Source organism: Rhizobium sp. P1_E6 (assembly GCF_056405875.1).
This window is the reverse complement of the sequence record NZ_JBFUBG010000021.1, coordinates 70,467-159,520: the sequence shown is the minus strand read 5'-3', so window position 1 is coordinate 159,520 and position 89,054 is coordinate 70,467. Positions and strand designations below refer to the sequence as shown.

The following is an 89,054-nucleotide window of genomic DNA, read 5'->3' as shown; positions in this document are numbered from 1 at the left end:
CCGGTCAAGGGCACCGAGTTCATCGACGTGCTCGAAATGTTCCTGGCCGACGAAGCCACGACCTCGATCATCATGATCGGCGAAATCGGCGGTGCGGCTGAAGAAGACGCAGCCCAGTTCCTCAAGGACGAAGCCAAGAAGGGCCGCAAGAAGCCGATGGCCGGCTTCATCGCGGGCCGCACGGCGCCGAAGGGCCGCACCATGGGCCATGCCGGTGCTGTGGTTTCCGGCGGCAAGGGCGACGCGGAATCGAAGATCGCGGCGATGGAATCGGCGGGCATCAAGGTGTCTCCGTCTCCGGCCCGCCTCGGCAAGACGCTGGTTGAAGTCCTCAAGGGCTAAGCCAACTTACATACCCGGACGGAAGAAGGCATTCCGGCTTCCGTCCGGCTCTCCATTTGCGAAATACGGATGCGCCGCGGACAGGCGGCAATCGAAATGCGGCAGCCGGCGATGAAGCCGGCAAATTCATCTAAGTCAGGAGGCGGGCGGAAGCGTCCGCGTAACACCATGGCACGGCAAGAAGCCAACGAGCAATTTCAGATCACCTCGTTTCTGGATGGCGCCAACGCTGCCTATATCGAGCAGCTCTACGCCCGTTATGAAGACGATCCCAACTCGGTCGACGATCAGTGGCGGTCCTTCTTCAAGGCGCTGGAAGAGGATCCTGCTGATGTGAAGAAGGCGGCCAAGGGGGCTTCCTGGCGCAAGAAAAACTGGCCGCTTCAGGCAAGCGGCGATCTCGTCTCGGCGCTCGACGGTGACTGGGGCATCGTCGAAAAGGTCATCGAGACCAAGGTAAAGGCGAAGGCCGAAGCCGCTGGTCAGCCGGCAGGCGCAGCCGACGTGCTGCAGGCGACGCGCGATTCCGTCCGCGCCATCATGATGATCCGTGCCTATCGCATGCGCGGCCACCTGCACGCCAAGCTCGATCCACTCGGCATCGCCGCTCCGGTCGAAGACTATCACGAGCTTTCGCCCGAGAATTACGGCTTCACGGCTGCCGACTACGATCGCAAGATCTTCATCGACAACGTGCTCGGCCTTGAATATGCGACCCTGCGCGAGATGATCGAGATCCTTGAGCGCACCTATTGCTCGACGCTCGGCGTCGAATTCATGCACATCTCCAATCCGGAAGAGAAGGCCTGGATCCAGGAACGTATCGAAGGTCCGGACAAGGGCGTTGCCTTCTCGCCTGAAGGCAAGAAGGCTATCCTCGCCAAGCTCGTCGAAGCCGAAGGCTACGAGCAGTTCCTCGACGTCAAGTTCAAGGGCACCAAGCGCTTCGGCCTCGACGGCGGTGAATCGCTGATCCCGGCACTCGAACAGATCCTCAAGCGCGGCGGTCATCTCGGCCTCAAGGAAGCCGTGTTCGGCATGGCCCATCGCGGTCGCCTGAACGTGCTTTCCCAGGTCATGGGCAAGCCGCACCGTGCCATCTTCCACGAGTTCAAGGGCGGCTCCTACGCGCCTGACGAAGTCGAAGGTTCGGGCGACGTGAAATACCATCTCGGTGCTTCCTCGGACCGCGAATTCGACGGCAACAAGGTGCACGTCTCGCTGACGGCGAACCCCTCACATCTCGAAATCGTCGACCCTGTCGTCATGGGCAAAGTTCGCGCCAAGCAGGACATGAGTGCAGCCGTCTGGGACGGTGACATCATCCCGCTGTCGGAACGCTCCAAGGTTCTGCCGCTTCTGATCCACGGCGACGCGGCCTTTGCCGGCCAGGGTGTCATTGCCGAAATCCTCGGCCTGTCCGGTCTGCGCGGTCATCGCGTTGCCGGCACCATGCATGTCATCATCAACAACCAGATCGGCTTCACCACGAACCCGGCCTTTTCACGCTCGTCGCCCTATCCGTCCGACGTCGCCAAGATGATCGAAGCACCGATCCTGCACGTCAACGGCGACGATCCGGAAGCCGTGGTCTATGGGGCGAAGATCGCGATGGAATTTCGCATGAAGTTCCACAAGCCTGTCGTGCTCGACATGTTCTGCTACCGCCGCTACGGCCATAATGAAGGCGACGAGCCGTCCTTCACGCAGCCGAAGATGTACAAGGTCATTCGTGGTCACAAGACGGTCCTGCAGCTCTATGCTGACCGTCTCGTTCGCGAAAGCCTGCTGACCGACGGCGAAGTCGAAAAGATGAAGGCCGACTGGCGCGCCCATCTCGAGCAGGAGTTCGAGGCTGGCCAGCACTACAAGCCGAACAAGGCCGACTGGCTGGACGGTGAATGGTCCGGCCTGCGCACGGCCGACAATGCCGACGAACAGCGGCGCGGCAAGACCGCCGTACCGATGAAGACGCTCAAGGATATCGGCCGCAAGCTGTCGGAAATTCCTGCGGGCTTCAATGCGCACCGCACGATCCAGCGCTTCATGGAAAACCGCGCCAACATGATCCAGAGCGGCGAAGGCCTCGACTGGGCGATGGCCGAGGCGCTGGCTTTCGGTGCGCTCGTCGTAGAGGGCCACAAGATCCGTCTGTCCGGTCAGGATTGCGAACGCGGCACCTTCTCGCAGCGTCATTCGGTTCTCTACGATCAGGAAACGGAAGAGCGCTACATTCCGCTGGCAAACCTGTCGCCGACGCAGGGCCGTTACGAAGTCATCAACTCGATGCTTTCGGAAGAGGCCGTTCTCGGCTTCGAATACGGCTACTCACTGGCTCGCCCGAATGCGCTGACGCTCTGGGAAGCCCAGTTCGGCGACTTCGCAAACGGTGCGCAGGTCGTTTTCGACCAGTTCATCTCGTCTGGCGAACGCAAGTGGCTGCGCATGTCGGGCCTCGTCTGCCTTTTGCCGCACGGTTATGAAGGCCAGGGTCCGGAACACTCGTCGGCCCGTCTGGAGCGCTATCTCCAGCTTTGCGCGGAAGACAACATGCAGGTCGCCAACGTCACGACGCCGGCGAATTACTTCCATATCCTGCGCCGCCAGCTGAAGCGTGACTTCCGCAAGCCGCTGGTCCTGATGACACCGAAGTCGCTGCTGCGTCACAAGCGCGCTGTCTCGACGCTTGCCGAAATGGCCGGCGAATCCTCCTTCCATCGTCTCCTGTGGGACGATGCGGAGGTCATCAAGGACGGCCCGATCAAGCTGCAGAAGGATGCCAAGATCCGTCGCGTCGTCATCTGCACCGGCAAGGTCTATTACGACCTGCTGGAAGAGCGCGAAAAGCGCGGCATCGACGATATCTACCTGCTGCGCATCGAACAGCTCTATCCGTTCCCGGCCAAGGCACTCATCAACGAGCTGTCCCGCTTCCGCAACGCCGAGATGGTCTGGTGCCAGGAAGAGCCGAAGAACATGGGTGCATGGTCGTTCATCGACCCGTATCTGGAATGGGTGCTCGCCCATATCGATGCGAAGTACCAGCGCGTTCGCTACACGGGACGCCCGGCCGCCGCTTCGCCGGCAACGGGCCTGATGTCCAAGCACCTGTCGCAGCTCGCCGCGTTCCTTGAGGATGCGCTGGGCGGCTAACAAAAGGAGGGGAGCGCGATGGCATATTTCTTCATGAGACTTGTGCCGCCGCGCCCCACATTCCCGCATGACGGGACCGGGGAGGAAATGGCGGCGATGAAGCGCCATGCCGAATACTGGCACCAGAACGCTCTTGCAGGATCGGCGATTGCCGTCGGTCCTGTCTTCGAGGGTGAAGGGGCTTTCGGCGTCGCCATCGTCGAGGTTGCGGATCAGGCGGCGGCGAAGGCCCTTGCCGATGCGGACCCGATCGTCACTTCCGGCTTCGGTTTTCGTTTCGATGTCTTGCCAATGCCCTCAGTCATTCTCCGGCAGCAGGCCGGGTCCGCCGTCTAACACGATAACAAGCACAATCAGGATTTGAACAATGGCCACAGAAATCCGCGTTCCAACACTCGGTGAATCCGTCAGCGAGGCAACCGTCGGCACCTGGTTCAAGAAGGTCGGCGACGTCATCAAGGCCGACGAGCCGATTCTCGAGCTTGAAACCGACAAGGTGACCATCGAAGTTCCGGCTCCGGCTTCCGGCACGCTTTCGGAAATCGTCGCCCAGGCTGGCGAGACGGTTGGTCTCGGCGCCCTTCTCGGCCAGATCGCCGAAGGTGCAGGTGCCGCTGCTGCTCCTGCTGCCGCTGCCCCGGCAGCAGCGCCTGCCGCTCCGGCTCCGACGCCTGCTGCTCCTGCCGCACCGGCTGCTGCCGTTGCCGCAGCTGCTTCGAGCGCTTCCGTATCCTCCATGCCGCCGGCTCCGGCCGCGGCAAAGATGCTGGCGGAAAACAATCTCTCGGCTGATCAGGTCGATGGCAGCGGCAAGCGTGGCCAGGTCCTGAAGGGCGATGTCATCGCTGCCGTCGCCAAGGCTGCAACGGCTCCGGCCGCGGCCCCGGCTGCCCCTGCTGCGCCGCGCGGCCCTTCGACGGTCGAAGATGCCGGCCGCGAAGAGCGTGTGAAGATGACGCGCCTGCGCCAGACGATCGCCAAGCGCCTCAAGGATGCACAGAACACGGCTGCCATGCTGACCACCTACAACGAGGTGGACATGAAGGCCGTCATGGATCTGCGCAACAAGTACAAGGATGTCTTCGAGAAGAAGCATGGCGTGAAGCTCGGCTTCATGGGCTTCTTCACCAAAGCCGTGACGCATGCGCTGAAGGAACTGCCGGCTGTCAACGCCGAGATCGACGGCACTGACCTCATCTACAAGAACTACTGCCATGTCGGCATGGCCGTCGGTACCGACAAGGGCCTCGTCGTTCCCGTCATCCGCGACGCCGACCAGATGTCGATCGCTGAGATCGAGAAGGAACTCGGCCGTCTCGCCAAGGCTGCCCGTGATGGCTCGCTCTCCATGGCCGAGATGCAGGGCGGCACCTTCACCATCACCAACGGTGGTGTCTATGGTTCGCTGATGTCTTCGCCGATCCTGAACGCACCGCAGTCGGGCATTCTCGGCATGCACAAGATCCAGGAGCGTCCCGTCGCCATCGGCGGTCAGGTCGTCATCCGCCCGATGATGTATCTGGCGCTCTCCTACGACCACCGTATCGTCGACGGCAAGGAAGCGGTCACCTTCCTCGTCCGCGTCAAGGAAAGCCTGGAAGATCCGGAACGTCTGGTTCTGGACCTCTAAGCGGAGCGTTCTGCGATGCGAGACCGGATCATGCGAGCGGCGGGCGCAGTATTCTGCGCCACGGTTGCCTTCGTGCCGGTCTCGACTCTCGCCTTCGATGTGAACAAGGCGAGCAGCAATTTCGACTTCGTATCGCTTGATGATGCGCAGCTTTCCGCACGCTCGATCAAGATTATCGACATGGGCAATGTCGAGCTGACCTCGGGCCGTATCGTTGCCGCAGATCCACTGGCACAGCCGGATCGGCCGGCATTGGCGAAAACGGTTCCTGTCGGCGATTATCCGGTGCGGCTCTATGAGGCTTTCGGTCGGGTTGCGGCGGCAAGCATGCGCTTTGCCGAAGGCAAGCCCGATCACTGGGAGCTTGCGACTTTGCCGGGTCAGGATGTGGGAACGCTGAAGGATGACGAGATCTTCGGTTATCCCGTCGATGCCGGCCTTGGCAGCTACATGGATGCCGACACGCTCGTGCTGATCGGACAACGCGAGCAGCAGGTGCAGGCTCAGAAGCCGGGTTCTGACGTCAATTATTACGACGACGTAGTCGCCTCCGAACTCGATGCCAGCAAGGGTGTCTATGCCCTGCACCGGCCGATGGAAGGCAAGAAGGGCAATGTGGCAATGTTCTGGAGCGGCTGGGGCGACGGCTTCTATCCGGCGTTCTGGGGCCTGRCCAAGGACGGACGTCCGCTGGTGCTGCTGACGGATTTCCAGGTCGCCGAGAACGCTGACGGACGCAGAGAGCCGAACCATCAATGAGCGGAGCAGGGCACATGCTGACTAAAGGTATAGTCGCGATGATGATCGCCGTGCTTTCCTGCGCGCCGGCTTCGGCTATTGCCGCTGAGTGCAAGCAGGGCAAGGCGATCTACGCCGATCGCGACGGTGCCTATGAGCTGCGCTTTTCACCGATTGCGTCTGAAGCTGTGACGTCAAGCCACCGGTTCAAGCTCAGTGCGCTCAAGACCTCAGTCGTCATGGATGGCTATGTCATGTCCTCCGACGATCCGGAGCGGACCATGGGCATGGTGTTGTTCAACTGCCCGGATGGCGACGTCACGGGTGCCGATCTCGATGCCTGCACGGTCTGGCAGGGCTTCGTCTATCGCGCAACTGCCGATGGCGGGCTCGACAATCTGCAGTCCGGCGACAGCTCGGCAGCGGGAAAGATTGTCTTTCCCGGCCTTGGCCCGGCGATCCGCCAATCTTCTGCCTGGGGTGACGGCAAGGCCAAGGTCGCGCCTTGGGATGTTCTCGATTTCAAGGGATGCGCACAATGACTGACGGTCCCGTTTTGCTCGTTACCGGCGGCAGCCGCGGTATCGGTGCCGCCGCTTGCTTGGTTGCTGCGCGTCAGGGCTGGCGGATTGCGGTGAACTACGCCTCGAACGAGGCGGCGGCAAGCGCCGTGGTTTCGGAGATCAAGACGGCCGGCGGAGACGCAATCGCAATCAAGGGCGATGTCGGTAATGCCACGGATATCCTGTCGATGTTCGAAGCGGTCGACCGCCATTTCGGGCGGCTGGACGGACTGGTGAACAATGCCGGTGTCGTCGATTATATCGCCCGCGTCGATGAGATGACCGCCGAGCGCCTTGAGCGAATGATGCGGATCAATGTGACTGGTTCCATCCTCTGCGCCGGTCAGGCGGTGCGGCGCATGTCGACGAAGCATGGTGGCCGGGGTGGCGGGATCGTCAATATCTCCTCCATGGCTGCGGTGATCGGCGGGCCGGAGCAATATGTCGATTATGCCGCGTCCAAGGCTGCCATCGACACCTTCACGATCGGGCTTTCCAAGGAAGTTGCCGATGAGGGCATCAGGGTGAATGCGATTCGGCCCGGCATCATCGAAACGGATATCCATGCTACCGGCGGCCAGCCGGACAAGCCGAAAGAAATGGCTTCATCGATCCCGATGAAGCGAACCGGACAGGTGGAGGAGGTGGCCGATGCGATCGTCTATCTGCTTTCCCCTTCGGCCTCCTACATAACAGGCGCGATCCTCAATGTGAGCGGCGGGCGCTAGTCAATAACGCAAAGGGAAAAAGCAATGTCCTATGATGTGATTGTTATCGGAACCGGCCCTGGCGGCTATGTCGCGGCAATCAAGGCTGCCCAGCTCGGCCTGAAGATGGCCGTCGTCGAGAAGCGCGCGACCTATGGCGGCACCTGCCTGAATGTCGGCTGCATCCCCTCCAAGGCGCTGCTGCATGCTTCCGAAATGTTCCATGCAACGCATCACATGGAAGAACTCGGCATCGAAGTCGCCGCTCCCAAGCTCAATCTCGAAAAGATGCTGGCGCACAAGGATGCGACGGTAAAGTCCAACGTCGATGGCGTTGCCTTCCTGTTCAAGAAGAACAAGATCGACACCTTCCATGGCACCGGCAAGATCGTCTCCGCCGGCAAGGTCTCTGTGGCCGCCGAAGACGGCACGGTTCAGGAAATCGAAGGCAAGAACATCGTCATCGCCACGGGTTCCGACGTTGCCGGCATTCCGGGCGTCAAGGTCGATATCGACGAAAAGATCATCGTATCCTCCACCGGCGCCATTGCGCTGGAAAAGGTGCCGGAGACCATGATCGTCGTCGGTGGCGGCGTCATCGGCCTCGAGCTCGGCTCGGTCTGGTCGCGCCTCGGCGCAAGGGTTACCGTCGTCGAATATCTCGACAAGATTCTCGGTGCGATGGATGGCGATGTTTCCAAGCAGTTCCAGCGCATGCTGGGCAAGCAGGGTATCGACATCAAACTGAGCTCCAAGGTGACGGGCGTCGAAAAGGGTGACAAGGGCGCCAAGGTGACTTTCGAGCCGGTGGCCGGTGGTTCTACCCAGACGCTCGAAGCCGATGTCGTTCTGATCTCCACTGGCCGCATTCCCTACACGGCAGGCCTCGGTCTGGAAGAAGCAGGCGTCAAGCTCGACAATCGTGGTCGCGTCGAAATCGACGGTCACTTCAAGACCAATGTCGAGGGCATTTATGCGATCGGCGACGTCGTGCAGGGACCGATGCTGGCGCACAAGGCCGAAGACGAGGGTGTCGCGCTTGCCGAAATCCTCGCCGGCCAGCACGGCCATGTGAATTACGACGTCATCCCGAGCGTCGTTTACACGCAGCCGGAAGTCGCTTCCGTCGGCAAGACCGAGGAAGAGCTGAAGGCTGCAGGCGTCGCCTACAAGGTCGGCAAGTTCCCGTTCTCGGCCAACGGTCGCGCCCGCGCCATGCTGGCGACGGACGGCTTCGTCAAGATCCTCTCCGATAAGGAAACCGACCGCGTGCTCGGTGGCCATATCGTTGGCTTCGGTGCCGGCGAGATGATCCACGAGATCGCCGTGCTGATGGAATTCGGCGGCTCTGCAGAAGATCTCGGCCGCACCTGCCACGCGCATCCGACCATGTCGGAAGCCGTGAAGGAGGCAGCACTCGCCGCGTTCTTCAAGCCGATCCATCTGTAAGATTAAATATCAGCAATCATTCATAATGCCGCTTGCCTTCGGGCAGGCGGCGTTTTTATTTGGTAGGCAAGTTTCGCTAACTATTTGACGAAAGCCAAGAAAATGAATGATCGCGTCGTTGTCGGCTACAGCCTCTCCCAGCGTTTCCTTCACTGGGCGACCGTGCTCCTGGTCCTCTTCAATCTTCTTTTGCCTGACGGCATGAATGCCTGGTACCGGCTTGTCCGTCATGGCGGCACGCCATCGCCGGAACAGATCGCTTCGGCCAATATCCACGCCTATGTCGGTATCGCAATCCTGCTCGTGACGATCCTCAGGCTCGGTCTGCGCTTCGTGAAGGGCGTACCGCCTGAATCCGCAGACGAGCCGGCAATTTTTCGGCTTGCCGCGCGGCTCGCGCATACAAGCCTTTATCTGCTGCTGCTCGCCCTGCCGGCGTCAGGCATCGCGGCATATTATTTCGGTGCGGAAGCGCTGGGATCGCTGCATGCTGACGTCCTGAAGCTGATCCTCTGGATCGTCATTGCTGCCCATGTCTTCGGCGCGCTGGTTCACCAGTTTTACTGGAAGACCGATGTCTTGCGGCGGATGACAATCGGTTAAAGGCTCTAGCAGGTCAGTTCACCGCTGTGACGGTGAAGCCCTGCTGGCGCAGCAGTTCGATAACCCCGTCCTTGCCCGGCAGATGCAGGGCGCCGACAGCCATGAAGACGTTGCCGTTGGCGAGGATGGGTGCGACGCGTTCGGCCATCACCTTGTTGCGATCAAGAATGACGCGCTGTTCGAAGGCAGCGTAATCGCTGTCCTCATCGCTGCCTTCGGGCGAGACGGTCTTCAACATCGGCATTGTCATGCCGATATCGCCGGAGAGATAGATGTCGGTCATGGTCTCGACGACGTCGTTCATCTTGGCTCCGAGCTCGAGTGTCTCGATCAGCGACTTCAGATGAAATGCGACCGGCAGCTCGGCCATGGCCTGCAGCTGTTCGGCCAGGGTTTCCAGCCCCTTGACCTGCTTGCCTTCGGCAGCCGCATCGGCGGCGATCTTCTGGTCGAGGAACTGCACGCCCTTCGCCTTGCGGGCGATCTCGCAGGCAGGAAGTGCCACGACGCTTGAAATCATCCAGGGCCGCATGCGGGAAACGGCCGAGAGCGGAATGCCGCGTTGCTTCAACCCGGCTTCGAGGCGGGTGTAATCTTCAGGGGAAAGAAGCTTTTCGATGGTGGTGCCGTCCGTGAACATCATCAGGTCGGGCTTCATCAGAAGGGCTGCGGTCGCCTTCTTCTCGTCGAGGATCTCGTCGGATTCGATCACGATCGTATCGGCGTCGTCATGGGCTTCCTGGGCACGTGGCGGCAGGTTCAACACGCGCGGATCGGTGACATGCATGGTGCCGAGCAGCCATGATGGCTTCAGGCCCGACTTCTCGATCTTCCAGAAAATGCCTTTGCCGTTCGGCGTGGCATCCGCTTCCTTGACGGCTTCGGCATAACGGGCGGGATCGTTCTGCTGCAACTCGGTAAGCAGGTTCTTTCCGGTGCAGCTATCCTCGGCAGCATCGGCTGGCGTCACGGAAAAGATGACAGCGAGCAGTGCGGCGGCAAGCAGCATGTGAAACGCGGCGATCAGCCAGAGCAGGATACTGCCCGGCTGCGCGATATGGAAAGTCCGGTGGCCGATGGAGATCGTCATGATGGTAATCCGGTCACATGTGCTTCAAGCCTCATGCTCTACGCCGGGCTTGCGCATATTCCTTTAAGAGACAGCGTTAACGAAGGCTTATGCGCGGGGATGCGCCCTATCATACACCTCCAGAAGCCTTGATGCATCGACGCCGGTATAGACTTGGGTGGTGGAGAGGCTGGCATGGCCGAGCAACTCCTGAATGGTGCGCAGGTCGCCGCCACCGGCAAGGAGATGGGTGGCGAAGGAGTGGCGCAGCGCATGCGGGGTCGCCGTCTCGGGCAAGCCGAAGGCGCTTCGCAGCTTTTGCATGGCGCGCTGAATGATGGCTGCCTGCAGCTTGCCGCCGCGGGCGCCGCGAAACAGCGGCTCGCCTTCGTCAAGATGAAGGGGGCAGAGCTGCTGGTATTTCTCGATGGCTTCGAAAACGATGGGCAACAGCGGCACAAGGCGCGTCTTGTTGCCCTTGCCGGTGATGCGCAGCGTGGTGGCGCCGGTTCGGACATCTGTCGGCGTCAGGTCGAGCGCCTCGGAAATACGCAGGCCGCAGCCATAAAGCAGCGTCATGACGGCGGCATCGCGCGCGGCAATCCACGGCTCGTCATGGAGCTGGGCGTCGCTGCTGACAACGTTGATGGCCTGTTTGTCGGAGAGCGGCTTGGGAAGGGATTTCGGCTGCTTCGGTGACCGCACGGCGCCGGCGCCTGCCGCATTCACAAGTCCCTTCTTTTCAAGGTGACGCAGAAAGGAGCGTATGCCGGCGAGATTGCGGGCTACCGAGCGAGCACCGGAGCCCTCCTTGCGGCGGGCGGCCAGAAAGGCGCGGAAGTCTGCCGCGCGCAGCGTTTCGACATCGCGCAGCGTCGTCGGGCCACCGAGATGGCCGGTCATGAAGGTCAGGAACTGGCGTGTGTCGCGCTCATAGGCATCAAGCGTATGCGCAGAGAGACGGCGCTCCCGGGCGAGGTTTTCGAGCCAGGCGCTGCGTTCGGTCATCAGGTGCGGGTCGGCAATGATCAGGAGTTCATTCACGGGCTTCGGCTCTTGAATTTGCTTTCGATGACGCCAATTTTGAAGCAGTGGCGTTATGGAATTGCTAATGCTTGCCAAGCCCTTGTCATGTATCGATCATAATTCATTGAGATAGCTTATCGCTCCCTTAAGACAGGAATTTTCATGGCACGGCGCGATTCCATGACGGCCTTTGGACAACTCGCGGAAGCGATTGCCCTGGTTTCACACGGAAAGCCCGGCCATATCGTCGATACGTTGATTGCCGAGCGCGGACAGAAGATCGTCCGCCATCCTCTTTGGCCACTCATGCGGCCGTTTCTCTACACGCTGCTGCGCTACAATAAGGCGATCGAATTCGCCAATGACGTCGCCAACATGCCGGGCTTCCAGTCGTTCGAATATATGAGCAATCTGCTGAAGCTTGATATCGGCGTTACCAATGCCGAGCGCATTCCGGCATCCGGCGGTTTCATTCTCGTTAGCAATCATCCGACCGGCATTGCCGATGGCGTGGCCGTTTTCGATCTTTTGAACACGCGCCGCCCGGATATGATGTTCTTCGCCAACCGCGATGCGGTGCGCGTCAATCCGCGCTTTGCGGAAATGATCATACCGGTCGAATGGCGAGAGGAATTCAAGAGCAAGCTCAAGGCGCGCGAGACGCTGCAGCTTACCAATCATGCGGTGAAGGAGGGCAAGGCGACCGTGCTTTTCCCTTCGGGCCGTATCGCCTATTGGGCGAACGGACGGCTGAACGAGCGGCCGTGGAAAACGTCTGCCGTCGGCCTTGCCCGCAAATACGGCCTGCCGATCCTGCCCGTTCACATGACGGCGCGCAATTCCGGGCTTTTCTACTGGTTTGCCAAATGGTCGACGGAACTGCGCGACATGACTGTCTTCTATGAACTTCTGAACAAGAAGGGCGACCGCTTCGATTTCGTCATCGGCAATCTCATTCCCGCAGAAGAACTCGACGGCGATCTGAACGAGGTGACGAAGGCGCTGGAAAAGCATACGGTCTATGACATGGCGACCGATGGGGACTCACGCTTCGTACCCGTATCCCGGCAACTATCGCCGGAGCGCGTTGCGGCCCATTCTTTTTAACGTTGCTTTGCGCTAAAGCGGAAGCATGCGTCTTCGCTCCATGTTTGCCAAGAATTATCGGTCACTGCGCTCGATCCGCATGGATCTGGCGGATACGACGCTGTTTCTCGGCGAGAACGGCGCCGGCAAGTCCAATCTCTATCGTGCCCTACAGCTTGTGCAGGCGGCGGTTCGCGGGCGGCTGGCTTATGAGCTTGCGGCTGAAGGCGGCATGCTCTCGGCCCTCTGGTCCGGCACGCGTCCCAAGTCCGACGGACCTGCGCGCATCCGCCTGGAAGTCGAGATCATCGACGAGGAGCGGGCCGTCACATTCCGATATCATGTCGAGGCCGGGCTGCGCCCGTCGGAGGCGGCTGCGGGTTTCGCGCTGGGACCGCAGATCAAGGCCGAGGAGCTTTCCGTCGAAACCGGCCGCCGCGCGGTGACGATGATGAAGCGCGCCGGCCCCGGCATCTCCGTCCGCGATGGTACGGGACGGATGCAGGATTATCCGGACGAGGCGCTGACATCGGAAACTGCGATTGCGCTCCTCGGGGATGCCGGCCATTTTCCCGAAGTTGCCGCCTTTCGCCGCATCGTCAACAACTGGCGCTTCTTCCACGGATTTCGCACGGACAGGGCTTCTCCGCTTCGCCATCCATGCCTTGCCGTCACCAGCCCCATGCTGGACGAGGATGGGGCCAATCTCGCCGCCGTCTTTGCGACGATTGCCCATACGCGGCAGGATACGGTCGAGCTTGATCGCATCCTGGCATCGGCGCTCGGCGGTGCAAGGCTCGTCGTGCCGGAACCGGGCGAGGCGGCGGAATTCGGTTTGATGCTTCCGGATTTCCCGCACCGGGTCTTTCATCCGCGCGAACTGTCTGACGGGCAGATTCGCTTCCTCGGCCTTGCCGCTGCACTGCTCTCTTATCGGCTGCCGGCGCTCATTGCCTTGAATGAGCCTGAGGCGAGCCTGCATCCCGATATGCTGGTGCCGCTCGCCGATATGATCGCGGAAGCGTCAAAGAGCAGCCAGGTCTGGATCGTCACCCACTCGGTGCAACTGGCCGATGCCGTGCGCGAACGCTGTGGCGTTCGTCCGCGAAAGGTCATCCGCGAGAATGGCGCCACCTGGATCGAAGGCATGCGACTGACGGGAACGATCGCCGGTGAAGACGATGATGACGCGTAGTCCTCATTGTCGGCGGGTTTCATTTTATGGCCGTTGCGGGCATGGTCTGCCGCAATGAGTACAGATTCGTCCGATCTTTTTGGCGCGCTTTTCGAGGCTCCGCCCGTGAACCGTACGGTTCCGGTGCTGGTGCCGATGCCGGCGCCAAAACCCTATTCCTATTCGGTGCCTGAAGGCATGGCGGTCGAGCCCGGCTCGGTCGTGCAGGTGCCGCTCGGGCCACGCCAGGTGATCGGCGTCGTCTGGGATGGCGGCGAGGATGGCGTCGATCCTAAGAAGCTCAGGCCCATCACCCACGTTTTCGATTGCCCGCCGCTCAACAAGGAGATGCGGGATTTCATCGACTGGGTGGCGACCTATACGCTTTCTCCGCCGGGACTGGTGGCGCGGATGGCGCTGAGGGCGCCGAATGCTTTCGAGCCGGAGCCGATGGTGGAGGGATTGCGTTTCGTCGGCGGCGAGCCGGAGCGGATGACGCCGGCGCGCGCCCGTGTGCTTGACGCAACATCGGACGGGCTTTCCTGGACGCGTACCGGCCTTGCGCATGCGGCGGGCGTTTCCACCAGCGTTGTCGACGGGCTGATAGCACAGGGCATCTTCGAGACCATCTTCCTGCCGCCGCCGCCCATCGTTGCCAAGCCGGACCCGGATTTTATCGGTTCGCGCCTCGAAGGGCCGCAGAAGGAAGCTGCCGAGGAAATTCTGGATGAGGTGCGCAAGGGCGAATTCGCGGTTTCGCTGATCGACGGCGTTACCGGCTCCGGCAAGACGGAAGTCTATTTCGAGGCGATTGCCGAAACTCTCAGGCGCGGCAAGCAGGTGCTGATCCTGCTGCCGGAGATCGCGCTTACCGCAAGTTTCCTCGAACGTTTTCAGGATCGCTTCGGCGCGAAACCTGCCGAATGGCATTCCGACCTTGCACCGCGAACCCGTGAAAAGGTCTGGCGGCAGGCGGTGACCGGAGAGGTGCGGGTCGTCGCCGGCGCACGCTCGGCCCTCTTCCTGCCGTTCGAAGATCTGGGCCTCATCGTCGTCGATGAAGAGCACGATCCTGCCTACAAGCAGGAGGACCGGGTCTACTACAATGCGCGCGACATGGCGGTCGTGCGGGCGCGGATCGGCGATTTCCCCGTCGTGCTCGTTTCGGCGACGCCTTCGGTTGAAAGCCAGGTGAACGGCCAGAGTGGACGCTACAGCACGATCCATCTGCCGACGCGTTTTGGCGATGCCGCGCTGCCCGACCTGCATCTCGTCGACATGCGGCGCCATGCGCCGGAGCGCGGCGGTTTCCTGTCGCCGGTGCTGGTTCGGGCGATCGGCAAAACAGTGGAGAAGGGCGAGCAGGCGCTGCTCTTCCTCAATCGCCGCGGTTATGCGCCGCTGACGCTCTGCCGTGTCTGCGGCCATCGTTTCCAGTGCCCGCAATGTTCGAGCTGGCTGGTGGAGCATCGCTTCCGCCGGCAATTGCAATGCCATCAGTGCGGTCATAACGAGCCGACGCCGGAGGCCTGCCCGGAATGCGGGACGCTCGACCATCTCGTTGCTTGCGGGCCGGGCGTGGAGCGCATTGCCGAAGAGGTGGAGCGGCATTTTCCGGATGCGCGCACCATCGTGCTTTCCTCCGACATCTTGGGCGGGGTGAAGCGGCTGCGGCTGGAGCTCGATGCTATCGCCAAGGGCGAAGCCGATATCGTCATCGGCACGCAGCTTGTCGCCAAGGGGCACAACTTCCCGCTGATGACGCTGGTCGGCATCGTCGATTCCGATCTTGGCCTGGCGAACGGTGATCCGCGCGCGGCCGAGCGGACCTTCCAGCTGCTTTCGCAGGTCACGGGCCGCGCCGGCCGAACGGGCCTGAAGAGCCACGGTCTGCTGCAGACCTACCAGCCGCAGCATCCTGTCATGCAGGCGATCGTCTCCGGCGATGCCCGGGCTTTCTACGAGCGCGAGATCAGCGAGCGCGAGCGTGCCATCCTGCCGCCCTTCGGCAGGCTCGCCTCCATCATCGTTTCAGCCGATACGCGCCATGATGCGGAAAACCATGCGCGCGGCATGCGCAACGCCGCACCGCAGGTGTCAGGCATTTCCGTTCTCGGGCCGGCGGAGGCGCCGCTGGCGCTGGTGCGCGGCCGCCATCGCTTCCGCCTCCTGGTGCATGGCCGCCGGAACTCGGACATGCAGGCCTATCTGCGGGCGATGCTCTTACAATCGCCGAAGGAGCGCGGCTCGGTTCAGGTGCAGCTCGATATCGATCCGCAGAGCTTCCTGTAGATCGTTGCGGCCCGGCGTTTCCGGATGTCGCCGATCATGGCATAAACACAGAATCAGCTGATGATTTGGGGTCGAGGCATGGAGTTCTACTTTCCGACGGAGATGGGCGAGCAGCTTGCTTTCGGCGCGGCGGCTTTCACTGCGGTTGCCGGTTTCATCATGATGTTTGCACCCGGCCTTGCCATGCGTTTCTTCGGCCTTGCTCCGCGCGGCGAGCGGCGCGAAGGTTTCAGTGAAGTGCGGTCGATAGGCGGTTTCTATCTCGGTCTCGGCCTTGCCGCGATCATGCTGGCGCAGGACTGGACTTATCTGGCGCTTGGAGCGGCCTTCGCGATGGCGGCTTTCGCTCGCATCATTTCCATCCTGTCCGACAGGGGGAGCACGATGCTCAATTATTTACTTCTGGTTGTACAGGCCGCCGTTGCGGCTTTGCCACTCCTTCACGTATTTGGCTTCCTGCAGGGCTGATCCAGAGCCGAAAGAGAGCGCTTCACAGGCCGCTTTCGGGCGTTTGCGTGATTTTGCCGATAGAAAATCATGTGAAAGGCTTATTCGGGCGTTACGCGTGTTGCGAGTCCGAACATCCTATGTTAGACGGACCCCGAATTTCGGAAGAAGCAAGAGGCTTCTCTTGCGATTTCTGGGGGAAATCAAAACGAATTCAAAGTCATAGGCTCGGCGCCCGTCGGAAGTCGGATTTTGGATTGAAATCAGGGAAATTTGTGCCCGTGGCAGACACGTCCCAGCTTACTTCTGGTGTTGCCGAGCGCTATGCCTCGTCTCTTTTCGAGTTGGCGCTCGAAGAAGGTGTGGTCGACAGCGTTACCGCCGATCTCGACCGTTTCCAGGCGATGCTGGATGAGAGCAGCGACCTGAAGCGCTTCGTCATGAGCCCGGTTTTCTCCTCCGAGGATCAGGTGAAGGCCATCATCGCTCTCAGCGAGAAGGCTGGCATCTCGGGTTTCTTCGCCAATTTCCTGAAGGTCGTGGCGCGTAACCGTCGCCTGTTTGCCCTGCCGGGCATGATCAAGGCCTTCCGTATCATTGCTGCCAACCATCGCGGCGAAATTTCTGCCGAAGTCACTTCGGCCCATGCGCTGACTGAAGCGCAGGAAACCGAATTGAAGGCGGCACTCAAGAGCGTCACCGGCAAAGACGTGACGATCAACGTCACGGTTGATCCGTCAATTCTTGGTGGTCTGATCGTCAAGGTCGGGTCCCGTCAGATTGATACGTCTCTTCGTACCAAACTCTCTACCCTTAAGCTCGCATTGAAAGAGGTTGGCTGATGGATATCCGCGCCGCGGAAATTTCCGCAATTCTCAAAGACCAGATCAAAAATTTCGGCAAAGAGGCAGAAGTCTCGGAAGTCGGCCAGGTTCTCTCCGTCGGTGACGGTATCGCTCGCGTTTACGGTCTGGACAACGTCCAGGCAGGTGAAATGGTCGAGTTCCCGGGCGGCATCCGCGGCATGGCGCTMAACCTTGAATCCGACAATGTCGGTGTCGTTATTTTCGGCGCCGACCGCGACATCAAGGAAGGCGACACCGTCAAGCGCACTGGCGCGATCGTTGACGTTCCGGTCGGTCCGGAACTGCTCGGCCGTGTTGTCGATGCTCTCGGCAATCCGATCGACGGCAAGGGCCCGATCAACGCGACCCGCCGTTCGCGCGTCGACATCAAGGCTCCGGGCATCATTCCGCGCAAGTCGGTTCATGAGCCGATGTCGACCGGCCTCAAGGCCATCGACGCCCTCATCCCGGTTGGCCGCGGCCAGCGCGAGCTCGTCATCGGCGACCGCCAGACCGGCAAGACCGCGATCCTGCTCGATGCCTTCCTCAACCAGAAGGCCATTCACGAGAACGGTCCGGAAGGTGAGAAGCTTTACTGCGTCTACGTCGCCATCGGTCAGAAGCGTTCGACTGTCGCACAGTTCGTCAAGGTGCTCGAAGAGCGCGGCGCGCTGAAGTATTCGATCATCGTTGCCGCTACCGCTTCCGATCCGGCTCCGATGCAGTATCTGGCACCGTTTGCCGGCTGCGCCATGGGCGAATATTTCCGCGATAACGGCATGCACGCGCTGATCGGTTACGACGACCTGTCCAAGCAGGCCGTTTCCTACCGCCAGATGTCGCTGCTGCTGCGCCGCCCGCCGGGCCGCGAAGCCTATCCGGGCGACGTTTTCTACCTGCACTCGCGTCTCCTTGAGCGCGCTGCGAAGATGAACGACGACCAGGGCGCCGGCTCGCTGACTGCTCTTCCTGTTATCGAAACGCAGGGCAACGACGTGTCGGCCTTCATTCCGACCAACGTGATCTCGATCACCGACGGCCAGATCTTCCTTGAAACCGACCTGTTCTATCAGGGCATCCGCCCGGCCGTGAACGTCGGTCTGTCGGTTTCCCGCGTCGGTTCGGCGGCGCAGATCAAGGCGATGAAGCAGGTTGCCGGCTCGATCAAGGGCGAACTTGCCCAGTATCGCGAAATGGCTGCCTTCGCCCAGTTCGGTTCGGACCTTGACGCTGCAACGCAGCGCCTGCTGAACCGCGGTGCGCGCCTGACCGAACTTCTGAAGCAGCCGCAGTTCTCGCCGCTGAAGACGGAAGAGCAGGTTGCGGTGATTTTCGCTGGCGTTAACGGCTATCTCGACAAGCTGCCGGTCGCATCGGTCGGCAAGTTCGAGCAGGGCTTGCTTTCGTACCTGCGTTCGGAAGGCTCCGCCATCCTCGACGCGATCCGCACGGAAAAGGCAATCAGCGACGGCACCAGGAGCCAGCTCACGGCTGCTGTTGACAGCTTCGCCAAGTCTTTCTCGTAATCGGGCCCTAAGTTAGGACGGATAACGGATGCCTTCACTTAAGGATCTGAAGAACCGGATCGCCTCCGTCAAGGCGACGCAGAAGATCACCAAGGCGATGAAAATGGTCGCCGCGGCGAAGCTTCGGCGTGCGCAGGAGGCGGCCGAGGCCGCCAGGCCCTATTCGCAGCGCATGGGTGCGGTTCTGGCGAACATCGCCAAGGCCGTTACCGATGCAGACGGTGCGCCGGCGCTTATGACCGGCACCGGCAAGGACCAGGTCCATCTGCTCGTCGTCTGCACCGCGGAGCGCGGTCTTTGCGGTGGCTTCAACTCGCAGATCGCGCGTTTTGCGCGCGATCACGTCCGCAAGCTGACCGCTGAGGGCAAGACGGTAAAGATCTTCACCGTCGGCAAGAAGGGTTACGACATTCTGCGTCGCGAATACGCTTCGCTGATCATCGAGCGCAAGGAACTGCGCGATGTGAAGCGCGTCGGCTTCGAGAACGCAGACCAGATCGGCAAGCGCATCATCGAGATGTTCGAAGCCGGCGAATTCGACGTCTGCACGTTGTTCTATTCCGAGTTCAAGTCGGTCATCTCGCAGATTCCGACCGCACAGCAGCTCATTCCGGCCAAGGCCCCTGAGGTTGTCGCCGAGGACGCAGAACATGCTGGCGCTGTATACGAATACGAGCCGGATCCGGCGTCGATCCTCGACGATCTGATCCCGCGCAATATCTCTGTCCAGATCTTCCGTGCTCTCCTTGAGAACGTCGCGGGTGAAATGGGCGCCAAGATGAGCGCGATGGATAACGCGACGCGCAATGCTGGTGAGATGATCAATAAGCTGACGCTGAGCTACAACCGTCAGCGTCAGGCGCAGATCACCAAGGAACTCATTGAAATCATTTCGGGCGCGGAAGCGCTCTGAGGTTAGGAAAAGAGGGTCAGAAAATGGCTGAGGCAGCTACCCCCAAGACCGGCTCTGTCGGCAGAGTCACACAGGTTATCGGCGCCGTCGTTGACGTTGCTTTCGAAGGCGATCTGCCGAAGATCCTGAACGCGCTGGAAACGAGCAACAACGGCAACCGTCTGGTTCTCGAAGTTGCCCAGCACCTCGGCGAAAACGAAGTTCGTACCATTGCGATGGACTCGTCCGAAGGTCTCGTCCGCGGCCAGGTAGTCACCGATACCGGTGCTCCGATCATGGTTCCGGTGGGTAACGAGACGCTCGGCCGCATCATGAACGTCATCGGCGAGCCGGTCGACGAAGCTGGTCCGCTGGTTACCGCACACAAGCGTTCCATCCACCAGGACGCACCGGCCTATGTGGAGCAGTCCACGGAAGCACAGATCCTCGTCACCGGCATCAAGGTCGTCGATCTTCTCGCGCCTTACGCACGCGGCGGCAAGATCGGCCTCTTTGGCGGCGCAGGCGTCGGCAAGACCGTTCTGATCATGGAACTGATCAACAACGTCGCCAAGGCGCATGGTGGTTACTCGGTTTTCGCAGGTGTCGGTGAACGTACCCGCGAGGGCAACGACCTCTACCACGAAATGATCGAATCGAACGTCAACAAGCATGGCGGCGGCGAAGGCTCCAAGGCTGCGCTGGTTTATGGCCAGATGAACGAACCGCCGGGCGCCCGCGCTCGCGTCGCTCTGACTGGTCTGACGGTTGCCGAACACTTCCGCGACCAGGGTCAGGACGTTCTGTTCTTCGTCGACAATATCTTCCGCTTCACGCAGGCAGGTTCGGAAGTGTCGGCTCTGCTCGGCCGTATTCCTTCGGCCGTCGGCTATCAGCCGACGCTTGCAACGGACATGGGTCAGATGCAGGAACGCATCACCACGACGACGACCGGCTCGATCACCTCGGTTCAGGCCATTTACGTTCCGGCCGACGACTTGACCGACCCGGCACCGGCAACCTCGTTCGCCCACTTGGACGCAACGACGGTTCTGTCGCGTTCTATCGCCGAAAAGGGCATCTACCCGGCTGTCGACCCGCTCGACTCCACCTCGCGCATGCTCGATCCGCTGGTCGTCGGCGACGAACATTACGAAATTGCCCGTAAGGTTCAGTCGACCCTCCAGCGCTACAAGGCCCTGCAGGACATCATCGCCATCCTGGGCATGGACGAACTGTCCGAAGAGGACAAGATCGCTGTTGCCCGCGCCCGCAAGATTGAACGCTTCCTGTCGCAGCCGTTCTTCGTTGCCGAAGTCTTCACCGGCTCGCCGGGCAAGCTCGTTGCTCTCGAAGACACGATCAAGGGCTTCAAGGGTCTCGTCAACGGCGAGTATGACCACCTGCCGGAGGCTGCCTTCTACATGGTTGGCTCGATCGATGAAGCTGTCGAGAAAGCCAAGAAGCTCGCAGCTGCCTGATGAGCGATGCTCAGGACGAGATATTCTGCTGCGACTCCCTCAAAGGGGTCGTGGCGGAACTCCCTGAACCTGCAGTGCCGACCATATACCGTGCCGATAACGGCGTGACGATGATGGTGGTGGGGTTGGCGCAGACCGAGGAAGGCCTCGGATATCTCGACCAAGCGATAATGCACTGCCCGTTCTGCGGGACCAAATTGCAAGATGCGAAAGCCATAGCCGAGAAGGTAAGTCACTGATGGCTGACAATTTCAACTTTGAGCTCGTTTCGCCGGAGCGTCTGCTGTTGTCGGAAATGGTGACCGAGGTCGTCATTCCTGCGACCGAAGGCGAGATGACGGTCATGGCCAATCATGCTCCGACGATGACGACCATCAAGCCGGGCATCGTGAGCGTACGTTCCGCTTCCGGCTCCAAGCAGGACTACGTCGTGTTTGGCGGTTTTGCCGACATCCTGCCGACCGGCTGCACGCTGCTTGCCGAGTCTGCTGTTCGCGTCGAAGAACTCAACAAGGACGAACTGACCCGCCGTATCGAAGCTGCGAAGAAAGAGCTCGAAGATACCGAGCATCACGAGCATAAGTCCAAGCTCGAGCACTTCATCATGGAACTGACCCACCTGCGTGGCGTCGTCCAGCAGGACTGATCGGCTCAGTCAAAGACTGACAGAGTGAGAAAAACGGCCTTTCAAGGCCGCTTTTTCTTTGGCAAGCCGCACCCTGCGGCAGGCGCAGCGCCGTTCATCATACGTCATCGTTTGCAGGGGTAGCCGCATAGAAGTGCCGAGCGACACCCTGGAAGGCTTCTTTGATGCCAGTCCGGCTTTATTCATCGCTGCGAAGGCTGCGGGTATCATACCGGACATTGAAACGAAAAGAGGTGGCTTTCGCCGCACGTCCTGGAAGTCACTTGAAGTGGCTTTTCAGAAGCCGGTGCCACCGCGCAGTTCGGACAGCAGTGTGCCGAACAGGATCTTCATATCCAGCCAGAGGCTGAAATTTCTGATGTAATAGATATCGCTGGCGATGCGGGCGCGTGCCTTTGTCGGGCGCTCTGTCGGGCCGCGCCAGCCGCGCGTCTGGGCAAGGCCGGTAATGCCCGGCCGCATCAGATGGCGGTAATGATATTCGGGCACCAGCTCTTCGTAGAGCATGCCGGCTGCGCGCATGTTGATGGCATGGCATCGGGGCCCGACGAGCGACATATCGCCCTTGATAACGTTGAGAAGCTGGGGAAGCTCGTCGATATTGGTCTTGCGCAGGAAGGCGCCGATCCGCGTTACGCGCCGATCGCCCTTGACGGTCTGTTCGATGCCGGTCGGATCGCAGAGGTCCGTCCGCATGGAGCGGAACTTGTAGACGGTGATCTTGCTGCCCTTCAGGCCCCAGCGAATCTGCCGGAAAAATATCGGTCCGCCGTCATCGATCACGATGAGAAGCGCAATGGTCAGAAGAACCGGAAACAGGATGACTAGGGCGCTGGTTGCCCCGAAAATGTCGAAAGCTCTTTTCAAACCAAGCTGAAGCCGGTTTCGCCCATCCAACGAGACAAAGCTGTCGGGCTGGCGAATATTGGAATTCGCTGCCTCTAGAGCCTTCATCTTCACTGTTTTTGCAGAGAAAACCGTCTCTTGAAGCTTGTTTGAAGTAAACACGTTCATTAAGCAACGTCCGTGGGAATACTCTCATATTGCATCGCGCCGGCACAAATACATGGACAGGATCGATTTGTCACCCGCTTGCTTAATGTTTTCGTAACCCTAACGGGGCCAAATTTGGGAGTATTTCGAAATATGTCCCGGATATTTTGGCTGGCTTCGAATTAACTATATTGCGTTAATGGCTGAATTCTTGCGCGTTATGCGTGCGGCGCGTCGTATTGCCGGCCGCTCGAGAAGGAAATAGCTGAGGCTTGCTATAGGAAAAATGATCACCGTCGCAAAGGTGCAGCCGATAAACCAATCCCGTAACGGATCGTCTTTCCCGATCCCGAATATGGCCGGAGAGATCGTCTGCATCGAAGTCAGCACGATGTCCTGCCAGATATAGATGCCGAAGGAGATGGTTGCAGCAAAACGCATGAAGGCATTGTCCAGCAGTGCCGCAAGCAGCACGGAGCGTGAGAGCGACACAAGGGCGACAGCGATCAGAACCGGAAAAAGCGGAAAGGCATAGGGGATTCCGAGCCATCCATAGGCTTCCCAAGGTCCGCCTGTCGAAAGCGGTAGCTGGAAGCCGGCTGCAACAAGGCAGGCAAATGCAATAATGTCGAACCAGATCCGACGCTTTCGCGCCAGCAGGATCTGAATGCCGGCTGCGAGTGAACCGAGTGCGAAAACGGCGAAGAAGCCGATTGGATTGTAGTTGGGCATCCACTCCTTCGCGCCGCCATGCATGCCATACTGCCAGCCACGGTCAATCTCATTGGGAGGGGCAAGCGCACGGAAGGTTTCATGGCCGATCAGTGCTGCGACAATGATGCCGAGCCAGGCAAGGCGCGTCACGAGCGGCGATCGGCGTTTTTCCGGGATGGCGAAAAGCCAGAGGAAGCCAAGCGGCAGCAGCACATAGCTCGTCGCTTCGAAGGATATGGACCAGAGCGGGCCGTTCCCTTCGACAGGAAAGAAGGTGCGCCAGTGCCATTGGCTCATGAAGAAGAGACCGCTGGCATAGCGCATAAGGAGTTCCGGTGTCAGCGCAAATTCAAGCAGCGTGAAGCTCAGGATGAAGCCCGCGGTCAAAGCCACCCAATAGCCGGGTACGATGCGGGTCGCGCGACGCAGTGCATAGATGCGCAGGTCGGGCATGGCACCACCGGCGTCAAGGGCGCGCCAGAACGGCAAGGCCAGCAGGAATCCGCTGAGAATGAAGAAGATGGCGACGCCGAAATTGCCGAAGCGCAAGGCAGTCAGCGTCGGCCGCGATCCTTCGCCGAGTTTGGTGAGGTCGATGCGCAAAATGAGATGATGGATGAGGACGAGCAAGCAGGCGGCTGCGCGCAAGAAATCCGCCCCGGCCACCCGGTTCTGCTGCTGCATGTCACTCCCTCGCTCCTTGCGGGACCTTGCAGCGGAAAGCTGCTGCCCGCAAGGGCGGCTCGCCTCAGCCGAGGAGATCGTTGGTGTAGTAGGCGGAAAAGTCGGGTTTTTCCTTCAGTGCCGTACCGTTGGCATCGAGGAGGATGCCATGATCGAACAGGAAGGTGCCGATCGCTTCCGCCTTGGCCGGATCGATGGTGCCGATCGCGCCGTTTTCGCCCTTAAGGAAATGCCCCTCGACAAGGGCCTTCTGCGATGCCTTGACAAGGTCGGTGTTAAGCAGTGCGCCATTGCTGCCGGCAATCAGGAGATCGCAGGCTTCGTCCGGGTTCTCGACCGAATAGGCGTAACCCTTCAGCGTCGCCTGGACGAATGCGCGGGCGTTTTTCGGATTGGCCGCAAGATAGGCATCGCTCGAAGCGATCGCGGTCGTCTGCTCGTCGGGAATGCCGTAATCGCTATAACGCCAGCGGCCGACCTGCCGGTTCTCGAGTTGGGCGGCAATGCCCTCCCAGGTGTAGATTTCCAGCGTGAAATCCACGGCGCCATTGTCGAGTGCCTCATAGGCCGAGGTGCCGAGGGTAACGTTCTGGATTGTGCCCTTGCCGCCGTCGTTGCGGATCATCGAGGAGACGAGCGCTTCCTCCCATGCGCCGCCGAAGCCGCCATAGGTCTTGCCGTCCAAATCCCGGGGGCTCTTGATGTCGTCGCGGCCGCCCTTGAAGATCAATCTGCCGGTTTCCGTCTGCACCACGGCGTAGACAAGTTTCACATCCGCACCGGCGGCGCGCTGGGTGAAAGTCTCGATCTCTCCGCAGATACCGAAATCGGCGACACCGTTTGCGACCAGCGTGCCGGCGCTGGTATCGGCATAAGGCAGGATTTCGACGTTGAGGCCGGCAGCCTCATAGAAACCCTTCGCCTTGGCGACATAGATGCCGATGTGATTGGTGTTCGGTGTCCAGTCGAGTGCGACGCGCGCTTTGGCGGTGGATTGGGCGAAGGCGGTGCGGCCGGCAAGGCTTGCGGCCATGGCGGCAAAAAGGGTCTGTCGGCGGGTGAGAAGCATCAGGACCTCCTCAGGTTCTTTGCGGATGCAGCAGTGTTTGAAGAATTTCGGTTTCGATCGCTTGAGCAGTCGGGGAACCAAGGTCGGCAAGCGTACGCGGCCTCGCGAGTGGTACCTCGAATTCCCTGACTACCGTTGCGGGGCGAGCGGAAAGCACATAGATGCGGTCGGACAGGAAGACGGCTTCCCGCACATCGTGGGTAATCAGAAGGGCTGTCCAGCGGTGATCCGTCCACATACCCTGCAGCCATTCCTGCATCTGCGTGCGGGTCAGTGCGTCGAGTGCGCCGAAGGGCTCGTCGAGCAGTAGCATGTCCTGGCGCTGGATCACGGTGCGCAGCAGGGCGGCGCGCTGGCGCATGCCCCCTGAAAGAGCTGCGGGGTAGTGGTTTTCGAAGCCGGCAAGGCCGAAGCGCTCAAAGAGGGGGGCGGCTGCGGCGCGCGCTTGGCTGCGGCGCATACCATGTACTTCGAGGCCGAGGATTGCATTGTCGATGACGCTTCGCCACGGCATCAACGCATCGCGCTGGGGCATGAAGGCGAAGGCGTGAGCGGCTTGCGCGAGCGGGGTGCCGTCGAAGAAAATGTCACCATTATCGGCTTGAAGCGCCTGCGTCAGCAGCCTGAGGATCGTCGACTTGCCGGAACCCGAGGGGCCGACGATCGAGACGAATTCGCCTCTGGCGATATGGAGAGAAATATCCTTCAGCACTTCCATGCCATCGAAGGACTTCGAGATGTTCTTCAGCTGCAGCATACCGCTCATCGGCGTTTCTCCGCCGAGGATTGCCAAGGCATGACGAGATGCTGGATCGCCAGCGCAAGGCCGAAGAGGCAAAGTGTCAGAAGGGCGCTGACGACAACGGCGGCGAGCACGAGATCGGGGCGGAAATTGTTCTTGGCATTGAGAATGTAGATCCCAAGGCCACGGGCAGCGCCTGCATATTCGGCGAAGATCGCACCGACGACCGCATAGGTGATCGATATGCGAAGGCCGGCAAAGAAGAAGGGCATGGCGGAGGGAAGCCGTGCCAGGCGGAAGATGCGCCAGCGGCTTGCCTTCATGGAACTCAGAAGCTCGGCGATATCCCCGTCTGTCGATTCATAGCCCTGCAACAGGGCGACCAGCAGCGGAAAGAAGGTGACGAGGGCAACGAGCAGGAGTTTCGGCAGCAGCCCGAAGCCGAACCACAGCACGACCAAAGGCGCGATTGCCACCAGCGGCAGTGTCTGGCTGACGATGAAGAGCGGCAGCAGCGCGCGGCGCATGAAGGGCACGAAATCCATCAGCACGGACGAGGCGAAGGCGAAGACCAGCGACAGGGCAAAACCGCCGAGTGTTGCGCTGAGCGTCGGCCAGGTATTGTCGAGCAGGGCCTGCCTGTTCACCCAGCCCTGCGTGAGTATGCGCGAAGGCGAGGGAAGAATGGAGGGTTTGATGCCGGAGAAGTCGACATAGAGCTCCCAAACAGCCAGGAAGGCGGCCACAGCAAGAATGGCGGGCAAGGCCCGCCTCAGCGGCGCAAATGTCGAATCCGGTTTCGCTAGGGTCATTGCCGTCAGGCGTCTCAGGCTTTGCTCGGGCTGTTCGCGGAGACCGTGATATCCAGCGTTACATGGCCTTCGGGATCGCCGAAGCGATAGAAAGCTTCATGGATGGTCGCGAAGATCGCGCCGGCATCGCCGCGCAGCTTGGTGCAGAAATTCTTGGAGCGGTCGAATGTGCCCGAGCGCTTCAGAAAATCGATGCAGCCATAGATCTCGTCCATATGGGTGCCCGTTCCCATAACGTACAGAGAAAATTGGGCGGCCGTTGGCTGGCCGGTTTCTGTGGTGTCCTTGACCGCCGCAATCGCGGCTTCCACTCGCTCGGCGAGCGGCTCGGATCGGCTGGAAGACAGGCCGGCGCCACAGATCGCATCATCCGGTTCGCCGGGGCAGCCCCGCGAGATTGCGGCGGACAATACGCAATGCTCGCCGCTTGCGGCAGCAGAGACGAAGAGGTCGCGCATGGCGGCAAACAGCACGTCGGGCGGGCCGACCATCAGTGTGGAAATATCGTCGGTTTCGATGCGAAGACGATCACGATAGGGATCGAGAGCCTTGATCGCTTCAAGGATGATGCCGACGAAATTGCCGGACATCGGATATAGAGACACTTGTGCGCCGGAAAACATTTGGACCTCGCTCCGCTGGCATTACCCAGATCAGCTTTGAAGGGTCCGGAGGCATGCGCCTCACATCTCAGCCCCGGCAATTCGGAGCTCCCCCGTGAAATTGTGGCGGAAGCTAGCACCGGGCCTGCGATACCGCAACCGTAAAATTCCTATCCGGCTACACGGTCGGAAAGGGCGATGGCAGTTCGGACGCAGCTGTCAAGTGTCAGGGGAGGGGAACACCCGGACGGAGGTCCTGTCCGGGTGCCCAGCCGGTTCCGTACCTGCCAGAAACGGAATCGGATATCGTTGTCTCAGGCGGCGATGCCGGCATAAGGAGTGTCGCTGCGGGCAGCGATCAGCGCCTCAGTCCACCATTGCAACAGGGCCATCATTCGGGAAAGCCGGCGCAACGCATCCTCTGGATCCTGCAGCCGGCCTTCATTGTCGAAACGGCGCCAGGGGGAACTGAAGCTGACGGCATCGCAGATCGTGACTGCGTGAAGCTCCGCAAAGACGAGGCGGAGCTGTTCGACCGCGCGCAATCCGGCGGAGACGCCGCCATAGCAGATGAAAGCGATCGGCTTGCCGTGCCAGGGCTCAGCGAAGAGATCGATGAGGAATTTCAGGGAAGCGGTGAAGCTGTGGTTATATTCCGGTGTGACGAGGATGAAGCCATCGGCCTGATGGAGTCTGTCAGCAAGCCGTCTTGCCTCCGGATGATGTGGTACATGCTCTCGCGGCAATGAAAATGCCAGCGGATCGATAATGTCGATCTCGAATTGCGGAAAGCGGGCCAGCTCTCTTTCGAGCCATTTCACCACCCTGTCGCAGATGCGTCCCTCACGCGTGCTGCCGTAGATGACGGCAAGCCTCATGGGTTTCTGCATGCATTGCTCCTTCTCGTGTCGGCTTTACGGCCTCTGGAGCGCAGTCTATAAAACCTCAACTAACATTGAGGTCAATAGGCCATGCAGCAGAATTCGGCATTCTCCCTGAGCAGGCTCCTGACGGTGGGCGAGGTGGCAGAGCGAAGCGGACTTGCTGTCTCTGCCCTGCATTTCTACGAGACGAAGGGGCTGATCTCCAGCATCCGCACCCGCGGCAACCAGCGCCGCTACGGCCGCGACGTTCTTAGGCGTCTCGGCATCATCAAGGTGGCGCAACGCGTCGGCATCCCGCTTGCCGAAATTCAGACTGCCTTCGAAACGCTGCCGCAGAGTCGTACGCCGACAGTCGAGGACTGGCAGCGGCTGTCGGCGCTCTGGAAAGATGATCTCGATGCTCGTATCAAGCGACTGAGCCTGCTGCGTGATCATCTGACGAGTTGCATCGGCTGCGGTTGCCTCTCTATCGACGCCTGTCCACTGCGCAATCCCTTCGACGTTCTCGGTAAGGAAGGCGCCGGCGCGCGGCTTCTGGACCTGGGTGCTTAGACCTTCGGGCTTTCTTTTAGCTGATGGCCGCATATGTTAGGCCCTGATAGCGCAAGCGGCGGGGCCGGTCCCGCAAGGAGGAGGGCTTCGTGTTTCATCCCAAACTGTTCGAGAACCGCAATGTCGTCGTCACGGGGGCTGGTCGGGGTATCGGCCTGGAAATTGCCCGCCAGTTTCTGGATTGCGGTGCGCGCGTACTCGTCCACACAGGTCGTGATGGAGAACGCGAACTGCCGGATTTTCTTCTGACGGCCGAATCGGAGCGCCGCGCCCTGCTGTTGCCGGCGGATTTCCTGCATCCGGGCGGGGCGGCGAAGTTTGCGGCGGAAGCGCTCGAGTTCTTCGACGCCGTGCATGTGCTGGTCAACAATGCCGGCACCATGCATGGCCGCTTTCCGGCCGGAGAGCTCACCGATGCCGATTACGAGACCATCGTGAGACTCAACCAGACGTCGGTGGTGGAGTTGACGCGGGCGCTGCTTCCCGCGTTGCGGGCGGCGCAGGGCGCCGCCATCGTCAATACGGTTTCGATTTCGGCGCTGACGGGCGGAAGTCCTGGTTCTGCAATCTATTCCGCATCGAAGGCTTTCGTTGCGACCTATTCGAAGGCGCTGGCGCGGGAACTCGCGCCTGACGCTATAAGAGTCAATTGTGTCTCACCCGGCACGATCGAAACCGATTTCCATGCACGCTATTCATCTCGCGAGAAACTGGAGCAGGCCCGGAAGTCTATTCCGCTGCAACGGCTCGGAACAGCAGAAGATTGCGCGCCTGCCTATCTCTTCCTGGCTGCCCCGTCGCTCTCCGGCTACATCACCGGTCAAGTTCTAGAGATCAATGGCGGCCAGCTTATTTGCTGATTTGCTTGGACTTTTTTTGGTATTTCGCCACATTTGACCAATTCGCTTCTGCGAATATGATAGTGTACTGATCTACCTTATTACCTCCTTCCGATAAGCAAATGCCATTGCCTAAACCGAAGCCGGGCATGACCGGCCAGGACTTGCAGAAGCTTGCTGACAAAGCCCACGAGGCAAGCGATCTCCTGAAGGCTTTAGCCCATCAGACCCGACTTCTCATTCTCTGTATCCTGTCGGAAGGGGAAAGGACCGTCGGGGAGATCGAGGATATCCTTGGTATACAGCAGGCTATGGTGTCTCAGCAGCTTGCGCGGCTGAGGCTCGAAGGCCTCGTCAATACGCGGCGCGAAGGGCGGCTCGTCTACTACAGCATGGGCAACGAGAGCATTCTGGCTTTTCTCGAATCACTCTTCAGTCTCTTTCCGGTTGCCGAGAAGGACTGAACCCGCCAGCTCTTGCGAAGCGGCCGGCAAGCCGCAAAGATAGGCCTCATCCCGAATTCGGCAGGGAGGCCGGATGATCGACAAGCTGGAATTCTTCATTGCACTCGCCAACGAGAAACATTTCGGTCGTGCTGCGGAGGAATGCGGCGTTTCCCAACCGACGCTTTCGGCCGCTATCCGCCAGCTCGAGGATCAGCTCGGCGTCATGCTGGTGCAGCGTGGCTCCCGTTTCCAGGGATTGACCCCGGAAGGGCAGCGTGTGCTGGAATGGGCGCGGCGCATCGTCGGCGATACGCGCACCATGCGCGAGGAAATGCGTGCTGCCCGCAAGGGTCTCTCCGGTCATCTGCGTCTCGCCTCAATTCCGACAGCGCTCGCCATGCTGTCGCGAATCACTACGCCCTTTCAGGAACGGCATCCCGACGTCACCTTCTCCATCGTCTCGCGCAACTCGCTGCAGGTCCTGAGCATGCTCGAAAATCTCGAGATCGATGCTGGCATCACCTATCTGGAAAACGAGCCGCTTGGCCGCGTTACCTCGGTGCCGCTTTACGCCGAACGCTACAATCTCATCACTGCCGCTGGTAGTCCACTTTCGGATCGCGATGATGTGACATGGCGTGAAGTGGGCGATCTTCGACTTTGCCTATTGACGGCCGACATGCAGAACCGGCGCATCATTAACCGACATTTGACGGAAGCCGGCGCGACGGTGCATCCGACGCTCGAATCGAACTCGATGATCGTGCTTTTTTCGCATGTACGGACCGGCCGCTGGGCCAGCATCATGCCGCGCAACGTCGCGAAATCATTTGGTTTTCCTGTGGAGATCCGGATGATCCCCATCATCGAGCCGGAGGCGCACCATCTCGTCGGGCTGGTTGCTCCCTATCGTGAACCCTTTACGCCGCTCGTCTCCRCTTTGTTGCATGAAGCGAGAACACTCGTTGAAGACGCGGAACTTTGATAGAAAAAAACTATCGAACAACGCGACTGCTTTATTGATCGCAGCTTACTTCCCTGAGACAGTTCCCCAGAAATCGCAATGACATGGGGAGGATTTGCGGTTTTTGAACACGCAAGCCGTAGGGAGGGCTGCTGATGAACATTCGTATCGCTGAGCGCGATATAGCCRAGCGCGTCCGCTCGATTGTTGCCGATCTTCGTCCCCTCGAGGGTCCGCTGCTCCCCATTCTGCATCAGGTTCAAGGCGAGTTCGGTTACATACCGCAGGAAGCCCTGCCTGTTATCGCCGACGAGCTCAATCTTTCCCGCGCCGAAGTCCACGGCGTTGTAACCTTCTATCATGATTATCGTGATCATCCCGCCGGTCGGCACGTGCTGAAGCTCTGTCGTGCCGAAGCCTGCCAGTCGATGGGCGGGGACGCGCTGGCCGAGCGCGTCAAGCAGATGCTCGGTATCGATTTCCATCAGACGACCCTTGATGGCAGCGTCACGCTGGAGCCGGTATACTGTCTCGGCCTCTGCGCCTGCGCACCGGCCGTCATGTTCGATGGCGAAGTGCATGGCCGGGTTGATGACGAACTGGCGGGCGAACTCGTCGAGGAGGCGCGCCGATGACCGTGAAGATTTATGTTCCGCGCGATGCCGCAGCGCTCTCGCTCGGGGCCGAGAAGGTGGCAAAGGCGATTACCCAGGAGATCGAAGCCCGCGGCCTCGATGCGATTGTCGTGCGCAACGGCTCGCGCGGAATGTTCTGGCTGGAACCGCTGGTCGAGATCGAGCTTTCTGGTAAGCGGATCGGCTATGGGCCAGTCAAGGCGAAGGATGTGACCGGCCTGTTCGACGCGGGATTGATGGACGGCGGGGCGCATGCGCTCTGTCTCGGGGATGTCGAGGACCTCCCGTTCCTGAAAGGCCAGACCCGTCTCACTTTTGCTCGCTGCGGCATTACCGATCCGCTTTCTCTTGACGATTATAAAGCCCATGGCGGCTTTGCGGGCCTTCGTCGTGCGGTTTCCATGCAGGCCGCCGATATCGTCAAGGAGGTCACCGATTCCGGTCTTCGCGGTCGCGGCGGCGCGGGCTTTCCGACCGGCATCAAATGGAAGACGGTGCTCGATGCAGCCGGTTCCCGCAAATACATCGTCTGCAATGCAGATGAGGGCGACAGCGGCACTTTCGCCGACCGGATGATCATGGAAGGTGATCCCTTCGTGCTCATCGAAGGCATGGCGATATCGGGCCTTGCGACCGGTGCCACGAAAGGCTTCGTCTATACGCGCTCGGAATATCCGCATGCGATCGCCACGATGACGGAGGCGGTGGAAATCGCCCGCAAGGCCGGGATTCTAGGCAGCTCGGTGCTCGGCTCCGGCAAGGTCTTCGACATGGAAATCCGCACGGGTGCGGGCGCCTATGTCTGCGGCGAGGAAACGGCGCTGCTCAACAGCCTCGAAGGCAAGCGCGGCATCGTGCGCGCCAAGCCGCCGCTGCCGGCGCATAAGGGCCTGTTTAACTGTCCGACCGTCATCAACAACGTCATCTCGCTCGCTTCCGTACCCGTCATCATGGACAAGGGAGCTGCCTTCTATCGTGATTTCGGCATGGGCCGTTCGCGTGGCACCATTCCACTGCAGATCGCCGGCAATGTGAAATATGGTGGTCTCTATGAAACTGCCTTCGGCCTTTCGCTCGGCGATATCGTCGAAAAGATCGGCGGCGGCACGGCGTCGGGCCGGGCGGTGAAGGCGGTGCAGGTGGGCGGGCCGCTCGGCGCCTATTTCCCGAAGGCGCTTTTCGATACGCCGTTCGACTACGAGGCCTTTGCCGCTAGGGACGGGCTGATCGGCCATGCCGGTCTCGTCATCTTCGACGATACGGCCGACATGCTGAAGCAGGCGCGCTTTGCGATGGAATTCTGTGCGGTGGAAAGCTGCGGCAAGTGTACGCCCTGTCGTATCGGCTCGACACGGGGTGTTGAAACGGCCGACAGGATCGCCCAGGGCATCGAACCGGAAAAGAACCGCGAACTGCTCGCCGATCTTTGCAACACCATGAAGTTCGGCTCGCTCTGCGCGCTCGGTGGTTTCACGCCCTATCCAGTCATGAGCGCCATGACGCACTTTCCCGAAGATTTTGCCCCGACTCCTCTCATTGAAGCGGCGGAATAGACCATGTCTCTTGTTCACGAAATCGACTACGGAACGCCGGCTTCGAAATCCGAAACGATGGTGACGCTGACCATCGACGGCCGCCAGATAACCGTTCCGGAGGGAACCTCGATCATGCGCGCCTCGATGGAGGCCGGCATTCAGGTGCCGAAGCTTTGCGCGACCGATATGGTCGATGCCTTCGGCTCCTGCCGCCTCTGTCTCATCGAGATCGACGGCCGCAACGGTACGCCTGCCTCCTGCACCACGCCGGTAGCTTCAGGCATTGTAGTTCATACCCAGACCGAACGGCTGAAGAATATCCGCCGCGGCGTCATGGAGCTCTATATCTCCGACCACCCGCTCGACTGTCTGACCTGCGCGGCCAATGGCGACTGTGAACTCCAGGACATGGCAGGCGCCGTCGGGTTGCGCGATGTTCGTTACGGTTATGAGGGCGACAACCACGTCAAGGCCCGCAACAATGGCGAGATCAATCTGAAATGGCTGCCGAAGGACGAGTCCAACCCGTACTTCACCTATGATCCATCGAAGTGCATCGTGTGCTCCCGCTGCGTCCGCGCCTGCGAGGAAGTGCAGGGCACTTTCGCGCTGACGATCGAAGGACGCGGGTTTGGTTCACGCGTTTCGTCCGGTGCGCATGAGCCGTTCGTCGAATCGGAATGTGTCTCTTGCGGCGCTTGCGTTCAGGCTTGTCCGACAGCGACATTGACGGAAAAATCGGTCATCCGTATCGGGCAGCCGGAACATTCAGCCGTCACGACCTGCGCCTATTGCGGCGTCGGCTGCTCCTTCAAGGCGGAAATGCGCGGCGAGGAACTGGTGCGCATGGTGCCGTGGAAGGATGGCCAGGCAAACCGCGGCCATTCCTGCGTCAAGGGCCGCTTTGCCTATGGGTACTCGACGCACAAGGACCGCATCCTCAATCCGATGATCCGCGAAAAGGTGACGGATCCCTGGCGTGAAGTGACCTGGGATGAGGCCTATGCGCATGTGGCCTCAGAGTTCCGCCGCATCCAGTATCAGTATGGCCGTGAAGCGATTGGCGGCATCACCTCGTCCCGCTGCACGAACGAAGAGACTTATCTCGTCCAGAAGCTGATCCGCGCCGGCTTCGGCAACAACAATGTCGATACCTGCGCACGCGTCTGTCATTCGCCGACGGGTTATGGATTGGGCCAGGCCTTCGGCACCTCGGCCGGCACGCAGGATTTTGACAGCGTCGAGCAATCCGATGTCGTCGTCATCATCGGCGCCAATCCGACCGATGGCCATCCGGTGTTCGGTTCGCGGCTGAAGAAACGGCTGCGGCAGGGCGCCAAACTCATCGTCATTGATCCGCGCCGCATCGATATCGTCCGCTCACCGCACGTGGAGGCATCCTTCCATCTGCCGTTGAAGCCCGGCACCAATGTCGCTGTCATGACGGCGCTGGCGCATGTGATTGTGACTGAAGGCCTTTACGACGAGAAGTTCATCCGAGAGCGCTGCGACTGGTCGGAATTCGAGGACTGGGCCGCTTTCGTCGCGGAACCGCAGCACAGCCCGGAAGCCGTCGAGAAATTCACCGGCGTGAAGCCGGAAGACGTACGCGGTGCCGCCCGGCTTTTCGCAACAGGCGGCAATGGTGCAATCTATTACGGCCTCGGCGTAACCGAACACAGCCAGGGCTCGACGACCGTGATGGCGATCGCCAACCTCGCCATGGCAACCGGCAATATCGGCCGCCCCGGCGTCGGCGTGAATCCGCTGCGTGGCCAGAACAATGTGCAGGGCTCCTGCGACATGGGCTCCTTCCCGCACGAGCTTCCCGGCTATCGTCACATCTCCGACGATGCGACGCGCGATATCTTCGAAAAGCTCTGGGGTGTGAAGCTTAACAACGAGCCTGGCCTGCGCATTCCGAATATGCTGGATGCCGCCGTCGATGGTTCCTTCAAGGGCCTCTATATCCAGGGCGAGGACATTCTCCAGTCAGATCCGGATACCAAGCATGTCGCTGCCGGTCTTGCGGCCATGGAATGCGTCGTCGTGCAGGATCTCTTCCTGAACGAGACGGCGAACTACGCGCATGTGTTCCTGCCCGGCTCGACCTTCCTGGAAAAGGACGGCACATTCACCAATGCCGAGCGCCGCATCAACCGCGTGCGCAAGGTCATGACGCCGCGCAACGGCTATGCCGACTGGGAAGTGACGCAGAAGCTCGCTCAGGCCATGGGCCTTGACTGGCACTATGCGCATCCATCCGAGATCATGGACGAGATTGCTGCGACGACGCCGAGTTTCGCGTCCGTTTCCTATGATTATCTTGAAAAGATGGGCTCGGTTCAGTGGCCTTGCAACGAGACGCACCCGCTCGGCTCGCCGATCATGCATGTTGATGGGTTCGTGCGCGGCAAGGGCAAGTTTATCCGCACGGAATATGTGGCAACGGATGAGCGCACTGGCCCGCGCTTCCCGTTGCTTCTCACCACCGGCCGTATCCTGAGCCAGTACAATGTCGGGGCGCAGACGCGCCGTACCGACAATGTGGTCTGGCATTCCGAAGATCGGCTGGAAATCCATCCGCATGATGCCGAACAGCGCGGTATCCGCGATGGCGATTGGGTAAAGCTCGGCAGCCGCTCCGGCGACACGACACTTCGTGCGTTGATTACCGACCGGGTAGCACCCGGCGTCGTCTACACGACCTTTCATCATCCGGACACGCAGGCCAACGTCATCACGACAGACTTCTCCGACTGGGCGACAAACTGCCCGGAATACAAGGTCACTGCAGTGCAGGTCTCGCCCTCTAATGGTCCGTCCGACTGGCAGATCGAATATGACGAGCAGGCTCGCCAGTCCCGCCGCATCGCCGGCAAGATGGAGGCTGCCGAGTAATGACGGAAAGGTCTACTCGTGTAGCCGTCAAGGAGGTCGCCCGGAAGGGTGGTGTCATGATGCGGGGCGAGCGTATCGTGCCGGAGGAGGTGCCGATCGCCTTTTCCTATGGTGGCAGTTCGCATGCGGTCATGATGGGCACGCCTGACGATCTCGAGGATTTTGCCGTCGGCTTCAGCCTGACGGAAGGCATCATTACCGATCGCAGCCAGGTCGCAAGTATCGATATCGTCGAGGATGAGAAAGGTATCGATGTTCAGGTGACGCTTCTCGACGATGTCGAGGATGCGTTGAGGGCGCGGCGTCGTAGCATGGCGGGACCTGTGGGTTGCGGCCTCTGTGGTCTCGAGTCGATCGAGCAGGCGGTTCGCACGGTTCCCGACGTTTCCCAGGCTGAGCTGCCGCTTTCGCATGCCGATATCATCAAGGCGATCGCGCTGCTCAACGAGTCCCAACCGCTGCATCGTGAGACTCGAGCGGTTCATGGGGCCGGCTTCTACATCCCCGGCAAGGGGTTGATCGCCGTGCGCGAGGATGTCGGCCGGCACAATGCGCTCGACAAGCTATGCGGCGCAGTTATCAGAGCCGGTGAAAAAGGGGCTTCCGGCGCTGTCGCCGTCACCAGCCGACTGTCCGTCGAAATGGTTCAGAAGTCGGCAATCCTCGGCGCGCCCGTCCTGATCGCCATTTCCGCGCCAACGGCACTTGCCATCCGTACGGCCGAGGAAGCCGGGATGACGCTGATCGCTCTGGTGCGTGGCGAGGATTTTGAGATTTTCACCCACCCGCATCGCCTTTCGCCCGGAAGTATCGCCGATGTCGCATGATACCAAGACCAAGCTCGTCTACATGGCAAACCAGATCGCAACCTTCTTCAAGACCCAGCCTGAAAGCGAGGCTGCGCAGGGGGTCGCCACGCATATCAACAAATTTTGGGAGCCGCGCATGCGGCGGCAATTGTTTGAAATTCTGGAAAAGGAAGATAACGGCCTCGACGCACTCGTGCTGCAGGCCATGCCCCTGATCCGCAAACCGGAACCGGCAGAACAGCCGCTTCGATAAACCAACATCGGCGTATGAAAGAGGGGAGGCGGGGTCAACTCGCCTGCGCATGCGCCCATGACAGCAAAGTCTGAATCAAGGAGGAGTTGTTCATGACTGCAGCGGATACAAGTTCAGGCGGCATCCTGGCGGGCACGGGCCTGCTGGATCGCGAAAGGATTATCGCAAGGCCCGGTTTCAATCGGTGGCTCGTGCCGCCGGCCGCACTTGCCATCCATCTTTGCATCGGCATGGCCTATGGCTTCAGCGTGTTCTGGCTGCCACTCTCGAAATCCCTCGGCATCACGGCATCGACCGCCTGCCCGGACCTGACGCTTGTTTCGGCACTGTTCACCACCAGCTGCGACTGGCGTGTTGCCGATCTCGGCTGGATCTATACGCTGTTCTTCGTGCTGCTCGGATCGTCCGCTGCGATCTGGGGTGGCTGGCTGGAGCGGGTGGGCCCGCGCAAGGCCGGTGTCGTTTCGGCGTGCTGCTGGTGCGGCGGCATCGTCATCGCCGCTTTCGGTGTCTTTTCTCATCAGCTCTGGATCATGTGGGTCGGTGCGGGCGTGATCGGCGGAATCGGTCTCGGTCTCGGTTACATCTCGCCGGTGTCGACGCTCATCAAATGGTTCCCGGATCGGCGTGGCATGGCGACCGGCATGGCGATCATGGGCTTCGGTGGCGGTGCAATGATCGGTGCCCCGCTGGCCAACCTCCTGATGAACAGCTTCAAGACGGATACGTCCGTCGGCGTCTGGCAGACCTTCATCGTCATGGCGGCCATCTATTTCGTCTTCATGATCGGCGGCGCCTTCGGCTACCGCATCCCGCCGGCCGGCTGGCGCCCGGAAGGCTGGACGCCGCCTGCCGCCAAAAGCACGATGATCACCACCAAACACGTGCATCTGCGCAATGCACACAAGACGAAGCAGTTCTGGCTCATCTGGGCGGTGCTTTGCCTCAACGTGTCAGCCGGTATCGGCGTTATCGGCATGGCTTCGCCGATGCTGCAGGAAATCTTCGCTGGTTCGCTTATCGGCCTGCCGGATGTCGGCTTTGCACAGCTCGATGCCGGCCAGAAGGCGTCGATTGCGACCATTGCTGCCGGCTTTGCCGGTCTGCTGTCCCTCTTCAACATAGGCGGCCGATTCTTCTGGGCCTCTCTGTCAGACAAGATCGGCCGCAAGAACACCTATTATACGTTCTTCATCCTGGGCATCCTGCTCTATGCTGCCGCTCCGACACTGGCGGATATGGGCAACAAGGCCCTCTTCGTGCTTGCCTTCGGCATCATCCTGTCAATGTATGGCGGCGGCTTCGCCACCATCCCGGCTTATCTTGCAGATATTTTCGGCACGCAGTTCGTCGGGGCCATCCACGGCCGTCTGCTGACGGCATGGGCAACAGCCGGCATCGTCGGCCCTGTCGTCGTCAACTATATCCGCGAAGCGCAGATCGCTGCCGGCGTGGCGCCCGGACCGGCGCTATATACAGGGACGATGTATATCCTTGCCTGCATGCTGGCGCTCGGTTTGATTGCCAATGCCTTCGTCCGGCCGCTCTCCGACAAATGGTTCATGTCGGATGGGGAAGTCGCCGCGCTTCAGGCGAAGAGCGCTGCGGCCAATGCTGGTCCCATCGGCTCATTCGGCATCGGCACGGGTGGTCTCGACGCCAAGGCGGCGCTTGCCTGGGCGGTGGTCGGCATTCCCTTGCTCTGGGGCGTCTGGGTGACGTTGAAGGCAACATTGGCATTGTTCGGTTAAAAAGATCTCCTTGCGGGAGCGCGGGAGAACTGCAGTCGGATGATATCGGGCGGGAGGCATGCTTCCCCGCCCGATTCTTGAAGGATCAATTCACCGCAAGAACCATCTGCAGGGCTGACGAGACTGGCGTCGCCACCGGGCCATCCGCCGAAGCGTTCATACCGAGGCCAATGGGCGGCGCTATGAAAAGCTCACGCTGCCCTTCCCAGATGGCAAGAGACGGTTGAACAAGCCTGGTCTAGAATTCTTCCCAGCTTTCGGCAGCCGGTGCTGCTGCACCGTGAGCCCTGGCGACACGGGAAACAAGATGCAACGTCGGGGAACTGGCCGGTTTTGCATGTTGCCTGGCCGCGATATTTCCGCCGGGGAGCTTGAATTGTGTGAGCAGGGTGCGAAGTGCATCGGCTTCCACAGCGAGGTTATGACTGGCCGCCGTGMTTTCCTCTACCATGGCAGCGTTTTGCTGCGTCGACTGATCCATGGTGTTGACGGCCTGATTGATCTCCTTGAGACCAGTTGCCTGTTCCTTCGAGCCTTCGACGATGGCTGCGACGTTTGAATTGATGTTGGCGACCTGAACGACGATTTCTTCCAGCGCTTTACCAGTCTGGCCCACCAGCTCGACGCCGTTTTTCACCAGTTCGCTCGATGTATTGATCAGCGCCTTGATCTCTTTTGCAGCGCTTGCCGATCGCTGCGCGAGTTCACGGACCTCCTGGGCGACAACGGCAAAACCCTTGCCGGCTTCACCGGCACGGGCGGCTTCGACACCCGCGTTCAGCGCCAGGAGGTTGGTCTGGAAGGCGATGTCATCGATCACGCCGATGATGTTGGTAATCTCGCGGGAGGACTGCTCGATCTGATCCATGGCCGAGACTGCCTTGCGTACGACGGTGCCGGATTGCTCCGCGCTGTGCTTCGTCTGGGCGACAAGGCGACCGGCCTCGCCGGCGCGTTGGCTGGAATCGTTGACTGTGGTTGTGATCTCCTCGAGCGCTGCTGCGGTTTCCTCGATGGAAGCGGCCTGCTGTTCCGTGCGTTTGGAAAAGGAGTCGGCAGAAGAACCGATCTCGCGAGAACTATCGGCGATCGCAGTGGTGTTCTCGCCAATCGTCTTCAGCGTCTCGGAGAGCCTGTCGATCGTCGTGTTGAAGTCGTGGCGCAATTGCTCCATCGAAGGCACGAATGCCGAGTCCAGGGTCCGTGTCAGATCGCCTTCGGAAAGCTGGCGCAGCGCAGTGCCAAGAAGGGAAATCGCGCTCATGCGCTGTGTCACGTCGGTTGCGAATTTCACGACCTTGTAGATCCGGCCATCCGCATCTGCGATCGGATTGTAGGCGGCCTGGATCCATATCTCCCTGCCGCCCTTGCCGTAGCGGACGAATTCGTTGGCGATGAATTCACCCTTTGCCAGCCGCGGCCAGAATTGCTTGTATTCGTCGCTGCGGGCATAGGCTGGATCGCAGAACATGCTGTGATGCTTGCCAACGATCTCGGATAACGAGTAACCGAGGCCATTGCAGAAGTTCTGATTGGCCGTGAGGATTTCGCCAGTGGGGGTGAACTCGATCACCGCCTGCGAGCGCGAGATGGCATCGAGTTTACCGGCATCCTCGACGGCGCGCCTCTTTGCCTCGGTAATGTCGGAGGCAAATTTCACCACCTTGAAAGGCTTGCCATGCTTGAAGACGGCGTTGTAGGTCGCCTGGATCCAGATTTCGCGGCCGCCCTTCGCAAGGCGCTTATAGGCACCGGCATCGTATTCGCCACGACCCAGGCGGGCCCAGAAGTCGCGATAAGCCGAGGTTGCCGTATAGGCTGGATCGCAAAACATGCCGTGATGCTTGCCGGCAATTTCGTTCAGACTGTAACCGAGTGCCCTGCAGAAATTCTCATTCGCGGTCAGTACATTTCCGGTCAGGTCGAATTCGATGATTGCCTGCGATTTGGAAATGGCCTCAAGAATGTATTTCGAATCGGATGCTAAACCAAACATTCCCGTCCCCTCCTAATGGGAGCGCATGGGTTGCGCCCAGCCCCTTGAAACCGAAGACCAAACAGGCACAGGCTTGCGGCGCGAAAAAAGATAGCCGGGCAACGGCTCTAATTTCTCGCCTATCAGAAATCGTGTACGGTTGATGCTTCACAACCAATGATAATTAGGAGACGGTAAATATTAGGTATAGAAGTTTGTGCTAATAAATATGTATTTATGGATGAAAAATTATACCGCAGGCATGTACAGGAAGCCCGAACAATAAAAAACCGCCCTGTGAGGGCGGTTCTTCATTATGCCATTCTATGCGGCGATCAGGCGGCCAACTCGTCCGTCTCGTTCTCCTTGAACATCTTTGCGAGGTTCAGGAAGCAGATCATGCCGTTTTCGGAAGCGATGATGCCTTCGCAGAAAGCGCGGTCGAAGGAAGCGGTCACTTCCGGAACCGGCTGTACCTGACTGGAAGAGATTGTCAGGATGTCGGAAACGCGGTCGACCAGCATGCCGATGACCATACTGTGCACTTCGGCGACGACGATGGCGCTACGCTCGTTGGCGACGGTGCCCTTCATGCCGAGTTTGTAGGCGAGGTCGATAATCGGGATTACCGAACCGCGCAGGTTCATGACACCGATGACATCTGCCGGAGAGTGGGGGATCGGCGTTGACGGCGCCCAGCCGCGGATTTCGCGGATGGTCGTGGTCTTCACGCAGAATTCCTGATCGTGCAGGCGGAAGGCAATGATTTCGAGCGTGTCGCCGCTGAAGCTAGTAGAGTTGATCGTGGCCATTAGAATTCTTCCCAACTGTCATAAGCCAGGGCAGAAGCGGATGCGCCACCATTGGCGCGGACGAGCTTTGCCTTCACACCACGCGATGGCTTTGCACTTGGCGAAGCATCGTTACGGTTATCGACAACATTAGCGTAAGAGTGTTGCCCAAATCTAAACTGTGAGACGAGATTGCGAAGGTTTTCAGTCTCGGACGAAAGTCGGGCGCTTGCCGCTGTCGTCTCCTCCACCATGGCGGCATTCTGCTGCGTGCCCTGATCCATGATATTGACGGCCTTGTTGATTTCCACAAGCCCGGTCGATTGTTCGCGCGAGGACTCGACGATCGCCGTGACGTTGACGTCGATATTGCCGACCTGGCTGACGATCCGTTCCAGTGCCTGGCCGGTCTGGCCGACAAGGTCGACGCCGCTTTTCACGTGCTCCGAGGAAGCAGTAATGAGCGCCTTGATCTCCTTGGCGGCGCTGGCCGAGCGCTGTGCGAGTTCGCGCACCTCCTGGGCGACGACTGCAAAACCCTTGCCCGCCTCGCCGGCGCGGGCTGCCTCGACGCCCGCGTTCAGCGCCAGCAGGTTGGTCTGGAAGGCGATCTCGTCGATGACGCCGATGATATTGCTGATCTCACGCGAGGATTTCTCGATCTGACCCATGGCGTCGACCGCCTTACGGACGATACTGCCGGAATGTTCCGCGCCGCGCTTCGTTTCCGCGACAAGCCCGCCTGCTTCGGCGGCGCGACCGGCGCTGTCGGCAACGGTCTGGGTGATTTCATCGAGTGCGGCGGCGGTTTCCTCGACGGTTGCGGCCTGCTGTTCGGTGCGTTTGGACAGCACGTCGGCTGCTTCCTTCGTTTCGCGCGCACCGCTGGCGATCGCCTCGGCATTGTGGAGAACCGTGCGCATGGCGCTGCCGAGCCTGTCGATCGCGGCATTGAAGTCGGTGCGGACCTTCTCCAGCGCGGGCGGGAAAGGATTTTCGACCCGCTTCGTCAGATCGCCCTCGGCGAGCGCGGTCAAGCCGGTTGCCAGATCATCGACAGCACGGACGCGTTCAGTGACGTCGGTCGCGAATTTGACGACCTTGAAGATCCGGCCGCTCATGTCAAAGATAGGGTTATAGGATGCCTGGATCCAGACGACTTTGCCGCCCTTGCCGATGCGCATGAATTCCTCGGCGACGAACTGGCCGGCGGCAAGCTTCTTCCAGAATTGCGCATAGGCTTCGGAGCGCACATAGGCCGGCTCGCAGAATATGCTGTGGTGCTTGCCGCGGATCTCCTCCTGCCGGTAGCCCATGACCGCGAGGAAATTGTCGTTCGCCTGCAGGATCTCGCCGTCCGGCGTAAATTCGATGACGGCCTGAGCCCGCGAGAGGGCAGCGATCTTGCCTTCGGCATCGGCGGCTTTCAGCTTGGCGGCGGTCACGTCGCTTGCCAGTTTGACGATCTTGTAGGGTTTGCCGCCCGACATCAGCGGGTTATAGCTAGCCTGGATCCAGACCTCGCGTCCGTCCTTGCCGATGCGCTTGTATTCACCGGCGTCGAATTCGCCCCTGCCAAGCTTCTGCCAGAACTCCCGGTAGGCCGGGGAGGCGACATAATCCGGCTCGCAGAAGATGCTGTGATGCTTGCCGACAATGTCGCCGATCTTGTAGCCCAGCGCACGGCAGAAATTCTCGTTTGCGTTCAGGATCTTTCCTTGCAGGTCGAATTCAATCGTCGCCTGCGATTTCATGAGAGCTGTGACGATTGCACGTGAATCCGGCGTCGCACCCAGCGAAAACAATGACATTCCAATCCCCCGATGTGTGATGGCAACCAGCCGATTCTCAGAGAATGGTTCGGATTTCGGGTATGACGGAACCGCAGTAAGACTGCAGTATATCCGACAATACTTGAAAGTCCCTCCTGCCTCGCAAACGCGGCGGATCGGCTCAATTCATTCGTGAATCCCGCTCGTTGGCTCCTAAGATGCGGGACCAAGCTCTAATCGCATCAATTAAATATAATTTTATTGATTAAAAATGAGTAACCAAATCCATTTAGGATCGGTTTTTGATAGTTTTCCCATGGATTTTGGCAGATAAAATCCGGTTTTACCTGAAAGTAATTAGTACCGGTTGCAACGATAATCGCCAACTTTACTTTAGGTTATTGTTCTTTCAATTTGCGAGATCGCCCAATCGACCTGTTCCCTGGTGATGACCAGCGGCGGCGCGAAGCGAATCGTGTGGTCGTGCGTGTCCTTGGCGAGGAGACCGCGATCCTTCAGTGCATAGCAATATTGCCGGGCGCCACCGGCCTCTGGCTCCAATTCGACAGCCAGCATCAGGCCACGGCCGCGCACGTCCTTGACGATGTTGGAGCGGATGGAGCGCAGACCGTCGAGGAAATAGTCGCCCATCGTTTCGGCATTCTCGATCATTCCTTCTTCGGTCAGCACCTTCAGGGCCGCGCGGGCGACCGCACAGGCAAGCGGATTGCCGCCGAAGGTCGAGCCGTGCTGGCCAGGCTTGAGCACGCCCAGGACTTCCGAATTCGAAAGAACGGCGGAGACCGGATAGAAGCCGCCCGAAAGCGCCTTACCGATCAGCGTGACGTCGGCTTCGATGCCCTCATGCTCCTCGGCCAGTAGCTTGCCAGTGCGGCCGAGGCCGGTCTGGATCTCGTCGAGGATGAGTGTGACGTTGTTTGCCGTGCAGAGTTCGCGCACGCGGGTGAAGTAGCCGGCAGGCGGAATGATGACACCGGCTTCGCCCTGGATCGGCTCGATCAGTGCTGCGACCGTATTGGCATTGATCGCTGCCGCAAAGGCTTCGGCATCGCCGAAGGGAATGACGCGGAAACCGGGCGTATAGGGCCCAAAGCCAGTGCGGGCGTCAGGATCGGTGGAAAAGCTGATGATGCTCAGCGTACGGCCATGAAAATTATTGGCACAGACGATGATCTCCGCCTGGCCTTCCGGCACGCCCTTCACCTCGTAACCCCACTTGCGAACCGCCTTGATGGCGGTCTCGACGGCTTCTGCGCCTGAATTCATCGGCAGGATCTTATGGGAGCCGGTCAGCGCCGCCAGTTCCTCGTAGAGATAGGCGAGCTGGTCGTTGCGAAAGGCGCGCGAGGTGAGCGTCAGGCGGCCGGCCTGCTCGACCATGGCGGCAAGGATCTTCGGATGGCAGTGGCCCTGATTGACGGCGGAATAGGCCGAGAGGCAATCGAGGTAGCGCTTGCCATCCGTATCCCAGACATGAACACCTTCCCCTCGCGTCAGCACCACATCCAGCGGTTTGTAGTTATTGGCTCCAAGACGCTGTTCCGTGGCGATGAGGTTCGACGAGGTGTTCATGGCCGGTTCTCCCTTATGCGGCGCGCGTAGGACGATCGAAGATGCGGCGACCGAAGAGGCTTGCCGTCATCTCCACCATGATGCGGGCGCTCTTGCCGCGATCATCAAGGAAAGGATTGAGCTCGACGAGATCGAGCGAAGAGACGAGCCCGCTGTCGGACAGCATCTCCATGATCAGATGTGCTTCCCGGAAGGTCGCGCCACCAGGAACCGTGGTGCCAACGCCCGGCGCAAAATCGGGATCGAGGAAATCGACGTCAAAGCTGACATGCAGCAGGCCGTTTGCCYTTTCGACCGTTTCCAGGATCTGGCGGAGGATCACAGCCACGYCCTGTTCGTCGAGCGAGCGCATGTCGAAGACATTGACGCCATGCTTGCGGATTTCTACTCGCTCCGAGGCATCGACCGAGCGGATGCCCACCTGGAAGATCTTCCTCGGATCGACGAATGAACGCTCTTTAGGCAGGATCTCTGCAAAATCCGCCAGACCGCAGAAGAAGGCGACGGGCATGCCGTGAATATTGCCCGACGGAGAGGTCTCGGGCGTATTGAAATCCGAATGGGCGTCGAGCCACAGCACGAAGAGCGGGCGGCCCTTTTCGGCAGCAAAACGCGCCATGCCTGAGACGCTACCCATGGAAAGGCTGTGGTCTCCGCCAAGGATCAGCGGGAAGTGGCCGGCTTTCGCCGCATCATAGGTGGCTGCTTCGAGCGCGCGCGTATAGGCGCCGACGATGCGGAGATTATGCGCTTTCGGATGATTGGGCAGATCCCTGGCCGGGACAATGCTGAGATCACCCATGTCGACAGCAGTGTGGCCGAGATCGGTCAGCGCCTTGTCGATGCCCGCAATGCGCAATGCAGTCGGCCCCATGCCCGCGCCTCTACGACCAGAACCCTCTTCAAGGGGAACACCGATAAGAGCGACAGATCGAGATTGTACTTCCATTCCGAGGGCTCCGTTCTGAGGCCTGTTTTGGCCGATAGTGGGATAAAGTGGCGGCGGCAAATAGATGGAAAAATGTCAGAAATGGATTATGATTGCGCAGATTGATAAAGCTAATTTGACAAAGTGAAACCGTGGACGATCTCGATAACGAGCTTTTGAGCGCGCTTCGGCACAATTCGCGAATCTCCGTCTCGTCGCTTGCGGCGATGACAGGGGCTTCGCGGGCGACAGTTGCCGCACGCATCGACCGGCTGGTCGAAAACGGCACGATTGCCAGCTTCACCATCCGCACCGGTCACGAGACACGTTCGGCCGGCGTTCGGGCCATCGTCATGATCGAGGTGCTCGGCAAGCTGGCCGACAAGGTGGCGGCCCAGCTGCGTGGCCTGCCGCAGGTGCGCGCGCTTCACAGCACCAACGGAAAATGGGATTTCGTCGCGGAGCTCGAAGACCGCGACCTCGTCTCCTTCGACGAGACGCTTCGCCGCATACGCCTCGTCGACGGCATCAACTCGACCGAAACCAACATTCTCCTGAAGACCAGCAAGGCGAGTTTCTAGGCTAGCCTCAATATTCATGCTCATAGACGATGCCGGCTTCACCTGCACCATTGCCGCCGGCGGCACCCCGTAGCTTCACGCCGCGGCCGACATCGAGATTGATGATTGCCTTGGCGCCGGCTTTCCCGCCCTGCTGCAGTTCGAAATAGGTCCGTTCGTTGAGATAGCGGCCAACGCTGACGCTCGTCTGGCCCTTCTCATCCGTGCTGATGTCGAGGTCATCGACACCAAGCTGGTTGCGTAAGYCTTCGAAGAGTGAGGTTGAGCGATTGCCGGCCAGCTGGCTGACGGCGTCGGCCAGCTGGGCGATCTGTACCGGCGACAGGCGCGACATGGACTGGCCGAAGATGAGCTGGGCCAGCACCTCGTCCTGTGGCAGTGCGGGAGAGGACGAAAAAGTGATGGCAGGATCGGTCGCGAGGCCTGCTACATCCACCGTGAGCGTCGTCGTGCCCGTTGTGGAAGTCGCCTCCATATCGAGGGCAGGCGTCAGGTCGCCGGCAAAGGTGATGCGGCTACGATCGGAGAAATCGAGACGGCGGTTGAGGATCGTCAGACGGCCGCGGCGCATCGTGAAGGCGCCTGCGACTTCGGGCGCGGCAGCCGAGCCGCGGATCGTAATGTTACCGCCGACTTCGGCATCGATGCCACGGCCGCGCACGAAGATCTGAGAGGGTGCATCGAGCTGGATATCCAGCATGATGGTCGAAGATTTCTCCCGCGGCTGCTGCTGCCCATTGTTCTTGAGTTGGGCGAGCACGGCAGGTGGCGCATGGATATGGCGGATATCGATCTCACGCAGCGATGTCGGCAGCCTCTCCGGCACGGTGATCGAGGCCTTCTCGATGTCAAGCTTGCCGTTCAGCGTGGGATTGGAAAGCAGCGGCCCCCTGAGGCCGAGTGTGCCGTCCACTGTCGCGACAACCAGCGTGCCGTCGACATAGACCGCATGATCCAGACGGATGGAAAGATCGGCGGGGAAACTGCCGCTGATGCCAACCGAACCGCTCGCCGAGATCGAGCCGCCGCTTGCCAGTCTGCCGTTCAAGCGGGAAATGACGGCCTGCTGGCCGTTGAAGGTAATGGTCGCGCCGAGGCCTTCGAGGGCGAGATTGCGGCGCACGTCGATCAGCTTTGCGCCATCCGTCGTGACCGTCCCGTTGATGACAGGCACAGCTGTTGTGCCGCTCACTTCCAGATTCACATTGGCGACGCCTTCGGCAACGAGACCCTGCTGGGCGAGCTGTGCGCCGAGAACGGCGAAAGGAACGCTGCCGTTGAAACGCATCGACATGGCACGGTTGCCTGTCATCGCGAGGTTGCCGCCACCCTTCAGCGAAAGTCCGCCGTCTCCGGCGAGACTGGTGTCGAGCGTCAGGCGGTTGTCGGCCAGCTTGCCGCTTGCGCCGATAGTGAGCGGGGCGAGGCCGGCGCCCCTCGTATGGCTCGTTTCTGCATTCTTCCAGTCGACCTTGAAATCGACCGAGGGAAGGGGAAGCGATCCCGAGGCAGTGGCGGTTGCCGAGATGGCGCCTGCCGCACCCAGATTCGGGACAAAGCCATTGGCGACGGCCGCCGGCAGGTTGGCGACATCGGCCTTGACGTCGACGCCTTTGATGGTCGTGCCCGATATTTCCAGATTGCCCACCGCCTTCAGCGAGACGCCGCCGTTGCCGTTGAGATCGGCGTCAAAATCCAGCCGGTCTTTGCCGAGTTTGCCCGAAGCGGCGAGTGTCAGGCCAGAGAGGCCGGCGGTCTTGGTGTGTTTCGTTCCCGCGTTTTTCCAGTCGATCTTGAAATCGGCGGAGGGTGCGGTGAGCGAACCTGAGGCAGTCGCCGATGCCGTGATGGTGCCCTCGGCTCCAAGGTCCGGAACGAAACCGTTGGCGACGGCCGCTGGCAGGTTGGTTATATCGGCTTTTGCATCGATGCCCTGGATCGTGGTGCCGGTGAGCGCAAGATTGCCGGTGGCCTTTAGCGAGACGCCGCCCTTGCCATTCAGATTGGCATCGAAATCCAGTCGGTCACTGACATATTTGCCGGAAGCAGCGATTGCCAGGCCCGAGAGGCCGGCGGTCTTAGTATGGCGCGTTGCCGCGTTCATCCAGTCGAGCCTGAAATCGACCACCGGCTCCGTCGGTGTGCCTGAGGTGACGGCGGTGCCTGAGATCGTGCCTTCGGCGCCGAGACCGGGCACGAAGCCGTTGGCAATATTTGCCGGCAGGCCCGCAATGTCGGCATTGACTGCGAGATCGCGAATTGTCGTGCCGTCTATCGTCACGCCGCCATTTGCCTTCAGAAGTGCGCCGTTGTCACTGCCGAGATTAGCATCGAAATCGACCCTGTTATTTTCATATTTGCCGGTGGCCTTGACGGAGAGGCCGGTGAGCCCGTTGCTCTTCGTCTGGCGTGTTGCGGCATTCGCCCAGGCAAGATCGAAGGTGACTGATGGTGTGGGCAGCGAGCCGGAGGCGGATGCCTTGCCGGAAATCTTGCCCTCGGCGCCGAGATCGGGAACGAAGCCGTTGGCAAGGCCCGCAGGAAGATTGGCGAGCTCGGCATCGACCTCGATATTGCGGACATCCGCTCCAGAGAGCTCCACATTGCCCGTCGCTTTCAGCGAGAGGGCCTTCGGTCCGGCGAGGTTCGCATCGAAATCGAGTTTCTGTTCAGCAAAATGGCCGTTTGCTGTGAGGTCCAGCCCGGTCAAACCCGCGGTCTTAGTGTGCCGCGTCGTGGCGTCCTGCCAGGTTAGCTTGAAATCTGCAGCTGGTGCTGCCGGCGTGCCGGTTGCGGAGACGGTGCCCGATATCGCTCCGTCGGCGTCGAGATCTTTCACGAAGCCGTTGGCAATGCCAGCAGGCACGTTCGCCAGATCGGCATTCACCTTGATGTTGCCGATTGTGGCGCCTGAAATCGCGACGTTGCCGAGCGCTTTCAGCGATAGCCCGCCCTTGCCGGTGAGCGCCGTATCGAAATCGAGCTTGTTATCCGCAAACCTGCCGGATGCATTAAGGGACAGACCGATAAGCTTGGCACTCTTTGTCTGGCTCGTCGCGGCATTTTTCCAGTTCAGCTTGAAATCGGCTGATGGTGCAGCCGGCGTGCCCGACGCGGCGATCGTTCCTGAAACCGTGCCCTCGGCCGCAAGATCGGGGACGAAGCCATTGGCGATCTTTGCCGGCAGGCTGACGATATCGGCTTTCACATTGAGTGTCGGGGCATTCGGCGCCGCCAGACCGACATCACCCGCAGCTTTCAGGGAAAGACCATCGGCACCCGTGATATTGCCATCGAAGTTCAGCTTGTTGTCTGCGAAAGTGCCTGATGTCGCGATGCCGAGAGGTGCGATGCCGGCGCCCTTGGTATGGCTAGTGGCCGCATCCTTCCAGTCGAGCTTGAAGTTGACGGTGGGTACGGCCGGTGTTCCGGTCACGCCGACCGTTCCGGAAATGGTGCCGTCGGCGGAAAGATTAGGCACGAAACTGTTGGCAAGGCTTGCCGGCAAGTCGGTGATGACGGCATCGATCTTCAATGTCTCACCAGCAGAACCGGTGACGGATACCGAGCCGCTGCCGGTTTTGACCGTCAGTCCGTTCAGGCTGGCAACTCCCTTGGTGACGTTGATCTGCGCGGGCAACGCCAGTTCGACTGGAATATCGCGTGGGCGCGCGACGAAGCGGTCGAGGCTGAGATCAATCATGCCGCCTGCGGATTGCACATTGCCGGCCGCCTGCAGGGGATTGCCGTCGTATCCCGCATCGAGGTTGAAGTCGGTGCGGGTCTGCTGCTGGACGAAATCGAGCGCAATGCCGGTGAGCTTGTTGGTCCCGACGCCGAACTCGTCAGCCCGTATGGTGCCATTGGCTGCAAAAGCCTTGATGTCGCTGACGGTCACGTCGATCGTCGGTTTGGTGATCGTCAGCGTATCACGGTGAATACCGCTGCCGTTGGCGACGACCTTGAGCGCGATCTTGCCGTCATTGCCGGTGATATCGACGGAGCCTTTGAGGTCGCCGCCCGCCTTCTGGCCGCCGAGAGCGGCAAGCAGGCTTATATCAGGGAAGTCGAAGGTCAGCGCACCCGTGGGCGTCATGCCTGACGAAAGCGTGAGGTTACCCGCCAGACGATTGCTGCCGACATCGGCTGTCAGCGCGGGGATGGAAATCGTTCCGTTTTCGGATTTGACGTCGCCATTGATGCCGATTGGCTGACCATCTATCGTGCCGGTCGCGGCGATGCGGCCCTGCGGAGCGGCAGGATCGGCCGAGCCTGTCAGATCGATGTTGAGATCGTCGACCTTGCGATCGGCCATCTGCAGGCTGGTGGCTTTCACATTGGCGGTGAGCGCAAGTGCTGGAAGCGTGCCGCTTGCCTTGACGCTGTAGTCCGCTTCCCCACTCGTGCCTGACAGCAGCCTGCCGATATCGGGAAGCTTGCCGGCGAGATCTGCCGTCAGTACGTCGTCTTCGAGGGCGACATTGCCGCCCGCCTCGATGGTCGGCGATTTGACCGTAATGTTCGACAGCGTCACCTTGGAGGGGATCGTGCCTGCAATCTGGGTTTCGAGATTGATCGGTGCATCGAACTTTTCGGCGACGCCCGGCGGCAAGGCGGCGGGCTGGACAGTAAATTTAGCATTGCCGGTCAGCGTATTGTCGGCCAGGCGATAAGAGCCGTTGAGATCKGCGCCGATATTGGCGCTTTCAACGGTCGTGCCGTTGAAGCCGATGCCGTTGCGCGAAATCTGAAGCGGCGCGACAAGTGTGATTGGACCCCGAACGGCGCGGTTAAGGTTGGGCTCGGTGAAGGTGGCGTCACCCGCAACGAGGCGTAGCTGGATATCGCCGGCACCATTGGCGAGATTGAAGGCATCGCTCTTGGCCGTCAGCTTGACATTGCGGATATCGGCCTGTGGCATCGTGACGGAATCCAGCGATCCGCTGACGTTGATGCGAACGGCCTGGGCCTGCCCCGTCATCGCCAGATTAAGGCCCGAAATCATGGAGCGTGCTTCGCCATCGGCGAGCGGCCAGCGGAAGTCGACCGGACCCGAGGTGCCGAGCACATTGGCGTTCAGGCTGTTGTTGCCGGCAGGATCCAGCGTGCCGGAGGCGGCRATGACGACGCTGCCGGTCGCGAGATTGCCGGTCTGGATATCGATCTTGCCGTGATCGTCGAAGGTCGCGGATACATCGATATTCGTCTGGCCTGCAAAGAGCGGCCGGAACGCCATGGGAAGCAGCGAACTCACATCACCGCCGCCCTTGAGATCCAGATGATGCAGGCCGTCCGGCGTAATCGCGTGCTTGCCTTCCAGCGAGGCACGTTGCTGGCCGTCTAGCGCGGCCTGCAGCTTGCCGTTCCAGTCAGAAATCGGGCCTTCGCCGTTGAGTGCGATATTGACAGCGGGGCTGCCGGGTAGGCCGAGGAAGCCGGCAAGCAGGCCACCCTGCGGTTCGGAAAGCTGGGCATTCAGCCGTAGCCGGCTGTTTGCCGGGGTAAAGGCGACGTCGGCGGAAAGTTTCGCGTCGGGAACCTGATGGCGGTTGACGTTGATCATCGCTTCTCCGCCGTCGCTGTCGGCTTTCAGGCTGCCTGCAGCGGCAAGCGAGAAGGCGCGACCCGTTAGCGGCTCTGCCAGAGAAATGTCGGGCAGGGCGAGATGTTCGATATCGATCTTCAACGGAAGACGGAAGCCACCCGAACTCTGCTCCTCCGGTGTCGCCAACCTGGAGGGCAGGGTCCGTACCGGCCTGCGGCGCACGTCGATGGACGCGACCGAGACCTGCTTGGCGTGGAAGGTGCCGGTCAACAGCGCCAGAGGATTCCAGTCGATGGCGATGCCGCGGATTTCCGCGAACGTGCCGCGCGTATCCGACAGCGTGATCTCGGCTGCGCGCAGCCCGCCGGTCAGCAAGCCTTCCGGTTCGCGCACCGATATCGTCATATCGCGATTGGAAAGGGCGGAAGCGACGTTTTCGGTGATGATGCGAGCGCCGAAGGAGGTGAAGCCGAAGATCGCCAGCGCAATCACGGCAAGGATGATCGCTGCGCCAAGGCCGTAGCCGATGAGCCGCATCATCCAGTTCATGATTTTCGCCAACATTTGCATAGGAGAGGACATTATCCCGTTTTCATGACAGCCCACAGGTCGGAAAACACTGCGAAATCGGCATTCCTTGTAACTGGCCTAGAATGACTGGCCTATGCCGGCATAAATTCCATAATCCGTCCCACCATCGTACTTGTTCAGCGGTACGGCGAAATCAAGCCGCAGAGGGCCAAAAGGCGTTGCATAGCGGATACCGGCGCCCGCGCCGGCCCTGATATCGGAGAAATCAGGCGTAATGCTGTCCGAAACCGTGCCGATATCGATGAAGGGCACGACGCCGATCGTATCGGTGATCTTGATGCGCGCCTCGAAGGAGCTGGTCACATAGGAGCGGCCGCCGGTCGCATCACCGTTTTCATTATAGGGCGAGATTTCCTGATAGCCGTAGCCACGCACAGAACCGCCGCCGCCGGCAAAGAAGCGCTGGGTGGCGGGAATATCCTGAACGCCATCGCCGCCGATCAGCGTGCCGGCCGCGACCTTGCCGGCGAGGACGATGCCGTCTTCGGCGCCAAGGCCGAGATAGCCGGAAATTGAGCCTTCGAAGGCCGAGTAGACCGTGCCGTTCATGAACTCATAGCCCGGCTTTGCCGAAAGCGTGGCGTGGTAACCCCCGGTCGGATTGAATTTGTCGTCGCGGGCGTCGCGATCATAGGTGATCGGCAGCGTAAAGGTCAGATAATTGTTGTTGCCGAAGGCGTCGTCATCATTCTCGAAGCTCACCTCGCCGGCTGCGGAGATGGTGTCCTGATCCGTCAATTCATAGGAGAGGCCGAGCGAGGCGGTAACAAGCTTCGCATTATAAGCATCCGGATTTTCCGTCTTGGCGACGATGCCGGCCTTCAGCGTAGCGGATGGATGGATGAAGCCCGGCTTCGTGAAGAGGATACCGGCGGAATAATCGAGATCGCCGACGTCGGACGCTTCGCCGAGGCGCGAGACGGCGCCTTCGATACGCAGCGATTCTGCTCCGCCGAACAGATTGCGATGACCCCAGTAGCCGTTGACGCCGAAGCCGTCGATCGTCGAATATTGTGCGCCGACGCCGAGATAGCGCCGTTTGCCTTCGGAAACCTCGATCGTCATGGGCAAGGTACCATCGGAGGCCAGCGCGTCGCCTTCGTGGATCGTCACACTGGAGAACACGCCAAGCGCGCGCAGGCGCTCACCTGCCTTCCTCAGCGCCTCCGGCGAATAGGCTTCGCCCTTCTGCAGGCGGGAGTAGCGCTGGATGAATTCCGGCTTGACCCTTTCCTCCCCAGTCACGCCGACGTCGCCGATCGGAGCAACCGGACCACCTTCGGCAGCGAGAACGACATCGACGGTGTTCTTGCTGTGGTCGGCGACCACACGGCGTTCGGTCAGTTTGGCAAAGGGCCTGCCCTCGCTCTTCAACTGGTCGACGATCGTATCACCGGCCTTGATGATGGCGAGCGAGCCGGCCCGTTCGCCTGGAGCGAGATCGTAATCGGCAGGGTTGCGGTGTGCAGCATCGCCGCCGAACTGCACTTCATTGACAGTGAAGACCGGGCCAGGCGCTATATCCACCTTGACCGGAATGGGCTTCGAGCGATCGAAAGTCGGGTTCGGCGGCAGATCGTCTATGTTGCGGCCGTCGATGGTAATCGTCACCACGCCGCCGTAGCGTGCCTTTTCGTAAAGTGTGGCGATCAGCCTGTCGCGGTCGTCGCGGGCTTTCACGACGACGCCCAGATCGCCTGAAACCGCGCGGTTCTTGTCGCCGACGAGGCGGGAGCTGTTCTCCAGCGCCTCCTTGAGGTCGCTATCGGCTGTCCCGGCTTCGAGGTCGACGTCATAGCGCACAGGATCGGGCACCTGCAGGTTCTCGTCCTCGTCCTTGCCGAATATGGTGATGCCAAAAAGCTTGAATGCGTAGGCATTGCCCACGAGGACTGGTGAAAATGCAGCCGCCGCTGCGACCACCACCATGGCGCCTGCTCGATACGCAATACCAGTTCTCAGGCCCGTCCCTCTAATCCGCATCCGCCGCTTTTGGGTTACATTAAAATGAAGCTCTGCGTTGCCCAGCCGATAACAAGCTTAGCGGCAAAATCGCGCCACGTGTACCAATTTAAACTGCAGGCGCACTAATTTAGTACAAAAAAATCCCGGACGAGGGTCCGGGATTTCCATTTTCCCCATTCTGATTGCTGATCTCAGCGGCAATCATCGATGTAGCGGCGACCATACCGGTCGCGGTAGTAGCATTGGCCAGGCTGCTCTGCGACCCTACCGATAAGCGCACCCGAAACGCCGCCAATCGCTGCGCCAACTGCCGCGCCGCGCACGTCGCCGGTGACTACGCCGCCGATAACGGCACCAGACGCAGCGCCGATACCGGCACCCTGTTGGGTGGGTGTGCAGCTTGCGATCGAAAGGCCGATCAATGCGAGTACGAGGACTTTTTTCATCTCTTTTCTCCGAGGTTTTTGGCGCCCCAGCGGGCGGATGTCGTCCCTAACCTATTTTTTCTTAGGCTAGCCCGGAAACTATGTCGCAAGAAGGGCTTGTCCACCATCAACAAGCTTTTTTTCGTAAGGCGAGAGTTTCTTTCCACGATTAAAAGCGAATTTGTCGCCGGAATTGACGTCGATCAATTTCCCTGATCGCGACTGGCGTATTTTTTACCTGGAATCATTCAAAAGTCTGCGCCTTTTGCCGCAGTTGATRTTAAATCAGGGACGAAAGGGTTGACGTTCGGTTGCCGTCTCAGCAAGAAACAGCCGTACGAACTGGAGCATATGATGGATTTCGAAGCGTTTTTCAAAAGCGAGCTGGACGGGCTTCACACTGAGGGCCGTTACCGCGTTTTTGCCGATCTGGAGCGCCATCGCGGTAACTTTCCGCGTGCGACCCGCCACACGGCGAATGGCGAACAGGAAGTAACCGTCTGGTGCTCCAACGACTATCTCGGCATGGGCCAGCACCCCAAGGTGATCGAGGCGATGAAGGAAGCCATCGATCACTGTGGCGCGGGTGCGGGAGGCACCCGGAATATCTCTGGTACCAACCACTACCATGTTCTGCTCGAGCAGGAGCTCGCCGATCTGCATGGCAAGGAAGCCGCGCTGACCTTCACATCCGGCTATGTTTCGAACTGGGCAGCACTCGGCACACTCGGCGCCAAGATCCCCGGCCTCATCATCTTCTCCGATGCTTTCAACCATGCCTCGATGATCGAGGGCATCCGCTACGCCAAGTGCGAGAAGGTCATCTGGAAGCACAATGACGTCGCCGATCTCGAGGCCAAGCTCGCTGCTGCCGATCCCAAGGCGCCGAAGCTTATCGCCTTCGAATCCGTCTATTCGATGGATGGTGATATCGCACCGATCAAGGAAATCTGCGATCTCGCTGACAAGTATGGCGCGATGACCTATCTCGACGAAGTGCATGCCGTCGGCATGTATGGTCCGCGCGGCGGCGGCATTGCCGAGCGCGAAGGCCTGATGGACCGCATCACCGTCATCGAAGGCACGCTTGCCAAGGCTTTTGGCGTCATGGGCGGTTATATCGCCGCTTCCGCTGCTCTCTGCGATTTCATCCGCTCATTTGCGTCGGGCTTCATCTTCACGACGTCGCTGCCGCCTGCGCTCGCTGCCGGCTCGGTCGCGTCGATACGGCATCTGAAGGCAAGCCCCTTCGAGCGGGCTCGCCATCAGGACCGTGTGCGAAAGTTGCGCACGCTGCTTGACCAGCAGGGCATTCCGCATATGCCGAACCCGAGCCATATCGTGCCGGTCATGGTTGGCGATGCCGCCAAGTGTAAGTGGATCTCAGATCTGCTGCTCGATAATTTCGGCGTCTATGTGCAGCCGATCAACTATCCGACGGTGCCGAAGAAGACCGAGCGCCTGCGCATCACGCCGACGCCACTGCATTCGGATACCGATATCGAGCATCTGGTCGGCGCGCTGCATTCGCTCTGGTCGCGCTGCGCGCTCGCCCGTCACGTCGCTTGACGTCACGGCGCCTGATTTTTCAGGAAAATTTCTTTATTGGATCAGCCCGGCAGCCCGCTGCCGGGCTTCCTTGTCTGCGGCAAAGACATCGTCCATCGTTGTCGCCGCCGGCAAGCCGACGAGCTCATCCATCACCCTTTCGGTGATTTCAGCCATAGCGAGGAATGGCAGGCGGCCTTCGATGAAGGCTTCGAGCGCGACTTCCTTGGCGCCGTTCAGCACCGCGCCTTGTACACCGCCGCGCGTCATCGCCAGTCGGGCAAGCCTTAGCGCAGGGAAACGTTTTTCGTCCGGCGCCTCGAAATCGAGCCGCGCGAGTTTGGCGAAATCCAGCCGTTCGATCGGCAGGTTCGCGCGGCGCGGGTGAGACAGGGCGTAGCCGATTGCGGTGCGCATATCGGGCGCGCCGAGCTGCGCCAGCACCGAGCCATCCGTATAGCCGACCATGGAATGGATGATCGACTGCGGATGGACGATCACCTCCACCTGCTCAGGACGCAGGTCGAAGAGGTGCTTCGCCTCGATCATCTCCAGCGCCTTGTTGAAGAGCGAGGCGCTGTCGATGGAAATCTTCAAGCCCATCGACCATTTGGGATGGGCGCGTGCGGCTTCGACCGTGACATTGGCCATCTCCTCACGCGAGGATGTGCGGAAGGGGCCGCCCGATGCCGTCAGGATGATGCGCTCCAGGGCATGGCGCTGATTCTCCTCCAGCACCTGGAAGATCGCGTTATGTTCGCTATCGACTGGCAGAAGCTTGCCGCCGCCGTTTTTCACCGCCTCGATGAAAAGATCGCCGGCCGCGACCAGGCACTCCTTGTTGGCAAGCGCGATATCCGCTCCGCGTCGCGCTGCAGCCAGTGTCGGTGCAAGGCCGGCCGTGCCGACGATGGCGGCCATCACCCAATCCGCTTCGCGGTCTGCGGCTTCCATCAGCCCGGATTTACCGGCGGCGACTGCGATGCCGCTGCCCGAAAGCTCGCTCTTCAGCGATTCGTAATGGCGGTCATTGGCGATGACGGCGAGCCGGGCGCCGGCGGATTTTGCCTGCTGGGCCAGCAGTTCCACATTGCCATTGCCGGTCAGGACGGAAACTTCGAAATTTTGCCGACCGCCCAGATGACCGACGACATCAAGCGTATTTTGGCCGACCGAGCCAGTCGAACCGAAAATACTAAGGCGCCGAGGCGCGATTTTGCCCGTCATCATGGTCGATTTCGTAAGAAATTGCACATTTGCCACCGGCTCTACAGGGGATCGGAAGGGGCAGCAAGTGTGCGGTGCAGCAAATTTCAACTCCAGAGGGGTTTACATAGCTTCGCCGTGATGTGATCCTGATAACAGTCCTCGTGGGGACGAATATTGCCGCGGCCAGTTGCTGGCCGCAAAGGCAATTCCGCTGGGTGCCGAGGCGCCTGACGAGCAACCGGCAATTATGCCACTGGCCATGGGCCAAGCAAAAATCGAAGACCAAGCCGGGATTGCGTGTTTGCGCCATCCTTCATTGCGTTCGACGCGAGCGCTTCCACGTCCGCTCTGCGCCTATCGGCGTGTGACAGGAGTGCGAGTTCAAAACGATCGAAAATCATGTCCAGAATAAAGATCGCATGCTTTGTTTTTGCTCTATTTCCACTGGTGAAGCCGGCATTTGCCGATGACCTGCTGATCTGGTCGCCGGTGAAGGTCTCCAGCCGGTCCTACAAGGCGACGGTCGGGTTTCGCCTGCCGATGGAATGGGAGACCAGCGCCGGCGCAGATCTGGCGCTTGCCTCCGACAAAAGCGGAGCGCCGCTGCCGGATTCAGGGCAGGCGATGCTGTGGGGCAGGCTGCAAAAGGTGAGCGCCACGCCTGCCACCCGTGCGCAGCAGGATGTGACGCTGCAAGTCGATACTCTGCGCGGCAGCGGCGCGCTGATGCTCAGCCGTTCGCGAAGCTGGATCCTGTCGGATTCTCTCGACATGCAGACGACGCGTGCCGTCAGTCTCGGCTACAACGCTATCGATACGCGGCAGGCGACGATATCTGCTTCACAGGCGGTCAAGCTGATCTATCCGTGGACCGGCACCTCGATTTCGGCCGGCAGCAGCGTCAGCGATTTCAACGGCGATTTCTCCAGCACTGTCGCCGTCAGCCAGAATATATTGCCCGACCTCGGCTTGACCGCTTCGATATCCGATCCGCTGTCGACGGGACGGACGGGAAATATCAATCTGAACTATCAGCTTCGCTGGTAGGCGAAACCAAGTCCATTGCCGGGCGTTTCTTCCGCATCATTACGGAGGACAGGACAATGGTTTTCAAGGAACCGACATTTCACGGGCGTGAACCGGAAGCGGAGGCGGAATATGCCAATCGCGCGACGCTGGAGGCCGCCGTTGCCAATGCGCTGGCAATCGCCGGCGGTATCGACGCCGCCGATGTCGAGGTAACAGCCGAAGGCGATGAGATCGTGTTGAGCGGCAGCGTCGGCACTGTCGGCGAAATCGAGCGGGCGACTTCGGTCGCAAAAACCGTCGAGGGCGTGCACACGGTGCACAACCGTATCCTGCTCGGCTGACCCAAAAGCAACGCCCGGCGTTAACCTTAACGAAACATTAACGTTACGTAAGTTTACCGGCTTCGGCACCTGACCTACGCTCGGGCCTAGTCCATAGCCCCCGGAAAGTCAGGTTTTTCGATGCATCAGATGGAAGTGATCAATCGCCGGACATGGAGCAATCCGCTCTCCCGGCGCGACTATCGTAATAGTAACGGCTTCATCAATGAAGGCGAACGCACGGTGCTGAGCATTGGCCTTGCGAATGCCAAGGGTGGCCGCATCCTCGATATTGGCGTCGGCGGCGGCCGCACGGCGGCGCTCATCGCCAAGGAGGCCGGCGATTATGTCGGTATCGACTACACGCCTGAAATGGTCACGCTCGCACGCTCCAATTATCCGGGCCTTCGTTTCGAACATATGGATGCGCGCGATCTTTCGGCCTTCGAAAGCGGTTCCTTCGATCTGGTGGTGTTCAGCTATAATGGTATCGATTCAGTCGATGCCGATGGTCGGAAATCGGTCCTGCGTGAAGTCTCGCGCGTGCTGAAGGCCGGCGGCACGTTCGCCTTTTCGACCTTCAATCGCAATTGGCATGGTTTTGGCGAAAATCGCGCGCGCTCCTCGATCGTCTGGTCCAACCATCCGGTGAAGCTGAGCTTCCGGCTCCTCAAGCATGCGGTGGGGCTGGTGCGCGAGCGTCGCTTTGCGCCACTGGAGCAGCGGCATGGCGAGCATGCGATCCTGCTGCATCGCGCCCATGATTTCGGCATCATGGTCTATGCCACGACGCCAGGCCAACTGCGTTCGCAACTTTCTGAAAGTGGCTTCATCGGCGAGCAGCTGCTCTTTTCGGTCGAGGGTCGGCCGCTCGGTGGTGAGACGCTGGCCGAAGAGGAATATTTCCATGTCGTGGCGCGCAAKCCTTCGCTCAGCTGATCAGCCGGCAAAACGTTCCGGCAGAAAGCCGGCCGGAGCCTTTTCGCCGACAAGGCGATCGGTCTTGGCTGCTGTAGCGGGACCTTGCGGCTGATGGACGATGGCCAGCATCAGGCCACTGACGACGAAACCGATTGCAAGCAAAATCATTCGAATACGCATGGCGGATACTCCTGTTCTGTCGCTTAAACGCAGAGAAAATTCCGAAGTTCCTCATGCTTCAAAAAAGTAAAACCCGGCTGGATATCCAGCCGGGTTTTATCGCCTTTAGCGGCAGACCTGGGTCTTCTTGACTACGACATGCCCGTGACTGTGGATCCGCTCCGTCCGGGTGACGCAGTCATGTGAAACGCGACGTGCCGGCATATGGTGACGGTAGTACCGTTGATCATCGGCACGGTGATAGCCCCGGCCGCCATTGTCGGTGGTAATGGTGACGCTGGCTGCCTGCGAGGGCAGTGCGCCTGCAAAAATGGAAGCTGCAGCAAGCGTGGAAGCAATGATAATGTTCTTCATGACAAATCTCTCTTTCTGAGTTGGTCGGCTGATGAACTCGGACGAAGCCCAATCGGTTCAATCACATAGCGTTAACGATTGTGTCAGCGGCAACCTTTGCCCTTTCAAAATCGTTCTGGTGTAGGAACAGCTGGAGGCATCCTCATGGGACCGATCGGAAGGGGCATCACACTGGTCGTCGGGCTTGCCGGCGGCACGCTTTTTTCGCAGGCGCCGGAGTTTGCCCAGCAGTATCGCCAGCGCATCGGCGGGGCGATCGACGAACTCAGGATCATCGTCGACGACTTCACGAAACAGGCCACCGACCACCATCTCGATCGCCAGCAGGCACTTGATGCCTACACGCGTTCACCTGACGATTTCCTGCGCGATCGCGGCATCTCCATGCGCAGCACGCTGGAGCGCTACGAGCGCCTCATCACCCAGCAATCGGATCTCGGCAGCGCCGCGCCGGTCGCCAAGCCCTTCGTGCTGATGCGCAATGCCGATGAGGGGATCCTTGCCAATACCTGGCGCGATTTCGTGCCCGGCGTGCCCGTCAGCTTCGCCGGCCTCGTCTGGGCGGCGATCGGCTTCATTGGCGGGTGGATCCTGGTGGCGGTGTCAGGGGCCGGCGCAAAACGCGCAGTTCAGTGGCGGCCCAGATATCGGTGAAAGAATGGTGATCCCGACGCGATTCGAACGCGTGACCCCCAGATTAGGAATCTGGTGCTCTATCCTGCTGAGCTACGGGACCACTTGGATGCCATGCATACAAAAGGCTTGGCGTTAAGCCAAGCCTTTTTGCAGTCTCTCATGTCGTTTCGTCTCAGGCGCCGAGGCGCTGTTCGGCTAGGCGCACCCAGTAGGAAATTCCGTGGGCGATCGCCTCGTCGTTGAAGTCGTAGGCGGGGTTGTGCAGGCCGGCGGTGTCGCCGTTGCCGATGAAGATGAAGGCGCCGGGGCGGGCGTTCAGCATGTAAGAGAAATCCTCGCCGCCCATCATCGGGTCGACCTCGGGATTGACGTTGGCTTCGCCGGCAATATCGGTTGCGATGGCAACGGCGTGCTCCGTTTCATCCGCGTGGTTGAAGGTGACGGGGTAGTTGCGGTGGAAGTTGATGTCGGCTGTGGCGCCATGGGCAGCGCAGATGCCTTCCACGACTTCGCGCAGGCGCGCTTCCGCCTGGGCGCGCACCTCGTCATCAAGCGTGCGGATTGTGCCGGCGAAGGTCGCGTCATTAGGGATGACGTTGTGGGCGAAGCCGGCATTGAATTTCGTGACGGATACGACGACCGAACGCAGCGGATTGACACTGCGCGAGGCGATCAGCTGCAGGTTCGAAACGATCTGCGCGCCTATTGCGATCGGGTCGATCGTGCTGTGCGGCTGCGCCGCGTGGCCGCCGCGGCCCTTGATGGTGACGGTAAACTCGTCGGTCGCCGCCATGATGGAGCCTTTGCGGGTGGCGAACTGGCCGACGGGCAGGCCCGGCAGGTTGTGCATGCCGTAGACCTCTTCGATGCCGAAGCGCTCCATCATGCCGTCCTTGACCATCAGGTTGCCGCCGCCACCGCCTTCTTCGGCCGGCTGGAAGATCACGGCGACATTGCCGTTGAAGTTGCGGGTCTCTGCGAGATATTTCGCGGCACCGAGCAGCATGGCGGTGTGGCCGTCATGGCCGCAGGCGTGCATCTTGCCAGGTGTTTTCGAAGCCCAGGGCTTGCCGGTGATTTCGGTGAGCGGCAGGGCGTCCATATCGGCGCGCAGACCGACCGTGCGGGCGCCTTCGCCCTTACCCCTGATGAGCCCCACGACGCCGGTGCGGCCGATGCCGGTAACGATCTCGTCGACGCCAAATTCCTTAAGTTTTTCAGCAACGAAGGCAGCCGTGTTTTCGACTGCGAAGAGAAGTTCCGGCCGCGCATGGATGTGACGGCGCCACTCAGCAACTTCGTCCTGAAGTTCGGCGGCTCTATTCAGAATCGGCATTCTTGGCTTCCTGTGAATGAAATGCTGGGGCCTGTCTGAGCATCACAAGGGTGTGATGCCTTGGAAATAACTTAGTCAATGACCTTTGCCATGTCATAGCCATATAGGGTAAATAGGGGAAGGTTTCGAGATAATTCCCTGAAGGACGAGCACTTGTCGACGCGCCACGATCGTTTGTTCGCCGCTTTGCGGCCCTTTTCTTTTATAGCGACAGCAACAGCGGTTCTTGTCTCGTCCGTTACACTTGCTGAGGCCAATCCGCATATTCTGGTCGACGTGCAGACCGGTCGCGTACTGGAGCATGAGGAAGCCTTCCGCAAATGGTATCCGGCTTCGCTGACCAAGCTGATGACCGTCTATACGGTCTTCGATGCGATCCGCTCCGGCCAGATCAGCCTCGATACGCCCGTCGTCATGAGCAAGCGGGCCGCCGCCGAGCCGCCGGCCAAGATGGGCTTTAAACCGGGCCAGAAGTTCACGCTCGACAGCGCGCTCAAGATCCTGATGGTCAAGTCGGCCAATGACATTGCCGTTGCCGTTGCGGAGGCGGTCAGCGGCACGCAGGAAGCGTTCGTCGTCCGCATGAATGCAGAAGCGGTGAAACTTGGCATGTCGGATTCGCATTTCGTCAATCCGAACGGCCTGCCGGGCAAGGGACAGTACACGACGGCGCGCGATCTCGCGATCCTGTCGGTGGCGCTGCGCCGCGACTTCCCGCAATATGCCGGCTATTTCTCGCTGGAAGGCTTCACGAACGGCAAGCAGAACGTCCCGAACATCAATATGCTGATCGGCCGTTTTGCCGGCGCCGACGGCATGAAGACCGGCTTTATCTGTGCCTCGGGCTTCAACCAGATCGGTTCTGCGACGCGCAGCGGCCGGACGCTGGTGTCCGTCGTGCTCGGCACCGACAGCCTGGCGGCTCGCGCCGATGCTACCGCGAACCTTCTGCAAAAGGGCTTCACCTCGCAGTTTGCGGCAAATGATACGCTGGGCTCGCTGAAGCCTTACGGGCCCGGGCAGGACCAGGTGAACGACATCACGGCCGATATCTGCAGCGCCAAGGGCGCCAAGGTGCGCAGTGAAACGCGCGACGAGGTCGGCCGCATGAAGGTGCAGTCGCCCTATATCCATGAAATGGATCACGAGCCGCAATTCGTATTCGCCGGCCTCATTCCCGGGCAGGATCCGCAGCCGGTCGCGCAGAACGACAAGACCGCCAAGGGCGATGCTGTGGAAGCGCTCGCCAATGTTCCTGTTCCGCTCCCGCGGCCGAAATCCTTCTGAGGAAAAACCATGAGTACGCTTAGCGACAAGATCCCGGTCACGATCCTGACCGGCTTTCTCGGCGCCGGTAAATCGACGCTTCTGAACCGCATCCTCAAAGATCCCGCCATGAAGGATGCGGCCGTCATCATCAACGAATTCGGCGATGTCGGCATCGACCATCTGCTGGTCGAAAGCTCCGGCGATTCCATCATCGAGCTTTCCGACGGCTGCCTCTGCTGCACCGTGCGCGGGGAACTGGTCGACACCCTTGCAAACCTGATTGATGCGGTGCAGACGGGCCGCGTGAAGCCGGTCAAACGCGCGGTCATCGAGACGACCGGCCTTGCCGATCCGGCTCCTGTCATGCAGGCAATCATGGGCAATCCGATCATCGCGCAGAATTTCGAGCTCGACGGTGTCGTCACTGTCGTCGATGCCGTGAATGGTCTGCAGACGCTCGACAATCACGAGGAGGCGCGCAAGCAGGCGGCTGTTGCCGATCGGCTGATTGTCTCGAAAAAGAGCATAGAAGGCGATACGGATGCGCTGATGGCGCGTTTGCGCGGTCTCAATCCGTACGCGGCTTTCATGGATGCCGACAGCGATGAAGCCGGCTCGGCACGCGTGCTCGTGAACGGGCTTTACGACCCAGCGACGAAGATCGCCGATGTCCGCCGCTGGCTGCATGATGAGGATGAGCACGAGGGGCATCATCATGGCCACGATCACGATCATCATGGCCACGAGCATCAGGACCCGCACGACATCAATCGTCACGATGCGTCGATCCGTTCCTTCTCGATCATCGAGGAAAAGGCAATCGATCCGATGGCGCTCGAAATGTTCATCGATCTCCTGCGTTCGGCGCACGGAGAGAAGCTTCTGCGCATGAAGGCGATCATCGCCACATCAGACCGGCCGGAGCGCCCGCTGGTGCTGCACGGCGTCCAGAGCATCTTCCATCCGCCGGTGCGGCTTGCCGCCTGGCCGGACCCTGAGGATCGGCGCACGCGCATGGTGCTGATCACCAAGGATCTGCCTGAGGCTTTCGTGAAAGATCTCTTCGATGCCTTCCTCGGCAAGCCGCGCATTGATACACCGGATCGCGCCGCGCTCAGTGACAATCCGCTCGCCATTCCGGGCATGCGGATCTGAAAGATCGCGACGCGCTTTGAAGCGTTGCGTCGGCCCGGATCATCAAGAACCGCGCGATTGGATCGCGGAGGGGGCCGGAGGGAGCATTTCCAAGACTCTCCGCAAGCGTCGTGCRTACCGCCTGTATCAATGCCGGCATAAGTGGCTTCCGGCATGTTTGAGCAAATCGCTCCTCCGCCCCCTCCACTTGTTTAAATGCATATATTTCAATTGGTTGAACCGGAGGGTGCGGCACCCTCCATTGAAGGTTCGCCCCCTCCACCGAGAGCACCGAGCGCCCGTTCGGACGCATAAGGGACACTCTCTCTTCCTGAATCTGGGCATTTTGCGGAGGGGGCTCCCTCCGGAGGGGGCTCGATGCGAAGGGGGCACCCTCCACTTCAATAGGGCTGTTCTAGCCCTTACGGATCAGGAAGCGGTGGCCGCGTTCGGTCTTTTCTGTGCTGACGAGCTCGTGGCCGTCTTCATTGCAGAAATGCGGGATATCGATGACGGCAAGCGGATCGCTGGTATCGACGAGGATCAGCGCGCCGCTCGGCATGGCCGTCAGCTTCTTGCGTGTCTTGATGACCGGAAGCGGGCATTTCAGCCCGCGCAGATCGTAGAGAATGGCGTCCAAGCCAATCAGTTCCTGGCCCAGAACTTCCAGAACGGCTTCTTGGTAGCGTCGGCGGTTTCCTGCGGCGCGGGCTCGGGCGCGGCATAGGCCAGCGGGTTCTGCATCGGTACCGGGATGTTTGCCGGCAGTGCTGCGGCAACGGTCGTGGCCTGAGCCTGCGTCGTCGGCGTAGCGGCAGCTGCGGTCTTTGCAGCCACGCTCTTTGCGGCCTGATTGGCCATCATGTCTTCGAGTTCGGCAACCTTGACCATGCGGCCGGCCTCAAGCGACGTGCCGGTCGGCGCATATGCGAGTTCGCGGCCCTTGCGCTGCTTGGCGACCACAGCCTTGCGTTCGGCTTCCGTCGGGTCGTACCAGGCAAGCCCGTCGTATTTCTTCAGCGCCGTCTGATAATCGGCATCATACGTCTTGCCGTAGGAGGCGAGCGCCGCCGTCAGCGCCGGCGGCGTAGACATGGCCGGGCAGGCGCCGGCCGGATTGAAGCTGCCGCCGCTCGTGGCCTGCTGGTTGAAGACGTATTTCTTCTCGCAGACATTCACTTCCGGCGGGCGCTTGGTGACTTCGAAATTGTCGTAGCCGACCTTCAGCATCTTCCAGAAATCGTAATTCGTATCGAGGCGGTGCTTGACCATGTTCTCGGCGGTCATGCGGAATGGGAAGGCCTGAAGCTGCACGCTGTCCTGGCCGCCCTTGAAGGCGTCACGGGCAAAGGCGTAGATTTCCAGAACCTGCTGGTCGGTCATGGAGTAGCAGCCTGACGACGAGCAGGCGCCATGGATCATCAGATCGCTGCCGGAGCGGCCGTTGACGGCATCATACCGGTTCGGGAAACCGGTGTTGATGGCGAGATAATATTTGGAATTGGGGTTCAGGTTGGCGCGGCTCAGGTTGTAGAAACCTTCCGGCGCCTGCCGGTCGCCGGTCTTGACCTTCGGGCCGAGCTTGCCAGACCAGGCGCAGATCTTGTAGCCGGCGATCTTCTCAAACCGATTGTCCGTCTTCGCCTTCCAGACTTCCAGCGCACCTTCTTCCTTGAAGATGCGGATCATGATCGGCGAGTTGCGATCCATGCCCTTGGCCGACATGTCTGCAAGGATACGGGCGGGAAGCGGCTGCTCCACCTTGTTCTTGACGGTCGAAAGGTCGACGCCCTGGGCCGATTCCAATGCGTCATTGCAGCCGGTCAGAGCCAGCGCCATAAGCGAAACATAGGCAAGATGACGTATGCGCATTCAATCAGCCCATCAATAATGCGACCMAACCCGCTTACGGAAACCGGGCTCAGCGCGGAATCATAGGCGGCTTATACTTGATAAATCCTTACCAGCCTATGACTTGCGCGGACGTGTCCTGCAAGCGCTGATGTTACAGATAACATTATTGTGGCCAAGGTTTGGCCTCAATCGGCTGGAACGGCCTGTGGATTTTACAGATTGCGGCCCATGGCAAGGAACTTCTGGCGGCGATCGTTGCGCAGCTGCTCGCCCGAGCGGGAGGCCATTTCGCCTAGTGCATTGGCGATGACGTCGCCCGTTGCGGCGATAACGCTGTCGGGATCGCGATGCGCACCGCCGAGCGGCTCGGGGATGATGCCGTCGATGACGCCGAGCGACTTCAGGTCCTCGGCGGTGATCTTCATGTTGGTCGCAGCTTCCTTGGCGCGGGTGGAGTCACGCCAGAGGATGGAGGCTGCACCTTCCGGCGAGATGACGCTGTAGATCGAATGCTCGAGCATGTAGACGCGATTGCCGGTGGCAATCGCGATCGCGCCGCCCGAGCCGCCTTCGCCGATGACGATCGAGATCAACGGCACCTTCACGCCGAGACACATTTCCGTCGAACGGGCGATGGCTTCTGCCTGACCGCGTTCTTCGGCGCCGACACCCGGATAGGCGCCTGCGGTATCGACAAGGGTGATGACCGGAAGCTGGAAGCGGTCGGCCATTTCGAGGATGCGGATCGCTTTGCGGTAACCTTCGGGACGGGCGCTGCCGAAATTGTGCTTCAGGCGGCTCTTGGTGTCGTTGCCCTTTTCCTGGCCGATGACGGCGACCGGCTGGCCGCGGAAGCGGGCAAGGCCAGCCTGGATGGCGGCATCCTCGGAAAACTTGCGGTCGCCGGCAAGCGGCGTGAATTCCTGAAAGAGGGTCTTGGCATAGTCGACGAAATGCGGACGCTGCGGGTGGCGCGCGACCTGCGTCTTCTGCCAGGCGTTCAGCTTCGAATAGATCTCGACGATTGCCTCGCGGACGCGGACTTCGAGCCTGCCGACTTCGTCGGATGTGTCGATGCTTTCGTCTTCCGTCGCCAGCTTCTTAAGCTCGATGATCTTACCTTCGAGGTCGGAGATCGGCTTTTCGAAGTCGAGATAGTTGTGCATGAGGTGCGTTTCCGTTCCTTGTGCGCGGGGCAGTTTCCTGGTTCCGCCCCTTGTCGCCGGTCCTATTCGTGCTTTTTCGCCTGTTTTGCAAGGGGGTGGTGCGTATGGACGAGTTGCTGGAGCCGTTCTTCCAGAACATGCGTATAGATTTGTGTCGTCGAAATGTCTGAATGGCCGAGGAGTTCCTGCACCACGCGCAGGTCGGCGCCATTGGCCAGAAGATGGCTGGCGAAGGCATGCCGCATGACGTGCGGCGAAATCATCGATGGTGTGAGGCCGGCTCGGATTGCCAGATTCTTGAGATCGCGGGCGAAGACCTGTCGCGGCAGGTATCCCTCTTTCGAGGCGGCCGGAAAGAGCCAGGGGCTCTCCTGCGGCTGTTTTGATGCGGCGTTTTCAGACGCCAGCATGCGGCCGTAGGATTTCAGAGCGGCAATGGCCGATTGCGAAAGCGGTACCAGCCGCTCCTTGTTGCCCTTACCGCGGATCATCAGGAAGCGGCCCTCCTGATCGAGAACGCGGGCGGGCAGCGAGACGAGTTCGCTGACACGCATGCCGGTGGCGTAGAGAAGTTCCAGGAGCGCCAGCATGCGCAGACGATGAAGCTGGCCGGGGTTGAGGTCGGCGGCCTCGGCTTCTGCCTGGGTCAGCAGCTTTGTCACTTCCTCGACGCCCATTGTTTTCGGCAAGGGGCGGCCCTTCTTTGGGGCGTCGAGAATACCGGTCGGATCGTCGGTGCGCAGGCCCTCGGCATAGAGGAATTTATAGAACTGGCGCATGGCGGCAAGCCGGCGGGCCTGCGAGGAGGGCTTGAAGCCCCGCGCGGACAGCGAGGCGAGATAGGCGCCAAGATCGCCCGATGCTGCCTCCGTCAGACGGATGCTGCGGCCGTGCAGGAAAGAGCGCAGGTCGTCGAGATCGTGCTCGTAAGACTGCAGCGTATTGACCGCGGCACCGCGCTCGGCACTCATCATTTCAAGAAATGATTCTACATGGACGCGGCCGAGATCCTTCATCGCGTCACTTCTTCGTGGTGTTGATCGTGCCCGTCGAGGGCGGGTTCACCCGCTCGGAGGGGATGCGGATCGTCACGTCTCGCTGCTGCGGCTCGACGAAGGTGGCGAGCGCCCACATCGCTCCATAGATCAGTCCGGCGATGACCGCCAGAACGGACAGGAAACGGATCAGGCTCGGCATCCGGCTACTCCCTAGAACTCTGCCTCTGTTATAAGAAGCGTGTTTGCAAGTGCAAGAAGCGGCAGTGAGACCATGATTCCCTTGCCCGCGACTTGACGCTACACCCGCATTTGTCGATACCGTTTGCAAACAAAGTGTGAATGGACCGATGAGTGAGCCCCCAGTTTCCGTTGCAGACAGTCTGAAAGACAGAGCTCGCGCCGCGCTCGGTTCACGCAATCTCATCCTTGTCGGCCTCATGGGCGCCGGAAAATCTTCCGTCGGCCGCCTTGTCGCGCAGCAGCTCGGCATCCCTTTCGTCGATAGCGATATCGAGATCGAGCGCGTTTCGCGGATGACGATCACGGAGCTTTTTGCTGCCTATGGAGAAGAAGAGTTCCGGGCGCTCGAAACGCGGGTGATGAAGCGCCTGCTGAAGGGCGGCCCGCGCGTCGTCTCCACCGGCGGCGGCGCTTTCATCAACGACCGCACCCGCAGGCATATCAAGAAGGGCGGCCTCTCGGTCTGGCTCAAGGCCGATCTCGACGTGCTCTGGGACCGGGTCAACAAGCGCGATACACGTCCGTTGCTGAAGTCCGAAAACCCGAAGCAGACGCTCGAAAATCTGATGAATGCCCGATACCCCGTTTATGCCGAGGCCGATCTCACGGTGCTTTCGCGCGACGTGCGAAAGGAAGTCATGGCCGATGAAGTGCTGAGAGCCATGGTCGAGGCCCAGAAAGAAAGCGCATTATCATGAACGCGATCACTCCCGCTTCCGCCGTCCGCAAGGTCCATGTGCCGCTTGGCGAGCGGGCCTATGATATCCTGATCGGGCCGGGCCTGATCGCCAGCGCCGGCGGCGAGATCGCTTCGCGGCTCAAGGGCCGTAAGGCGGCCATCATCACCGACGAACATGTGGCGCAGCTTTATCTCGATGCATTGAAGGCAAGCCTGGATGCCGCGGGCATCGCCTCGGCAGAGGTTGTCTTGCCGGCCGGCGAGAAGACCAAGAGTTTTGAACATCTGATCAATGTCTGCGACAAGGTTCTCGAGGCCCGCGTCGAACGCAATGATTATGTCATCGCCCTCGGCGGTGGCGTCATCGGCGACCTCTCGGGTTTTGCGGCCGGCATCATCAGGCGCGGGGTGCGCTTCGTGCAGGTGCCGACCTCGCTGCTCGCCCAGGTGGATTCCTCCGTCGGCGGCAAGACCGGCATCAACAGCCGCCACGGCAAGAACCTCATCGGCGTTTTCCATCAGCCGGATCTCGTGCTCGCCGATACGGATGTTTTGAATTCTCTGAGCAAGCGCGAATTTCGCGCCGGCTATGCCGAAGTCGCGAAATACGGACTGATCGACAAGCCGGATTTCTTCGCCTGGCTGGAGAACAACTGGCAGGCGGTCTTTGCAGGTGGTTCGGCCCGCATCGAAGCGATTGCAATTAGCTGTCAGGCCAAGGCGGATGTCGTCGTCGCCGACGAGCGGGAAAACGGCCAGCGGGCGCTGCTCAATCTCGGCCATACGTTCGGCCATGCGCTGGAGGCTGCGACCGCCTATGACAGCAGCCGTCTGGTCCATGGCGAAGGCGTTTCGATCGGCATGGTGCTGGCGCATGAATTTTCGGCGCGCATGAACCTTGCAAGCCCCGATGACGCCCGCCGTGTCGAGGCGCATCTGAGGGCGGTCGGCCTGCCGACCCGTGTGTCGGAAATTCCGGGCACTCTRCCGCCGGCGGAGGTGCTGATGGATGCGATCGCGCAGGACAAGAAGGTCAAGGGCGGCAAGCTCACCTTCATTCTGACGCGCGGCATCGGCCAGTCCTTCGTCGCGGACAACGTGCCGGCTTCCGAAGTGATCAGCTTTCTCAAGGAAAAGCATCCCTGATGACAGTCGAAGGCACTCTGGCGTTTTTATCGGTCTACTGGCCGGAGATCGTTTCGATCGTGGCCCTAGTGCTGATGTCTGCCTTCTTTTCGGGGTCCGAAACCGCGCTGACCGCTGTTTCGAGAAGCCGCATCCATACGCTGGAAGCCAATGGCGACGAACGCGCCGGTCTTGTGCGAATCCTCATCGAGCGCCGCGACCGGCTGATCGGTGCGCTGCTGATCGGCAACAATCTCGCCAACATTCTCTCCTCGTCGCTGGCGACAAGCATATTTCTGGGGATCTTCGGCAATTCCGGTGTGGCGCTGGCAACACTTGCCATGACCATCATCCTCGTCATCTTCGCGGAGGTTCTGCCGAAGAGCTGGGCGATCTCCACGCCTGAGCGTTTTGCGCTCAATGTTGCAATACCGACCCGCCTCTTCGTCGCCGTTGTCGGACCGCTTTCCTCCTTCATCAACGCAATCGTACGCCAGATCCTCGGTCTCTTCGGCATCACCCTGTCGCGCGAAGTCTCGATGCTGTCGGCTCATGAGGAACTGCGCGGTGCCGTCGACCTGTTGCATCGCGAAGGCTCGGTGGTGAAGGCCGACCGCGACCGCCTCGGCGGCGTGCTCGATCTCGGCGAGCTCGAGCTTTCCGACATCATGGTTCACCGTACGGCGATGCGGGCGATTAACGCCGACGATCCGCCGGAATCCGTGGTCCGGGCCATCCTCGAAAGCCCTTACACGCGCATGCCGCTCTGGCGCGGTACGATCGACAACATCATCGGCGTCGTACATGCCAAGGACCTGCTGCGGGCGCTCGCCGAACCGAACATGGAAGCGCAGCAGCTCGACATCGTGAAGATCGCCCAGAAGCCCTGGTTCGTGCCCGACAGCACCAATCTCGAAGATCAGCTCAATGCCTTCCTGCGCCGCAAGCAGCATTTCGCCGTCGTCGTCGATGAATATGGCGAGGTGCAGGGCATCGTGACGCTGGAGGACATTCTGGAGGAGATCGTCGGCGATATCTCCGACGAGCACGATATCGACATGCAAGGTGTGAGGCAGGAGGCCGATGGCTCCATCGTCGTCGATGGCGGCGTGCCGATCCGCGATCTCAACCGCGCACTCGATTGGAACCTGCCCGACGAGGAGGCGACGACGATCGCCGGCCTCGTCATCCATGAATCAATGACCATTCCCGAAGAGCGGCAGGCCTTTACCTTCCACGGCAAGCGCTTCGTCGTCATGAAGCGGGAAAAGAACCGCATCACCAAGCTGCGCATCCGCCCCGCCGGGGAAGACGAGACGAAACCCGCCTGATTATGATCTCCATTGCCGGCATGGAAGTTCCAGATGCCGGCTCATTCCACAGGATCTGACATGTTCGACATCATTTGGCGATCCGTCGCCATCGGCATCGGGGCGACCGTCCTGATGGATATTTGGGCAATCCTGCTCGCAAAGCTCGGTGTGACGTCGTCGCCGAACTGGGCGCCTGCCGGCCGCTGGTTCTGGCATCTCGGCAAGGGCAAGGTCTTTCACGACGATATCGGTGATGCCGCGCCCTATGCCAACGAGCTGGCGCTCGGCTGGATCGGCCACTATGCGGTCGGCATTCTCTACGGCATCCTGCTGGCGATCTTCGTCGGCCCGGCCTGGTTTGCCGCACCAACCTTCCTGCCGGCCTGGATCCTCGGCATCGTCACGGTCGGCGCAGGCTGGTTTCTGATGCAGCCGGGTCTCGGCCTTGGCTGGGCGGCTTCTAAGACGCCGAATCCCACGAAGGTGCGGGTGCTGAACCTGCTCGCCCACACCGTCTTCGGTTTCGGGCTCTACGCCACGGCGCTGATCATCCGCTAAGAGCAATTCCAGCAAAAGTCTGCAGCGGCTTTGCGTCTGGAAATGCTTTAAGAGTTACCAGCGCGTCGGTTCGCCCGGTGCTGCCGGCTCGACGGCCAGCGCATGAAGCCCTGCGTCCAGCTCGGGCTTCAATAGGTCGGTGATCGCCCTGTGGCGCTGCAGCCGAGACATGCCGGCGAATTTTGCAGAAACGATGCGAACGCGCATATGTGTCTCGCCGGTGCCCGTGATGTCCGGCTGGTGGCCGACATGCAGATGGCTCTCGTTGATGACGAAGAGGCGTTCGGGTGCAAAGGTCGCCTTGAGCTTCTCTTCGATGCTGGTCTGGAGTGTCATCACCGGGTCTTCTGAGTTCGCGAAAAAGGTTCCCACCAAGCCAGCAACATTCCCGTTTGTCAATTCTTGTTGTCATCAGTCAGCAGCCCCATAATTAGCGCCGTCATGAGACTTGATTCCAAATATTTCGATCGCATCCGAACGCGCCGCAGACGAGAGCAGGAGCCCGAGCAGGCGCCTCCAAGCTGCCAGTGGGACGGCTGCGACAAAAAAGGCACGCATCGCGCTCCTGTGGGACGCAATGCGGAAGGTCAATTCTTCTTGTTCTGCTTCGAGCACGTCAAGGACTACAACAAGGGCTACAATTATTTCTCCGGCCTGTCGGACGGTGAGATCGCGCGCTACCAGAAGGAGGCGATCACCGGCCATCGCCCCACCTGGACCGTTGGCGTCAACAAGGATGCCAAGAACAGCCCGCTGCATGCCGAGGTTCGCTCCGGCGCCTATTCGCGTGTGCGTGATCCGTTCGGCTTCGTGAAGGAAAGTGGCGGCAAGGGCAGCGGCCCGCGTTTCCCGCAGGCCCGCAAGCTGAAATCGCTGGAAGCCAAGGCTTTCGATACGATGGGACTTGCCGCGAACGCCACCTCCGCAGAGATCAAGAGCAGGTACAAGGAACTGGTCAAGAAGCATCACCCCGATGCGAATGGCGGCGACCGCGGCTCGGAAGAGCGTTTCCGTGCCGTCATCCAGGCCTATCAATTATTGAAGCAGAACGGTTTTTGTTAGTTCCCGTCCTTGCTCTTAAGCTTCAATCGGGTATGGTCCACATCGGCTGAGGCCGCAGGCAATCGCGGCATATATTTGTGCGTTTTCCCGACATCGCCTCTGCCGACCTTCCGGACGCGGCATTTCTTGTCCGGGACTCTTTCTAGAATGCTCGCCAGCGGTCATCATCCCGCCGAGGTTTCGTTTCAGTCCCGGAGAAGTATCGCCGACGTTCCCACCTGACAGGCGCGGAATATCGCGGCGTCATGGTTGCGAAATGGCTTGAGACAGTATGGCCGGGTGCCATCACCCGCCTTGGAGACATGATGAGCAAGATCGAACTTGATATTTCCGAACTGCCCGATACCACCGTTTCGGTCCGCGAGGCCTTCGGCATCGATTCCGACATCCGCGTTCCCGCCTACAGCAAGGGCGACGCCTATGTGCCGGATCTCGACACCGACTATCTCTTCGACCGCGAGACGACGCTCGCGATCCTCGCCGGCTTCGCCCATAACCGACGCGTGATGATCTCCGGCTACCACGGCACGGGCAAGTCTTCCCATATCGAGCAGGTCGCCGCCCGCCTCAACTGGCCTTGCGTGCGCATCAACCTCGACAGCCATGTCAGCCGTATCGATCTCGTCGGCAAGGATGCGATCGTCGTCAAGGACGGCCTGCAGGTCACCGAATTCAAGGACGGCATCCTGCCCTGGGCCTATCAGCACAATGTCGCGCTCGTCTTCGACGAATATGATGCCGGCCGCCCGGACGTGATGTTCGTCATTCAGCGCGTGCTGGAATCTTCCGGCCGCCTGACGTTGCTCGACCAGAGCCGCGTCATCCGTCCTCACCCGGCCTTCCGCCTGTTTGCGACCGCCAACACCATCGGTCTCGGCGATACGACAGGCCTCTATCACGGCACGCAGCAGATCAACCAGGCGCAGATGGACCGTTGGTCGATCGTCTCGACGCTGAACTATCTGCCGCATGACCATGAAGTGAATATCGTCGCTGCCAAGGTGAAGAGCTTCGGCAAGGACAAGGAAGGCCGTGATACGGTTTCCAAGATGGTCCGCGTTGCCGATCTCACGCGCGCTTCCTTCATGAACGGCGATCTTTCCACCGTCATGAGCCCGCGTACTGTCATCACCTGGGCCGAGAATGCCGAGATCTTCGGTGATCTCGCCTTCGCCTTCCGAGTGACCTTCCTCAACAAGTGCGACGAGCTTGAGCGTCCGCTGGTGGCCGAGCACTATCAGCGCGCCTTTGGTGTGGAGCTGAAGGAAAGCGCTGCCAACATCGTGCTGGGGGCATAAGGCCAGTCGATCATGGCATCTCGTGGTGACAATTCGAAAGCAAAGCCCGGCGCGCCTGTCGATGTCGAGCCGTTGCGGCGTGCGATAACCGGTTGCGTACGCGCAATCGCCGGCGACGATCAGGTCGAGGTGGCTTTCGCCAATGAACGCCCCGGCATGACGGGCGAACGCATCCGCCTGCCGGAGCTTTCCAAGCGTCCGACAGCGCATGAGCTGGCGGTTACGCGCGGCCTTGGCGATTCCATGGCGCTGCGCATCGCCTGTCACGACGAGAAGGTGCATTCGACCATGGCGCCGCAGGGCTCCGACGCGCGGATCATCTTCGACGCCGTCGAGCAGGCGCGCGTCGAATCGATCGGTTCGCTGCGCATGGAGGGCATGGCCGCAAACCTGCGCTCCATGACGGAAGAGAAATATGCCAAGGCAAATTTCACCGGCATCGAACGGCAGGAAGATGCGCCGATCGGCGAAGCCGTCGCCATGATGGTGCGCGAGAAGCTTACCGGCCAGAAGGCGCCTGCTTCGGCCGGTAAGGTGCTTGATCTCTGGCGTTCCTTTATCCAGGAAAAGGCCGGCAGCGAGCTCGACAATCTCTCCGGCGTCATCAACGACCAGCAGGCCTTCTCGAAGGTCATCCGCAATATGCTGTCGGCCATGGAAATGGCCGAGGAATATGGCGATGACGACAGCGATCCGGACTCCGACGATCAGTCCAACGAGGATGATCAGCCGACGGGCGACGAGCAGAACGAGGATGAGGTCGACGAGGACGCCGGCAGCGATGCCGCGCCCGTCGAAGACAGCGAAGTCTCCGACGAGCAGATGGAGGACGGCGAAACTGAAGGCGCCGAAATCTCCGACGACGACATGATGGAAGAAGGCGAGGACGATTCCGAGACGCCGGGTGAGACCCGCCGTCCGAACACGCCCTTTGCCGATTTCAACGAAAAGGTCGATTACCACATCTATACGGAAGAGTTCGACGAAATCATCAAGGCCGAGGAGCTGTGTGATGCCGCCGAACTGGAGCGACTGCGCGCCTTCCTCGACAAACAGCTGGCCCATCTCCAGGGCGCAGTCGGGCGGCTTGCGAACCGCCTGCAGCGCAAGCTGATGGCACAGCAGAACCGCTCCTGGGATTTCGATCTCGAGGAAGGGTATCTGGACTCGGCCCGCTTGCAGCGCATCATCATCGATCCGACGCAGGCGCTCTCCTTCAAGATGGAGCGCGACACGCAGTTCCGCGATACGGTTGTGACGCTTCTGATCGACAATTCCGGTTCCATGCGAGGCCGGCCGATCACGGTTGCCGCCACCTGCGCCGATATTCTGGCGCGCACGCTGGAGCGTTGCGGCGTCAAGGTCGAGATTCTCGGCTTCACGACCAAGGCCTGGAAGGGCGGGCAGGCGCGTGAAAGCTGGCTGGCCAATGGCAAGCCGCAGACGCCGGGCCGTCTCAACGACCTGCGACACATCATCTATAAGTCGGCCGATGCTCCCTGGCGACGCGTACGGCCCAATCTCGGCCTGATGATGCGCGAGGGGCTGCTGAAGGAAAATATCGACGGCGAGGCGCTGATCTGGGCGCATAACCGCCTGCTCGCACGTCGCGAGCAGCGCCGCATCCTGATGATGATTTCGGATGGTGCGCCGGTGGACGATTCCACGCTGTCGGTCAATCCAGGTAATTATCTGGAACGGCATCTGCGTGCGGTAATCGAGCAGATTGAGACGCGCTCGCCCGTCGAGCTTCTCGCAATCGGCATCGGTCATGACGTGACGCGTTACTATCGCCGTGCCGTGACGATCGTCGATGCGGACGAGCTTGCCGGCGCCATGACCGAGCAGCTTGCAGAACTGTTCGAGGATCACGCCGCCCAGCCGCGCGGTGGTCGCCTGCGCCGCGCCGGCTGATGCGATCTCGGGGAAACACTCCGCATGGCGTTTGAAAATCTGTCTCGCGCGGCTCTGGTCGTCCTTGCCCTCGCGACGGGGTTGTCCGGCGCTTATGCGGGCGAGCCTGCGAAGATCATCAGCCGCAAGATTTCTGATTTCCATATCGGTCGCGACGAAACCCGCTTCGGCCCTTTGGAATTTATCGGCGGGCTGGAGATGGTGTCGAGCAATTCCCTCTTCGGCTCCCTTTCCTCCATCCGCATGCGTCCTGACGGCAAGAGTTTCGTCGGCGTTCTCGATACCGGGCACTGGCTGACCGGCAGCATCGAACGCGATGCCAAGGGCAGGCTTTCGGGCCTTTCCGGCGTCGAGATCACGGCGATGAGGAATCGCGTCGGCCGGACCTATGAGGGCAAGGGGCCTATGGATGCCGAAGGCCTCGCACTGGATGGCGACCGGATTCTTGTTTCCTTCGAGCAGGACCATCGCGTCGACATCTATCCGGACCCCGGCTTTCTCGACTCGCGATCCTTATCGACGGTCGGGATCCTCATTCCCCGGGACGAGATGCGGGCAAACCGTGGCATTGAAACCGTTGTCGTAGCCTCCGCCTCGAGCCCATTGAAAGGCGCGCCCGTGATTGTGACGGAGCGAAGCCTCGACGAGGATGGCAACCGGCTTGCGGCTATTCTGGACGGGCCGCTAAAGGGGCAGTTCGCGGTCGAGAAGGATGGCAGCTTCGATGTGACCGACGGTGCCTTCCTGCCGGGCGGAGACCTGCTTCTGTTGGAGCGGCGCTTCAATATGGCCGAAGGTATCGGCATGCGCATTCGCCGCATCAAGGGAGCAGATATCAAGCCCGGCGCCATCGTGAACGGTGAGCTGCTCGTCGAGGGTAACTTCAATTACAATATCGACAATATGGAAGGGATCGATACCTTCCAGGCCGCCGATGGCACGACGCATGTCATCCTGGTGTCTGACGACAATCACTCCATCCTGCAGAGAAATCTGATGCTGGAGTTCCGACTGGTCGATTGAGCGGCCGTCGAACGGCTGTCATAACTCTGCGCTATCCGGTCCATTCCTTCGCGGATATTACCCCTTAAGAGAGCGTATCATGCGTATCCATATCACGGGAGCCTCGGGTTCCGGCACGACCACGCTTGGCCTGGCGCTGGCCGAACAGCTTGATGTCCGTCATCTCGATACCGACCATTTCTTCTGGATGCCGACCGATCCGCCCTTCACGATGCAGCGCGAGGTCGGGGCTCGCGTTGCGATGCTCAGGCAAGAGGCGTTGCCCGATGCCGATTGGGTGCTTTCCGGCTCGGCGATCAAATGGGGCGCGGAATTCGAGCCGCTTTACGACCTGGTGGTGTTCCTGACGGTCGATCCCATGGTGCGTATGGAGCGTATCCGCCGGCGCGAGGAGGCCCGCTATGGCGAAAGGATCAGGCCCGGTGGCGACATGGCGGCGCAAAGCCGTGAATTCATGGAATGGGCGGAGAGCTACGATACGGCAGGGGCGGAGCGTCGCAGTCTCGTTGCACATGAGGAGTGGTTGATGACGATGACAAAGCCGGTTTTGCGGCTAGATTCATTGCTACCTGTTGAACAGCTTGTTGCGGAGGTGCTCTGGCATCCCGCCATCGTCGCAAAGAGACATCCGGTCTGCTGACGTCGGTATTCGACGCTTCCTTTGTCCGGCGAAGAGAGAGGAAGGACATCCGTCAGGAAGACTGGCTGCAGAGGGGACCGCAGCCAGTCCATCCATCCTTCATGGTCGGAGCGTTTTCCTGGATCGCTTGACCAGAAGTGGCTCTCGCCGAACCGAGCGGCGAGGATACAAAGCATGGATTGGTAAACAGGAGCGATCTGGTGCCGAAGGCCCTGTCGCCGATCCAACGATGAGGGATCGCGGCGCGACGTTACCGCGTTGTGGCCGCCTGCACAGGACGCAGCACGTTCATCAGCGCGCCATAGGGCAGCAGCATCACCAGGCCGACGAGCATCTTCACCGAGAAATCACCAAGCGCCCAGGAGATCCAGCGCGGAGCTTCCGCCGAGAGGACGCCGAAGATCGGCGCGTTTTCCAGCGCAAAGGGCTCGTTCGGACCGAGGAAAACGAAGAAGGCGGCAAAGGACAGCGAGAAGAACATCACCGTATCCAGCGCCGAGCCGATCAGCGAGCCGACGAGCGGCGCGCGCCACCAGGCCTGACGACGCAGGTGGTTGAAGACGGCGATATCGAGAAGCTGGCCGGCAAGATAGGCCGAGCCGGAGGCGATTGCGATACGCGGAACCGAGGTGAAAAAGGAAAGGGCGACACCGACGACAAAGCCGGCGAAGACCACCCTGCGCGCAGCCTGCGGACCGAACTGGCGGTTCGTCAGGTCGGTGATCAGGAAGGCGATCGGATAGGAGAAGGCGCCCCAGGTGAGGATGTCGGCGAGATTGATGCCGGCAACCGTGGCGTTCAGCGGAAACTGAACGAGAAAGTTGGAGGCGACGACGACGAGCGTCATCAGGGCGACATAGATAAGGGTATGGCGGGTCGTCAGCATTTTTTTATCCTGGGTGATGCCACCAGTTCGAGTGAGATTTCAGCCTGGAATTAGAGCCAGGCCGGCAAAGCAAAAGGCTCGTGCGGATATTATCCGTTCAAGCCTTTGAAAGCCTTTGGAAGACTTGGGTAGCGGCTTTGGGGCCGAACCTTAAGCAGCAGCAACTGCCGCTTCTGCGGTCTTCTTGACGATCTGACGACGCAGCAGCCGAGCGCGCATCGAAAGTTCGCCTTCGTTAGCCTTCAGCAGGAAGGCATCGAGGCCGCCACGATGCTCGACGGAACGAAGAGCAGCAGCCGAAACGCGAAGACGGTAACGCTGGCCGAGCGCGTCGGAGATCAGCGTAACCTGGCACAGGTTCGGGAGGAACCGGCGCTTGGTCTTGTTGTTGGCATGGCTGACATTGTTACCAGTCAGGACTGCCTTGCCGGACAATTCGCACACGCGGGACATGGAACACCTATTCTTGTTTTTCTCGGGCCATCGAATGACAATCCGGCAAAAACCGACTGCGCAATCCATCAGGCCATGATTGGAAAGTTGCGGTTCTATAGTCAGGCAGGCCGCGCGCGTCAAGCCAAACCTTGGCCTTTCCCGCAATTCTGTCAAAAAGCTGCTGTTTTCTTCGCAATGCGGCAGGAGTATAGACCGAAGTGCAAGGGCGCAAGCAGCCCGGCAAGACAAGGCGCTCACCATGGCTCATCTGGGCAGACGGATTCTAGTTTCGGCACTTGCGGCTCTTCTGGCCTTGCCGGCCGGTGCGAGCGAAATACAGCACCGTACGGAATACAGGGTGGCCCTTGCCGGCCTGACGATTGCGCGGGCGGCCTTTCTTACCAAGATAGAAGACGATCACAGCTACAAAATCGACGGCGACATCAAATCGGCCGGCCTTGCTGATCTCGTCACCGATATTCTGGCCAAGACCAGCGTTACCGGGGTGGTGCGCGATGACCGGCTGCAGGCTGCAAAATACGTCCTCTATTACAAGACCGGCAAAAAGGTTCGCACCTATGAGGTCAGCTACCGCAACGGCAATATCGTTTCGGCCACGACGACACCGGAGCCGCGCCGGCCAAAGGAATGGATTCCGGTAACAGAGGGCGATATGCGCGCCGTGCTTGACCCGATCTCAGGCCTTATCTTCACGGGCGATACCGACGTCTGCTCACAGAAGCTGCCGATCTTCGATGGCGAGACGCGCATGGACCTCGTGCTTTCGCCGAAGGGCGATGAGAATTTTTCGACCGACGGCTTCAAGGGCAAGGCGACCGTCTGCGGCGTGCGCTTCATTCCGCGCTCCGGCTACAAAAAGGGCCGCAAGGATCTCGTCTACCTCAGCAAGAGCAATCGCATGGAAATCTGGTTTGCCAAGGCGCAGGCGGCAAATGTATATGCTCCGGTCTACGTCCGCATTCCCACGGAATACGGGACGGTGACGATCACGGCTGTGAAATACGGCGGGAACAGCTGACGGAGCCTTCGTAAGTCTCCGCGAGGGGGACGAGTGAAACTTCGGGCGACGTTGATCGGTTTTACGGCCATTCTGATGTGGTCATTCCTGGCGCTTTTTACGGCCGCCTCCGGCAAGATGCCACCGTTCCAGCTTTCGACCATCTGTTTTGCCATCGGCAGTATTCCCGGCATTCTCGTGCTCATCCTCAATCCGTCGCGTATCGCCCTCCTGAAGCAGCCGGCAAAGGTCTGGATCACGGGCATTGCCGGTCTGTTCGGCTATCACTTCCTCTATTTCACGGCGCTCAGGAATGCGCCGGCCGTCGAGGCGGGTTTGATTGCCTATCTTTGGCCATTGCTGATCGTCGTCGGTTCGGCGCTGCTGCCGGGCGAGAGGCTGCGCTGGTATCACATTGTCGGCGCTCTGGCCGGTCTATGCGGCACCTTCATGATCGTCGGGCGCAACGGCATCGATTTCGATGGCGCCTATGCCGTCGGTTATGGGGCGGCTTTCCTCTGTGCCTTCACCTGGTCCGGCTATTCGCTGCTGACGCGGCGTTTCGACGCCGTCTCGACCGATGTCGTCACCGGCTTCTGCCTTGCGACATCGGTACTTTCGCTGTTCTGCCATCTGGGACTTGAGACAACGGTGTGGCCGGAGACAAACTTCGAATGGCTTGCCGTGGTCGGCCTCGGCCTTTTCCCCGTTGGGGCCGCCTTCTATGCCTGGGATTATGGCGTCAAGAACGGCGATATCCAGATCCTCRGTGCCGCAAGTTATGCCGCGCCGCTGCTGTCGACGCTGATCCTGACCGTCTTCGGTATTGCCGAGCCCAGTTGGCGTATTGTGCTTGCCTGCCTGCTGATCACCGGCGGCGCGGTGCTGGCAGCGCAAGAAATGTTCCGCCGCAAGCCGCAGGTGCAGCCGGTGGCGGAACAAGCTTAAGCGCCGGGCTTCCAGTCAGGCGGCGCCATCTCGAATTTGGAGAATTCGAAGCCGGGCGCCACCGTGCAGCCGACCAGCGTATAGTCGCCGAGCGTTTCGGCCGATTGCCACCAATTGGCAGGGATGATGGCCTGTTCGGGCCGGCAATATCCGTGCCGAGCTTCAGCGTCTCGCTGTGGCGACCGTCTCCGGAGCGGTGCAGCGCGAGCGGGGCGCCGGCATAGTAGTGCCAGACCTCTGCCGCATCATGGACACGGTGCCAGTGCGAGCGCTCTCCCCTTGCGAGCAAATAATAGATCGCCGTCGAATGGCCGCGTTCGCCGCCATTGGTATCGCGGAAGGTCTGTGCATACCAGCCGCCTTCGGGGTGCGGCTGCATGCTAAGCTCGCGGATGATCTTCTCGGGGGTGAGCTCTTTTCCGGTCATGTCCTAGAAATTGTCCTTGCGCTTGCGGATTTCGGTAAAGACCTCTTCGTTGGTCTTGCCCTCCATCAGCAGGTTGCGGCGGATGGCAGGATCGGCCGCACGCAGGAAGGGATTGGTTTCCTTTTCGAGCGCCAGCGTTGTCGGAATGGTGAACTTGCCTTCGGCGCGCAATGCCTCGATTTCCGCCGCACGGCTTTTCAGGCGCTCGTTACCGGGATCGATGGTGACCGCAAAACGGGCGTTGGAAAGCGTATATTCATGGCCGAAATAAACGGCAGTTTCGTCCGGCAGGACCGCAAGCTTCTGCAGCGAATGCCACATGTCGGCAGCGGGACGCTCGAACAGACGGCCGCAGCCGAGCGCAAACAGCGTGTCGGCGGCAAAGAGCAGCTTGTCGTCGGCAAAGTGGTAGCAGATATGGCCGGCCGTATGRCCGGGCGTTTCGATGACGTTGATCGTGTGATCGCCAAAGAGGAAGCTGTCGCCATCGCCCATCGTCTTGTCGAGGCCGGGGATTGCCACCGCTTCGTTGACCGGACCGATGATCTCCAGGCCGTACTGTTCCTTCAGCGCCAGATTGCCTTCCACATGGTCGATATGGTGATGGGTCGTGAAGATATGGGTGATGTTCCAGCCGCGGCGCACGGCAGCGGCTTCGACGGCCGCCGCATCGGGCGCATCGATCGAGGCGGTCTGTCCGGTTTCAGGGTCGTGGACGAGAACGCCGAAATTGTCGCTGCGGCAGAGAAAAACTTCTAATTCCAAAGGTTTCATCGTTCAAATAGTCCCTTATCCCTCGAACTGACCGGGAATGTAGAGATTCCGGCCTTGAAGTCCAACCGGTCACTGATAACATTTGGCATAATGCACGCCGATATCGTCGACCTTCGCCAATTCTATCATTCTGAGCTTGGACACATGGCCGAGCAGTCGATTGCCATGGCGCTGTCGTCGCTCTGGGTGCGCCTGCCGCAGGAGCGGCTTGTGGGCATTGGTTATTCCGTGCCCTTCCTCGACCGGTTCCAGGCCGACACGGAACGCACCTTCGCTTTCATGCCCGCGGGACAAGGGGCCGTGAACTGGCCTGTCGGTTCGCTTTCTTCCACCGCATTGATCTTTGACGAGGAATTGCCGCTGCCGGATTCCTCGATCGACCGGGTGCTGATGGTGCATTCCCTGGAATTTGCCGAAAGCCCACGCGAGACCCTGAAGGAACTCTGGCGGGTGCTGGCGCCGGGCGGGCGGCTCGTGATCGTCGTGCCAAACCGCCGCGGGGTCTGGGCGCGCATGGAACATACACCTTTCGGTTCGGGTCGACCCTATTCGCGCGGCCAGCTGACCCATCTGCTGCGCGAGACCAACTTCACGCCGGGCGCCACAGCCGAGGCGCTATTCTTCCCGCCGTCGAAACTGCGCGCCGTGCTGCGCCTGCGCCGCGGCTTCGAGCGGATCGGCCGCACGCTCTGGCCGGCTTTTTCGGGCGTCATCATCGTCGAGGCGCAGAAGCGGCTCTATCAGGGCCTGCCGGTCGCCGCACGCGCCTCGCGACGTGTTTTTGTGCCCGTGCTTGCGCCGCACGGGGTGCCGACCACACGCAGCCGCTAAGCGCTGCAGCACTCGACAAAATCGCCATTCCGCTTTAATTGCACTCAAGTCTTTCGCCGGCTTTGCGGCAATTTCCAAGGTCGATCCATGAGCATTGAGAAGAGCAAGCCCGTTCCGCGTCCCGGTATTCTTGAAATCGCTGCCTATGTGCCCGGCAAGGAGCATGCGCCGGGCGTGGCCCGCGTCTACAAGCTCTCCTCCAACGAGACGCCACTCGGTGCGAGCCCCAAAGCGATCGCCGCATTCAAGGCGGCCGCAGACAATCTCGAGCGCTATCCTGATGGACAGGCGCGTGAGCTGCGTGGGGCGATTGCCGCCGTGCATGGCCTCAACCCGGCAAACATCCTTTGCGGCAATGGTTCCGACGAATTGCTCGGCCTGCTCTGCCATGTCTATCTCGGTCCCGGCGACGAGAGCATCGTAACCGAGCACGGCTTCCTCATCTATAAGATCCAGACCATGGCGGCAGGTGCGACGCCTGTTGTGGTCAAGGAAAAAGACCATACCGTGGACGTGGATTCGATCCTTGCGGCGGTGACGGAGAAGACGAAGATCGTTTTCATCGCCAATCCCGGCAATCCGACGGGCACCTATATTCCGGTCAGCGAAATCCGCCGCCTGCAGGCCGGGTTGCCGAAGCACGTTATCCTCGTGYTCGATGCGGCCTATGCGGAATATGTCCGCCGCAACGATTACGAGGCCGGTATCGAGGTCGTCTCCTCGAATGCAAACGTCGTCATGACCCGCACCTTCTCGAAGGCCTATGGCCTCGCGGCGCTGCGCATCGGCTGGATTTATGCGCCGGCCGATATCGTCGATGCGCTGCAGCGTGTGCGCGCGCCATTCAACATGAATGCGCCGGCGATCGCGGCGGGCGCTGCAGCGATCCGCGACCAATCCTTCGTTCAGGACGCTGTGTCCTTCAATCAGCTGTGGATAGAGAAGCTGACGGATGCTTTTGAAGCTCTCGGCCTCAAGGTCACCCCGTCGGTCACCAATTTCGTTCTCATTCATTTCCCTGATGCCGATGGCAAGCGGGCCGCCGATGCCGATGCATTCCTGACGGGCCGCGGCTATATTCTGCGCGCGGTTCGCGCATACGGCTTTCCGAACTCTCTACGTATGAGCATCGGTCCTGAAGAGGCCAATCGCGGTGTCATCGAGGCGCTCGGCGAATTCATGGGACGCAAGGCATGACAGTCCAGTTTAATCGCATCACCCTGATCGGTATCGGCCTGATCGGCTCCTCCCTTGCCCATGACATCAGGCGCCTGGGCCTTGCCAATGAAATCGTCGTTGCTACGCGGAGCGCCGAGACGCTGAAGCGCGCCGAAGAGCTTGATCTCGGCGATCGTTACACGACCTCCTCTGCCGACGCGGTAAAGGACGCTGATCTCGTTATCGTATCGGTGCCGGTCGGCGCTTCCGAAAGCGTGGCGAAGGAGATCGCCAATACCCTCAAGCCTGGCGCGATCGTCACTGACGTCGGTTCCACGAAGGCTTCCGTGATCGCGCAGATGCAGCCGCATATGCCTGACTACGTGCATTTCATTGCCGGCCACCCGATCGCAGGTACGGAAAAGTCCGGCCCGGATGCAGGCTTTCCCGGCCTGTTCGAGGGACGCTGGTGCATCTTGACGCCGCTCGAAGGAACCGATCCGACCGCGCTGAAGACGCTTCGCAGCTTCTGGGAAGCGCTCGGCTCCAAGGTCGATGAGATGGACGCCCAGCACCACGACAAGGTGCTCGCCATCGTCTCCCATCTCCCACATCTCATAGCCTACAATATTGTCGGCACGGCTGACGATCTTGAGACCGTAACGGAATCGGAAGTCATCAAATATTCCGCCTCCGGCTTCCGCGATTTCACGCGTCTCGCAGCCTCCGATCCGACGATGTGGCGCGATGTCTGCCTGCATAACCGCGATGCGATCCTGGAAATGCTGGCGCGTTTCTCGGAGGACCTTGCCTATCTGCAGCGGGCGATCCGCTGGGGCGAGGGCGACAAGATCTTCGAACTCTTTACCCGCACCCGCGCCATCCGCCGCTCGATCGTCCAGGCGGGCCAGGATGTGGATGCGCCGGACTTCGGTCGTCCGCATCTGCTGGAAAAGAAATAGTCTCGTGGTGGAGATCGCGAAACCGGGCCGGAAAGACAAGGAATGGCTGTTCCGCGAAGACAGCCATGTCGGCGAGGCCTGGATTTCTCGCTGCATCGATCTCGGCGAATATCTGATCGCCCGCGAGCAGGCTGAGATTGTCGGCTTCCTGCGTTTCTCCCGCTTTTGGGGCAGGATCCCCTACATGGAAATGATCCGCGTGCTGGATGGCCATCGCCGGTCCGGCGTCGGGACGGCACTGTTTCTCACCTGGGAGAAGGAAATGCGCGAGAGCGGCGCGCGTCTCCTGATGACGTCGAGCGAATGCGACGAGAGCCGCCCGCAGGACTGGCATCGGCGCAACGGCTTTTCCGAGACAGGATCGATCGGACTCCCCGGCATCCAGACGGTGCCGGAAGTGTTTTTCCTCAAGACGATCGGTTAGATCGGCGGGATCTTGCCGAGCGGGATGAAGCCGCTCACCGTTGCGTTGCCGTGATCGACGACGAGATCGACGGAAACCTTGTCGCCACCGCCGGCAAGTGCCTTCAGGAGCTTCGTTGCCGTATCGACGGTCGAAGCCACCTCGGGAAAGGCTTGCTTGATGCTTGTGCCCCACGGGCCGAGCTGTTCGATCTCCAGCTTGAACTTGCCGGAAAGGAAGCCCTGTTCGTCGAAGGCGAAGGGGCCGGAGACGGTCATCACCTTGCCGTCGCCGATATCGGCGACGATCCGGCGAAGCTCACCCTGCGAGCCGTGGATACCCTCTTTGTCGGTGCCGTCGATCATACCGGCTTTGCCTGTTAGCGTCAGATCGGCGCTGGCGGAGAATTTCGGGAAGACCTGGGGCCAGTCCTTGATCGCGGCATTGGAGTTTTCGACCGAGATTGCGCCGTCGAGATCCGCTCCGTTCTGCCGCAGGTGGATTTCGGTGCGGGCGGCATCGAAATTCACGGTCTGTCCGGTGAAGGAGGAGACGGCCACCGCTTTCAATCCATCAATCACGGTCGAGGTGCGGTCGATGCCCTGCGCCTTGGTCGTGAGGCTCGATTGCAGATTGTCCCATTGGGCATTGACCGTCAGGCCCTGCGCGGTGCGGATTTCGGCCGGCGCGTCGAGTTCCCAGACGATATGGCCGGGGGCATAGACCTGGGCGGCGGAGCGAAGCGCCCCGAAGGTGGCCGAGATGCCGTTCACATTATCGTCCACATCCACCTTGGAGCAAAAAAGTCCGATGCGGAAAGGAAAGCCGCGGAATTCGATGCCGGAGCACTCGCCACTGACGCCAGCATCGGCGCGGGGTGCGATTGCGGTCAGCACGGTCTGTTTCAGCGCGGAGGCCGCATAGAACCAGCCGCCCGTATAAAGCGCGATCACCAGAAGAATGGCGCCGCCCAGCAACCAGAATTTCCTACCGCTGCGGTATTGGCCGCTGCCGGATTGGCTTGACGCTGCCATGATGTTCTCCAATGGTGAAAACGAAATCTGATTTTGATCTGGCGTGCGATATGGACGAATTTTGGGTATTTGGCTACGGCTCGTTGATGTGGAATCCGGGCTTCGAATTCGTAGAGCGATCGCAAGCCCTGGTTTACGGCTATCGGCGCTCGCTTTGCGTCCGTTCTTTCGTTCATCGCGGCAGCCGTGAAAATCCCGGTCTCGTTCTTGGCCTCGACAGGGGCGGCGCCTGCCGCGGCATGGCTTTTCGCGTCGCACCGGAAAAGTGGGACGAGGTCATCGACTATCTGCGCGCCCGCGAACTCGTCACCAATGTCTACCTGGAAAAGCATTTGCGGCTGCAACTTCCGGAAGGCCGCAGCGCGCAGGCGGTCGCCTATGTCGTCGACCGCGCCCATGAGCAATACGCCGGCGCGCTGGATGCGTTTGCCGCAGCGCGGGTCGTCAATGTGTCGGTCGGCCAGTCAGGGCCGAACGATGCCTATGTCTTCAATACACTTTCCCATCTGAAGGACATGGGTATTCGCGACCAGTGGCTGGAACAGGTGGTCGAGGAAGTCACGCGGCTGCGCGCCGCCGCTTAAGCCGTTGCAGCCTTTGCCTTGCGCAGCTGGGCTAGCCGTTCCACCGCCGTCGGTGGCAGCGGCACATGCGGGTTGCGTTCGACCGTGTCGATCAGAAGCTGGTCGCTGGCGCTTTCCGTCACGTCGATCAGATGGGCAAAGAAGGCGTCGGGATCCATGCCGGGCATGATGGGCGGCAGGATCTGCACCTTGAAATGACCGGGATAACGCATGGTGCTGCGGCGGGGCCAGAACAGGCCGGGATGCATGACGATGGGTACGACAGGAAGCTGCAGGTCGCGATACATGCGGGCGATGMCATATTTGTACATTGGCTCGGCGCCCGGCGGGCGGCGCGTGCCCTCGGGATAGATGATGAGCTGGCGGCCGGTCGCAAGTTCTTCCTTGGTCCGCTTCAGCACCTCCACCATCACCTTGCCGCGGGCGCCGCGGTCGACCGGGATCATGCGCTGCCTCTTGGCATACCAGCCGAAAAGCGGGATCCACATCAGCTCGCGCTTGAGGATATAGACCGGGTCCTTGAGGTTGGGCAGCAGCGCATAAGTGTCCCAGAAGGACTGGTGCTTCGGTGAAATGATGTAGCTGCCGTCAGGCAGGTTCTCCAGGCCTTCGATCTCGAACGTGGTGCCGACGATCACTCGCATCAGCCAGTGGTTCGAGCGCGCCCAGTTCTTGGGAACGCTGTAGGCGATCTTGCGCGGCGCGATGAAGTAAAAGGGGGAGAGCACGATCATCCTGATGATGAGGTTGGCGTAGAAGATCGTGTTG

At 60.3% G+C, this 89,054-nt stretch carries 84 protein-coding genes, 1 tRNA gene, 2 pseudogenes and 1 riboswitch (1 of these 88 only partly in view); of the genes and pseudogenes, 53 read left to right on the top strand and 34 right to left on the bottom strand.

Annotated features, from left to right (window positions below; translation table 11 throughout):
* From AC1D35_RS13840 to AC1D35_RS13800, 9 genes and pseudogenes are all read left to right on the top strand, one after another.
* Positions 1-342 (top strand): annotated as a pseudogene (locus AC1D35_RS13840) (succinate--CoA ligase subunit alpha); the annotation flags it as partial.
* Positions 343-510: 168 nt separating this feature from the next.
* Positions 511-3,495, top strand: coding sequence for a 2-oxoglutarate dehydrogenase E1 component (locus tag AC1D35_RS13835; protein ID WP_113308280.1), 2,985 nt, complete (start codon positions 511-513; stop codon positions 3,493-3,495).
* An 18-nt stretch (positions 3,496-3,513) separates the two neighbouring features.
* Entirely contained in the window at positions 3,514-3,831 is a 318-nt protein-coding gene (locus tag AC1D35_RS13830; RefSeq protein ID WP_113308272.1) for a YciI family protein, read from the top strand.
* A gap of 31 nt (positions 3,832-3,862) precedes the next feature.
* On the top strand, positions 3,863-5,125 hold the full coding sequence (odhB, locus tag AC1D35_RS13825; protein ID WP_477852256.1) for a 2-oxoglutarate dehydrogenase complex dihydrolipoyllysine-residue succinyltransferase: 1,263 nt from the start codon (positions 3,863-3,865) through the stop codon (positions 5,123-5,125).
* A gap of 15 nt (positions 5,126-5,140) precedes the next feature.
* Entirely contained in the window at positions 5,141-5,884 is a 744-nt protein-coding gene (locus AC1D35_RS13820; protein ID WP_477938704.1) for a DUF4241 domain-containing protein, read from the top strand.
* Between the two features lie 14 nt (positions 5,885-5,898).
* On the top strand, positions 5,899-6,405 hold the full coding sequence (locus AC1D35_RS13815; protein WP_477833790.1) for a hypothetical protein: 507 nt from the start codon (positions 5,899-5,901) through the stop codon (positions 6,403-6,405).
* Positions 6,402-7,154 carry an SDR family oxidoreductase gene (locus AC1D35_RS13810; RefSeq protein WP_113308268.1) on the top strand — a complete coding sequence of 251 codons (753 nt, stop codon included), beginning with the start codon at positions 6,402-6,404 and terminating at the stop codon, positions 7,152-7,154. The genes AC1D35_RS13815 and AC1D35_RS13810 overlap by 4 nt, the downstream gene beginning before the upstream one ends.
* Positions 7,155-7,178: 24 nt before the next feature.
* Positions 7,179-8,582: a dihydrolipoyl dehydrogenase gene (lpdA, locus tag AC1D35_RS13805; RefSeq protein ID WP_477938702.1), complete on the top strand. Its 1,404-nt coding sequence runs from the start codon at positions 7,179-7,181 to the stop codon at positions 8,580-8,582.
* A gap of 102 nt (positions 8,583-8,684) precedes the next feature.
* Positions 8,685-9,185 (top strand): cytochrome b/b6 domain-containing protein, encoded by a 501-nt coding sequence (locus AC1D35_RS13800; protein WP_113299160.1) that lies wholly within the window; start codon positions 8,685-8,687, stop codon positions 9,183-9,185.
* Between the two features lie 13 nt (positions 9,186-9,198).
* Here the strand turns inward: AC1D35_RS13800 and AC1D35_RS13795 are convergent, their stop codons facing one another.
* Positions 9,199-10,275 (bottom strand): TraB/GumN family protein, encoded by a 1,077-nt coding sequence (locus tag AC1D35_RS13795; RefSeq protein ID WP_113308266.1) that lies wholly within the window; start codon positions 10,273-10,275, stop codon positions 9,199-9,201.
* A gap of 87 nt (positions 10,276-10,362) precedes the next feature.
* On the bottom strand, positions 10,363-11,298 hold the full coding sequence (locus AC1D35_RS13790; RefSeq protein WP_477852253.1) for a tyrosine recombinase XerC: 936 nt from the start codon (positions 11,296-11,298) through the stop codon (positions 10,363-10,365).
* A 144-nt stretch (positions 11,299-11,442) separates the two neighbouring features.
* Here AC1D35_RS13790 and AC1D35_RS13785 point away from each other — a divergent pair, with 144 nt between their 5' ends.
* The 10 genes from AC1D35_RS13785 (at position 11,443) to AC1D35_RS13740 (ending at position 21,669) form a co-directional block, all read left to right on the top strand.
* Positions 11,443-12,387 carry a GNAT family N-acetyltransferase gene (locus AC1D35_RS13785; RefSeq protein WP_113308264.1) on the top strand — a complete coding sequence of 315 codons (945 nt, stop codon included), beginning with the start codon at positions 11,443-11,445 and terminating at the stop codon, positions 12,385-12,387.
* A 25-nt stretch (positions 12,388-12,412) separates the two neighbouring features.
* Positions 12,413-13,561 (top strand): AAA family ATPase, encoded by a 1,149-nt coding sequence (locus AC1D35_RS13780; RefSeq protein ID WP_113308263.1) that lies wholly within the window; start codon positions 12,413-12,415, stop codon positions 13,559-13,561.
* Positions 13,562-13,615: 54 nt separating this feature from the next.
* Positions 13,616-15,832 carry a primosomal protein N' gene (locus AC1D35_RS13775; protein ID WP_113308262.1) on the top strand — a complete coding sequence of 739 codons (2,217 nt, stop codon included), beginning with the start codon at positions 13,616-13,618 and terminating at the stop codon, positions 15,830-15,832.
* A 78-nt stretch (positions 15,833-15,910) separates the two neighbouring features.
* Positions 15,911-16,300 carry an AGROH133_08824 family phage infection protein gene (locus tag AC1D35_RS13770; RefSeq protein WP_113308261.1) on the top strand — a complete coding sequence of 130 codons (390 nt, stop codon included), beginning with the start codon at positions 15,911-15,913 and terminating at the stop codon, positions 16,298-16,300.
* 254 nt (positions 16,301-16,554) lie between these two features.
* Positions 16,555-17,121 (top strand): F0F1 ATP synthase subunit delta, encoded by a 567-nt coding sequence (locus AC1D35_RS13765; RefSeq protein WP_113308260.1) that lies wholly within the window; start codon positions 16,555-16,557, stop codon positions 17,119-17,121.
* Positions 17,121-18,650, top strand: a complete 1,530-nt coding sequence (gene atpA, locus AC1D35_RS13760; RefSeq protein WP_113299152.1) for a F0F1 ATP synthase subunit alpha — start codon at positions 17,121-17,123, stop codon at positions 18,648-18,650. Before AC1D35_RS13765 ends, atpA begins: the two co-directional genes overlap by 1 nt.
* Before the next feature lie 28 nt (positions 18,651-18,678).
* Positions 18,679-19,563, top strand: coding sequence for a F0F1 ATP synthase subunit gamma (locus AC1D35_RS13755; protein WP_113308259.1), 885 nt, complete (start codon positions 18,679-18,681; stop codon positions 19,561-19,563).
* A gap of 23 nt (positions 19,564-19,586) precedes the next feature.
* Positions 19,587-21,023, top strand: a complete 1,437-nt coding sequence (gene atpD, locus AC1D35_RS13750; protein ID WP_113308258.1) for a F0F1 ATP synthase subunit beta — start codon at positions 19,587-19,589, stop codon at positions 21,021-21,023.
* Entirely contained in the window at positions 21,023-21,262 is a 240-nt protein-coding gene (locus tag AC1D35_RS13745) for a hypothetical protein (RefSeq protein ID WP_113299149.1), read from the top strand. Before atpD ends, AC1D35_RS13745 begins: the two co-directional genes overlap by 1 nt.
* Positions 21,262-21,669: a F0F1 ATP synthase subunit epsilon gene (locus tag AC1D35_RS13740; RefSeq protein WP_113308256.1), complete on the top strand. Its 408-nt coding sequence runs from the start codon at positions 21,262-21,264 to the stop codon at positions 21,667-21,669. The genes AC1D35_RS13745 and AC1D35_RS13740 overlap by 1 nt, the downstream gene beginning before the upstream one ends.
* Before the next feature lie 276 nt (positions 21,670-21,945).
* On the opposite strand, the gene AC1D35_RS13735 is transcribed toward AC1D35_RS13740, so the two are convergent.
* The 7 genes from AC1D35_RS13735 to AC1D35_RS13705 all read right to left on the bottom strand — a co-directional run bounded on the left by AC1D35_RS13735 (position 21,946) and on the right by AC1D35_RS13705 (position 28,175).
* A complete protein-coding gene (locus AC1D35_RS13735; protein WP_113308255.1) occupies positions 21,946-22,683 on the bottom strand; it encodes a sugar transferase in 738 nt (245 codons plus the stop codon).
* 165 nt (positions 22,684-22,848) lie between these two features.
* Positions 22,849-24,060 carry an acyltransferase family protein gene (locus AC1D35_RS13730; protein ID WP_113308254.1) on the bottom strand — a complete coding sequence of 404 codons (1,212 nt, stop codon included), beginning with the start codon at positions 24,058-24,060 and terminating at the stop codon, positions 22,849-22,851.
* Between the two features lie 64 nt (positions 24,061-24,124).
* On the bottom strand, positions 24,125-25,132 hold the full coding sequence (locus tag AC1D35_RS13725) for an ABC transporter substrate-binding protein (RefSeq protein WP_113308279.1): 1,008 nt from the start codon (positions 25,130-25,132) through the stop codon (positions 24,125-24,127).
* A 7-nt stretch (positions 25,133-25,139) separates the two neighbouring features.
* Complete coding sequence (locus tag AC1D35_RS13720) at positions 25,140-25,895, bottom strand: ABC transporter ATP-binding protein (protein WP_113308253.1); 756 nt, start codon at positions 25,893-25,895, stop codon at positions 25,140-25,142.
* Complete coding sequence (locus tag AC1D35_RS13715) at positions 25,892-26,683, bottom strand: ABC transporter permease (RefSeq protein ID WP_113308252.1); 792 nt, start codon at positions 26,681-26,683, stop codon at positions 25,892-25,894. The genes AC1D35_RS13720 and AC1D35_RS13715 overlap by 4 nt, the downstream gene beginning before the upstream one ends.
* Positions 26,684-26,697: 14 nt before the next feature.
* Positions 26,698-27,306, bottom strand: a complete 609-nt coding sequence (locus AC1D35_RS13710) for a YkoF family thiamine/hydroxymethylpyrimidine-binding protein (protein ID WP_113299143.1) — start codon at positions 27,304-27,306, stop codon at positions 26,698-26,700.
* Positions 27,297-27,410, bottom strand: a riboswitch (TPP riboswitch). (Overlaps the previous gene by 10 nt.)
* A 189-nt stretch (positions 27,411-27,599) precedes the next feature.
* On the bottom strand, positions 27,600-28,175 hold the full coding sequence (locus tag AC1D35_RS13705) for an NAD(P)H-dependent oxidoreductase (protein WP_113308251.1): 576 nt from the start codon (positions 28,173-28,175) through the stop codon (positions 27,600-27,602).
* 81 nt (positions 28,176-28,256) lie between these two features.
* Here AC1D35_RS13705 and soxR point away from each other — a divergent pair, with 81 nt between their 5' ends.
* The 10 genes from soxR (at position 28,257) to AC1D35_RS13655 (ending at position 38,854) form a co-directional block, all read left to right on the top strand.
* On the top strand, positions 28,257-28,721 hold the full coding sequence (soxR, locus tag AC1D35_RS13700; RefSeq protein ID WP_113299141.1) for a redox-sensitive transcriptional activator SoxR: 465 nt from the start codon (positions 28,257-28,259) through the stop codon (positions 28,719-28,721).
* 89 nt (positions 28,722-28,810) lie between these two features.
* Entirely contained in the window at positions 28,811-29,581 is a 771-nt protein-coding gene (locus tag AC1D35_RS13695; RefSeq protein WP_113299140.1) for an SDR family oxidoreductase, read from the top strand.
* A 101-nt stretch (positions 29,582-29,682) separates the two neighbouring features.
* Complete coding sequence (locus tag AC1D35_RS13690; protein WP_113299139.1) at positions 29,683-30,024, top strand: metalloregulator ArsR/SmtB family transcription factor; 342 nt, start codon at positions 29,683-29,685, stop codon at positions 30,022-30,024.
* Between the two features lie 73 nt (positions 30,025-30,097).
* Positions 30,098-30,991: a LysR family transcriptional regulator gene (locus AC1D35_RS13685; RefSeq protein ID WP_477938695.1), complete on the top strand. Its 894-nt coding sequence runs from the start codon at positions 30,098-30,100 to the stop codon at positions 30,989-30,991.
* A 134-nt stretch (positions 30,992-31,125) separates the two neighbouring features.
* Positions 31,126-31,605, top strand: a complete 480-nt coding sequence (locus AC1D35_RS13680; RefSeq protein ID WP_477938694.1) for a formate dehydrogenase subunit gamma — start codon at positions 31,126-31,128, stop codon at positions 31,603-31,605.
* A complete protein-coding gene (locus tag AC1D35_RS13675) occupies positions 31,602-33,158 on the top strand; it encodes a formate dehydrogenase beta subunit (protein WP_113308250.1) in 1,557 nt (518 codons plus the stop codon). Before AC1D35_RS13680 ends, AC1D35_RS13675 begins: the two co-directional genes overlap by 4 nt.
* Before the next feature lie 3 nt (positions 33,159-33,161).
* Positions 33,162-36,041 carry a formate dehydrogenase subunit alpha gene (gene fdhF, locus AC1D35_RS13670; protein ID WP_113308249.1) on the top strand — a complete coding sequence of 960 codons (2,880 nt, stop codon included), beginning with the start codon at positions 33,162-33,164 and terminating at the stop codon, positions 36,039-36,041.
* Complete coding sequence (gene fdhD / locus AC1D35_RS13665; protein WP_113308248.1) at positions 36,041-36,868, top strand: formate dehydrogenase accessory sulfurtransferase FdhD; 828 nt, start codon at positions 36,041-36,043, stop codon at positions 36,866-36,868. Before fdhF ends, fdhD begins: the two co-directional genes overlap by 1 nt.
* The gene (locus AC1D35_RS13660) at positions 36,858-37,103 is read left to right on the top strand and encodes a formate dehydrogenase subunit delta (RefSeq protein WP_113299133.1); all 246 of its coding nucleotides are present in this window, start codon (positions 36,858-36,860) and stop codon (positions 37,101-37,103) included. Before fdhD ends, AC1D35_RS13660 begins: the two co-directional genes overlap by 11 nt.
* Positions 37,104-37,195: 92 nt before the next feature.
* A complete protein-coding gene (locus AC1D35_RS13655; protein WP_113308247.1) occupies positions 37,196-38,854 on the top strand; it encodes an OFA family MFS transporter in 1,659 nt (552 codons plus the stop codon).
* A gap of 238 nt (positions 38,855-39,092) precedes the next feature.
* Here the strand turns inward: AC1D35_RS13655 and AC1D35_RS13650 are convergent, their stop codons facing one another.
* The 5 genes from AC1D35_RS13650 to rocF form a co-directional block, all read right to left on the bottom strand.
* Positions 39,093-40,850, bottom strand: a complete 1,758-nt coding sequence (locus AC1D35_RS13650) for a methyl-accepting chemotaxis protein (protein WP_477938693.1) — start codon at positions 40,848-40,850, stop codon at positions 39,093-39,095.
* A gap of 314 nt (positions 40,851-41,164) precedes the next feature.
* Positions 41,165-41,641 (bottom strand): chemotaxis protein CheW, encoded by a 477-nt coding sequence (locus AC1D35_RS13645; protein ID WP_113299130.1) that lies wholly within the window; start codon positions 41,639-41,641, stop codon positions 41,165-41,167.
* Positions 41,641-43,431, bottom strand: a complete 1,791-nt coding sequence (locus AC1D35_RS13640) for a methyl-accepting chemotaxis protein (protein WP_113308245.1) — start codon at positions 43,429-43,431, stop codon at positions 41,641-41,643. Before AC1D35_RS13640 ends, AC1D35_RS13645 begins: the two co-directional genes overlap by 1 nt.
* 354 nt (positions 43,432-43,785) lie before the next feature.
* The gene (rocD, locus tag AC1D35_RS13635) at positions 43,786-44,985 is read right to left on the bottom strand and encodes an ornithine--oxo-acid transaminase (protein ID WP_113299128.1); all 1,200 of its coding nucleotides are present in this window, start codon (positions 44,983-44,985) and stop codon (positions 43,786-43,788) included.
* 13 nt (positions 44,986-44,998) lie between these two features.
* A complete protein-coding gene (gene rocF, locus AC1D35_RS13630) occupies positions 44,999-45,934 on the bottom strand; it encodes an arginase (RefSeq protein ID WP_477938692.1) in 936 nt (311 codons plus the stop codon).
* A gap of 131 nt (positions 45,935-46,065) precedes the next feature.
* On the opposite strand from rocF, the gene AC1D35_RS13625 reads away from it, so the two are divergent.
* Positions 46,066-46,494 carry an Lrp/AsnC family transcriptional regulator gene (locus AC1D35_RS13625; protein ID WP_113308243.1) on the top strand — a complete coding sequence of 143 codons (429 nt, stop codon included), beginning with the start codon at positions 46,066-46,068 and terminating at the stop codon, positions 46,492-46,494.
* Positions 46,495-46,501: 7 nt separating this feature from the next.
* Here the strand turns inward: AC1D35_RS13625 and AC1D35_RS13620 are convergent, their stop codons facing one another.
* The 3 genes from AC1D35_RS13620 to AC1D35_RS13610 all read right to left on the bottom strand — a co-directional run bounded on the left by AC1D35_RS13620 (position 46,502) and on the right by AC1D35_RS13610 (position 55,041).
* Positions 46,502-52,609, bottom strand: a complete 6,108-nt coding sequence (locus tag AC1D35_RS13620; RefSeq protein ID WP_477938691.1) for a translocation/assembly module TamB domain-containing protein — start codon at positions 52,607-52,609, stop codon at positions 46,502-46,504.
* 78 nt (positions 52,610-52,687) lie between these two features.
* Positions 52,688-54,613, bottom strand: a complete 1,926-nt coding sequence (locus AC1D35_RS13615) for an autotransporter assembly complex protein TamA (RefSeq protein WP_477852248.1) — start codon at positions 54,611-54,613, stop codon at positions 52,688-52,690.
* A 173-nt stretch (positions 54,614-54,786) separates the two neighbouring features.
* The gene (locus tag AC1D35_RS13610) at positions 54,787-55,041 is read right to left on the bottom strand and encodes a YMGG-like glycine zipper-containing protein (protein ID WP_007822262.1); all 255 of its coding nucleotides are present in this window, start codon (positions 55,039-55,041) and stop codon (positions 54,787-54,789) included.
* A gap of 333 nt (positions 55,042-55,374) precedes the next feature.
* Between AC1D35_RS13610 and hemA the strand changes: the two genes are divergently transcribed.
* Positions 55,375-56,589, top strand: a complete 1,215-nt coding sequence (hemA, locus tag AC1D35_RS13605) for a 5-aminolevulinate synthase (protein ID WP_113299123.1) — start codon at positions 55,375-55,377, stop codon at positions 56,587-56,589.
* 33 nt (positions 56,590-56,622) lie between these two features.
* Here hemA and dxr read toward each other — a convergent pair whose 3' ends face one another.
* Positions 56,623-57,798, bottom strand: a complete 1,176-nt coding sequence (gene dxr, locus AC1D35_RS13600) for a 1-deoxy-D-xylulose-5-phosphate reductoisomerase (RefSeq protein ID WP_113308240.1) — start codon at positions 57,796-57,798, stop codon at positions 56,623-56,625.
* A gap of 378 nt (positions 57,799-58,176) precedes the next feature.
* On the opposite strand from dxr, the gene AC1D35_RS13595 reads away from it, so the two are divergent.
* From AC1D35_RS13595 to AC1D35_RS13585, 3 genes are all read left to right on the top strand, one after another.
* Entirely contained in the window at positions 58,177-58,824 is a 648-nt protein-coding gene (locus AC1D35_RS13595) for a hypothetical protein (RefSeq protein WP_113308239.1), read from the top strand.
* Between the two features lie 56 nt (positions 58,825-58,880).
* Positions 58,881-59,147: a BON domain-containing protein gene (locus tag AC1D35_RS13590; RefSeq protein ID WP_113308238.1), complete on the top strand. Its 267-nt coding sequence runs from the start codon at positions 58,881-58,883 to the stop codon at positions 59,145-59,147.
* Between the two features lie 129 nt (positions 59,148-59,276).
* Positions 59,277-60,065, top strand: a complete 789-nt coding sequence (locus tag AC1D35_RS13585; protein WP_477938690.1) for a class I SAM-dependent methyltransferase — start codon at positions 59,277-59,279, stop codon at positions 60,063-60,065.
* Here AC1D35_RS13585 and AC1D35_RS13580 read toward each other — a convergent pair whose 3' ends face one another.
* Together AC1D35_RS13580 and AC1D35_RS13575 are read right to left on the bottom strand one after the other, a co-directional pair.
* A complete protein-coding gene (locus AC1D35_RS13580; protein WP_477833731.1) occupies positions 60,066-60,227 on the bottom strand; it encodes a hypothetical protein in 162 nt (53 codons plus the stop codon).
* 105 nt (positions 60,228-60,332) lie between these two features.
* Positions 60,333-60,581: a hypothetical protein gene (locus tag AC1D35_RS13575; protein WP_113308236.1), complete on the bottom strand. Its 249-nt coding sequence runs from the start codon at positions 60,579-60,581 to the stop codon at positions 60,333-60,335.
* A gap of 144 nt (positions 60,582-60,725) precedes the next feature.
* On the opposite strand from AC1D35_RS13575, the gene AC1D35_RS13570 reads away from it, so the two are divergent.
* Positions 60,726-61,235, top strand: coding sequence for a DUF2937 family protein (locus AC1D35_RS13570; RefSeq protein ID WP_113308235.1), 510 nt, complete (start codon positions 60,726-60,728; stop codon positions 61,233-61,235).
* A gap of 5 nt (positions 61,236-61,240) precedes the next feature.
* Here the strand turns inward: AC1D35_RS13570 and AC1D35_RS13565 are convergent.
* Positions 61,241-61,317: transfer RNA gene (locus AC1D35_RS13565), tRNA-Arg, on the bottom strand.
* Positions 61,318-61,389: 72 nt separating this feature from the next.
* On the bottom strand, positions 61,390-62,553 hold the full coding sequence (locus AC1D35_RS13560; RefSeq protein ID WP_113308234.1) for a M20 aminoacylase family protein: 1,164 nt from the start codon (positions 62,551-62,553) through the stop codon (positions 61,390-61,392).
* Positions 62,554-62,706: 153 nt separating this feature from the next.
* On the opposite strand from AC1D35_RS13560, the gene AC1D35_RS13555 reads away from it, so the two are divergent.
* Both AC1D35_RS13555 and AC1D35_RS13550 read left to right on the top strand, forming a co-directional pair.
* Entirely contained in the window at positions 62,707-63,840 is a 1,134-nt protein-coding gene (locus AC1D35_RS13555; protein WP_113299115.1) for a D-alanyl-D-alanine carboxypeptidase family protein, read from the top strand.
* 9 nt (positions 63,841-63,849) lie between these two features.
* Complete coding sequence (locus tag AC1D35_RS13550; protein WP_113308233.1) at positions 63,850-64,977, top strand: CobW family GTP-binding protein; 1,128 nt, start codon at positions 63,850-63,852, stop codon at positions 64,975-64,977.
* A 394-nt stretch (positions 64,978-65,371) separates the two neighbouring features.
* Here AC1D35_RS13550 and AC1D35_RS13545 read toward each other — a convergent pair whose 3' ends face one another.
* From AC1D35_RS13545 to AC1D35_RS13525, 5 genes are all read right to left on the bottom strand, one after another.
* Positions 65,372-65,596, bottom strand: coding sequence for a sulfurtransferase TusA family protein (locus tag AC1D35_RS13545; protein ID WP_113308232.1), 225 nt, complete (start codon positions 65,594-65,596; stop codon positions 65,372-65,374).
* A gap of 5 nt (positions 65,597-65,601) precedes the next feature.
* Complete coding sequence (locus tag AC1D35_RS13540; RefSeq protein ID WP_113299112.1) at positions 65,602-66,828, bottom strand: L,D-transpeptidase family protein; 1,227 nt, start codon at positions 66,826-66,828, stop codon at positions 65,602-65,604.
* A gap of 194 nt (positions 66,829-67,022) precedes the next feature.
* Entirely contained in the window at positions 67,023-67,976 is a 954-nt protein-coding gene (locus AC1D35_RS13535) for an acetyl-CoA carboxylase carboxyltransferase subunit alpha (RefSeq protein ID WP_113299111.1), read from the bottom strand.
* Between the two features lie 62 nt (positions 67,977-68,038).
* Complete coding sequence (xerD, locus tag AC1D35_RS13530; RefSeq protein ID WP_113308231.1) at positions 68,039-68,992, bottom strand: site-specific tyrosine recombinase XerD; 954 nt, start codon at positions 68,990-68,992, stop codon at positions 68,039-68,041.
* Positions 68,993-68,996: 4 nt separating this feature from the next.
* Positions 68,997-69,173, bottom strand: a complete 177-nt coding sequence (locus AC1D35_RS13525) for a hypothetical protein (protein WP_477833694.1) — start codon at positions 69,171-69,173, stop codon at positions 68,997-68,999.
* A gap of 148 nt (positions 69,174-69,321) precedes the next feature.
* On the opposite strand from AC1D35_RS13525, the gene AC1D35_RS13520 reads away from it, so the two are divergent.
* The 4 genes from AC1D35_RS13520 to AC1D35_RS13505 are packed head-to-tail and all read left to right on the top strand — an operon-like array spanning position 69,322 to position 72,889.
* The gene (locus tag AC1D35_RS13520) at positions 69,322-69,912 is read left to right on the top strand and encodes a shikimate kinase (protein WP_113299109.1); all 591 of its coding nucleotides are present in this window, start codon (positions 69,322-69,324) and stop codon (positions 69,910-69,912) included.
* Positions 69,909-71,039 (top strand): 3-dehydroquinate synthase, encoded by a 1,131-nt coding sequence (aroB, locus tag AC1D35_RS13515; protein ID WP_113308230.1) that lies wholly within the window; start codon positions 69,909-69,911, stop codon positions 71,037-71,039. Before AC1D35_RS13520 ends, aroB begins: the two co-directional genes overlap by 4 nt.
* Positions 71,039-72,349 (top strand): HlyC/CorC family transporter, encoded by a 1,311-nt coding sequence (locus AC1D35_RS13510; RefSeq protein WP_477833690.1) that lies wholly within the window; start codon positions 71,039-71,041, stop codon positions 72,347-72,349. Before aroB ends, AC1D35_RS13510 begins: the two co-directional genes overlap by 1 nt.
* A 60-nt stretch (positions 72,350-72,409) precedes the next feature.
* On the top strand, positions 72,410-72,889 hold the full coding sequence (locus tag AC1D35_RS13505; RefSeq protein ID WP_113308228.1) for a DUF2938 domain-containing protein: 480 nt from the start codon (positions 72,410-72,412) through the stop codon (positions 72,887-72,889).
* A gap of 54 nt (positions 72,890-72,943) precedes the next feature.
* Here AC1D35_RS13505 and AC1D35_RS13500 read toward each other — a convergent pair whose 3' ends face one another.
* On the bottom strand, positions 72,944-73,225 hold the full coding sequence (locus tag AC1D35_RS13500; protein WP_113308227.1) for a BolA family protein: 282 nt from the start codon (positions 73,223-73,225) through the stop codon (positions 72,944-72,946).
* 105 nt (positions 73,226-73,330) lie between these two features.
* Between AC1D35_RS13500 and AC1D35_RS13495 the strand changes: the two genes are divergently transcribed.
* From AC1D35_RS13495 to AC1D35_RS13475, 5 genes are all read left to right on the top strand, one after another.
* Positions 73,331-73,951 carry a J domain-containing protein gene (locus tag AC1D35_RS13495; protein ID WP_113299105.1) on the top strand — a complete coding sequence of 207 codons (621 nt, stop codon included), beginning with the start codon at positions 73,331-73,333 and terminating at the stop codon, positions 73,949-73,951.
* 305 nt (positions 73,952-74,256) lie between these two features.
* Positions 74,257-75,249, top strand: a complete 993-nt coding sequence (gene cobS, locus AC1D35_RS13490) for a cobaltochelatase subunit CobS (protein WP_113299183.1) — start codon at positions 74,257-74,259, stop codon at positions 75,247-75,249.
* A gap of 12 nt (positions 75,250-75,261) precedes the next feature.
* Positions 75,262-77,163: a cobaltochelatase subunit CobT gene (cobT, locus tag AC1D35_RS13485; protein ID WP_113308226.1), complete on the top strand. Its 1,902-nt coding sequence runs from the start codon at positions 75,262-75,264 to the stop codon at positions 77,161-77,163.
* 24 nt (positions 77,164-77,187) lie between these two features.
* Complete coding sequence (locus AC1D35_RS13480; RefSeq protein ID WP_113299103.1) at positions 77,188-78,186, top strand: esterase-like activity of phytase family protein; 999 nt, start codon at positions 77,188-77,190, stop codon at positions 78,184-78,186.
* 76 nt (positions 78,187-78,262) lie between these two features.
* The gene (locus tag AC1D35_RS13475; RefSeq protein ID WP_113308225.1) at positions 78,263-78,826 is read left to right on the top strand and encodes an ATP-binding protein; all 564 of its coding nucleotides are present in this window, start codon (positions 78,263-78,265) and stop codon (positions 78,824-78,826) included.
* Positions 78,827-79,076: 250 nt separating this feature from the next.
* Here the strand turns inward: AC1D35_RS13475 and AC1D35_RS13470 are convergent, their stop codons facing one another.
* Both AC1D35_RS13470 and rpmB read right to left on the bottom strand, forming a co-directional pair.
* Positions 79,077-79,712 (bottom strand): VUT family protein, encoded by a 636-nt coding sequence (locus AC1D35_RS13470; RefSeq protein WP_113308224.1) that lies wholly within the window; start codon positions 79,710-79,712, stop codon positions 79,077-79,079.
* A 150-nt stretch (positions 79,713-79,862) separates the two neighbouring features.
* The gene (gene rpmB / locus AC1D35_RS13465) at positions 79,863-80,165 is read right to left on the bottom strand and encodes a 50S ribosomal protein L28 (RefSeq protein WP_113299100.1); all 303 of its coding nucleotides are present in this window, start codon (positions 80,163-80,165) and stop codon (positions 79,863-79,865) included.
* A gap of 241 nt (positions 80,166-80,406) precedes the next feature.
* Between rpmB and AC1D35_RS13460 the strand changes: the two genes are divergently transcribed.
* The gene (locus tag AC1D35_RS13460) at positions 80,407-81,186 is read left to right on the top strand and encodes a DUF3108 domain-containing protein (protein ID WP_113308223.1); all 780 of its coding nucleotides are present in this window, start codon (positions 80,407-80,409) and stop codon (positions 81,184-81,186) included.
* 33 nt (positions 81,187-81,219) lie between these two features.
* Complete coding sequence (gene yddG / locus AC1D35_RS13455) at positions 81,220-82,113, top strand: aromatic amino acid exporter YddG (protein ID WP_477938689.1); 894 nt, start codon at positions 81,220-81,222, stop codon at positions 82,111-82,113.
* Here the strand turns inward: yddG and AC1D35_RS13450 are convergent.
* Both AC1D35_RS13450 and gloB read right to left on the bottom strand, forming a co-directional pair.
* Positions 82,110-82,540: pseudogene (locus AC1D35_RS13450) on the bottom strand (cupin domain-containing protein). The gene yddG and the pseudogene AC1D35_RS13450 sit on opposite strands and share 4 nt — an antisense overlap.
* Positions 82,541-82,543: 3 nt before the next feature.
* Positions 82,544-83,314 carry a hydroxyacylglutathione hydrolase gene (gloB, locus tag AC1D35_RS13445; protein WP_113299096.1) on the bottom strand — a complete coding sequence of 257 codons (771 nt, stop codon included), beginning with the start codon at positions 83,312-83,314 and terminating at the stop codon, positions 82,544-82,546.
* Between the two features lie 54 nt (positions 83,315-83,368).
* On the opposite strand from gloB, the gene AC1D35_RS13440 reads away from it, so the two are divergent.
* The 4 genes from AC1D35_RS13440 to AC1D35_RS13425 all read left to right on the top strand — a co-directional run bounded on the left by AC1D35_RS13440 (position 83,369) and on the right by AC1D35_RS13425 (position 86,689).
* Positions 83,369-84,145 carry a class I SAM-dependent methyltransferase gene (locus AC1D35_RS13440; RefSeq protein ID WP_113299095.1) on the top strand — a complete coding sequence of 259 codons (777 nt, stop codon included), beginning with the start codon at positions 83,369-83,371 and terminating at the stop codon, positions 84,143-84,145.
* A gap of 87 nt (positions 84,146-84,232) precedes the next feature.
* Complete coding sequence (gene hisC, locus AC1D35_RS13435; RefSeq protein WP_477938688.1) at positions 84,233-85,342, top strand: histidinol-phosphate transaminase; 1,110 nt, start codon at positions 84,233-84,235, stop codon at positions 85,340-85,342.
* A complete protein-coding gene (locus tag AC1D35_RS13430) occupies positions 85,339-86,265 on the top strand; it encodes a prephenate/arogenate dehydrogenase family protein (RefSeq protein ID WP_113308219.1) in 927 nt (308 codons plus the stop codon). Before hisC ends, AC1D35_RS13430 begins: the two co-directional genes overlap by 4 nt.
* Before the next feature lie 4 nt (positions 86,266-86,269).
* Entirely contained in the window at positions 86,270-86,689 is a 420-nt protein-coding gene (locus AC1D35_RS13425) for a GNAT family N-acetyltransferase (RefSeq protein ID WP_113308218.1), read from the top strand.
* Here AC1D35_RS13425 and AC1D35_RS13420 read toward each other — a convergent pair.
* A complete protein-coding gene (locus AC1D35_RS13420; protein WP_113308217.1) occupies positions 86,686-87,702 on the bottom strand; it encodes a DUF2125 domain-containing protein in 1,017 nt (338 codons plus the stop codon). The genes AC1D35_RS13425 and AC1D35_RS13420 overlap by 4 nt on opposite strands.
* A 50-nt stretch (positions 87,703-87,752) precedes the next feature.
* Between AC1D35_RS13420 and AC1D35_RS13415 the strand changes: the two genes are divergently transcribed.
* Positions 87,753-88,286 carry a gamma-glutamylcyclotransferase gene (locus AC1D35_RS13415; protein ID WP_113308216.1) on the top strand — a complete coding sequence of 178 codons (534 nt, stop codon included), beginning with the start codon at positions 87,753-87,755 and terminating at the stop codon, positions 88,284-88,286.
* Here the strand turns inward: AC1D35_RS13415 and AC1D35_RS13410 are convergent.
* Positions 88,283-89,054 carry the 3' portion of a lysophospholipid acyltransferase family protein gene (locus AC1D35_RS13410; RefSeq protein WP_477938687.1) on the bottom strand. It continues 26 nt past the right edge of the window, so only the last 772 of its 798 coding nucleotides appear in the window; its start codon lies off the right edge, out of view; it ends in the stop codon at positions 88,283-88,285. The genes AC1D35_RS13415 and AC1D35_RS13410 overlap by 4 nt on opposite strands.

Coding starts and splice junctions, on each gene's coding strand:
- AC1D35_RS13500 (WP_113308227.1), bottom strand. CDS start 73,225: ATGACACTCCAGACCAGCATCGAAGAGAAGCTCAAGGCGACCTTTGCA.
- AC1D35_RS13580 (WP_477833731.1), bottom strand. CDS start 60,227: ATGCGTATTCGAATGATTTTGCTTGCAATCGGTTTCGTCGTCAGTGGC.
- AC1D35_RS13415 (WP_113308216.1), top strand. CDS start 87,753: ATGGACGAATTTTGGGTATTTGGCTACGGCTCGTTGATGTGGAATCCG.
- AC1D35_RS13505 (WP_113308228.1), top strand. CDS start 72,410: ATGTTCGACATCATTTGGCGATCCGTCGCCATCGGCATCGGGGCGACC.
- cobS (WP_113299183.1), top strand. CDS start 74,257: ATGAGCAAGATCGAACTTGATATTTCCGAACTGCCCGATACCACCGTT.
- soxR (WP_113299141.1), top strand. CDS start 28,257: ATGCAGCAGAATTCGGCATTCTCCCTGAGCAGGCTCCTGACGGTGGGC.
- xerD (WP_113308231.1), bottom strand. CDS start 68,992: ATGAAGGATCTCGGCCGCGTCCATGTAGAATCATTTCTTGAAATGATG.
- AC1D35_RS13420 (WP_113308217.1), bottom strand. CDS start 87,702: ATGGCAGCGTCAAGCCAATCCGGCAGCGGCCAATACCGCAGCGGTAGG.
- AC1D35_RS13595 (WP_113308239.1), top strand. CDS start 58,177: ATGTCCAGAATAAAGATCGCATGCTTTGTTTTTGCTCTATTTCCACTG.
- dxr (WP_113308240.1), bottom strand. CDS start 57,798: ATGATGACGGGCAAAATCGCGCCTCGGCGCCTTAGTATTTTCGGTTCG.
- AC1D35_RS13740 (WP_113308256.1), top strand. CDS start 21,262: ATGGCTGACAATTTCAACTTTGAGCTCGTTTCGCCGGAGCGTCTGCTG.
- AC1D35_RS13510 (WP_477833690.1), top strand. CDS start 71,039: ATGACAGTCGAAGGCACTCTGGCGTTTTTATCGGTCTACTGGCCGGAG.
- AC1D35_RS13715 (WP_113308252.1), bottom strand. CDS start 26,683: ATGACCCTAGCGAAACCGGATTCGACATTTGCGCCGCTGAGGCGGGCC.
- rocD (WP_113299128.1), bottom strand. CDS start 44,985: ATGAACACCTCGTCGAACCTCATCGCCACGGAACAGCGTCTTGGAGCC.
- odhB (WP_477852256.1), top strand. CDS start 3,863: ATGGCCACAGAAATCCGCGTTCCAACACTCGGTGAATCCGTCAGCGAG.
- AC1D35_RS13535 (WP_113299111.1), bottom strand. CDS start 67,976: ATGCACAACTATCTCGACTTCGAAAAGCCGATCTCCGACCTCGAAGGT.
- AC1D35_RS13520 (WP_113299109.1), top strand. CDS start 69,322: ATGAGTGAGCCCCCAGTTTCCGTTGCAGACAGTCTGAAAGACAGAGCT.
- AC1D35_RS13690 (WP_113299139.1), top strand. CDS start 29,683: ATGCCATTGCCTAAACCGAAGCCGGGCATGACCGGCCAGGACTTGCAG.
- AC1D35_RS13560 (WP_113308234.1), bottom strand. CDS start 62,553: ATGCCGATTCTGAATAGAGCCGCCGAACTTCAGGACGAAGTTGCTGAG.
- AC1D35_RS13590 (WP_113308238.1), top strand. CDS start 58,881: ATGGTTTTCAAGGAACCGACATTTCACGGGCGTGAACCGGAAGCGGAG.
- AC1D35_RS13720 (WP_113308253.1), bottom strand. CDS start 25,895: ATGAGCGGTATGCTGCAGCTGAAGAACATCTCGAAGTCCTTCGATGGC.
- AC1D35_RS13810 (WP_113308268.1), top strand. CDS start 6,402: ATGACTGACGGTCCCGTTTTGCTCGTTACCGGCGGCAGCCGCGGTATC.
- AC1D35_RS13655 (WP_113308247.1), top strand. CDS start 37,196: ATGACTGCAGCGGATACAAGTTCAGGCGGCATCCTGGCGGGCACGGGC.
- AC1D35_RS13495 (WP_113299105.1), top strand. CDS start 73,331: ATGAGACTTGATTCCAAATATTTCGATCGCATCCGAACGCGCCGCAGA.
- AC1D35_RS13795 (WP_113308266.1), bottom strand. CDS start 10,275: ATGACGATCTCCATCGGCCACCGGACTTTCCATATCGCGCAGCCGGGC.
- AC1D35_RS13615 (WP_477852248.1), bottom strand. CDS start 54,613: ATGCGGATTAGAGGGACGGGCCTGAGAACTGGTATTGCGTATCGAGCA.
- AC1D35_RS13575 (WP_113308236.1), bottom strand. CDS start 60,581: ATGAAGAACATTATCATTGCTTCCACGCTTGCTGCAGCTTCCATTTTT.
- AC1D35_RS13785 (WP_113308264.1), top strand. CDS start 11,443: ATGGCACGGCGCGATTCCATGACGGCCTTTGGACAACTCGCGGAAGCG.
- AC1D35_RS13830 (WP_113308272.1), top strand. CDS start 3,514: ATGGCATATTTCTTCATGAGACTTGTGCCGCCGCGCCCCACATTCCCG.
- AC1D35_RS13735 (WP_113308255.1), bottom strand. CDS start 22,683: ATGAACGTGTTTACTTCAAACAAGCTTCAAGAGACGGTTTTCTCTGCA.
- AC1D35_RS13755 (WP_113308259.1), top strand. CDS start 18,679: ATGCCTTCACTTAAGGATCTGAAGAACCGGATCGCCTCCGTCAAGGCG.
- AC1D35_RS13730 (WP_113308254.1), bottom strand. CDS start 24,060: ATGCAGCAGCAGAACCGGGTGGCCGGGGCGGATTTCTTGCGCGCAGCC.
- AC1D35_RS13550 (WP_113308233.1), top strand. CDS start 63,850: ATGAGTACGCTTAGCGACAAGATCCCGGTCACGATCCTGACCGGCTTT.
- AC1D35_RS13775 (WP_113308262.1), top strand. CDS start 13,616: ATGAGTACAGATTCGTCCGATCTTTTTGGCGCGCTTTTCGAGGCTCCG.
- AC1D35_RS13470 (WP_113308224.1), bottom strand. CDS start 79,712: ATGCTGACGACCCGCCATACCCTTATCTATGTCGCCCTGATGACGCTC.
- AC1D35_RS13570 (WP_113308235.1), top strand. CDS start 60,726: ATGGGACCGATCGGAAGGGGCATCACACTGGTCGTCGGGCTTGCCGGC.
- AC1D35_RS13525 (WP_477833694.1), bottom strand. CDS start 69,173: ATGCCGAGCCTGATCCGTTTCCTGTCCGTTCTGGCGGTCATCGCCGGA.
- fdhD (WP_113308248.1), top strand. CDS start 36,041: ATGACGGAAAGGTCTACTCGTGTAGCCGTCAAGGAGGTCGCCCGGAAG.
- AC1D35_RS13710 (WP_113299143.1), bottom strand. CDS start 27,306: ATGTTTTCCGGCGCACAAGTGTCTCTATATCCGATGTCCGGCAATTTC.
- AC1D35_RS13540 (WP_113299112.1), bottom strand. CDS start 66,828: ATGCGCATACGTCATCTTGCCTATGTTTCGCTTATGGCGCTGGCTCTG.
- rpmB (WP_113299100.1), bottom strand. CDS start 80,165: ATGTCCCGCGTGTGCGAATTGTCCGGCAAGGCAGTCCTGACTGGTAAC.
- lpdA (WP_477938702.1), top strand. CDS start 7,179: ATGTCCTATGATGTGATTGTTATCGGAACCGGCCCTGGCGGCTATGTC.
- AC1D35_RS13610 (WP_007822262.1), bottom strand. CDS start 55,041: ATGAAAAAAGTCCTCGTACTCGCATTGATCGGCCTTTCGATCGCAAGC.
- AC1D35_RS13480 (WP_113299103.1), top strand. CDS start 77,188: ATGGCGTTTGAAAATCTGTCTCGCGCGGCTCTGGTCGTCCTTGCCCTC.
- AC1D35_RS13745 (WP_113299149.1), top strand. CDS start 21,023: ATGAGCGATGCTCAGGACGAGATATTCTGCTGCGACTCCCTCAAAGGG.
- atpD (WP_113308258.1), top strand. CDS start 19,587: ATGGCTGAGGCAGCTACCCCCAAGACCGGCTCTGTCGGCAGAGTCACA.
- AC1D35_RS13640 (WP_113308245.1), bottom strand. CDS start 43,431: ATGTCATTGTTTTCGCTGGGTGCGACGCCGGATTCACGTGCAATCGTC.
- AC1D35_RS13705 (WP_113308251.1), bottom strand. CDS start 28,175: ATGCAGAAACCCATGAGGCTTGCCGTCATCTACGGCAGCACGCGTGAG.
- AC1D35_RS13660 (WP_113299133.1), top strand. CDS start 36,858: ATGTCGCATGATACCAAGACCAAGCTCGTCTACATGGCAAACCAGATC.
- AC1D35_RS13460 (WP_113308223.1), top strand. CDS start 80,407: ATGGCTCATCTGGGCAGACGGATTCTAGTTTCGGCACTTGCGGCTCTT.
- AC1D35_RS13780 (WP_113308263.1), top strand. CDS start 12,413: ATGCGTCTTCGCTCCATGTTTGCCAAGAATTATCGGTCACTGCGCTCG.
- AC1D35_RS13815 (WP_477833790.1), top strand. CDS start 5,899: ATGCTGACTAAAGGTATAGTCGCGATGATGATCGCCGTGCTTTCCTGC.
- hemA (WP_113299123.1), top strand. CDS start 55,375: ATGGATTTCGAAGCGTTTTTCAAAAGCGAGCTGGACGGGCTTCACACT.
- AC1D35_RS13770 (WP_113308261.1), top strand. CDS start 15,911: ATGGAGTTCTACTTTCCGACGGAGATGGGCGAGCAGCTTGCTTTCGGC.
- fdhF (WP_113308249.1), top strand. CDS start 33,162: ATGTCTCTTGTTCACGAAATCGACTACGGAACGCCGGCTTCGAAATCC.
- AC1D35_RS13430 (WP_113308219.1), top strand. CDS start 85,339: ATGACAGTCCAGTTTAATCGCATCACCCTGATCGGTATCGGCCTGATC.
- AC1D35_RS13645 (WP_113299130.1), bottom strand. CDS start 41,641: ATGGCCACGATCAACTCTACTAGCTTCAGCGGCGACACGCTCGAAATC.
- AC1D35_RS13835 (WP_113308280.1), top strand. CDS start 511: ATGGCACGGCAAGAAGCCAACGAGCAATTTCAGATCACCTCGTTTCTG.
- cobT (WP_113308226.1), top strand. CDS start 75,262: ATGGCATCTCGTGGTGACAATTCGAAAGCAAAGCCCGGCGCGCCTGTC.
- AC1D35_RS13675 (WP_113308250.1), top strand. CDS start 31,602: ATGACCGTGAAGATTTATGTTCCGCGCGATGCCGCAGCGCTCTCGCTC.
- AC1D35_RS13800 (WP_113299160.1), top strand. CDS start 8,685: ATGAATGATCGCGTCGTTGTCGGCTACAGCCTCTCCCAGCGTTTCCTT.